This window comes from Paenibacillus sp. LS1, assembly GCF_026013365.1.
Taxonomy (GTDB): Bacteria; Bacillota; Bacilli; order Paenibacillales; family Paenibacillaceae; genus Paenibacillus.
Genome location: NZ_JAPDOE010000004.1, coordinates 288358 through 403700, shown reverse-complemented (window position 1 = coordinate 403700; position 115343 = coordinate 288358). Strand labels below are relative to the sequence as shown.

General features: G+C 47.3%; 105 protein-coding genes, 6 tRNA genes and 2 riboswitches (2 of these 113 only partly in view). Of the genes, 35 read left to right on the top strand and 76 right to left on the bottom strand.

Annotation, left to right across the window (positions count from 1 at the left end):
- A protein-coding gene (locus OM416_RS19020) for an L-cystine transporter (protein WP_264932064.1) crosses the window boundary here: on the bottom strand, positions 1 to 870 show its 5' portion. Its footprint begins 528 nt before the window's first position; 870 of the gene's 1398 nt are visible here — the first part of the coding sequence; the start codon lies at positions 868 to 870; the stop codon falls past the left edge of the window.
- A 350-nt stretch (positions 871 to 1220) separates the two neighbouring features.
- Here OM416_RS19020 and OM416_RS19015 point away from each other — a divergent pair, with 350 nt between their 5' ends.
- Complete coding sequence (locus tag OM416_RS19015) at positions 1221 to 2921, top strand: methyl-accepting chemotaxis protein (RefSeq protein ID WP_264932062.1); 1701 nt, start codon at positions 1221 to 1223, stop codon at positions 2919 to 2921.
- Positions 2922 to 3054: 133 nt separating this feature from the next.
- On the opposite strand, the gene OM416_RS19010 is transcribed toward OM416_RS19015, so the two are convergent.
- The 11 genes from OM416_RS19010 to cobD form a co-directional block, all read right to left on the bottom strand.
- Positions 3055 to 4599: a cobyric acid synthase gene (locus tag OM416_RS19010; RefSeq protein WP_264932116.1), complete on the bottom strand. Its 1545-nt coding sequence runs from the start codon at positions 4597 to 4599 to the stop codon at positions 3055 to 3057.
- A gap of 103 nt (positions 4600 to 4702) precedes the next feature.
- Positions 4703 to 5587, bottom strand: coding sequence for an adenosylcobinamide-GDP ribazoletransferase (cobS, locus tag OM416_RS19005; RefSeq protein WP_264932060.1), 885 nt, complete (start codon positions 5585 to 5587; stop codon positions 4703 to 4705).
- Positions 5584 to 6144, bottom strand: a complete 561-nt coding sequence (gene cobU, locus OM416_RS19000; RefSeq protein ID WP_264932058.1) for a bifunctional adenosylcobinamide kinase/adenosylcobinamide-phosphate guanylyltransferase — start codon at positions 6142 to 6144, stop codon at positions 5584 to 5586. Before cobU ends, cobS begins: the two co-directional genes overlap by 4 nt.
- The gene (gene cobT, locus OM416_RS18995; RefSeq protein WP_264932056.1) at positions 6141 to 7298 is read right to left on the bottom strand and encodes a nicotinate-nucleotide--dimethylbenzimidazole phosphoribosyltransferase; all 1158 of its coding nucleotides are present in this window, start codon (positions 7296 to 7298) and stop codon (positions 6141 to 6143) included. Before cobT ends, cobU begins: the two co-directional genes overlap by 4 nt.
- Before the next feature lie 45 nt (positions 7299 to 7343).
- Positions 7344 to 8147: an ABC transporter ATP-binding protein gene (locus OM416_RS18990; RefSeq protein WP_413775806.1), complete on the bottom strand. Its 804-nt coding sequence runs from the start codon at positions 8145 to 8147 to the stop codon at positions 7344 to 7346.
- Positions 8144 to 9190, bottom strand: coding sequence for a FecCD family ABC transporter permease (locus tag OM416_RS18985; protein ID WP_264932054.1), 1047 nt, complete (start codon positions 9188 to 9190; stop codon positions 8144 to 8146). The genes OM416_RS18990 and OM416_RS18985 overlap by 4 nt, the downstream gene beginning before the upstream one ends.
- Positions 9187 to 10185 carry an ABC transporter substrate-binding protein gene (locus OM416_RS18980; protein ID WP_264932052.1) on the bottom strand — a complete coding sequence of 333 codons (999 nt, stop codon included), beginning with the start codon at positions 10183 to 10185 and terminating at the stop codon, positions 9187 to 9189. Before OM416_RS18980 ends, OM416_RS18985 begins: the two co-directional genes overlap by 4 nt.
- A gap of 442 nt (positions 10186 to 10627) precedes the next feature.
- A riboswitch (cobalamin riboswitch) is annotated at positions 10628 to 10775 on the bottom strand.
- 140 nt (positions 10776 to 10915) lie between these two features.
- Positions 10916 to 11575 carry a histidine phosphatase family protein gene (locus tag OM416_RS18975; protein WP_264932050.1) on the bottom strand — a complete coding sequence of 220 codons (660 nt, stop codon included), beginning with the start codon at positions 11573 to 11575 and terminating at the stop codon, positions 10916 to 10918.
- Positions 11566 to 12546, bottom strand: coding sequence for an adenosylcobinamide-phosphate synthase CbiB (gene cbiB, locus OM416_RS18970; protein WP_264932111.1), 981 nt, complete (start codon positions 12544 to 12546; stop codon positions 11566 to 11568). Before cbiB ends, OM416_RS18975 begins: the two co-directional genes overlap by 10 nt.
- 44 nt (positions 12547 to 12590) lie before the next feature.
- Positions 12591 to 13412, bottom strand: coding sequence for an adenosylcobinamide amidohydrolase (locus OM416_RS18965; protein WP_264932048.1), 822 nt, complete (start codon positions 13410 to 13412; stop codon positions 12591 to 12593).
- The gene (gene cobD, locus OM416_RS18960; protein WP_264932046.1) at positions 13393 to 14547 is read right to left on the bottom strand and encodes a threonine-phosphate decarboxylase CobD; all 1155 of its coding nucleotides are present in this window, start codon (positions 14545 to 14547) and stop codon (positions 13393 to 13395) included. Before cobD ends, OM416_RS18965 begins: the two co-directional genes overlap by 20 nt.
- A gap of 253 nt (positions 14548 to 14800) precedes the next feature.
- Here cobD and OM416_RS18955 point away from each other — a divergent pair, with 253 nt between their 5' ends.
- Together OM416_RS18955 and OM416_RS18950 are read left to right on the top strand one after the other, a co-directional pair.
- Entirely contained in the window at positions 14801 to 15805 is a 1005-nt protein-coding gene (locus tag OM416_RS18955) for a lipoate--protein ligase (RefSeq protein ID WP_264932043.1), read from the top strand.
- 59 nt (positions 15806 to 15864) lie between these two features.
- Positions 15865 to 16668: a Cof-type HAD-IIB family hydrolase gene (locus OM416_RS18950; RefSeq protein ID WP_264932041.1), complete on the top strand. Its 804-nt coding sequence runs from the start codon at positions 15865 to 15867 to the stop codon at positions 16666 to 16668.
- Positions 16669 to 16796: 128 nt separating this feature from the next.
- Here the strand turns inward: OM416_RS18950 and OM416_RS18945 are convergent, their stop codons facing one another.
- Both OM416_RS18945 and OM416_RS18940 read right to left on the bottom strand, forming a co-directional pair.
- Complete coding sequence (locus OM416_RS18945; protein ID WP_062833158.1) at positions 16797 to 17120, bottom strand: hypothetical protein; 324 nt, start codon at positions 17118 to 17120, stop codon at positions 16797 to 16799.
- Positions 17121 to 17393: 273 nt separating this feature from the next.
- Positions 17394 to 18332 (bottom strand): DMT family transporter, encoded by a 939-nt coding sequence (locus tag OM416_RS18940; protein ID WP_264932039.1) that lies wholly within the window; start codon positions 18330 to 18332, stop codon positions 17394 to 17396.
- A 120-nt stretch (positions 18333 to 18452) separates the two neighbouring features.
- Here OM416_RS18940 and OM416_RS18935 point away from each other — a divergent pair, with 120 nt between their 5' ends.
- Positions 18453 to 19874: a PLP-dependent aminotransferase family protein gene (locus OM416_RS18935; RefSeq protein WP_264932037.1), complete on the top strand. Its 1422-nt coding sequence runs from the start codon at positions 18453 to 18455 to the stop codon at positions 19872 to 19874.
- Positions 19875 to 19974: 100 nt separating this feature from the next.
- On the opposite strand, the gene clpP is transcribed toward OM416_RS18935, so the two are convergent.
- The 8 genes from clpP to cysT form a co-directional block, all read right to left on the bottom strand.
- Positions 19975 to 20556, bottom strand: coding sequence for an ATP-dependent Clp endopeptidase proteolytic subunit ClpP (gene clpP, locus OM416_RS18930; protein WP_264932035.1), 582 nt, complete (start codon positions 20554 to 20556; stop codon positions 19975 to 19977).
- An 18-nt stretch (positions 20557 to 20574) separates the two neighbouring features.
- The gene (locus tag OM416_RS18925; RefSeq protein ID WP_264932033.1) at positions 20575 to 21447 is read right to left on the bottom strand and encodes an RNA polymerase sigma factor; all 873 of its coding nucleotides are present in this window, start codon (positions 21445 to 21447) and stop codon (positions 20575 to 20577) included.
- A gap of 136 nt (positions 21448 to 21583) precedes the next feature.
- Positions 21584 to 22372 (bottom strand): MBL fold metallo-hydrolase, encoded by a 789-nt coding sequence (locus OM416_RS18920; RefSeq protein WP_264932031.1) that lies wholly within the window; start codon positions 22370 to 22372, stop codon positions 21584 to 21586.
- A 282-nt stretch (positions 22373 to 22654) separates the two neighbouring features.
- Complete coding sequence (locus OM416_RS18915) at positions 22655 to 23101, bottom strand: hypothetical protein (protein WP_264932029.1); 447 nt, start codon at positions 23099 to 23101, stop codon at positions 22655 to 22657.
- A gap of 158 nt (positions 23102 to 23259) precedes the next feature.
- Positions 23260 to 24324: a sulfate ABC transporter substrate-binding protein gene (locus OM416_RS18910; RefSeq protein ID WP_264932026.1), complete on the bottom strand. Its 1065-nt coding sequence runs from the start codon at positions 24322 to 24324 to the stop codon at positions 23260 to 23262.
- 25 nt (positions 24325 to 24349) lie between these two features.
- Positions 24350 to 25414: a sulfate/molybdate ABC transporter ATP-binding protein gene (locus OM416_RS18905; RefSeq protein ID WP_169480091.1), complete on the bottom strand. Its 1065-nt coding sequence runs from the start codon at positions 25412 to 25414 to the stop codon at positions 24350 to 24352.
- Between the two features lies 1 nt (position 25415).
- The gene (locus OM416_RS18900; RefSeq protein ID WP_264932023.1) at positions 25416 to 26213 is read right to left on the bottom strand and encodes a sulfate ABC transporter permease subunit; all 798 of its coding nucleotides are present in this window, start codon (positions 26211 to 26213) and stop codon (positions 25416 to 25418) included.
- Positions 26210 to 27025: a sulfate ABC transporter permease subunit CysT gene (cysT, locus tag OM416_RS18895; protein ID WP_145146488.1), complete on the bottom strand. Its 816-nt coding sequence runs from the start codon at positions 27023 to 27025 to the stop codon at positions 26210 to 26212. Before cysT ends, OM416_RS18900 begins: the two co-directional genes overlap by 4 nt.
- Positions 27026 to 27369: 344 nt before the next feature.
- Here cysT and OM416_RS18890 point away from each other — a divergent pair, with 344 nt between their 5' ends.
- Positions 27370 to 27771, top strand: a complete 402-nt coding sequence (locus tag OM416_RS18890) for a secondary thiamine-phosphate synthase enzyme YjbQ (RefSeq protein ID WP_264932020.1) — start codon at positions 27370 to 27372, stop codon at positions 27769 to 27771.
- Positions 27772 to 27960: 189 nt separating this feature from the next.
- Here the strand turns inward: OM416_RS18890 and OM416_RS18885 are convergent, their stop codons facing one another.
- From OM416_RS18885 to tkt, 5 genes are all read right to left on the bottom strand, one after another.
- Positions 27961 to 28563: a TetR/AcrR family transcriptional regulator gene (locus OM416_RS18885; protein WP_017689980.1), complete on the bottom strand. Its 603-nt coding sequence runs from the start codon at positions 28561 to 28563 to the stop codon at positions 27961 to 27963.
- Between the two features lie 5 nt (positions 28564 to 28568).
- Complete coding sequence (locus tag OM416_RS18880) at positions 28569 to 29201, bottom strand: YigZ family protein (RefSeq protein WP_264932016.1); 633 nt, start codon at positions 29199 to 29201, stop codon at positions 28569 to 28571.
- A 193-nt stretch (positions 29202 to 29394) separates the two neighbouring features.
- Complete coding sequence (locus OM416_RS18875) at positions 29395 to 30750, bottom strand: glucose-6-phosphate isomerase (RefSeq protein ID WP_017689982.1); 1356 nt, start codon at positions 30748 to 30750, stop codon at positions 29395 to 29397.
- Positions 30751 to 30939: 189 nt separating this feature from the next.
- Entirely contained in the window at positions 30940 to 31257 is a 318-nt protein-coding gene (locus tag OM416_RS18870) for a pyrimidine/purine nucleoside phosphorylase (protein WP_017689983.1), read from the bottom strand.
- Positions 31258 to 31406: 149 nt separating this feature from the next.
- Positions 31407 to 33449 (bottom strand): transketolase, encoded by a 2043-nt coding sequence (tkt, locus tag OM416_RS18865; RefSeq protein ID WP_264932011.1) that lies wholly within the window; start codon positions 33447 to 33449, stop codon positions 31407 to 31409.
- A 433-nt stretch (positions 33450 to 33882) separates the two neighbouring features.
- On the opposite strand from tkt, the gene OM416_RS18860 reads away from it, so the two are divergent.
- A complete protein-coding gene (locus OM416_RS18860) occupies positions 33883 to 34359 on the top strand; it encodes a hypothetical protein (RefSeq protein WP_264932009.1) in 477 nt (158 codons plus the stop codon).
- An 81-nt stretch (positions 34360 to 34440) separates the two neighbouring features.
- Here the strand turns inward: OM416_RS18860 and purU are convergent, their stop codons facing one another.
- Together purU and OM416_RS18850 are read right to left on the bottom strand one after the other, a co-directional pair.
- Positions 34441 to 35334, bottom strand: a complete 894-nt coding sequence (purU, locus tag OM416_RS18855) for a formyltetrahydrofolate deformylase (protein WP_062833143.1) — start codon at positions 35332 to 35334, stop codon at positions 34441 to 34443.
- Positions 35335 to 35377: 43 nt separating this feature from the next.
- Complete coding sequence (locus tag OM416_RS18850; RefSeq protein ID WP_264932006.1) at positions 35378 to 36484, bottom strand: deoxyribonuclease IV; 1107 nt, start codon at positions 36482 to 36484, stop codon at positions 35378 to 35380.
- Between the two features lie 169 nt (positions 36485 to 36653).
- Here OM416_RS18850 and OM416_RS18845 point away from each other — a divergent pair, with 169 nt between their 5' ends.
- Positions 36654 to 37121 (top strand): DUF2621 domain-containing protein, encoded by a 468-nt coding sequence (locus OM416_RS18845; RefSeq protein ID WP_264932004.1) that lies wholly within the window; start codon positions 36654 to 36656, stop codon positions 37119 to 37121.
- Between the two features lie 160 nt (positions 37122 to 37281).
- On the top strand, positions 37282 to 38193 hold the full coding sequence (locus OM416_RS18840; RefSeq protein ID WP_264932002.1) for a TIGR01777 family oxidoreductase: 912 nt from the start codon (positions 37282 to 37284) through the stop codon (positions 38191 to 38193).
- A 12-nt stretch (positions 38194 to 38205) separates the two neighbouring features.
- Here the strand turns inward: OM416_RS18840 and OM416_RS18835 are convergent, their stop codons facing one another.
- The 16 genes from OM416_RS18835 to OM416_RS18760 all read right to left on the bottom strand — a co-directional run bounded on the left by OM416_RS18835 (position 38206) and on the right by OM416_RS18760 (position 52560).
- Positions 38206 to 39975 (bottom strand): FHA domain-containing protein, encoded by a 1770-nt coding sequence (locus tag OM416_RS18835; RefSeq protein ID WP_264932000.1) that lies wholly within the window; start codon positions 39973 to 39975, stop codon positions 38206 to 38208.
- A 298-nt stretch (positions 39976 to 40273) separates the two neighbouring features.
- The gene (locus OM416_RS18830; protein WP_264931998.1) at positions 40274 to 40783 is read right to left on the bottom strand and encodes a prepilin peptidase; all 510 of its coding nucleotides are present in this window, start codon (positions 40781 to 40783) and stop codon (positions 40274 to 40276) included.
- 18 nt (positions 40784 to 40801) lie between these two features.
- Entirely contained in the window at positions 40802 to 41833 is a 1032-nt protein-coding gene (locus OM416_RS18825; protein WP_264931996.1) for a pilus assembly protein, read from the bottom strand.
- 29 nt (positions 41834 to 41862) lie between these two features.
- Positions 41863 to 43980: a hypothetical protein gene (locus OM416_RS18820; protein ID WP_264931994.1), complete on the bottom strand. Its 2118-nt coding sequence runs from the start codon at positions 43978 to 43980 to the stop codon at positions 41863 to 41865.
- Positions 43981 to 44071: 91 nt separating this feature from the next.
- Entirely contained in the window at positions 44072 to 44749 is a 678-nt protein-coding gene (locus OM416_RS18815) for a TadE/TadG family type IV pilus assembly protein (RefSeq protein WP_264931992.1), read from the bottom strand.
- Positions 44730 to 44921: a Flp1 family type IVb pilin gene (locus OM416_RS18810; protein WP_264931989.1), complete on the bottom strand. Its 192-nt coding sequence runs from the start codon at positions 44919 to 44921 to the stop codon at positions 44730 to 44732. Before OM416_RS18810 ends, OM416_RS18815 begins: the two co-directional genes overlap by 20 nt.
- An 11-nt stretch (positions 44922 to 44932) precedes the next feature.
- The gene (locus OM416_RS18805; protein ID WP_264931987.1) at positions 44933 to 45802 is read right to left on the bottom strand and encodes a type II secretion system F family protein; all 870 of its coding nucleotides are present in this window, start codon (positions 45800 to 45802) and stop codon (positions 44933 to 44935) included.
- 12 nt (positions 45803 to 45814) lie between these two features.
- On the bottom strand, positions 45815 to 46558 hold the full coding sequence (locus OM416_RS18800; protein ID WP_264932109.1) for a type II secretion system F family protein: 744 nt from the start codon (positions 46556 to 46558) through the stop codon (positions 45815 to 45817).
- A gap of 40 nt (positions 46559 to 46598) precedes the next feature.
- The gene (locus tag OM416_RS18795) at positions 46599 to 47903 is read right to left on the bottom strand and encodes a CpaF family protein (RefSeq protein ID WP_264932107.1); all 1305 of its coding nucleotides are present in this window, start codon (positions 47901 to 47903) and stop codon (positions 46599 to 46601) included.
- Positions 47900 to 49117: a ParA family protein gene (locus OM416_RS18790; protein ID WP_264931985.1), complete on the bottom strand. Its 1218-nt coding sequence runs from the start codon at positions 49115 to 49117 to the stop codon at positions 47900 to 47902. Before OM416_RS18790 ends, OM416_RS18795 begins: the two co-directional genes overlap by 4 nt.
- Before the next feature lie 162 nt (positions 49118 to 49279).
- Positions 49280 to 49663 (bottom strand): VOC family protein, encoded by a 384-nt coding sequence (locus OM416_RS18785; RefSeq protein WP_047842030.1) that lies wholly within the window; start codon positions 49661 to 49663, stop codon positions 49280 to 49282.
- Positions 49664 to 49809: 146 nt separating this feature from the next.
- Positions 49810 to 50676 (bottom strand): DUF6612 family protein, encoded by an 867-nt coding sequence (locus OM416_RS18780; RefSeq protein ID WP_264931983.1) that lies wholly within the window; start codon positions 50674 to 50676, stop codon positions 49810 to 49812.
- 67 nt (positions 50677 to 50743) lie between these two features.
- Positions 50744 to 51166 (bottom strand): thiol-disulfide oxidoreductase DCC family protein, encoded by a 423-nt coding sequence (locus OM416_RS18775; RefSeq protein WP_264931980.1) that lies wholly within the window; start codon positions 51164 to 51166, stop codon positions 50744 to 50746.
- 139 nt (positions 51167 to 51305) lie between these two features.
- Positions 51306 to 51584 (bottom strand): hypothetical protein, encoded by a 279-nt coding sequence (locus OM416_RS18770; protein WP_264931978.1) that lies wholly within the window; start codon positions 51582 to 51584, stop codon positions 51306 to 51308.
- Positions 51585 to 51683: 99 nt separating this feature from the next.
- Positions 51684 to 51824: a zinc ribbon domain-containing protein gene (locus OM416_RS18765; RefSeq protein ID WP_264931975.1), complete on the bottom strand. Its 141-nt coding sequence runs from the start codon at positions 51822 to 51824 to the stop codon at positions 51684 to 51686.
- A 316-nt stretch (positions 51825 to 52140) separates the two neighbouring features.
- Positions 52141 to 52560, bottom strand: coding sequence for an organic hydroperoxide resistance protein (locus OM416_RS18760; protein WP_264931973.1), 420 nt, complete (start codon positions 52558 to 52560; stop codon positions 52141 to 52143).
- A gap of 385 nt (positions 52561 to 52945) precedes the next feature.
- Between OM416_RS18760 and OM416_RS18755 the strand changes: the two genes are divergently transcribed.
- Positions 52946 to 54241 carry an Nramp family divalent metal transporter gene (locus OM416_RS18755; RefSeq protein ID WP_264932105.1) on the top strand — a complete coding sequence of 432 codons (1296 nt, stop codon included), beginning with the start codon at positions 52946 to 52948 and terminating at the stop codon, positions 54239 to 54241.
- Positions 54242 to 54372: 131 nt separating this feature from the next.
- Here the strand turns inward: OM416_RS18755 and OM416_RS18750 are convergent, their stop codons facing one another.
- Both OM416_RS18750 and OM416_RS18745 read right to left on the bottom strand, forming a co-directional pair.
- Positions 54373 to 55056, bottom strand: a complete 684-nt coding sequence (locus OM416_RS18750) for an HAD family hydrolase (RefSeq protein WP_264931972.1) — start codon at positions 55054 to 55056, stop codon at positions 54373 to 54375.
- Positions 55057 to 55224: 168 nt separating this feature from the next.
- Positions 55225 to 55623 (bottom strand): hypothetical protein, encoded by a 399-nt coding sequence (locus tag OM416_RS18745; RefSeq protein WP_235193755.1) that lies wholly within the window; start codon positions 55621 to 55623, stop codon positions 55225 to 55227.
- Between the two features lie 115 nt (positions 55624 to 55738).
- Positions 55739 to 55914: riboswitch (cyclic di-AMP (ydaO/yuaA leader) on the bottom strand.
- Between the two features lie 371 nt (positions 55915 to 56285).
- On the opposite strand from OM416_RS18745, the gene OM416_RS18740 reads away from it, so the two are divergent.
- Positions 56286 to 56765, top strand: a complete 480-nt coding sequence (locus tag OM416_RS18740; RefSeq protein WP_091015296.1) for a glutathione peroxidase — start codon at positions 56286 to 56288, stop codon at positions 56763 to 56765.
- Positions 56766 to 56915: 150 nt separating this feature from the next.
- Here the strand turns inward: OM416_RS18740 and OM416_RS18735 are convergent.
- Positions 56916 to 56998: transfer RNA gene (locus OM416_RS18735), tRNA-Leu, on the bottom strand.
- A 427-nt stretch (positions 56999 to 57425) separates the two neighbouring features.
- Between OM416_RS18735 and OM416_RS18730 the strand changes: the two genes are divergently transcribed.
- From OM416_RS18730 to OM416_RS18720, 3 genes are all read left to right on the top strand, one after another.
- Positions 57426 to 58127, top strand: coding sequence for an urease accessory protein UreF (locus tag OM416_RS18730; RefSeq protein WP_175623631.1), 702 nt, complete (start codon positions 57426 to 57428; stop codon positions 58125 to 58127).
- A 264-nt stretch (positions 58128 to 58391) separates the two neighbouring features.
- The gene (locus tag OM416_RS18725) at positions 58392 to 58595 is read left to right on the top strand and encodes an XRE family transcriptional regulator (protein WP_169480108.1); all 204 of its coding nucleotides are present in this window, start codon (positions 58392 to 58394) and stop codon (positions 58593 to 58595) included.
- Positions 58596 to 58622: 27 nt separating this feature from the next.
- Entirely contained in the window at positions 58623 to 59258 is a 636-nt protein-coding gene (locus OM416_RS18720) for a hypothetical protein (RefSeq protein ID WP_264931968.1), read from the top strand.
- 38 nt (positions 59259 to 59296) lie between these two features.
- Here OM416_RS18720 and urtE read toward each other — a convergent pair whose 3' ends face one another.
- The 5 genes from urtE to urtA all read right to left on the bottom strand — a co-directional run bounded on the left by urtE (position 59297) and on the right by urtA (position 64193).
- Positions 59297 to 59992 (bottom strand): urea ABC transporter ATP-binding subunit UrtE, encoded by a 696-nt coding sequence (gene urtE, locus OM416_RS18715; protein WP_264931965.1) that lies wholly within the window; start codon positions 59990 to 59992, stop codon positions 59297 to 59299.
- Complete coding sequence (urtD, locus tag OM416_RS18710; RefSeq protein WP_264931963.1) at positions 59970 to 60779, bottom strand: urea ABC transporter ATP-binding protein UrtD; 810 nt, start codon at positions 60777 to 60779, stop codon at positions 59970 to 59972. Before urtD ends, urtE begins: the two co-directional genes overlap by 23 nt.
- The gene (urtC, locus tag OM416_RS18705; RefSeq protein ID WP_264931961.1) at positions 60742 to 61833 is read right to left on the bottom strand and encodes an urea ABC transporter permease subunit UrtC; all 1092 of its coding nucleotides are present in this window, start codon (positions 61831 to 61833) and stop codon (positions 60742 to 60744) included. The genes urtD and urtC overlap by 38 nt, the downstream gene beginning before the upstream one ends.
- A 21-nt stretch (positions 61834 to 61854) precedes the next feature.
- Positions 61855 to 62760: an urea ABC transporter permease subunit UrtB gene (gene urtB / locus OM416_RS18700; protein WP_264931957.1), complete on the bottom strand. Its 906-nt coding sequence runs from the start codon at positions 62758 to 62760 to the stop codon at positions 61855 to 61857.
- Between the two features lie 182 nt (positions 62761 to 62942).
- Positions 62943 to 64193: an urea ABC transporter substrate-binding protein gene (gene urtA / locus OM416_RS18695; RefSeq protein WP_264931955.1), complete on the bottom strand. Its 1251-nt coding sequence runs from the start codon at positions 64191 to 64193 to the stop codon at positions 62943 to 62945.
- Positions 64194 to 64454: 261 nt separating this feature from the next.
- On the opposite strand from urtA, the gene OM416_RS18690 reads away from it, so the two are divergent.
- Genes OM416_RS18690 through OM416_RS18665 form a run of 6 tightly spaced genes read left to right on the top strand, consistent with a single transcriptional unit; the run spans position 64455 to position 69238 of the window.
- Positions 64455 to 64757 carry an urease subunit gamma gene (locus OM416_RS18690; protein WP_264931953.1) on the top strand — a complete coding sequence of 101 codons (303 nt, stop codon included), beginning with the start codon at positions 64455 to 64457 and terminating at the stop codon, positions 64755 to 64757.
- Positions 64758 to 64774: 17 nt separating this feature from the next.
- On the top strand, positions 64775 to 65164 hold the full coding sequence (locus tag OM416_RS18685) for an urease subunit beta (protein WP_264931951.1): 390 nt from the start codon (positions 64775 to 64777) through the stop codon (positions 65162 to 65164).
- A complete protein-coding gene (gene ureC / locus OM416_RS18680) occupies positions 65161 to 66879 on the top strand; it encodes an urease subunit alpha (protein WP_264931948.1) in 1719 nt (572 codons plus the stop codon). Before OM416_RS18685 ends, ureC begins: the two co-directional genes overlap by 4 nt.
- Positions 66880 to 66912: 33 nt before the next feature.
- Complete coding sequence (locus OM416_RS18675; RefSeq protein ID WP_264931946.1) at positions 66913 to 67608, top strand: urease accessory protein UreF; 696 nt, start codon at positions 66913 to 66915, stop codon at positions 67606 to 67608.
- 33 nt (positions 67609 to 67641) lie between these two features.
- A complete protein-coding gene (gene ureG, locus OM416_RS18670) occupies positions 67642 to 68361 on the top strand; it encodes an urease accessory protein UreG (protein WP_264931943.1) in 720 nt (239 codons plus the stop codon).
- Positions 68267 to 69238, top strand: coding sequence for an urease accessory protein UreD (locus tag OM416_RS18665; protein ID WP_264931941.1), 972 nt, complete (start codon positions 68267 to 68269; stop codon positions 69236 to 69238). The genes ureG and OM416_RS18665 overlap by 95 nt, the downstream gene beginning before the upstream one ends.
- Before the next feature lie 108 nt (positions 69239 to 69346).
- On the opposite strand, the gene OM416_RS18660 is transcribed toward OM416_RS18665, so the two are convergent.
- The 4 genes from OM416_RS18660 to OM416_RS18645 form a co-directional block, all read right to left on the bottom strand.
- Positions 69347 to 69772 (bottom strand): helix-turn-helix domain-containing protein, encoded by a 426-nt coding sequence (locus OM416_RS18660; protein WP_062833115.1) that lies wholly within the window; start codon positions 69770 to 69772, stop codon positions 69347 to 69349.
- A 172-nt stretch (positions 69773 to 69944) separates the two neighbouring features.
- Positions 69945 to 70027 (bottom strand) — tRNA-Leu (locus OM416_RS18655).
- A gap of 18 nt (positions 70028 to 70045) precedes the next feature.
- Positions 70046 to 70121, bottom strand: a tRNA-Lys gene (locus OM416_RS18650).
- 106 nt (positions 70122 to 70227) lie between these two features.
- Positions 70228 to 70299, bottom strand: a tRNA-Glu gene (locus tag OM416_RS18645).
- 307 nt (positions 70300 to 70606) lie between these two features.
- Between OM416_RS18645 and OM416_RS18640 the strand changes: the two genes are divergently transcribed.
- Together OM416_RS18640 and OM416_RS18635 are read left to right on the top strand one after the other, a co-directional pair.
- Positions 70607 to 71383, top strand: a complete 777-nt coding sequence (locus OM416_RS18640; protein ID WP_062833114.1) for a DeoR/GlpR family DNA-binding transcription regulator — start codon at positions 70607 to 70609, stop codon at positions 71381 to 71383.
- Positions 71384 to 71387: 4 nt separating this feature from the next.
- A complete protein-coding gene (locus OM416_RS18635; protein WP_264931937.1) occupies positions 71388 to 72284 on the top strand; it encodes a Cof-type HAD-IIB family hydrolase in 897 nt (298 codons plus the stop codon).
- Positions 72285 to 72353: 69 nt separating this feature from the next.
- On the opposite strand, the gene OM416_RS18630 is transcribed toward OM416_RS18635, so the two are convergent.
- Positions 72354 to 73025, bottom strand: a complete 672-nt coding sequence (locus OM416_RS18630) for an MgtC/SapB family protein (protein ID WP_264931934.1) — start codon at positions 73023 to 73025, stop codon at positions 72354 to 72356.
- Between the two features lie 93 nt (positions 73026 to 73118).
- The gene (locus OM416_RS18625; protein WP_264931932.1) at positions 73119 to 73778 is read right to left on the bottom strand and encodes a flavin reductase family protein; all 660 of its coding nucleotides are present in this window, start codon (positions 73776 to 73778) and stop codon (positions 73119 to 73121) included.
- Between the two features lie 106 nt (positions 73779 to 73884).
- Here OM416_RS18625 and OM416_RS18620 point away from each other — a divergent pair, with 106 nt between their 5' ends.
- Positions 73885 to 74583: an ArsR/SmtB family transcription factor gene (locus tag OM416_RS18620; RefSeq protein WP_264931930.1), complete on the top strand. Its 699-nt coding sequence runs from the start codon at positions 73885 to 73887 to the stop codon at positions 74581 to 74583.
- 115 nt (positions 74584 to 74698) lie between these two features.
- Here OM416_RS18620 and OM416_RS18615 read toward each other — a convergent pair.
- From OM416_RS18615 to OM416_RS18605, 3 genes are all read right to left on the bottom strand, one after another.
- Positions 74699 to 74787, bottom strand: a tRNA-Ser gene (locus tag OM416_RS18615).
- Positions 74788 to 74793: 6 nt separating this feature from the next.
- Positions 74794 to 74869, bottom strand: a tRNA-Asn gene (locus OM416_RS18610).
- 93 nt (positions 74870 to 74962) lie between these two features.
- Positions 74963 to 75424: a SprT family protein gene (locus OM416_RS18605; protein ID WP_264931928.1), complete on the bottom strand. Its 462-nt coding sequence runs from the start codon at positions 75422 to 75424 to the stop codon at positions 74963 to 74965.
- A gap of 119 nt (positions 75425 to 75543) precedes the next feature.
- Here OM416_RS18605 and OM416_RS18600 point away from each other — a divergent pair, with 119 nt between their 5' ends.
- Complete coding sequence (locus tag OM416_RS18600) at positions 75544 to 75900, top strand: hypothetical protein (protein ID WP_062833108.1); 357 nt, start codon at positions 75544 to 75546, stop codon at positions 75898 to 75900.
- A 179-nt stretch (positions 75901 to 76079) separates the two neighbouring features.
- The gene (cmpA, locus tag OM416_RS18595; RefSeq protein ID WP_105408244.1) at positions 76080 to 76223 is read left to right on the top strand and encodes a cortex morphogenetic protein CmpA; all 144 of its coding nucleotides are present in this window, start codon (positions 76080 to 76082) and stop codon (positions 76221 to 76223) included.
- Between the two features lie 120 nt (positions 76224 to 76343).
- On the opposite strand, the gene OM416_RS18590 is transcribed toward cmpA, so the two are convergent.
- The 6 genes from OM416_RS18590 to OM416_RS18565 all read right to left on the bottom strand — a co-directional run bounded on the left by OM416_RS18590 (position 76344) and on the right by OM416_RS18565 (position 85158).
- Positions 76344 to 78566, bottom strand: a complete 2223-nt coding sequence (locus OM416_RS18590) for a Tex family protein (protein WP_264931925.1) — start codon at positions 78564 to 78566, stop codon at positions 76344 to 76346.
- A 533-nt stretch (positions 78567 to 79099) separates the two neighbouring features.
- A complete protein-coding gene (locus OM416_RS18585) occupies positions 79100 to 81289 on the bottom strand; it encodes an alpha-galactosidase (protein ID WP_264931923.1) in 2190 nt (729 codons plus the stop codon).
- Positions 81290 to 81524: 235 nt separating this feature from the next.
- A complete protein-coding gene (locus OM416_RS18580; protein ID WP_024630714.1) occupies positions 81525 to 81875 on the bottom strand; it encodes a type II toxin-antitoxin system PemK/MazF family toxin in 351 nt (116 codons plus the stop codon).
- A 3-nt stretch (positions 81876 to 81878) separates the two neighbouring features.
- Positions 81879 to 82160 (bottom strand): CopG family ribbon-helix-helix protein, encoded by a 282-nt coding sequence (locus OM416_RS18575; protein ID WP_017690037.1) that lies wholly within the window; start codon positions 82158 to 82160, stop codon positions 81879 to 81881.
- A gap of 260 nt (positions 82161 to 82420) precedes the next feature.
- The gene (gene alr / locus OM416_RS18570; RefSeq protein WP_264931916.1) at positions 82421 to 83608 is read right to left on the bottom strand and encodes an alanine racemase; all 1188 of its coding nucleotides are present in this window, start codon (positions 83606 to 83608) and stop codon (positions 82421 to 82423) included.
- 350 nt (positions 83609 to 83958) lie between these two features.
- Positions 83959 to 85158 carry an outer membrane lipoprotein-sorting protein gene (locus OM416_RS18565; protein WP_264931915.1) on the bottom strand — a complete coding sequence of 400 codons (1200 nt, stop codon included), beginning with the start codon at positions 85156 to 85158 and terminating at the stop codon, positions 83959 to 83961.
- Between the two features lie 249 nt (positions 85159 to 85407).
- Between OM416_RS18565 and OM416_RS18560 the strand changes: the two genes are divergently transcribed.
- Positions 85408 to 86901, top strand: a complete 1494-nt coding sequence (locus OM416_RS18560) for a serine hydrolase (RefSeq protein ID WP_264931914.1) — start codon at positions 85408 to 85410, stop codon at positions 86899 to 86901.
- 40 nt (positions 86902 to 86941) lie between these two features.
- Here OM416_RS18560 and OM416_RS18555 read toward each other — a convergent pair whose 3' ends face one another.
- Positions 86942 to 88822, bottom strand: a complete 1881-nt coding sequence (locus tag OM416_RS18555; RefSeq protein ID WP_264931913.1) for an ABC transporter substrate-binding protein — start codon at positions 88820 to 88822, stop codon at positions 86942 to 86944.
- A gap of 165 nt (positions 88823 to 88987) precedes the next feature.
- Here OM416_RS18555 and OM416_RS18550 point away from each other — a divergent pair, with 165 nt between their 5' ends.
- From OM416_RS18550 to OM416_RS18535, 4 genes are all read left to right on the top strand, one after another.
- A complete protein-coding gene (locus OM416_RS18550; protein WP_264931912.1) occupies positions 88988 to 90283 on the top strand; it encodes an MFS transporter in 1296 nt (431 codons plus the stop codon).
- Positions 90284 to 90445: 162 nt separating this feature from the next.
- Complete coding sequence (locus OM416_RS18545) at positions 90446 to 90655, top strand: helix-turn-helix transcriptional regulator (RefSeq protein WP_017690042.1); 210 nt, start codon at positions 90446 to 90448, stop codon at positions 90653 to 90655.
- Between the two features lies 1 nt (position 90656).
- On the top strand, positions 90657 to 91427 hold the full coding sequence (locus tag OM416_RS18540) for a DUF3169 family protein (protein ID WP_264931911.1): 771 nt from the start codon (positions 90657 to 90659) through the stop codon (positions 91425 to 91427).
- A gap of 171 nt (positions 91428 to 91598) precedes the next feature.
- Positions 91599 to 93806, top strand: coding sequence for a beta-lactamase family protein (locus tag OM416_RS18535; RefSeq protein WP_264931910.1), 2208 nt, complete (start codon positions 91599 to 91601; stop codon positions 93804 to 93806).
- A 149-nt stretch (positions 93807 to 93955) separates the two neighbouring features.
- On the opposite strand, the gene OM416_RS18530 is transcribed toward OM416_RS18535, so the two are convergent.
- Together OM416_RS18530 and OM416_RS18525 are read right to left on the bottom strand one after the other, a co-directional pair.
- A complete protein-coding gene (locus OM416_RS18530) occupies positions 93956 to 95005 on the bottom strand; it encodes a hypothetical protein (RefSeq protein WP_264931909.1) in 1050 nt (349 codons plus the stop codon).
- Positions 95005 to 96840, bottom strand: a complete 1836-nt coding sequence (locus OM416_RS18525) for an HSP90 family protein (RefSeq protein WP_264931908.1) — start codon at positions 96838 to 96840, stop codon at positions 95005 to 95007. The genes OM416_RS18530 and OM416_RS18525 overlap by 1 nt, the downstream gene beginning before the upstream one ends.
- 491 nt (positions 96841 to 97331) lie before the next feature.
- Here OM416_RS18525 and OM416_RS18520 point away from each other — a divergent pair, with 491 nt between their 5' ends.
- The gene (locus OM416_RS18520; protein ID WP_264931907.1) at positions 97332 to 98204 is read left to right on the top strand and encodes a MurR/RpiR family transcriptional regulator; all 873 of its coding nucleotides are present in this window, start codon (positions 97332 to 97334) and stop codon (positions 98202 to 98204) included.
- A gap of 3 nt (positions 98205 to 98207) precedes the next feature.
- Here OM416_RS18520 and OM416_RS18515 read toward each other — a convergent pair whose 3' ends face one another.
- Positions 98208 to 99194, bottom strand: a complete 987-nt coding sequence (locus tag OM416_RS18515; protein WP_264932103.1) for a Gfo/Idh/MocA family protein — start codon at positions 99192 to 99194, stop codon at positions 98208 to 98210.
- A 29-nt stretch (positions 99195 to 99223) separates the two neighbouring features.
- On the bottom strand, positions 99224 to 100237 hold the full coding sequence (locus tag OM416_RS18510; protein WP_264931906.1) for a Gfo/Idh/MocA family oxidoreductase: 1014 nt from the start codon (positions 100235 to 100237) through the stop codon (positions 99224 to 99226).
- Positions 100238 to 100477: 240 nt separating this feature from the next.
- Here OM416_RS18510 and OM416_RS18505 point away from each other — a divergent pair, with 240 nt between their 5' ends.
- Positions 100478 to 101764 (top strand): DUF5050 domain-containing protein, encoded by a 1287-nt coding sequence (locus OM416_RS18505; protein WP_264931905.1) that lies wholly within the window; start codon positions 100478 to 100480, stop codon positions 101762 to 101764.
- A gap of 186 nt (positions 101765 to 101950) precedes the next feature.
- The gene (locus OM416_RS18500; protein ID WP_264931903.1) at positions 101951 to 103576 is read left to right on the top strand and encodes a helix-turn-helix domain-containing protein; all 1626 of its coding nucleotides are present in this window, start codon (positions 101951 to 101953) and stop codon (positions 103574 to 103576) included.
- A 138-nt stretch (positions 103577 to 103714) separates the two neighbouring features.
- Here the strand turns inward: OM416_RS18500 and OM416_RS18495 are convergent, their stop codons facing one another.
- Positions 103715 to 104290, bottom strand: coding sequence for a GbsR/MarR family transcriptional regulator (locus OM416_RS18495; protein ID WP_062833093.1), 576 nt, complete (start codon positions 104288 to 104290; stop codon positions 103715 to 103717).
- A gap of 500 nt (positions 104291 to 104790) precedes the next feature.
- On the opposite strand from OM416_RS18495, the gene OM416_RS18490 reads away from it, so the two are divergent.
- The 3 genes from OM416_RS18490 (at position 104791) to OM416_RS18480 (ending at position 110039) form a co-directional block, all read left to right on the top strand.
- Entirely contained in the window at positions 104791 to 106020 is a 1230-nt protein-coding gene (locus tag OM416_RS18490; protein WP_264931902.1) for a quaternary amine ABC transporter ATP-binding protein, read from the top strand.
- Positions 105986 to 108574 carry a glycine betaine ABC transporter substrate-binding protein gene (locus tag OM416_RS18485; RefSeq protein WP_264931901.1) on the top strand — a complete coding sequence of 863 codons (2589 nt, stop codon included), beginning with the start codon at positions 105986 to 105988 and terminating at the stop codon, positions 108572 to 108574. The genes OM416_RS18490 and OM416_RS18485 overlap by 35 nt, the downstream gene beginning before the upstream one ends.
- A gap of 107 nt (positions 108575 to 108681) precedes the next feature.
- Positions 108682 to 110039 (top strand): IS3 family transposase gene (locus OM416_RS18480; RefSeq protein WP_264931900.1). Its coding sequence is split into 2 segments (ribosomal slippage): positions 108682 to 109135 and positions 109135 to 110039, totalling 1359 coding nucleotides; the frame shifts between segments, so codons are not numbered across the junction.
- Positions 110040 to 110269: 230 nt separating this feature from the next.
- On the opposite strand, the gene OM416_RS18475 is transcribed toward OM416_RS18480, so the two are convergent.
- Both OM416_RS18475 and OM416_RS18470 read right to left on the bottom strand, forming a co-directional pair.
- Entirely contained in the window at positions 110270 to 110482 is a 213-nt protein-coding gene (locus OM416_RS18475) for an immunity 17 family protein (protein ID WP_047842001.1), read from the bottom strand.
- Positions 110483 to 110776: 294 nt separating this feature from the next.
- Positions 110777 to 115343 carry the 3' portion of an S-layer homology domain-containing protein gene (locus tag OM416_RS18470; RefSeq protein WP_264931899.1) on the bottom strand. The gene runs 584 nt beyond the window's last position, so only the last 4567 of its 5151 coding nucleotides appear in the window; its start codon lies off the right edge, out of view — the gene reads right to left on this strand; the stop codon is at positions 110777 to 110779.

The window sequence follows — 115343 nt, the reverse complement described above, 5'->3', positions numbered from 1 at the left end:
CAGTGGGTTGAAGCCAGACAGCGCAATGATAATCAAGTGAATGATGAACATAACGAGCAACGCCACGTAGGATGCGACAACGAATTTGATTAACTTCAGAATCTCATCTGGATTCGTGGTCGCCGTTACCTTCGTAATCAGGGCCAAGATACCGTATGGCGTCAATCGAAGTACTAACGTTACGATCCGCATAACCACCGCATATACCGCATTAACCATACCTCGGAATGTTTCCGCCTGCTGTGGTTTTTTGCGATCCAATCCAAGTACTGCCACACCGATGAACGCGGAGAAGATAACCACCGCAAGTGTAGATGTACGACGTTCTCCTGTCATATCCGCAAATGGATTTGAAGGAATGAATTCCAGCACTTGCTGTGGAATCGTCTGATCCTGTACATCAACAAGCCGTTCCTCCATACGTTGTCCTTGCGCAAGCTCCCGATCTCCACCCTCGATCTCAATCGAAGTCAGGTTGAAGCTGAGGCTCGTTACAATGCTGACCCCTGCGGCAATCGCCGTTGTGATCAACAGGATCGCAATAATGGAAACACTCATTTTACCGAGGTTTTGCTTGCCTTTCAGATTCATGATGGCTGAGATGATCGATACCATAATCAATGGAATCACGACCATTTGTAACAAACGAACATATCCTGAACCAACCAGATTGAACCAATCGACTGACTTCGTGATGACATCAGAACCGGATGCGTAGACCAATTGAAGAATTACACCGTACACAACCCCCATACCCAAACCCGCAAATACGCGTTTCGTGAAGGAAATATGTTTCTTCTGCATCCAGTAGAGCACACCCAGAAATGCCAGCATGATCACTACATTCAAAATGACTAGAAAAGTATCCATTACTTTAAATCCTCCTCAACATGTGTGTAACCGGAAATGATCCGGTTTTCTCTTCTATTTTTTATACGACCAACAAGACATTTTACAATATACCATATAACAAACTATTCTGGTAGGTATTAATTGATATTATGTAATATGCATGTAACAGATTCATCTATTTCTGAAAAAAATACACCAAATCGTGAAAATTGTTCTATTCAACCTCCGGTTAATTTTGTAATATAGGTATATCCGCTTATTCCCAAGTTTTCTCAACGTATATTTTAGGTCTTTCTTCATTGGTAGATAGGTCTTATGATTACGGAAAAGCGACAATGTTAATGAACATGACGTGAAAGGATGATCATATGTTTCGTAATCGCACCGTTGCCGGTAAAATCAGAGGCACCTTATTCCTCGTTCTGCTGGTTGCTTCCCTGTTGTTCAGTATCAGTTTTTATGCCGTATCGATGAATATTATTCAAAGTTACGTGCTCCCGCAGTTCGACAAAGTCCTAAACACGTCCATTCAGGATATATACAAGAATACTTCTGCATCCAAAATTCTACAGGTACAGAGTGGCGGAGCCGGTTCTGAAGGTGCTGCAATGACCGTAGAATCGTATCTGGCCGACAAAGCAAAAGAGCACAATCTGGATGCCGCATACATTGTTGCCATTCAAGATGGATCAGCCAAAGTGGTGGTTGCCAACTCTTCCTCAGGCATGAAAGCACAGGATGAGATTAATGTAGAACCCACAATGACTGCAGCGATCGAGAACAAAGAAATGGTAATCAGCGAGGTCTACTCCGATTCCTTCGGTGTACATAAAGCAGCCTTTATGCCAATTGCAGGAAGTAACATGATTATGGCAGTAAGCATGGACGCCCAGTTCATTCAAGACAAGATTACCCAGGTCTTCTGGCTATGTCTTGGCATTACAGCATTAGTCTTCGTGCTCGGCTGGCTTATCTCAACGAGTATGATCAAAAGAGTAACTAAACCAATCATCAAGCTCGTCCAACATAGCAAGCAAATATCCCAAGGTGATCTGACCGCCGAACTCCAGATTAATGGCAAAGATGAAATTGCACAGCTTGCCGCAAGCTTCCAGACGATGACGCATAACCTGAAAGAAATGATTAGCCGTGCCTTGTCCACGTCCGATGAAGTTGTATCAGGCTCCAATGACCTGCTTCAGCGGGTTGAATCGATGTCCGGTATGGTCCGTAACTCCAGCCGCTCCGCAGAAGATGCAGAAAAAGGCAGCATCAGCATTGCGTCCAGCGCATCCGAGAACGCCAGAGCCATGGAAGAAATTACACAGGGCATCATGCATATCGCTTCTTCTTCCGCCGAAGTCTCCGAACAAATTGGCGAAGCAGCCAATGAGGCGGTTAATGGTAACCGACTGGCTCAGAATGCCGTTGAGCAGATGGAACGTGTAGGTCAGACAGCAAACGAATCGTTGCGGTATGTCGAGACCATGAATGAACGTTCAGTAGCCATCGGCACCATTGTTGCTTCCATTTTTGAAATTACCAAACAGATTAACATGCTGTCACTCAACGCCTCCATTGAAGCAGCGCGTGCTGGTGAGCACGGGCGCGGATTCGCTGTCGTTGCTGGAGAAGTTCGCAAACTTGCCGAGCAATCCAAGACAGCCACCGAGGAAATATCAGATTATCTGGGCACCATTCGTGAAGACGCTGAACGCTCGGTTGACGCCATGAACCGTGTAACCAAAGAGATTGGTTCAGGCACAACTGTCGTTCAACAAGCAGGTTCAGCCTTCCAGCAACTGAATGAACTGATCCAGAACGTCAATCTGACCATCCAGACTGTCTCTGCTTCTACAGAGCAAGTATCCGCTGGTGCAGAAGAAGTGAGTGCGTCTGTTGAAGAAACGGCACAGATTACGTCCAAATCCCGTGAGAGCATGCTACAGATTGCTTCAACAGCAGATCTTCAGCTCAGCGAGATGGATTCACATTCGAATACGGTACGACATCTGCATGAACAAGCTGTAGAGCTGCAATCCGCCATGAAAAATTTCAAAATAAACTAACAGGTAAACCATTAACCCATCATTCTCTGGTTTAAACCTCATTTAATAATAGGATATACAATACCCCCATGCCGCTAACATTCCGTTTCTAAAAAACGGGTTGTCGGACATGGGGGTATTCTTGTATAACAACTCACTCCGGTGCCTGAACACCCATGATTTCGTACACACGCTTCATATCCAATGAGGACCGCAACGATTCGGCTACCCGATCGAACTCCATCTCCTTACGTTCATGCGCACTATATGTCTCCTGAAGTGGGGCTAGTCCCTTTGCTTCACGCAAACCATTAAGCCATGAACGTCTGAATTGATCACTTTCAAACAAACCATGCAGATAAGTTCCCCACACACGGCCATCCACTGTGCCCCAGCCTTCATGGAATGCTTCACCACCTGGATGGGATATTTCAAATAGTGCGGTTACACGTTCAGGTTCGTGGCACTCGGTAACACCCATATGGATCTCATATCCATGAATAGGTAGTGGGGATGTTTCCACATCTGGTTCACCATACAGACGAATCGGATTCTGAGGTTGCACCCGTCCGGAAGCCCTGACTGTCTGCTTTTCCTGAAGAAATGTTGTCGATAACGGAAGCCAGCCGAGTCCCTTTGCTTCCTGGATCTGATTCGCCTCCACTGCAAACGGGTCTTTCAGATATCTTCCAAGCATCTGGTATCCGCCACATATCCCTACGAGCTGAATGTTATCACGTTCGGTCTGGCTGGCAATCGCTTGCTCCAGTCCAGACTCACGCAGGAACGCCAGATCCCCTATTGTATCCTTCGTACCCGGTAGAAGAATAGCATCAGGACTTCCCAATTCCTCTGGCGAGGTCACGTAACGCACATTCACATCCGGTTCACGGGAAAGGGCATCGAAGTCTGTAAAGTTGGAAATTCGGGGATATCGGATCACCGCCAGATCCAGTTCTGTCTTTCCGGATTTGCCATGACGCATCGAGTCCAGCACCACTGAATCCTCTGCTTCAATCTGAATATCTCTTATGTAAGGCAATACACCTAATACTGGAATGCCTGTCCGTTCTTCAAGCCAGTCTAGTCCGGGCTGCAACAGAGACAGATCGCCGCGAAACTTATTGATGATAAAACCTTTTACACGCTCCACCTCATGTGGCTCTAGCAGCTCCAGTGTGCCAACAATAGAAGCAAATACGCCGCCCCGATCAATATCAGAGATCAGAATGACTGGAGCATCGGCCCAACCTGCCAGATTCATGTTGACGATATCCCGGTCTTTCAGATTAATCTCCGCAGGACTGCCTGCTCCTTCCATCAGCACCACATCATAGGTGTCCCGCAACCGGTTCAGCGCATCCATCACCGTCTGCTTCGCTTCTGGCAGGAACTTCTGGCGATAATCTGATGCACTCATCTGGGCAAAAGGTATCCCGTGTACCACGATCTGCGAATGCATATCGCGCACCGGCTTGATGAGAATCGGATTCATATCCGTTGTCGCTTCAATACCACAGGCTTCTGCCTGCGCGCCTTGGGCCCGGCCAATCTCCTTGCCGTCTTCCGTTACGTAGGAATTTAGTGCCATATTCTGTGACTTGAACGGGGCTGGCTTGAAGCCATCCTGCTTGAATATACGGCACAGCGCCGTCGTAATCACGCTTTTTCCCACATCCGATGCCGTCCCTTGCAGCATGAGTACTGCCGCTGGTTGTTGTAAATGTTGCACAGGTGTATCTTCCACGTACCCTCACCTCAGTCTCCGTGTTATGTCTCACATTACTCATTCCGTGCGTTTTTCACAGCCAAAAGAGTCCCTGAAGCACACTCAGCACCGTTAGCAAAGCCGCTTCCAACAGCTCATTCATCGCTCCATACGTATCTCCTGTAAGCCCGCCCAGCCTTTCACTGATGCGTGCAGCAACGAATTTACCAATGATGTAACATGCAACAGGTACAACAATGACAGCCGTCACAGGATATAACCACCATGGCAATGTTCCTAGGCTGCTCATCATGGCATCGGCAGTACCCATATCCGGTCGGAAGATCCATACGGCAGCAAACGTAATTACACCTGCAAGAAGGGTCAGTCCGACCGCAGAGCTGCGTGCACGCTGGACTTCCTTACGCTCACCCAATCCCTTGAATAAGACTGCCAAACCATCATCTCCACGTGCATTCGGCCAGGCTGAGATAGCATACACCATGAACCAACGACTCCAGATCATGGGCAGGATCAACAGCGCACCATAGATCCAGTTGCCATGTGCGATAAAATCGGCGATCAGAGCCGCTTTCATCATCAGCAGTAGGACGCAGGCGATCACACCCATAGCGCCTACACGGCTGTCCTTCATAATTTCCAGCATCCGCTCACGGGTACGATAGCTTAGTAATCCATCCGCCGTATCCATCCAACCATCCAGATGAAGGCCACCAGTGAGCCATACCCATAACGTTAAGGTTAATACGGCAGCAGGAAAGGCTGGAAGTATCACACCCGTTAAGGCCCCTGCGAGCCAAACGCATAGTCCAATCGCAGCACCCACCAGCGGGTAATACACGACACTTTCCCGCAGTAATGGCGGGACGAAGTCAATCTGCATTTTCACCGGAAAACGGGATAAAAATTGAAAAGCGGCCGCAGCCGCATGTTTACGAGGATGAGTGTGATCTGTCATAAACGATACTCCTTGCTTTTCAGCTCAATCGCAATACCTACAGTCACCAGGAACACTTCACGACATATGGCTGCAATCCGCTGATTCAATATGCCCGCTAGATCCCGATATTTTCTGCCAAGCGCATACTCCGGCACAATACCATCGCCCACTTCATTCGTAACAAGCACGAGCAGACCTGGGTACGACCTGATTGCTTCCACCAATGCATCCATATGATCTTGCAAAACCTGCTCATCTTCGTGTTCATGTGCAAGCAGAACATTGGTCAACCAGAGTGTCAGGCAATCGACCAGAATCGTCGGTGCAGAAGTACCGGTATGGTCTTCTCCCATACGTGTAATGAGTGCCGGTAATGCGAGTGGTTCCTCCACCGTATGCCATAGATATCCTGATGCCTCGCGCTGATTCTGATGCAGACTTATCCGCTCTCGCATCTCATCATCATACGCCTGAGCCGTAGCCACATACCAAGCTTCTGAGGAACGTTGCATACAGAGACGCTCGGCAAACGAACTTTTACCACTACGCGCTCCACCCGTCACCAACACACTCATAGCGAAACCTCTCCTTGAACCGTCGAAGCACCTGTAACATCAGAGTCCGCTACATCACCCTCATTTGCATCCGCCTCGGCATCCGAAGCCTTGTTCGTTCCATTCGATACCCCTGCACTTGCAAAGGTCGCCATCTCGTTCAAAAGGAGACATGCTGCATCAATCAGATGAAGACTGAGCACACCTCCGGTTCCTTCGCCAAGGCGCATGTCCAGATCCAGCATCGGTTTCAGATCAAGCTCACGAAGCAGAGCTGCATGTCCACTTTCATGTGAAGTATGAGAAGCAATCATATAAGCCGTGCTCACGGGAGCAAGCTGTCTTGCAATCAATGCGGCCGCAGTCGAGATGAATCCATCCACAACAACAGGACATCCGTTCGCAGCTGCAGCAAGAATGACACCTGTCAGTCCGGCAATCTCTAGGCCACCCACTTTGCAAAGTACGTCCAGTGCATCTTCCCTATTCGGGGAATTCACGCTCAGTGCCTGGCTAACCACGGCGGCTTTACGCTGCAATCCCGCATCATCAATCCCTGTTCCTCGCCCAACTGCTGAAGCAGGTGCAGTTCCGGTTAATGCACACATCACCGCTGCACTCGCGGTTGTATTGCCAATCCCCATTTCTCCAGTAACGAACAATTGTGTTCCCTTTGCCACCTCTGCCGATACCACGTCGACTCCTGCAAGAATGGCCTGAATTGCTTCATCGCGAGTCATTGCTGCACCCTTTGCCATGTTGGCCGTACCTTTACGAACTTTGCGGGAAAGCAGGTCAGGATGTTCCAGATCGGCATTAACCCCGATATCCACACAGATTACATCGGCTCTGGCGTGGCGGGCAAGTACGTTGACAGCAGCCCCTCCAGCCAGGAAATTAAGGACCATCTGCGGCGTTACCTCGGCTGGGAAAGCACTAATACCTTCCGCCACCACGCCGTGATCTGCGGCCATCACAATGACGGCTCTGCGATCCAAACGTGGACGAGCCTTGCCAGTGATTCCCGCAAGACGAATAACCAGTTGTTCCAGCTTACCCAGACTGCCGGGTGGTTTCGTCAATGCATCCACATCTGCGGAGGCTTCTGCCGCAATTTCTTCATTAGGACCCACGATCCGACCCAGTAACTGTTCCAACACCTGTTCATTATTCATACAGCCAGCACTTCCTTCATCAAAATATGGGTTGCCCCGCTTCGTTCATTCCTTCTCCCGCCGCAGCAAGAGCTGTGGGATTCCATTGTCAGGATGGTTCACCATCGCAGGTTTAACGCGAAAGATGTCCTGAATGTTGTCTTCGGTCATCAAGGTATGGGGCGTTCCATTCCCCACCACTTTGCCTTCTCGCAACGCCAGAATGTGGTCGCAGAACTGCGCAGCCAGATTCAGATCGTGCAGCACAGCCACAATCGTAATGCTGTTTTTTTGCCGCCATGTCGATAATAACTCCATAAATTGCAATTGATATTTGATATCCAGAAACGTAGTGGGTTCATCCAACAATAATAACCGTGGTTCCTGTGCCATGACCTTGGCGAGTGCCACCCGCTGACGCTGTCCTCCACTAAGTGCATCCAAAGGCCTTTCAGCCATATCGGTCAATCCCAATTCTTCCAGTACACGGTCAACTACAGCCGCTCCATCTGCTGATTCTCGCCCAAGCCAATTCTGGTATGGATAACGTCCCATCTCCACGACATCCCTCACAGGATAAGAAATTGCAGGCAGGCCATCCTGTTGTAACACAGCAATCATGCGTGATAGATCTTTCCGACTGTATGAGGCGATATCCCGGCCATCCATACGTATACTGCCTGCGCTTGACTGCTCCGTTCCAGCAAGGAGCTGGAGCAGGGTAGACTTGCCACTGCCATTTGGACCAACGATACCCCACCAGTCCCCCTCCGTAACCTGCCAGGTCACCGAATCCAGGGCTTGATGACTGCCATACATTTTACCTGCCCCGGTAACTGCGAATAGCGGTTCGTCCGAATTCATACTCATGGCATCATCCCCTTCTGCAGTTTTTTGTTCCGGTGTAACAGGTAAGCGAAGAATGGTGCACCTACAAAGGCCGTCACCACACCAAGGGGAATTTCGGTCGGCGCCAGTAAGGATCGGGCAATCGTGTCTGCCCATACCATGAAGATGGCGCCACCAATGGCGGATAAAGGCACCAGCAATCGATAGTCAGGCCCCACAAGCAGCCGAAGCATATGCGGAATCACCAATCCAACGAAGCCAATAACACCGGATACGGAGACCGCTCCTGCGGTAAGAAGTGTTCCCACAGCAAGCACGGACAATTTCAGCCGATCGACGCCAACCCCGATATGCGCAGCTTGACGTTCTCCCAGCGCAAGAACATTCAAAGAACGTGCACGGCTCCAGAGAAAGATCAGCCCTAACAGAAAATACGGGAAAAGGATGGCCGTATACGACCACCCACGCAGAGCCAGACTTCCCATCGTCCAGTATATAATTTCATTAATGGTCTGTTTCGACATGGTCGACAGGAAGGAAACCACCGCTCCCAAGAAACTTTGCATCACTACACCAGCCAGAATCAGACTGTGTGTTGGTATTTTGCGCCCTTCACGAGCCAGGGACATAACAAACCATAATGTTAGTACGCCCGTCAAAAAAGCTACCAGTGGCAACGTCCAGATTCCGATCAGTGCATACTGCAATCCGAAGAAAATCAGAAACGCTGCACCCACCGAAGCACCGGATGATACGCCCAGAGTGAACGGGTCTGCCAGCGGGTTCCGAAGAACCCCCTGGAATCCCGCACCGGCAATCGCCAGCGATGCGCCCACGAGCACAGCAAGCAGTACACGTGGGAATCTGACTTTCCAGATAATCTGTTCGGCTGCTGCACTCCAGTCGGGCGTGATCCAGTCTCCGATACATGGCAAGTGATGAAGCAGAATACCTGCAATGTCACGAATAGGCAAGGAAACCGAACCGATGCCCGTGCAGATGAGCACGGTTAACACAAGCAGCGCGATCCCTGCCGATGCGTACACGGCCAGTTTTTTACTCATTGGAACAGGTCAGGATAGATCGCTTTGGCTACTTCTTTCAGACCTTCGGTTACACGTGGGCCTGGACGGCTGAGCAGATTGGCATCTAGGCCGATGACTGCATCGTTCTTCACAGCCGTGATTTGATCCCAGCCACTGCGAGCTTTAATGATCTGATCCAGTGTTTTGGAGTTTTCATCAATGACATCGTTGGCATACAGAATCACATCCGGGTTGGAGGCAATTACGTTCTCTTCATTAATTTCATACCAGCCCTCTTTGTCCGAAGCAATATTGCTACCACCGGCTACGGTAATCAGTTCGTCCATGAATTCACCTTTACCTACCGTCCAACCTGGGGAGAATTCAACGTATACATTTTTCTTCTCTTCCGGCTTAACTGCGCTCACCGCTTCAGTTACATCAGTCACATCCTGTTTCATCTGTGTGATGATCTCCTGAGCTTTTTCTTGATGATCTGTGATTTTACCGAATGTTTCAATATTGTTCATCACATCATCGATCGATTTTGGATCGGTTTTGAAAATGGTGATACCCAGATCACGCAGCTTCTTCACTGCATCTTCGCTCATGGAGATACCTGTGAATACAATATCAGCTTCAGCCGCAATGATGGACTCTTCATTTGGCTTGGTTACACCACCCATTTTTGCTTTGGTTGTTGCCGCTTCAGGATAATCATCATAGTCGGATACCCCTACAATCTGCTCGTCCAATCCAAGTGCGAATAGTGTTTCGGTCTCAGCTGGAGACACGGATACAATTTTGGCTGGTGCCTTGTCAAATGTGAACGATTCACCAGTTGCATCGGTAATGGTAAGTGGATACTGTGTTTTGAGATCCGTCTGCGCCTGGCCCTGGGACTGCTCCTGTGCAGGTTGCTGTGAAGTACCTGTACCCTCGTTCGTTGTTGCATTGCCACATCCGGCCAAAGCCAGTGCCAGTGCCGCTGCACTCAGCAGAGACGCTACGCTTTTCCAATTTTTGAAATTCATTCTGTTATTCTCCCCTTCTCTATTTGTACTATTTTCTTGCATCGTGCTCGAACCCTTACTACCCTTGCCTTGGTGTTCCTGTACAAGGTTTTGAATCGCAACATTTACACGTTTACTAAGAGTGCAGAACCGATCTGAAGAAACGAAGTGTTCGCCTAAAGCTTTCTACAAGAACGCTACATCGGAAGCGTATGCTATCACCGGATTTTCCCTTTCAAAAAGGACATCAAAAAATCTGGGGATAACAGCGACCAGTAGATGGGACTGCAATCGGAGTGACCTCGTGTAAAAGTTCGGTTCATCTTACATGAACAATAAAAATCCCTAATCCTTACGTCAGGATCAGGGATGACGTCTCGCATATGGCGATCTGTACATGTTCAACATATCGTTGTGCATGCACATAGAACTGCCCGAAACGCTGTCCTTTCCTCGAAGGAACACCGGTTTGAACGTCCAGGGCAGGTAACCTGACTTACAGGAATTGTTCCTGATTTACAGTGGCGGGACCGTGCCGGACTTACACCGGCTTCCCTATTTCACCCGTTTGCCATCCATGACTGGATAGAGCCATGAACCATTACTGCATGCACGCGGGACCCTTGGTCGCTGATATGGATTAACCATTCAAGTGAGCCACCTGCATTCATGTTCAGGCATTATCGCCTGTCACACGTAACTGCAGGTGCTGTCACACTTCTGTTGTGATTATAGGTTATATTGCACATCCTTACAACCCGATTGCCGGAAAAGCCACCCTCTCGCCAGCCCACTGATCCCCATGACGCTCCAGCAATACCTGTATGGCTTGTCCAGGGATCACCTGCGTATCCCAGAATCCCAAATTGGCAATAAGACGGGATAAAGCATAACGTATTACACCGCCGTGGGTGACCACAATAATGGGGGGCACGCCTGACTCAGGAGAAAGCATGGACGGACCATCCGACCCTATGTACTCTTGCAGAAATGAATCGATCCGCGCAGTGAATGCCTGCCATGACTCCCCCTCAGGCGGGGTGATATCCTGCGGAGCATCGATCCAGTCCCGGTACTGTTGGTTGTCCTTGAGCTGATCGTACGTCATCCCCTCCCATTGACCAAAATCGATCTCCCGCAAACGTGGGTCCAGCTTGACCTGCCCCATTGCATAAGGCCCGATCAATGCAAGCGTCTGCTGACAACGGAGCAGATCACTACAATATACCGAGTCCCACGAGACGTTGCTCAATTGCTCGCGTAGCGAAGCCAGTTCTCTTTCTGCATCCGGCAGCAAAGCGATATCGGTATGCCCCAGATATTTTTTTTCCACATTCCAAGCGGTTGTGCCATGACGAATAAACAGAATATTTCGCTGCTGTGATCCATTCTGCCCTACAGTTACTTCCATAACAACGTACCTCCAGCGAGCCATATTCCGAGCGTTACCAGTGTACACAGGATTACAAAAGAACCCGCTGACCAGAACATGAGACGTGTCGTTCGCACAATATCCTCTGCTGCCATCGGACGTGTTGCCTCACCCATATAGGCACGAAAAGAAGCTACGCCATGGTACACATTGTGTCCACCAAGTCTGATCCCCAGTGCTCCGGCCACCGCCGATTCGGGAAAACCACTATTCGGACTTGGATGCAATCTGGCATCTCGGGTCACCATACGTGCTGCACCTTTGGCATCCAGTTTCATGACCCATGCGCCCAAGATCAGCAGGATGGCGGTGAGCCGTGCGGGAATCCAGTTTGCCCAATCGTCCAGACGGGCGGAAGCCCAGCCGAGATGCATGTACTTCTCATTTTTATAACCAACCATGGAATCCAATGTATTCACCGCACGATAAGCCATCGCAAGTGGTGCGCCACCTATTAACGCATAGAACAAAGGGGACACGATGGCATCCACAATATTCTCCGCTACCGTCTCCACCGTTCCTCGCACGACCTCCGGTTCATCCAGATGAGCTGTGTCACGTCCAACAATCATGCCAAGTGAACGTCTTGCAGCAGGCCAATCCTTCTGAACCAGATGGTGATACACCTCCATGCCTGCATCCTTCAACCCTTTGGAAGCAATGGTAGTTGCAATAAGCACCACTTCAGCCACTATTGCTACGACCGGATGAATGAGACCCAACACATATACGAACCCCCAAGTAATTACAAACGCCCCACCCGCAATCAGCAACGGAAATAATAGACCGGCCTTCTTCAGCCCGGAATCCGTGCTCACACGGGAACGAATGCTACGCTCTAGCGCAGAAATTCCCTTTCCCATGCCAATCACGGGATGAGGAATCCAGCGTGGATCACCGATGCATCGATCAAGTATGTATGCCCCTATAATAATCCAGGCACCTGCCATTCCCGTCCAGAACGGCCAGGAGGCCAGTTGCCCTATCTGAAATGTCATTTCACCCTGTTCCTCTCTTTCCACTGCTGTCCCGCTTGCAGGCTTTCCATGATCGTGTCATACACCAACCTGCCGATAGCCGCACCAATAACCGTAGCCGTTCCCGCATAAGCAATTAGCGGCTTATGCTCGTGCACCTGACTCACCGCAAGTACAATAGCATCCGTTGTCGTCCCTGTGGCCAGCAGTCCATTCTCCGAGTCCGCAACACCGAAATCAGCCAGCGCCGCCGCTTTGGCTTCCACCGCAGTCTGGATTGCATTCACCATTGCTCCCGATGTCATTCGTCCGTTCAACCATAACATGACATTAATCGTGCCCGGGATATAGGACTTCGTAAAGTGAGATTGAGTTGTAGATTTTAAAGATCCTACGGCAACAGCCTCATTTCCCTCCGTATCAAATACGGTTCTTGCGGAACCTGCCCGCGCAGCATTGGACACACCGGCTGTTGTACAACACAGAATTCCGAATGCCTCACTTGTGTATTCCTGAATGGAAGTATGCTCCAGTCGAACCGCAGTCAACAGTCCCGCACATTGATCAAGCTGCTCCTTCCATTCATTCAGAGAACGTTCGATATCGCGAGGAGGATCATCACAGCGATACTGTCGGTCCACATAGATGTTAAATATCCGATCCAGTTCGAGCATCCCGCCGCCATATACCGCACTGGAAAGTGCACTTGCAGCAGCAGGACTCGCAGCTCTAATATGTTGATCGTGTGCAGTAATCTTCAGCCCGGGCCACGAAGAGGAACGATATTCATTCTCGTATGCCTCTGCATTCTTGTAGTAATTATAAAACGCCAGTGTCATCGCATGTTCCCCCTGCTCCGATCATGTGTCGCTTGTGGTCTGGCCGCCCCATTACACTTCCCAGCGCTTCGAGTAAGCACTCGTTGGCCTCTGCATCCTTTACTGCCAAACGTACATGTCGTTCACCAAGTCCCGGATACATCGCACAGCTACGGATCAGTATGCCACGCTCGCCCAGGGCTGCCTGCATGGATGCCGCAGTCCAAGGTTCTGGTAGGCGCACCAAAATAAAATTCGCTTCCCCCGGCGTTACCACACAACCATACGACTCCAAGCCTGCCTTTAAACGCGCGCGTTCCCGTGCGATCTGTGCCAGTGTGTCCTGTTCGAACCGTTCTCCGCTGCGTAGACAGGCTTCACCTGCAATCAACGCCAGTCCATTCACACTCCAGGTTACCTGTTTCTCCGTCATCGCACGAATCCATTCCGGACGTCCCAAGGCATACCCCAGACGCAGACCCGGAATTGCGTAAAACTTCGTCATTGATCGAATGATGATCACCTGTGGATATTCGTCCAGTCTGGGTGCAAGAGAATGTCGTCTTGATTCAGGTATGAAATCCATAAATGCCTCATCGATGACCAGGACAGTACCTGTTTTCTCTGCTTTACGAGCAAGACGATGCAGTATCTCTACCGGATACTGTACGCCATTCGGATTGTTGGGCTGACCGAGAAACAGCAGGTCTACCTGTTCCATCAGTCGTTCAATGTCCTCAGGCTCAGCACACCACTCCAGTTCCTCTCGTCCCTCCACATGCTGGACTTCCGCACCGAATTGTCGCGCTAAAGAACGATATTCTGAAAATCCAGGTTCCACTGTGCCGACCTTCTGCGGAGCAAGTCCGAGCAAGATCAACGCCATGCTTTCAGCAGCGCCATTGCCTACCGAAATACGGTCCTGTGGCACACCCAAACGTTCACTGAGTACTGATTTGAACCCTCGATGGCCCGGATCAGGATAACGAAGAACCGACTGCAATCCTTGCTCCAAAGCCTCCAACACTTCCTTTGGCGGGCCCAACGGATTGATGTTTGCGCTATAATCGAGGAAATCCGCAGCGTTCCCTCCAAACCGGGATGCGGCCGTCTCCACGTCACCGCCATGTCCGAAAACTTCAATGTAACCGGTCATACTTCCGTCACCCTTTCTACATGTCCTTTTTATTATGGATGGCGTGGGAGGTACGGGTCAATCCCGTTTTACAAGTCTTTCTGCCAGGCTGCATGTTGCTCGTTCGTGGCGACCCTTCGGTACCCCTTCTAATTCCTTTGTGTCCCAACCACAATTCGTTTACAATAGAAGAGGAATTTCGGTTTCGTTTGTTTTACAAGGTTCACTACATAAGGGATCTTGATCCCTCACATACATTAATGGAGGAATGACCATGCTGTTTGTTGATAACCAGGGCATTACAGATCCGTCTGTAAACCTCGCGATTGAGGAGTATATTCTGAAGCATCTGCCGATGGAGGATGACAGCTATCTGCTTTTCTACATCAATCGCCCGTCCATTATTATCGGAAAGCACCAGAATACCATTGAAGAGATCAACATCGAATATGTTCAGGATAACGGTGTACAGGTTGTCCGTCGTCTTTCGGGAGGCGGAGCGGTATATCACGACCTCGGCAACCTGAATTTCAGTTTTATTACAGCCGATGACGGTCAATCCTTCCACAACTTCCGTAAGTTCACCCAGCCTGTGGTTGAAGCCTTGCAGGAACTTGGGGTCAATGCCGAGCTAACCGGGCGTAACGATCTGCAAGTAGGAGAAAAGAAAATTTCGGGCAATGCCCAATTCTCCACGCGTGGACGCATGTTCAGTCACGGCACATTGATGTTTAACCTGAATCTGGATCATGTTCAAGCATCCCTGAACGTAAATCCCGAGAAATTCAAATCCAAGAGTACCAAATCCGTGCGCAGCCGGGTTGCCAACATTCGTGATCTGATCGACAGCAACCTCACGATTGAACAGTTCCGCGATGAGCTGTTGCGTCACATTTTCCGGATGGAGCCGCAAGACGTCCCACAATATACACTTACAGAGAAAGACTGGGACAAGATCAAGGAAATCTCTGCCGAGCGCTATAGCAACTGGGACTGGAACTATGGTCTGTCTCCGGAAAGCAATGTGAAGCATACCCGCAAATTCCCTGTCGGCATTATTGACCTGCGCATGAACATCAAAGATGGACGAATCGAAGATATCAAAATCTTCGGTGACTTCTTCGGCGTAGGCGATGTGGCCGATATCGAAGATATGCTGCGTGGCAAGCGTTATGAAGAATCCGAGGTGCGTACTGCACTTAAGGGCCTGGATGTAAAACACTACTTCGGCAACCTTGAGCTGGAAGACTTTATCGGCCTTGTTTTCCTGGAGGAGTAAAGTTGAATTTATATAGATTAAGACCCGAATAGATACAGATAAAAAGGAGAGAAACTTACATGACCTACAAATTAATCGCAATCGATATTGATGACACTCTGATCAACGACAACAAGGAAGTAACCCCTGCCACGCAAACGGCGCTGGAACAAGCGGTTGCTCATGGTGTAACTGTAACGCTGGCGACTGGCCGTGCTTATGCTTCCGCACAAGCGCTTGCTCGTCAGACCGGACTTAATGTGCCGATCATTACGTATCAAGGCGCATTGGTGAAGAACTTGCTAGACGAAAAAGTACTCTACGAGCGCTACGTTCCACAGGAGGCTTCCCGCAAACTGTACGATTATTGCCTGGAAAATAATCTTCACCTTCAAACGTACATTGATGACAAGCTGTATGCTCGTGAAGAAAACGACAAACTGCGTGATTATGCCAAATTGAACGGCACACAATATTACATCGAATCTGATTTCATCAAAGTCATTGAACAAAAAACACCGAAACTGCTGATCATCGATGAGCCGGATTACTTGGATAAGGTTGCCGTTGACCTGCGTGAGTTGCTTGGACCACGAGTGCATATCACGAAGTCCAAACCTTACTTCCTCGAGATCATGCACAATGAGGGAACTAAAGGCCATGCTCTTACATTCCTCGCAGACCACTTTGGTCACCAATTGAGCGAGTGCATTGCCATTGGCGACTCTTGGAATGACCATGAGATGCTGGAAGTTGCAGGACTTGGTGTAGCAATGGGTAACGCCATCCCTGCTCTTAAAGAGCTGGCTGATTACATTACGGCGAGCAATAACGAAGATGGCGTAAAAGAGGTTATCGAGAAGTTTGTATTGAACGCAGAGTAAGGTTCAAGCGAAGCATTTACTTTTATACATGTATTATGACAACACAAACAAACAGCCCTGTCAGCGATAGCTCGCTGTGCAGGGCTGTTCATATAAGTATAACTATGTATTAATACTTTTCTTAAAACTCATTTTTTATTGGCCATTTTCTCTAGTGCTCTAACGGCACGCTCACGTTGTTCCCTCTTTTCAGCCCGGTAGTGACTTGCATCCTCTCCCGCACTGCTAAAGAATCCCCAGAGCAGTCCAATCAAACTACCTACTATACTAGGAACCGCCTGATTCACCAAATAAAAATCCATATCGAGCTTAATACTTAGAAACAAAAGTCCACCCCAGATGATAAAATAGCCATAAAAAGCTAGATAACGATGACTAAATGCAAAAAATAGATAAATTAGAAATGCAACAAAACCTAAAACAATTGAAATCACATGAAATTCATCTTCCACAATAACGCAACTCCCTAATGCCAGTCTAGTTGTTTTGCATAAACTCATTGAACTCTAAAAATCTCTTTTCACTTACATGCTCGGTTAAACTCTCGCTTTGTAGACCTTTCTCCTCTCTGCTTTGTTAAACGCACTCCACACTATATCATATCCAGCTTCTTCTTATAACTATATTTAATTCTTCTAAACAAAAAAACTCCCGTTTATGACATCTTACGATGGCGTAACCGAGAGCTTTAATTTCTTTCATTCCTTTGCAGAATTACACATTACCTATTTTACTAGAGGTTTGGAAGTTTGGACCAACGGACTCTTACGCCCACCTCGTTTTAACCAATCCATCACTTTCTCATTCATCGCCAAGAGACCTGTAACGACCAAGGCTACACCAATCCACGTAATCCAGCTAACATGTTCATTATAGACAACGGCACCCAGACCAACCGCAATCGGTGGGGAGATGTACAGCCAGGTTGCCGGGAACAGCGGATTCGTGCGAGACATGATCCAGTAGAACAGGCTGTGACCAACCATCGAGCCAACGACAGTCAAGTAAATTACGGACGAGACAGCAGGTACCCAGTCCAGAGCAGACATATTCCACGATTCTGTAACCGCTGAGAGCAAGCTTAACAACAGTCCTCCATACATCATCTGTGCTGCGTTGATCGCTACGGGGTTCGTTTCTTTGAACTGATTAATCACCTTCTTGGAGTAGATCGCCCCTGCTGAATAACACACTTCGCCCACCAGAACGGCAATACAACCCCATAGCCATAGTGGACTACCACCAATAGATACACCCGGCAGAACCACAAGCACGACTCCCGCAAAACCGATCAGACATCCCGTAATCATGCGTGCAGATGTTTTTTGTCGCAACAAAGCTGTCTGCATCAGCATAATCATGAGTGGACCTGTAGCTGACAAAATTGCACCAACGCCCGAACTCACATATTGTTCAGCCCAATATAAGGTCGCAAACGTACCAAACGTCAGTCCTGCACCTGTAATGAGCATTTCTTTACGCCACAGCAGGGAAATATTGACCTTCCCCTTCATCCACATCCATGCAAACATCAAAGCCCCTGCAACAATAAAACGGAGTCCAGCTGACAGAAAAGGCGGCATGCCTGCTTCAACTCCAATTTTGATTGCCAGAAACGTTGTTCCAAAAATAAGACACATTACGGTAAATGCGATCCCCACCATGATAATCACTCCTTCATCTGTTCTCCATCATATAGCACTCTCTACAGAACAGAATGCACAAAACAGAACAGTTATCTTCCGTTTGCTGTTACAATAGAGTTCAAAAGGAGTGTGAGCCGGGTGGGCAAAACCATGATGATGACAGATAACAGCCTGAAACTATATGAGCAAGTCATCCATTATCTCGTTGTGCGTATAGAAGCGGGAGAGTGGGCTGAACATGAAAAACTGCCATCTGTACGTAGCCTGTCCGAGCTACTCGGCGTACATCGTCTCACCGTTTTCAAAGCGTATCAGGAGTTAAAAGAACGTGGAAATGTTTATGTGAAGGACAAGTCTGGCTATTATGTCAGTCCAGCGACGCCATTCTCTGTAACGGATCAGGCGGATGATCCGGCTGTGTCTGCCTGGCTACATTGGGATTCACTAGCACGGGTACAGTCCCTTGAAGCAGAATACCAGTTTTCCAAATCGTTAATCGATCCCTCTCTGCTGCCCAACCGATATTGGGGTGAACTGATGCGTGATCTGCTCGATCAATATCCCCGTTTGCTTGGCACGTATTCCACAATTCAGGGAGATCTGGAATTGCGAAGTGCGCTGGCAAGCCATTTAACGAAAAAAGAACGCTTTTATCTCTCTGCAGACGAAGTGCTCATTACTTCCGGGGCCCAGCAGGCTATCGACGTAATCTCTCGGAGTCTGGTCAGACCCGGTGATCGTGTTCTGATGGATAGGCCCACGTACGGGCCTGCAATGGAAATTTTTCGCAAGCAAGGTGCTCGTCTAATCTTTACGGATATTCACTCGGATGGGTATGATCTGGAGCAGATTGAGCATCTGATGAAAACGGAGAAACCACGCTTATTCTATACGACACCAACCTTTCATAATCCGACCGGCGTTAATGTTCCAGTTGAACAGCGCAAGCAATTACCGGAACTTGCAGAACAGTATGGTTGTTTTCTACTCGAAGACGACAGCACCTATGATATCTATTTTAAGGAGAAACCTCCTGCACCCATTTTCACCTACGACACGACCGGTCACACCCTGTACATTCGAAGTTACAGCAAGTATGTTGCACCCGGGCTGCGAATTGCAGCCATCATATGCCGTCAACGATTCATGCCAGGACTACAGGCTGTAAAATCACTGACAGATAACGGAACAGCCCTTCTGAACCAGAAGCTTTTTCTCCGTTATTTTCAGTCAGAACGCATGCATCAGCATCTGTCCAAGCTGCGGACCGCCATCCAGCTTCGAATGGAAGTAATGGAACAATGTCTTCTAGAAACGGACTGGACGTGGACCCGCCCCGAGGGTGGACTCAACTTTTGGGTTGAGCTTCCGGAGGGTGTAGATACAGGACGACTGCTTCACCGATGCATGGAGCAATCCGTTGCCTTTGTCCCCGGAACCGTATTCGATTCTTCGGACGATTCAGCTAACCGCAAGCTGCGTTTGTCCTTCTCTTATGCCCATGAGCAGCAGATTCGGGAAGGCATGAGTAGGCTCATTACGCTGGCGAAAGAAATGTAGTTTGAATTTAAAATAATCCCTACTTCCTGCGTGTGCGACATAAGCATATCGTTAGAATCCAAAATAAGCCCGAAAGGTCACTTGACCTTCCGGGCTACTGTTATGAGCTAGATATGACCTTATCCACCAATCCATATTCGACTGCCTCAGCAGCGGTCAGGAAATAATCTCGATCCGAGTCCTTCTCAATCCGCTCAATCGACTGCCCTGTATGATCGGCTAACAGCTTGTTAAGGCGTTGACGGTGTTGAATGATGCGGTTAGCATGAATCAGCATATCCGACGCCTGCCCCCGCGTACCGCCATGTGGCTGATGGATCATAATCTCACTGTTGGGTAGCGCCATACGCTTGCCTTTTGTTCCACCCACCAGCAATATCGTGCCAAAGCTTGCCGCCATACCTGTACAGATCGTGGAGATATCCGGCTTCACATATTGCATCGTATCATAGATCGAGAACCCCGCAGTCACCGACCCACCAGGGCTGTTGATGTACATCTGGATGTCCTTCTCCGGGTCTTCTGCAGTCAAAAACAATAACTGAGCCACAATGGCATTTGCCATCTGATCCTCAATCTCTCCGGACACCATAATAATCCGGTCTTTGAGCAAACGGGAGTAAATATCATAGCTCCGTTCTCCGCGAGCTGTCTGTTCCACCACATAGGGCACTACATTCATGTGTGTCGCCTCCTCGGTTTAGGCAACCATGTTGACCGTGTACCCACCTCCATACGACATCGAGTTCATACCAGAAGTAGAGTACCCGTACATCATTGGCTGCATGGATGGAGACGGCAAAGTCTGCTGCAAAATTGTACCCGCCACAGCCATCGGATCATCAGTCCGATTCAGGCACAGATCAATGATTTGAGCGGTATCTCCATTACGAAATGCCAGCAGATAGCTGCGCAGTTCCTCCCGATTGTTTTCCACTGCGCCTGCTTCATACTGCAATTCAGCGTCCGATTGTTCCGACCTGTGCCTCACTTCAGCTATGGTAGATCGGGCACGACTTAACGCCGCTTTCACAGCGCCTTCTGTCGTATCCAGCATTTCCGCAGTCTCTGCCGCCTTATAACCCATTAATTCACGTAATACATAGATCACTCGCTGCCACGGTGGTAGCTTATCTACAAGAAGTTGAACAGCAGACTCCAACTCCTCGAATCGTCTTTCCTCCTCCATCTCGTGCAGAAGCGGCTTCAAGCTATCCAGTTTATATGCTAATCTCTCACTCTGACGTAAGATATCAATCCAGCTGTTGCGTGCAATACGGATCAGATAAGCTTCCCAGTTTATATCTTTATTCATCCCGGAACTTCCAGCGACACTCGACGACAATACTTTGAGACAAGTCTCCTGAACCAGATCCTCCGTGTCTGGAACTGATTTCGTCAGTGATAAACAGTACGCATACAACGAACCCATCAGATCGGGTAATACGGTATGGATGCTTAGGTTCAATTGATTTTTTCTGTCGTTGTCACCAGATTTAATATTAAATTTATCTTGTTTACCATCATCATGTGGTCTGTTGATTCTGCAATCCACGGACTTCACAAAGGCCATCTTGGGGGCCCCCCTTTGCTGGTTCCTGATTGATTTTGACTTACACTATGTAAACGAAGAACCTCCTCCAAAGGATACGCTCTTCTACATTTATTTTTGTTACGCTCATTAAGTTGAGTCACGCATTGGTTTCCAGCTATTTGTTTCCAAGCGGCACCTTCATCCCAGCAAGAGCAATCGTAATGCCTGGATCCAGCTTGTAATTCTGCCGTACATCGACGTCATGGGACATATGTGTAAAATAGGTATGACCCGGTTGCAGCTCCCGCAGCAGCTCCTGTGCCTCGCGCATATCGTACACGGAACGTGTCGAGAATTCTGCTAGCTCATGCACAAAGCTCGTTCCGAGCACCAGCATATCCAGTCCGTGCAATGGCTCTTTCTCAGATATCTTCAGGTCAATGGCATCTGAACAGTACGCCCAGCTATACCCACCTCGATCCAGTCGATAAGCGTACGAATACCCGTTATGCCCATGGCACACTTTCCAGGAATGTACCTTCCAGCCGCCGAGTTCAATATCATCATCCGTTTCCAGAAAGTCCATATGACGACTCAACCAAGGAAACTGTCCCTGAATGGTGGCAATCACTTCACGTGGTGCATATAAACGTCCCTTTATACCCAGCCAGCGGCACGCATCCGCCCATTCTGGCAATCCTCCAATATGGTCAAAATGCGCATGAGTAATAAGCAACGTATGCACCATACGTAATCCCTGCTCCTCCATCTGTGATCTCCAGTCTGGTCCGCAGTCAATCATGAACTGTTCACTAGCACTATCGCCACCACCGTCAATCAGAACAGAGGAGCGCTTCCTTCTATTTTCTCCCGTAAGTCTAGCCTCTGTACATACTTTGCAATCACAATACATACGTGGAACGCCCATCGCATCGCCAGTGCCCAGAAATGTTAGCTGATTCAATCCGCATTCCCCCTGAATTAATGATATGTAGATTGTAATCGTACACCTTTGTTTTTGCAAAAAAAAGACCACCCCGTTGCAGTTCTCCACTGCAATTCGGGATAGTCTGTGGTCTGACCGTTCACCGTCAGACTTCATCTCCATGCTTCGCCCCATCGGGAGCTTGCGCTTCGTCAACATGTTGTGCAACCTTATAAGCGGGTCGCCAACCTGAAGAGCAGGCCATACCTTTTGCACAGGCCATGACCCGATTAATTCAAGCACATTAACCCAGCTCTGGAACTACACCAGTGCCCGCAACTTCAATGTCAGTTCCCGACCTGCAGGTACTTCCTTCGAGTCTGTAATGACCCAGTTGGATGCAAGTCGCTCTGCCAGCACCTCTGCCTGCTCCGGTTTCAATTGCAATCCGGTAACGATTCCTTCACCTACCGTGAAGTCTTTTTCTGGTTGCACCTTGAAGGCTTTCTCCAACCAGATTCCCAGTCCACCACGCGTGTTAAAGGTAATCCGATATCCATCTTTGACTGCCGCCTCCAAATTTTCACCATGCTCGTCCGCATAGGAGAAAAATTCGTTATATCGGTATTCCTCTTCAGACACGGCGTCAAAAGCGGAAATGTCCTTCGCTTGAATAGCTTTCAAAATTTCTTCCTCAGGCATCCCCTTACCACGGGCCTGCTCCAGTCGAATCGCTGTACTTTGGGATAATTTGATCTCTGAACTCATCCAACTCACACCTTCCTGCAGATACTATGTAACCATCATGATTTAGTATACCTCTATCTATATCCTTTTGGCAGTAAAAAACCTCCATCTCGACTTCCATTGAAATGAAGGTTTAGTATGAACATGCACGTTTACCTATTCAATTGCATCATCAATACTCATATTCCCGCGAGCACCTGATACCACACCCCGCGTTTGGAGTACAACGTACTGCGTACCTCGTCCCATCCACCCAGATAGGTGATATCAAATAATCCTTCAGGCGTTGGAAATGTGGACTCCGTCTGAGCAAATACATCCGGATCTACTGAACGAAAACCATGCTTGGCAAAAATATGCTGTGCTTCTGGTGTACGCAGATATGCGACAAAGGCTTCCGCCAGTTCACGATTCCCATGTTTATCAGCATACTTATTCACCACGACTGCCGGGTTCTCAATCAGGATTGTATTTTTCGGAACGACGATGTCATAATCTACACCTTTGGCAATCCGGGCAAGTAATTCATTTTCATACGTGACGATCACATCACCCACACCATACTCGAATGCCGCCATCGAAGAGCGACCACTCTTGTCCAATGATTCAACGTTGCGATGTACCTGTTCGAGAAAAGCCTTGGCTGCGGCAGGGTCTTTCTTACCCTCTTGCTCCTCCGACAGTTTCAATCCGGCACCGTAGATGGCATTAATATCCCATTGTGCGCCCCCGGATGTCTTTGGATTGGGGTACAGTACCTTCACTCCCGGCTTGGTTAAATCCTGAAAATCACGAATTCCCAGAGGGTTGCCTGCTCTAGTACCCAGAACCACAATCGAACGGGTGATCATCCCCTCATTCAGGGTCTGTTTCCAATCGGAGCTAACCAAGTCGGCTTTGACCAGCTTGTCGATATCACTCTCCATCGCGAGCAAGGCCACATCAGCCTCGAATCCACCTACAATGGCTCTTGCCTGTGTTCCCGAAGCTTCATAGGACTCCTGGAAGTTAATCGTCTGTCCAGTCTTCGCCTTCCACTCCTCCTGGAACTTGGGTAGCAACTCACCTACAGCGTCTTTCGCTACACTATAAGCACCGATTACCAGCGTGTTGGATGAATCGTTACCAGAGGGCTCGTTCTGTGCGCTTGACTCCTCCTGCTTGCTGCATCCAGCGGTCATGCAGACGAGCAGAAGTATGAGGGCAACATATAAGAGTATGACTTTCTTCTTCCTCGTCTGCATGGGTAGCCCCTTTCTTCCACTTGATCTAAATCATCACCGGCATCGGATCTTCCTTCAGTCGGTTCTCAACCACCCAACTGTTGGAATCATTGAACAAGTATGCACGGTGCACAAGAACTCTTATCTGTTGACCGATCTCCAATGTCGTTTTCTCCAGAGAACGATACGTAATTAACTTGTGACCCTGTACTTCCACCTCTACCATCCATTCACTACCGCGGAAATGAAGATGTTTGACTGTACCTTTTTCCGTTGCAGACAACATGGTGAACTCATTTTTCAAGCCGATCTCAATATACTCTGGTCGGATCAGCGCTCGTGTACCTTCACCCTCGACCGCATGTTCGAAGCCTTTCAGCTGTGAAGCATCCTCCACAACCGTAGACTCCCCGATAAATGTAGCGACAAAAGGTGTCTGCGGGTTTTTGTAGATATCCCAAGGCGTACCTTTCTGTTCCAGACGACCCTGACTGATAATCATAATTTCGTCCGCCACTTCAATCGCTTCATCCTGGTCATGCGTTACAAAGATCGAAGTGATCCCTACCCGCTCAATTAGCTCCCTCAGCCATGAACGCAGTTCCTGTCGGATCTTCGCATCAATGGCCGCGAATGGTTCATCCAGCAATAACAGCTGCGGCTCAGGGGCGAGTGCTCTGGCAAAAGCAACACGCTGACGCTGCCCACCAGACAACTGATGGGGATAGCGCTGTTCGAAACCTTTTAACCCGGTCAGTTCAACGAGTTCCATAACCCGATCACGGATCTGGGCTTTTGGCGTCTTCTTGACCTTGAGTCCAAAAGCAATATTCTCAAATACCGTCATATGTTTGAACAAGGCATAGTTCTGGAATACAAATCCGATGCCCCGCTCCTGTGGAGGCAGATGGTTCACCACTTTTCCGTGAAAGCGAATCTCTCCGGAACCCGGATTCTCCAGACCCGCAAGCATCCGCAGAATGGACGTCTTCCCACCTCCGCTGGGTCCAAGCAGACCGATCAGATGGCCTTTGGCAATATCGAATGAGACATCTTTTACCGCATGAAAATCACCGAAATGTTTGTTCAGATCACGGACTTCTACATGCATATCAATGCACTTCCTTTCGCTTCTTGGCCCATTCCATCATAAGCAGCAGCCCGACGGAGAAGGTGACCAGCACCAATGCCACACCATTCGCGGCAGCTACATTAAAATTCTCAACATCCTGATACACCAGCGTTGTTGCTGTCTGCGTTTTGTTCATAATATTACCGGATACGACCAGCACTGCACCGAATTCCCCAAGCGAGCGCGCAACCGTCAAGACTAGACCATATACCACTGCCCAGCGGATCGAAGGCCAGGTCACACTCCAGAACGTTCTCCAGCCGTAGGCGCCAAGGGTAGACGCGGCCTCCTCTTGCTGCGAACCGAGTTCCTGCAGGACAGGCATAACCTCTCTGACCATCAGTGGAAATGTGACAAATAACGTAGCGATCACCATACCCGGGAAGGCATAGACCACATTGAATCCAATTCCTTCAAAAAAAGCACCCATAATGCTGTTAGGTCCCAGCATCAACACAATCATCAAGCCCCCAATGACAGGAGATACGGCATAAGGCAGGTCTACAATGCTGTTCAGCAGCCCTCTTATCCGTTCACTCAGCCATCCGGCACGTACCAGATACAGGGCCATCATGATGCCAAACAATGTATTTAACAGGGTGACCACCAGGACAACCATTCCGGTCATCATCAAGGCGTGTAAGGCCTCAGGGCGCATCAGCCCTTTCAGGAACCCGCCTGCCCCATCTTCAAATGCGCCAATAAAAATGCGACCGAGCGGGATGATCAGCAGTACAATAAATACCGCAAACGTCAGTCCGATTAAGAGTCGTCTCATCGTCTTCTCCCCCGCATCTGTACCAGATTGATCAGCCAGAGGATGAGGAAGGAGAGCGTCAGGAGCAACACGGATACAGCAGCGGCTCCAGTTGGATTATCACTTTCAATCTCTCCGTAGATAAATACGGAAGCGGTCAGAGTTCTGCCCGGAATGTTACCAGCCACCAGAACGACAGCTCCGAATTCAGCCAGTCCTCTGGAGAAAGCCAACATCCCCCCACTGATCATGCCAGGTGCCATGGAAGGCAGAATAACCTGCATGAATGTACGAGCCTTGGATGCCCCCATCGTGTACGAGGCCTCTTCCTCGGAAGGATCAATTTCTTCCAGCAAAGGCTGCACCGCACGGATCACAAATGGAAACGTGACAAAGGTCATCGCTATAACAATGGCGGGCTGGTGAAACACAATCTCGAACCCCATGGATTCTGCCAGTTTCCCGATGGCACTGACCGGACCCAAGAGCAGCATAATCATTAAGCCGCCCACTGCGGTTGGCAATGCAAACGGGAGATCGACCAGACTGTTGAGAAACGATCTGCCCACAAAGCGATACCTTGTCAACACCCATGCGATCATCGTGCCAAGAACCACATTAATCAGAGTTGCAATCACGGCCAGCCGAATCGTCAGCAGTACAGCTTTCCACGCGATCGGGTCCATGATACTCTGGGCGAAGTTGCTCCATCCTTCAGAGAAGGAGTTGACGTACACACCGATGATTGGAAGTACAATAAGTACGATAAAATATAACAATACGGTACTGCGGAATCCCCAAGTCCATCCCTTATGACGAAGAACGGTATTCATTGCTGCGTTCCCTCCCAGCCTCCGGCTTAAGTTCCGGTCGGCAGTCTCCCTGCTTCGGTACGACATTTTTCCTAAGTTGGATTATATTACTTTAATATTATTCCCATTAGTCTACTTGGTTTTGCTTTTCTGATACTTTACCAGTTTGCAGTGCTAATCGTCAATGCTTTTATTGAATATAATTGGGCCACATATGAGAACGATTAATAAAATCACTTCAGGTCATTTCTAACCTCTCCGTTATTGTGCGATTCACAAAATCAGCGTCATATATGGTTTGTTTGGTATGTAGTGGTTAAGGTACAATCGAGGGTAAGAAATGAGATCCTAAGGAGTGATTTAACATGTTATATACGAAGAATATATCCACTTCCACACGAGATGAAATGAAAGATATCACATGGGACGTGAAGCAGATTGTCCAGAGTAGCGGGGTGCAGAATGGGACGGTGCTCGTCTACTGTCCACATACGACGGCAGGTATTGCCATCAACGAAAATGCAGACCCGGATGTAAAACACGATGTATTGTTGCGCCTGGACGAAGTGTACCCTTGGGAGCATCCCGAATATCGACATGCCGAAGGTAATACAGCCTCTCACCTCAAATCGATCACAACAGGGCCATCACAGACGGTAATTATTCATGAAGGCAGATTACTGCTTGGCCGATGGCAAGGCATTTACTTTTGCGAATTCGATGGCCCCCGTGAGCGGGAATACCTTCTCAAAATCATGGAAGGTTAGATTCGTCCCAACAGGCCTGTCACCAACTCAACCATTTTTCAAACACAAACAGGCGGTCCACCCTCATTTCGGGTCGGAGCCGCCTGACTTGTTTTTTGGCGCATACTAACTTTCGCGAGACAACGTTATAAAGAATTAAAGTTATGACAAATCACCGCCCTGAAGTGTAGGGGTGCAACAATAGCGCCATTATTGGACGCCAGGCTGCTGACCCAGATTGCGGCACAGCACTTTGACATGAGACAGCGCAGACGATTCAATCTCCACAAACGTTAAACGGTCCTGAATGTAATAAGAAATGAATCCGTGCATAGCCAAAAATAGCGTACGCGGTACCCTTTGAATGTCTTCTTCCGTACAGTTCTCTTCATTCATATATTGTCTTATAATAGATGCGAACAATTCGAAGCAGCGTCCCTGTTCGGTACGACAATAGGACAACAGTTCTTCGTCCCTGATCATAAACATAATTTCGTATTGGTATGGGTTCTCCAGACCAAAGCGAATAAACTCCATCATAATGTGCTCAACCTTGCTCACATCATCACGAACCGGCCTGACCATGGCTTGCAGCAGTAAATGCCCCAGATGATTAAAATCTTCAACCACGATGGCATAGAACAGCTCTGCCTTTTCCTTAAAGTGATAATACAGCGACCCATGACTATAGCCCAGATGCTGGCCGATGCTTCGCATCGAAATGGCGCGGTATCCTTTGGTAATAAAAAGGTGCCTCGCCGCCTCCAGTATCCGCTCCCTCGACAACTCCTGTTCGACTGCTCTTCTAGCCATATATTTTATTCCCCTTCAATAAAATAAAGCCGCTGTCCCTCCGTGATCCGGGATTGCCCTTGCGTCAAATCCGTGATCCAGGCTACAAAAGCCTCGGTTTCACTATCCGGCGGAAGACAAGTCAACGTAACCTTATCGGTGAATCCAGTTTCACCTGTACGGACTTCCCGGCTTCTTAACTCATTTTCCACTTTACCCAGCCACGTATAATCCAGTTCAACAAACACTTCACGATGCAGCACGTTGGTAATGGCTTCTCCGGCTTCAATGGCTGCTACAGCTCCATCCGTATAAGCGCGAATTAACCCACCAGCTCCAAGCATAATTCCCCCGAAGTATCGCGTAACCACAATTGCAACATTTTTTAATTTCTGATTTTTGATCACTTCAAGAATGGGTTTCCCTGCTGTTCCGCTTGGTTCCCCGTCATCAGATTGCTTCTGGATCTCATCGCGCTCCCCAATCATGTATGCAGAGCAGTTGTGAGTCGCATTCCAATGTTTTTTCTTGATCTCATCGATAAAGGTAACAGCCTCTTCTTCTGTCGTGACCGGCATAATATGACCGATAAATCGCGACTTCTTGATTACAATTTCCAGATTGCCCGGTCCTCGAACCGTGCGATAACGTTCAATCATCCCAAATCCAACTTTCTGAACTTTTCCTGAGTCCAATTTTCCATTTAATCCATTTTACAAGAAAGCAGTTCCCCGCGCTAACGCGGACGAACTGCCCTGGTTATCTACATCCGGGAACCCTGCATCTTACACGAACAGTGATTCCCGGATAGATTTACATTACCTTATTTAACTATATGAGCAGACCGATGAATTATTCAGAAAGTCTCGCTTCGAGCGCTGCTTTCTCTTCTTCAAAGCCTGGTTTGCCCAGCAATGCGAACATATTTTTCTTGTAAGCTTCCACGCCTGGTTGGTCAAATGGATTGACGCCCAGCAGGTAGCCACTGATGCCGCATGCTTTTTCAAAGAAGTATACCAGATATCCGAAAGAATATGGAGTCATATCCGGAATGTTCACAATCAGGTTTGGTACTTGACCATCCGTATGTGCAAGCAGTGTTCCTTGGAACGCTTTTTTGTTAACAAAGTCCATGGTTTTGCCTTCAAGGAAGTTCAAGCCATCCAGATCATCCGGATCGGATTTGATCGAGATATGCTCCGCAACTTCAGTAACCTGAATAACAGTTTCAAAGATATTCCGGCTACCTTCCTGGATGAATTGACCCATGGAGTGCAAGTCTGTAGAGAAATCAACAGATGCAGGATAGATCCCTTTGTAGTCTTTACCTTCGCTCTCTCCGAACAACTGTTTCCACCACTCGGATACGAAGTGCAGGGATGGCTCATAGTTTACAAGGATCTCCGTACCTTTGCCTTTGCGATACAATGCGTTACGAACAGCTGCGTATTGATATGCTTCGTTCTCAGCTACGTTCGGGTTGCTGTATTCTTTGGATGCGTCAGCCGCACCTTGCATCATTTCTTCAATGCTGATACCAGCTGCCGCGATTGGCAGCAAACCTACAGCTGTCAGAACGGAGTAACGTCCACCAACATCATCCGGGATAATGAAAGACTCGTATCCTTCTGCATTGGCCAGTTCTTTCAGTGCACCGCGCGCTTTATCTGTTGTAGCATAGATGCGTTTACGTGCTTCTTCTTTACCATATTTCTCTTCCAGTGCTGCACGGAAAATACGGAAAGCAATTGCCGGCTCTGTTGTTGTACCGGATTTGGAGATGACGTTGACGGAGAAATCTTTGCCTTCAACCAGATCCAGCAAATGAGTTACATATGTGGAACTGATATTGTTTCCTGCAAAATAGATTTCAGGCGTTTTGCGTTTGTCTTTTGGCAGATTGTTATAGAAAGAGTGAGTCAGCATCTCAATCGCTGCACGTGCACCCAGATATGATCCACCGATACCGATAACGATGAGTACTTCGGAGTCGCTTTGGATTTTGGCAGCCGCTTTTTGAATGCGAGCAAACTCTTCTTTGTCATAAGCCGTTGGCAGGTCAATCCAGCCCAGATAGTCGGAACCTGTTCCTGTTCCGTTGTGAAGCTGCTCATGAGCCAGACGAATCGGTTCTGCGAAATAGTCCACTTCGTGCTGATTTACAAATTGCAATGCCGTGCTATAGTCAAATGTCACTTTTTTTGCCATGATTTCAAAAACCTCCTGATTTCGGTTATATTATTTCCGTATCCGTATTCCATTCTAAACAACTTGCCTTAAGGATACTTCAAATCCACGGGGCTGACAAGCTTGCAGCTCGAACTTTGTCGTTAGAATTCAAGAAGCAAAAAGGGTAAACCGAATCCGCGGGTTGCGGTTCTGCTTACCCTTCTTATGTTATTCCGCCGGGTACGAGCAGACGTAGTCAGTAACGCTGCGTATCTCCAGTTTAAATTTGGATTCGGCAGGCACGTGGAACGTAGCTTGACCTTGAATCTCTTGCCACTCTTCTTCTCCGGGAAGCAATACTTTCAGATCTCCGGACAGAATCTCCATAATTTCACGGGAATCCGTACCGAACTCATAACTGCCTGGAAGCATGATGCCCAGAGTCACTTTGCTGCCATCCCCCAAAATAACCGTTCTGCTGGTTACCTGACCATCATAATAAATGTTGGCCTCTTTCACTACACTGACTTGATCGAATTGTGACATGCGTACCCGCTCCCCTGAAGTTAATGAAAACAAAAGGCAAAACAGATCAGGGCGATAACGAGTCACCGCCCATCTCTGCGGAAATAACTTGCTGCCATGGATCAGGACAGCATAAAGCTCTCGCGACCATAGCAGCGCTTATGAAGCTATTACAGCAATGCTTTTACGCGGCTAACCACGTTGTCCACTGTAAAACCATATTCCTGGATAACACGGTCGCCAGGCGCGGATGCACCGAATGTGCTGATTCCGAGAATGTCACCTTGATCTCCAACATATTTCTCCCAGCCCATTGGATAAGCCATTTCAATCGCAAGACGAGCTTTAACATCCGGAAGAAGAACGGACTCTCTATAAGCTTTGTCTTGTTTCTCGAACAGATCCCAGCTTGGCATGCTGATGACGCGAACTTGGATGCCTTGTTCAGCAAGTGCTGCTTGAGCTTTAACAGCCAATTGCACTTCAGAACCTGTAGCGATAATTTGTGCTACCGCTTTGCCATCTTTTGCATCAGAGACAACATAAGCACCACGTTTCACGTTCTCACGTGAACCTTCAACCGTACCTTCCAGGATCGGCAGGTTTTGACGAGTGAGTACGAGTGCAACCGGGTTGCTCTTGTTCTCAAGCGCGTAAGCCCAAGCAGCCGAAGTTTCATTACCATCAGCCGGACGAATAACCGTCAGGTTAGGAATGATACGCAGGGATGCCAGTTGCTCGATCGGTTCGTGCGTAGGACCATCTTCACCAACAGCGATACTGTCGTGAGTCAGAACATACGTTACAGGCAATCCCATCAGGGCAGCCAGACGAACAGCCGGACGCAGGTAATCGGTAAATACGAAGAATGTACCTCCGAATACTTTCACACCGCTGTGCAGTGCCATACCGTTCATTGCTCCAGCCATACCAAATTCACGGATACCGAAGTAGATGTTACGGCCGGAATAATCTTCAGGTGTGAAGTTCTCCAGGTTGTTCAAGTGAGTCATTGTGGAGCTTTCCAAGTCAGCAGATCCGCCTGTCAGTTGTGGCACGTTGTGCGCCAGACCGTTCAGAGCGTTACCGGATGCTACACGAGTGGAAAGCGCTTTGTCTGTTGCTGCATATTTAGGAAGATCACGGTCCCAACCTTCTGGAAGGTCGCCGTTAATCGCTGTTTCGAATTGAGCTGCCAGCTCAGGGAATGCTTTTTTGTACTCGGCAAATTTCTCGTCCCAAGCTTTGTTAGCAGAGATACCACGATCTTTCACTTGTGCAAAGTGATCGCGAACTTCAGCTGGTACGTGGAAGTTTTCTTCATAAACCCATTTGTAATACTCTTTAGTCAATTTGGCTTCGTCTGCACCCAGTGGAGATCCGTGAGTACCGCCGTGGCCGCCTTTACCTTGTTTGTTCGGGCTACCGTAACCGATAACCGTTTTAACTTCGATCAGCGTAGGACGCAGTGTATCTGCTTGACCTTCCTGAATTGCTTTTTCGATTGCAGGCAGATCGTTACCATCTTCAACGCGCAGCACTTGCCAGCCATAAGCTTCAAAACGCTTCGCGATGCTTTCGGAAGAAGACAGATCCAATTTACCATCCAACGTGATGTCATTGGAGTCGAACAACATAATCAGTTTGCCCAGGTGCAAACGTCCAGCCAGGGAAGCTGATTCATGAGATACGCCTTCCATCAAGTCACCATCACCACAGATTGCGTAAGTGTAGTGGTCAACTACGTTGAACTTGTCTTTATTGTATGTTGCGCCCAGTTGAGCTTCAGCCATCGCCATACCTACAGCCATTGCAATACCTTGACCCAGTGGGCCGGTTGTTGCATCAACACCTGCAGTATGTCCGAATTCCGGGTGACCCGGAGTTTTGCTTCCCCATTGACGGAACTGTTTCAGTTCTTCCATTGGAAGATCATATCCGCTCAGGTGCAGCAAGCTGTACAGCAACATGGAGCCATGTCCTGCAGACAGGACAAAACGGTCCCGGTTAACCCAAGTTGGGTGGTCCGGGTTATGAGTCATCGTTTTTGCAAAAAGTTGGTACCCCATTGGAGCGGAGCCCATAGGCATACCCGGATGTCCGGAATTTGCCTTCTCAATTGCATCAATCGCCAAAGTACGTACGGTAGTAATCGACAGGTTGTCGATCGTGCTGTTCTCGTCCTTTTGAATCGCTTCGTTCTTGTCAGTCATGGTTTGTCCTCCTCATGTCTTTAGATAAGTCGGGTGCGCAAGCGAATCCCTCTCATCATACAAGCAAACCGAATTTCACAATAAGTGAATCCGCTTGAGTGTTTCATTTTGACTTATTCACTTTTGTATTGTATCACTTGGCGTGAAGCTTTTCCATAACCTTCTTTTAGAAGTTCGTGAAAAATCGGTTGTTTGTGATAAATAATCCCTTGCCAATCAAGCAAAAATCGCATTTCACAAGGCACTTGAATCCAAAAACAGACTTAACGAGCCTCGCAAATCCATCGCATGAAGTATAACCTCTAAGCTGAAAACCATGCATTTTTTAGATATCCATCCGTAATTCACATATAATATTCCTGAATATGGATTTGAAAGTGAGCTGCGGTTTACTTTTCAAATGTACATGCGTCAATCATAGGAGGTCGCGAACATGACAGATCCTGCTGCTCACCCATCCCCATCGGTAAAATACTCATTACCCTGGATATCCGGTATTTTAACGGGTATTCTGTCGGGAGTTGTCCTGGGATTTTTCCTCAAAGTGATTCAGGCCAACACCGGTGAACAAGTATATACCCTGCTTCTGAATATCGATTTTGTGCCTGGTCTTCCGCTAACCTTACCCGAATTCATTGAGTTTTCTTTGCACCTAATTGTGTCTGTTGCCATTGCCATCTTCTATTTGTGGTGGGTACAGCGCTCAGGCCTCCCTATGTTTAAAGGAATCTTGCTCGGTGCCGTCTCATCCCTGCTCTACATCCCGCTCTCTCAACTATCCCCACGTGTGCCGGACCTGTACGACTTGACCGCCATCCTCTACTGGATTGTTGGACATCTCCTGTTTGGTATAGTTCTTGGCTTGTGCGGAAAATATATCAACACGAAAAAAGCGACTCCCGTTTCGTAAACGAATTGGGGTCGCCTTTTTGTTAGTCTGTAGTCTATTACGTGGTTCCGAATCAACCTTGCGCAGTATTAAAGCATAAGCTTAAAATACAACGGTTTTATTTTCGTGAACAAGAACACGGTCTTCAACATGCCATTTCACGGCACGTGCAAGCACAACACGCTCAATGGTACGTCCAATACGCTTCAGCTCGGTTACATCATCCCCGTGGCTTACACGCTGCACATCCTGTTCAATAATCGGGCCGCCATCCAGTTCTTCCGTAACATAGTGCGCTGTCGCACCGATAATTTTGACACCACGGTTGTATGCTTGCGCATACGGTTTACCGCCCACGAAGGCTGGCAGGAATGAATGATGGATGTTAATGATTCGATTGCGGTAGTGCTCAATGAACATTGGAGAGATGATCTGCATGTAACGAGCCAGAATGATCACATCCACATCATTGCCGATGACGTCCAGTTGACGCTGTTCTGCTTCTTTCTTCGTATCTGCTGTAACCGGAATGTGATGATATGGAATGCCGAATGATTCTACATAGTCCTTCATGTCCAGATGGTTGCTGACCACAAGCGCAATATCTGCATCCAGGTCGCCTGCCTGCCATTGCCATAACAATTCAACCAGACAGTGATCTTCTTTGGATACAAAGATAGCCAGTTTCTTCTTGCGGCTAACCGCAGATAGCGTCCATTCCATTTGGAAACGGCTTGCCACTTCTGCAAAATCGGCTTCCAGTTTCGGCAGGTTGATTAACAACTGCGGAAGATCAAACTCAATTCGCATAAAGAACATGCCGCCAGCAGGGTCCATTGTATACTGGTCCGACTGAACAATGTTTGCACCATGCTGGTGCAGGAAGTGAGAGACGGCAGCTACAATTCCTGGACCATCCGGACAGGAAATAAGCATGCGCGCACGATCGGCGCGGTTTTTAGAATCAGGGCGTACTTGTTTAGCGTGGATCTCCATCGGGTTATTCTTCCTCCTTCAATTAAGCCATGACCTGCGGGGGTTAACCCGCAAGCCATGCAATCAAGCGATGATTCAGTTGTTCTTCATTCAAATGCGGGAATAGTGCAGCTTCAGTCACCATGTCATAGAGGCGTTCCAGCGGTTCGCGCGGATCTGCCTTTTTGGCTTTGGCATCATTTTTGAGCAACGTCCACACATCCAGAATATACGAACGAGACTCAATCTCTTTACCTTTGAAAAAGTGTTGCAACTGTTCTACTTCTGTCAGGAAATCCTGGCCGAATCGACCGGCAACATCCCCACGAAGCAGCGCAATCTCCACCTCATACATTGGACGCTGTGTCTTGGCCTCTTTACCAATCCAAGGTGTCTCCAGAATAAATGGACGTCCTTGAAGCTTCTCATGGTTGACGATGTGGTTAATCGCTTCAAACCCGATCCAGCCAGAGCCAATTGGTGTATGACGGTCCTTGTGCGCACCCACAGCATTCTTACTATCATTAATATGCATTACGGCAATGCGGTCAAGTCCTACCGTGCGATCGAATTGTTCCAGTACACCGTCAAAATCATTAACAATATCATATCCGGCATCATGAATGTGACATGTATCCATGCACACAGTCAGGCGCTCGTTATACGTTACTTTCTCGATGATCTGGGCAATCTCTTCGAAACTGCGACCCATCTCCGTACCTTTGCCAGCCATGGTCTCCAGAGCGATGTTTACATCCGTCTCTTTCACACCCTCCAGCACTTCATTCAACCCTTCTGCGATCCGTCCGATCCCATAGTGGGCATCTTTGTCTGTAAATGCGCCGGGATGTAATACGATGTTTTTCACACCAATAGCATGTGTCCGACGAATCTCTTCCTGAAGGAAATCTACAGCAAGTCTAAACGTGTTATCTTTGTATGAGCCAAGATTAACAATGTACGGTGCATGGACAACGATATCTTCCATTCCACCCTCTTGCATGGCAAGCTTGCCTTCTTCAATATACATGGACTCAATTGGCTTGCGACGTGTATTCTGTGGTGCACCCGTATATATCATAAACGAACTGGAACCGTACGAGGACGCTTCCTTCGTTGCACTCAATAATCCCTTGTCCGAAAAGGACACGTGGGAGCCGATTTTCAGCATTGATGATCCCCCTTAATCTGAATTATCCCTTATTCTAACGCGATTATCGAAATAAATCTAGAAATGCGCTATAATTCGGGATAGAAGCTATTTTTGGCAGCTAATATGTGGAACATGGTGGGCGAAATCCGTCTTTCCGTGAAAATCAATGAACCGAGGTGACTCCGTAATGATTTTCGACTCCTACGCGATGATACTGACCAGCAGTTCCCCCAGCAATTGGTTTATGAATACGATCGCATTCTGGACTTTTTTATTGCTCGGCAGCATGTGTATCGGTGGATTTTTTATGATGCGCAAGTTTTTGAAAGTGCTACCAAAAGCAGACGGAAAGTCCAAACTGGATTGGCAGAATTATTGGGTTGAAGCCAGCCGTCACTTATGGACCGATGAAGCCAAAGCTTTTTTGGATCAACTTGTGGAGCCTGTGCCTGGGCCATTTCGTGACATCGCTAAGCATTCCATTGCTGCAGAGATTGGTAAAATTGCAGTTGAAGACAGCGCCACGGAAGTTTCGAGAGATCATTGCATCAAAGGATACATTATTGCCACACCGAAGCGGGATAATAAGTTTTTGGTAAAATTTCTGGAGAAAAACAAAATTGATTATTCCCCTTATCAACACTTGATTAAATAAATCACAAAGATGAGTTAAACCATATATGGATTTGGTTAATTAGATACAGATATGCTCCGTCAGGTAAGTCGTTCCCAACAGGCATTGCTTACCGTCCGGGGCTGTTTGTCGATTCAAGGGTGTACGTCAGCGCAGTGAAAATACAGAGAGGATGTTTGATATGAAAATTGCCATTTGTGGAGGTACCGGATTTGTGGGAGGAGCACTTGTAGATTACTGGCTGCAAGCCGGGCACCATGTGAAAGTTATTACACGAAATCTGCCTGACTTGCATAATCCAAGTAAAAATCTTACATATATATCGTGGGAACAAGTCGAAGAACAACCTCACTTGCTGGAAGGTATGGACGCTCTCGTTAACCTTGCCGGAGAAACGCTGAATCAACGTTGGACAACCAAGGCGAAGCTGGAGATTGTTGAATCCAGAGTAACAACCGTAGCACGGGTAGCCCGATTGGTGGAATCTTTGGAACAAAAGCCAGAAGTGGTTGTTCAGGCTTCTGCCATGGCCATCTATGGAACCTCCCCTAATGAAACCTTCGACGAGAGCAGTCCGCAAAAATCCATGAACTTCCCGTCCCGGGTCTCGGAACAATGGGAAGTTGCTGCAGATGCAATCAAAAATGTTAGACTCGTTAAAATTCGGGTAAGTCTGGTTCTTGGACATAAAAGAGGGGCTTTTCCATTGATGAAACTGCCTTATATGCTAGGTGTTGGTGGCAAAATTGGCAGTGGCAAGCAATGGACTAGCTGGATTCACATTATGGATATCGTCAGACTGATTGACTTCACTATTCAGAACAAACAGATTTCCGGGCCTGTGAATGCTTCCACACCAAATCCCGTTACCAATGATGAATTTGGTCGCACGGTGGGTAAGGTGTATCATCGCCCTCACTGGTTCCCCGTACCCAGCTTCCTGATTAAAACCTTGGTTGGTGAACTATCCGTTGTTGTGCTTCAAGGGCAACGAGTTATCCCGCAAAAAGCACTCGACCACGGATTCCAATTCACCTTCCCTACCTTAACCGAGGCTCTGGAGGATCTGAAGCACCGCGGCTTATCTGACTGATTGAACTACAGCTTATCCAATCGACCGATAAGTGTAAACTGATTCCGCAAGTGTAAATGTGTCTCCATCCGCCAATGGATACTCCTTATACGGAGCAAGAATATTGCCCTGAAGAATGGTTCCATTGACGGAACCCAGATCCTTAATCACATAGCCCGATTTGTTCCGGCTCAATTCCACATGAGCACGGGACACACCGGTCGCTGTATCCACCCACTGAACCATGTCTACTGATCTTCCGATTACAAAAGACGCTCCCTGCACATCCATCCGTTCTTGGTCACCGCTTCCGGATCTTCGTTCAAGATAAAATGCGGGTACCACCGGGCCTGCCGATATATTGTTGCCTGGAGTCAGATTCTGCAAATTCACGGTTGCTTCCGCAACTGTATTATGTCGGATTAACTCCGAAGTTGAAGCTACTGTTCTATCCTGGTGCTGAACGAATGGTAGTTCGGAATGGTCAGTGGTCATATGCAGATTTTGAAAACGGGAATGCACACTACCTTCTGAATCGGATTCAACCGCTTGGTTTACACGTTCCTCAGACCTATCAGCTGTATTCCAGCGCCAACTCTCCTGAAATAGTTCCTCTTCAGCTTCCGTTTGCTTGTCTTTGTTCTTGCCTAGGCTGAATGAAAAAGACCGCTTGTTCTCTTTGCCAGTCTCAGGGTTCACCCTGCTGCGCTTCCATGTCCATCCTGCTACACCCAGCAAGCCGAGGCTGAGTAACGCTGATAAGATCATCTGTGTCTGTCCTGGTTGCTCCATGTATATGAATCTCCATACTAATGCCATAGCCACCATGCAGCCTAATATGATATACGTTACTTTGGACGATCCGGACTTTTGCTCTACTTCGATATCAACATGCTCTAACGAGTCATACGAGTTACCCGATCCCTGATCAACGCTGTTTGAGCCCGCCAATGAAGATTGTCCAGATGGGCGTCTGCCTGGAAAGGTTCGGGATCTCTCCGGAATGTCTTCAACCTCAGAAGCACTCATTTTCTGCGGCTGACGGAAATTTAGCTGCGGCTCCACAGAAGCATTTTGAAAAAGAGCACTGGGTTGATATGGTCGAGAATGACCAGTAGCTCGCATGTTATCCCGCTCAGAAATCGATGAATGAAGATTGCCTCTTGGATCATCCACTGTGTCCGACGTTCTGGATGAGAGAAATGCTGCGTTTCCTCCATTCTCTTGCTCGTCAGCGTATAACTCCAGCAAAAGCTCTCGCAATTGTCTGATATCCCAACGTTCATTGTCGCATAACTGCAGAACTCGCTGAATGCCTTCTCCCTGCAGTTCCTGTACATGGGCCATCAGTCTGATCACTAGCTCTCGGAATTGCTGGGGCGTCGAATCGACTTCAACCGTATCCATAATCGGTACATATACCATCCCAATCTCCCCCTGTTCAAATGAACCATTAATGAACAAGTATTCCTCCTGAATCAATAATTTACGAGGTTCCAGCATATATTGTCGGCATTCCGTGAAGGCATCGGCCAGTTGAAATAACAGACCGTACAGAACACGCAATTGAATTTTGCTTGACTTTAACATCTGAGATAACATCTTGTAGCCTGATATGTCATACTGCAAAGTTACATTCCGATCCACTTCACGAATATGCACAGGAAGAAGGCGCGGAATTTGATTCGAAGACAACATCCCCATCTGCACCCGGCTCAATTCCTCCATTCGTAACCCTTCTGCTTTTTCCAAAACCATGAACGCTCCGCCGTTACGGATAAAATCTCTCGTTAGTCCATACATGCCAATCCTCTCTTTCCATTGCTATATAGGATCAACTAAAGAAAGTTACACTGGGTACTTCGATGACGGAACAACCTTCCGATCGCTGTTATCCCCAGATTTCTTGATTCCCTTCTATAAAGGGGGAAATCCGGGGATAAAGGCGAGCGCTCCGCTTCTTCAGGTTTTTTCGTCCTCTCCGTTCTCGTGTAAAAAGTTTAGTTGATATAAGTTGAGTTACAATACACCACACTCTTCCACTCCAATCGCAGTGCTATCTTCGATCACTGTTATCCTAACGTTTTCCAGACTCCTGATATCAAGGGAAAAGTCCTGAGACAAGAACCGTGATAAATCCAGGTAACACCGCCAGCATAAACGGAAACTTCAATGTCTTCTCTTTGTTTACCAGCTTGAGCGAACCGAGCATGAAAAAACCTGCAAGACTACCTGCCATACCTCGAATCCGTTTCGCTGAGTCCTTGCGGAATAGAAGTATCACTAGACCAATTGCTCCCGCATACAAAACGGAGTAAATAATGACATGAATGCCAAAAGCGAGTCCCGTCCATGCCCCAATACCACCAAACAGTTTCACATCTCCTGCTCCTACCGCTCCAATTGCATACATCAAGAATAAAATACCAAAACCTGCTGCAAATCCAGCGGCTGAGAACAAGAAACCATCCCAACCTCCCCATATGATATGGGCTAATACGCCAGCGGCAGTCACGGGTAAAGTCAATCGATTTGGAATTTTCATGGAACGAATATCTGTAATAAAAGCTGCAATGACGTATATGCCACAGGCAAAGTAAAACCACTCCACCCTCCATCATCTCCTTTCTTATTTTCTGGAGGCCACGTTAAACGTAGTCTCCGTCTTGACACCGTCTCCTGTCTCGACAACAAAACTCCATGTTCCTTCTGTGGTCCGAGTACCGACAAACCAGTTCCATTCAATAATTCCATTCTCATCCGCGGTGGCCCAACCGATGTGCTTTGCAGAACTTTCACCTGACTTGTAAAATATCGTTAAGTTGGCTGTCGCTCCTGGTTCTACCTTCACCTTGATCGTTGCATTGTTGCCTATGTAAGCCGGGTCAGGCTTAGACAGTACCGTTGCTGAACCCGCAGTATCCCCGTCTCCTCCACTGCCATCTGATCCTTCTCCCGTATCTCCAATCCATACCCGTTCTGCCGCAGCAGCCTGAATGCGCAGCGACTTGCTGAGAAAGGGTACTTTTACCGGCAATTCATAACTCAGTTCAAGTCGGAAATAAGGATTTGTTTTGTTCTTAAGATCAGGTATGGAAACACCGTTCACATGCACACGTTCCATATCCAGCAGAGTTGGCTCGATAAATGGTTGAAGCAACGGTTTGACCGTCGGATCAAGCACCGTTTCCAAGACTGATGTCTTGATCTCCTGTAGCGGTTGTTCACCACTGGCCGCAGCTGAACGCACCCAATCACTTAATGGCTCTGGTAGAGAAGAAGCATAACTTTCTGCCCATTCCGTTAGAGACAACTCAGGTATCTTCCAGCCCCCTCCAGAGCCTTCACCACCGGCAGAATCAGAAGGTGTGAACACAAGGGACACCGGATATATTTTCGTCGACAGCTGCTTTACCGCTTCCCCCGCCGTACTTTGCAGCGCTGTGGAGATTAGAGTCATTTGCACAATGAAGATTAGAAACATGATAAAGAACAGAAAGACAGGCAACACCAGCGAAGCTTCCAATACCATGCTTCCCTGTTCCTTTTTCGGAGAACACATCTGCTTATTCAGAGACTTCAAACGTTGCAATCTGATTATTCGTGTTAAAAGAATATGCAATTTTGCACTCTCTTTTTCATATAGTTGCTGCTTATCCATAATCCCTCCACCGAAACGATCCCGATTATTCAATAGGAATAATCCGCCTTCCGTTCAATGAAAAATCGCCCACCTTCAACCTGATCCGCACTCCCCATAACTGCACCTATGCTTCTAACTACCCCTGGTAAAAACCACAACTTGATGCTGCTGCGCATGTTACCCGAAGCATACGTTTGTTTCTCATCCGGGTTCACACCGGTATTCAATCGGATCAGAGCCAGCATTCTGGACATTTTGCGTTCATTGTTGCTATGCATCAGGAGAAACAACCGGAGATGGTCCCTGTACGTCAGTTTGACTTTGATATACTTGAACAATTCCACACTGCCTTCTTTTGCTAGTTTCACCATATCCGCAATGGCATTTGTAATTCCGTATAAAATTGCCGCAGATAACACGAGAAGAGGATTTCCCAGCTTACTGTGCTCAATTAACCCTTCTGCTGTCCGAATAGCCAGTCGCATCCCAAAGATCTCTGCATATGCAGCAGCGATGTTGCCTGAAGGGTTATGAAACCCGTAAACGATATACTCCAGTTCCTGATTCTCCAGTTTGAAAACATCACCACCATCTCCACCACCTTCAGTCCAGTTTAATAGCTGCCCAAAATCCATGGAGTTGAAATAGGCTAAAGCATATTCATTCTGAAACAATTCGTCGCCAAGACTATCCAGCAGACCTGACATCCCGCCAAACAAACTGTCCATTCCCTTCATGGCATCGCCACCAGACTCATAGGGATCACCCGCAATCTCTGCCTTTTTGGCTTCCTCACGACTAGCCTCGTTAAAAGCAATATTAGCGTTGTAATATTCCTCCAACTGTTTGAAAGCGTCCATTGAACCGGAACTTCCATTCTGGATTTGCGACAAGATTCGTTTGAGTTCCTTCAATTTCCCTTTGGATTCTTTGTCATTCGCTTTCCGCTGGGCATCCGACCCACGGCCACTCTCCAGCTGCTGCTTACTCTGTTGAATGAGGTTAGCAGGACCGTTGCGTACGTATGTGTCCATATATCGTTCGGTAATCTGACTTGCCTGTCTGACCGCGGGTTTAATCGGAATCCCACTCATTCCTGTAACGTTGCGAAGCTGATTATTCAAATCCATGTTGTCTCTTCTGACGTTGTCGAAGTCCGAATTCTGTGAAACCACACGTGCCTTCAACTGATCAAATAGGCTATCTGCCCTTACAAGCTCTGAGGCGAGGGAACGTGTGCTTCTGGCTTCACTGCCTGATCCAGTAGATGCAGGAATCGTTCCAGGCAGATTCGAGTTGCCCACGTTGTCATAGCTGGCATTCTGTGAACGGTTCTCCCCCTCCGCAATCACACGTTTCATTTCCTCATTAATCTTGCGTGCTTCTTCGATCTTGGACTGTGCTTCCTCCAGCTTCGTTTGATGGGTCTGTAACGCCGGTTGTATGATCATGCTGATGCCTGTCACCACATTACCAACACCCGTCCGATAACGAGCCAGTTCCAATATGTATTGTTGCTCTCTGAACGGCAGTCCCTCATCTGCCTGTTTCTTGCTTAGATAATCTGCATAACGTGCCGCCGCCTCGGCAGCTGTCTCTGGTGTTTCTTCCAACATTTCTTCATAGATGGCTTGTGAAGGCGGGTCCATGATCAACTTTGGAAGATTCTTCAGCTTCTCCGCGGATTGCGTCTGATTGGCAATGGCTTCGTCCAGTAGTTCTTCACGTTTGTCATATAACTTCTGTAATTTTTTTAGCAAGTCTACCGTATGCGCGGCTTCCTTCATCTCGTCTGATATCGGTTTGAACCGATTGATCACTTCAAGGGTAAAATCAACCGGAGCCCGATACTTCATATCCTCCTGAATCTGGCGATTAAATATATCGTATCTGCCCAGTTCGCGCTCCATACTCAGCGTAGTGGTATCCCACTGAATATCCAGAATGGGGAATCCATCTTTTACGGATGAAGGCTTCACGCTATCGTTCAGCACTTTAGCCATAATCGCATCCCCGCTGCTGTCGCCATACCCAAATAAACCATACTCCCGGAGTGATGTATCATAGGCTGACATGACGGATCTCATCGCAGCATGTGTCATTCGTTCGGTCTGCACCTTGAATGCAGCAATACGAGCGTAATCAATGAATATAGCTACAAACATATAGACTCCGGCCAATATTAATATTAAAAAAAGGGTTACGGCTCCCAACTCACCGTCTTTTTTTCTAAACAGCTCCGCCCTCCTCCTTTACTCACTTTTTGCTTTTGCCAAAATGCTGCACAACCTGTCCCGCTTCCGCAGCAGTACTTGCGGCTTCTCCGCCTTTACCTTTAAACTTGGCTGCGTAATAACGGACCAGATCTACCGTTCGAATGAATTCCACCGGTTCAACAACTGCGGATGATCCTTGAGTCAGTACACGGTTACCTGAATCGAACAAAAAAGAAGGAAGAGGCAGAGAGATTACCTGGTCCAGCTTGGTCGTTACCTTCCGCTGAATCAGAGAATTCTGATACTCAATTGTTCCTTTCATAGCTGAGGGCATATGTTGCACCGCTTGTGCTAATTTCTGTTCCGAGAGACTTCCGCCTTCACTAGCAGGTATAGAAACGCTAACCTGATTGTCCGCTCCCGCCCAGCCAAACAGTGCGCCAAGCATACGATCATCAGTCAGTCTCCAGTACAGATTGTCATGTTCTCCAGCGACAAATTCACCCGTCATCGCCTGCTTGTGGCTGTTGTCCCAGCTATAAGCTGCACGTTCGGAAGCTGCATAGGCGTGTTGATTCAGGAATGTCTTTTGATACATGTACATGGTAAAGAAGAGCAACAACACAAGAATAAACAGCACAACAGGGAAGATCAGGGAGGCTTCAACGGTGAAGCTCCCCTCTTCCTTCTTCAGCCTGTTAACCCGGGAAAAATTCATTACTTTTTGTATCCACTTTTTTAAGAAGGTCTGTCACCAACGTCTTAATTTGGTCTTTAAAAATCAAAGCAATAATGATAATAACCCCGATAATCAGAATCAACTCCAACGTGCCGAGTCCGTCCTCTTCTTTCCAAAATGCGCTTACCTTGTTTTTTAACACTTCCATCATCCCAATTCCTCCTACATATTCATCATCATAAAAGCAGGTGCCCCGATCATGACCACAATCGTAAAAAAGATCAGTACCATCGGAAACACCAGTTTGGAAGAAGCCTGTTCTCCCTTCGCCCGACTGATAGCCTTGCGTTTCTCCCACAACACATGTGACAGATCCCGCAGCGCCAATACAAAGTCACCTCCCCCACGCCGGAAATTCAGCAGTACCGTCGTCGTAAAAATCGTTACTTCCTGCACGCCACAGCGGCGGCTGAACTGTTCAAATGATTGTTGAAATGAGTAACCATTATTCCAATCTCCCACGGTCTTTCTGAGTTCGTTGTACAGCGGATGATCCCGTTCTCCCTGGCTTGTCACACAGTGAACGATCGCACGCTGAACGGTCTCCCCAGCGCCCACCAGCAGAACAATTCGATTCAGCAGCTCGGGCAGCTCCATAAGAATGTCCTGATCTCTTCGTTGGGCCTTGGTATTGAGGTCTTTATAGAGTGCAAAGGGTAACGCGATACCCAACGCGAGTCCACCTACCATGCCTCCAATGCCCATATCTCCAACGAGTGTTAACAGGCAGCCCACCAGCAGCATGAGCCACGTATAGGTTAACATTTCAGCGCAATACAGCATCGTTTTCTCTCCACTGTGCTGTATGCCATACATTTTTTGAATGGCATGTTGCATTCGAAACATGAGCACTGGCAATCTGCGTCCAATCTCAAACTTGTCCAATATAAACAGGAAGGGGCCATGCAATTTTTTCAGTCGTAATCCTTCCATATCCAGCTTGCGCAGATGCCGGTAGGTCTGTCCCCGGGTTCGATCCAGCACCAGCCATCCCGCTCCGAGCATCCCTGCGACTATAACGGGAAGCAGCATCGTTTCAGCTCCTTATACTTTGATATCCATAATTCGAGTAACCCACAGATAACAGCAGGCAAGTACTGCCAATGCACCACTAGAGATGAGATATCCCATCCCGCTATACAACGGCTCCATAAAATCCTTGGCGGTCAGATTGAGAAATATCAGAAAAATAAATGGAGCGGCAAACATCACTTTCGATTCAAACTTTTTCTGCGATACCGCGACCATAATATCCTGCTGAATATCCAGCTTCTCACCAATCACCGCAGATGTACGACGCACGACCTCAACCAGATCTCCGCCAGTTCGTTTGCACGTAATGAACACGTCTGCAAAATTCGTAATATCTTCAATCTGCGCCCGATCCGAGAAATCCTGTAGCGCCTCTTCAATCGGTTGTCCATACTCCATCCGTGTCCGCAATATCGTGAACTCACGAATCAGATCGGTATCCGCTTCCGGGTTCAACATCCGCAAATCCTCTACGGATTCCTTGAATCCATTTTCCACCGATTTACCTGCGGCCAGTGCCGAAGACAATGCATATAACGCTTGTTTAAAATGTAAACTGAGTGTCATTCTTTTTCGTTCCAACAACACTTTAGTCCAATGTTTTGGTACCCATATACAACCCGCAGTCAGGATCGCTCCAGCCAACCAGTGATGGTAGAACAGAATTCCGATGCCAAAAAACAGCAGACCACTAATTAGCATACAGACCATTCGTTGTCTCCGGGAAAGCGTATATACGGTGTAATCCGTCAACATCTGTCTGGCTTCACCCAACTGTAATCACCTTCCAATGACTTTAATTCACGTTGTTATCTGATGAATCTGTTTCGACACTGTATTGTTCTATGTATTCATCCAGCCATTCCTCAAGCCCAGCCATCTGAATTTTATCCACCTGATTCAACTTCCCAACCTGTACTAAACCGCCAATAATTTTGCCTTCCCGCTCTTCTTGTTCCTGGAAACGAAACAACGGATTCAGCATGACCTCACCGTCCTGTATGCCAATCACTTCACTGATCTCCGTCACCCGCCGTGAGCGGTCTCGCAGCCGGGACAGATGCACAAAAATATCGATTGCCGAACTAATCTGTTGTCGTACAACCGCAATCGGAAGATCCGCACCACTCAGCACCATCGTTTCAAGTCTGCTGATCATGTCGGAGATCGTGTTTGCGTGCCCGGTTGACAAGCTTCCATCGTGACCTGTGTTCATGGCCTGCAACATATCCAAAGCTTCTGCACCCCTGACTTCCCCAATCACAATTCGGTTCGGACGCATTCGCAAGGAAGACTTGATCAGATCACGAATGGAGATTTGGCCTTTGCCCTCGGTATTCGCATTCCGGGTCTCCAGTGACACCAGATTCGGTACCGTAACAATCTGCAACTCGGCCGAATCCTCAATCGTTATAATCCGCTCATCGGCAGGGATGAATTGGGATAAGGCGTTCAGAAAGGTCGTTTTTCCCGATCCGGTCCCACCTCCAATGAAAATGTTATATTTGCTCCGTACCAACTGTTGCAACAGTTCTGCGGCTTCTTCATGCAAGGCTCCCTTTTCAATCAGATCAGACATCTTCATCGGTTCACTTGGGAATTTACGAATCGTCATCGTGGGACCTTTCAAGGCAATAGGCGGCAACACGATATTGACCCGTGATCCATCCTTTAACCGGGCATCCACGATTGGAGAAGACTCATTCACAATCCGGTTTACCCCGGAAACAATCATCTGGATAATATCCTCGAGCCGTTCCCTGGACTCAAATTCTAGGGTGATCTGGCTGACCTCACCTTCCTGCTCTACAAAAATCTCCTTGTGACTGTTGATCATAATCTCCGTAATATCGGGATGATCCACGAGCGGCTGCAGAATATCCAATCCACGAAAAGAGTCAAACAATCGCTGTACTAGCGTATGACGCTCTCCGGAGGTCAGATCATCCAGCTTCGGGTCAGTGAGAACTTTGCGTTCTATCCCCTTCCACAGTTCATCATCTCCAGCGGAAGAGGTTAAATCCAGGCCTGCCCTGACCTCCCTGCGCATGATCTGAAACTGTTCTTCACGATCCAGTATTCGATTGGATGACTCCGTCATAACGCCCACCGATCCTGCTTCTGAATTCGCCCCGTCTGCTTCAATTCTTCTTCGCCATCTTGCACCAGTAGGGCACATAATCTTTTCACTTCGCGTTGGAAGATCGGAGAACTAAGCATGATTTCCTCCTGACTAAGCTGCTTCCATGAAGGAATATAGGGCAAAACCGCGTCCAGATGCAGATCAGGCCGTGGGAGTGCATTAACAACATTGTCCCGATATTTGTTAACCACAAAGCGTGAACGGTCCAGCACACTTTCGTACAGATTTGGTTTCGTACGCTCAGCATGCTGTAACCATTGTCCCCATCGATGCATGGCAGCTATATCATCTTCAACTATCCAGACGAACGCATCTGCTGCATCCAGCAACCCTTCACTGCGCCCATCCCATCCGGAATCCCCATCCAGAATCAACACATCATATTGTCCACATTCAATCAAATAACGTAGCAGATTCAACGTATCCTCACGAGTCATCTGCAACAGTTCTTTCCGATTCGATAACGGCCAGAATACATCAGATTTCAGCGCTTCATGCCGGATCACATATCCATCCACAGCCTTCGCTTGCACCTGTAGATGCTTGCCCGATTCCTTTCTGCTTACCCTCAGATCGTATAGCAGGCGTGACAGCCCCGTCTCCGCATCCGGGTGATGCTGCCCACTTCTGGAAAGTCCCTTCTCCAGAAACGGGAGCGTGCTATCCAGCGTCTCCAGATTTAGATAGAGAACAGCATAACCTGCAAGCCCCAATTGCTTCGCCATATGCAGGGCCACTGCCGTTTTGCCACTTCCACCCGAAGCGGATACTACGCCGATAGAGAGAGTCTCCTGTCCCGGGCGATGCATCTTCTTGCGGCGTGGATGCCGGCAAGCATGCATCACGGCATCCAGCAAATTAGGCAAAGGTTGGAATTTCATCAGCCGCTTGGTCTCATCCACCTCTTCCATCCCTTCACTAAGCATCAACCAAGGTACACCCGATGCTTCTCCGCCGTTGCTCAGCCAGTTATTCAGAAATTCCGGTTCCGCAACAACCAGATCCGGCAATTCCCGACTATCTTGCTCATTCATGTGATCTCTGAACGAATCCCATTGGGAGAACGCCGTGAAACGCACATGGTGACTCGACGAATTTCCTTGTACATAATCAAGCCAGGCACTAATGTAATCTTTGTCTTTTGAAACCAATACTGCCTTTAGTACAATCAATTTCTCCTTCCCTCCCTGTCAAAAAGCACAAAAAAAGCACCGTCCAATAACCGCATGAATATGCAGTATATGGACGGTGCTTCCGTCACGTGCTATGAATGTATGGATAATATAGCATACAATTTCTGGGGGAGCAAGGGATTTATTCTAACCCATTTTTCCTTAAGAGTTGTACGGTGAATCGAACTCAATAATGTTACGGTCCGGATCAAGTACAAAAATCTGTGCGAATCCAGCCACACTGTCAGGTCTCGCTTCATACTCAATCCCCTGCTGCTCCAGCCAGGCTATAGTCCCTGAATAACTGGTGACCCAGATCGCAAAGTGACCGTCTGTTGTATCAATACCAGCCTCACGCAGCGTGTGACCCTCCGGGTGCTGAAGCAGATGAAGCTGTTGACTTCCGATAGCGTACCATGTACCCGTGGAGCGGAAGGCTGGGCGTTCAATCTCCTGCATGCCCAGCAAACCCGAATAGAACTTCTTCGCGATTTCCAGATCACGTACAGCCAGACTAACATGGTGGATGTGTGCATATTCAATCATCTTTTATATCCCCCTCTCTAATTAAATATGACTATACTATAACACCTTGAACCCTGACCATAATCTCCGTTAAAAAGAAAAACACCCCTGAATTCAATCTGGTAAACCTCTCGGCTTACACAGATCTAGTTCAGAGGTGCCCTGTTTTATTTAGCGCTATCCAATGCTTCTTGTGGAATCTTGATCTCTTCTACTTGATCCTGGTTGGAGAACGTACTGGTCATCTTCATGTCCATCGTCATTTTCTGTCCATTCTGTTCCATCTCCATGACCATGGTTACGTCCGTACTTGCAGGCAGGTAGGTTTCTTTGTTGATCATGTATTTCATCTTCATGCTGGTGATATTCATCTGATCAAGCATGGCTTGCATCTGGGCATCCGATCCATTTTGCTCCATCACGGCTTTGGCCAGTTCCTTCACATTATCACCGGATACGTCAGCGTTAATCACATAATTGTCGCCTTCTTCGGTCACTTCTGTATCTTCTTCGATCTTTTTGAATTGCTCCAATTCACCTTCGGGATTCATGCTTGCTTTCATCTGCTCAATCAGTTCCTTGGTTTGAGCTTCAGGAATCGCAACCCATTGATCCCCAACTTGAGAGTAGATTTTGTCCGATGTGATATACTGCTTCACGTTCTGAGCTTCCTGTCCCGACATTTCCATATTCATCTCTTGATAGATCATCATTGGATCTTTGATGATATCCATCTTGAGCGATGTTTTAACCTGTTGATCTTGGGATTGTTCACCAGCATCCAGTTTCAGATTCTGATCAATGTTTGCTTCGGTTGTGAAGCTCTTCATTTCTTTGGTAGCTGCATTGGTTTTGGTAATCAACTCGTCCAGGGTAGGGATCTTTGTTTCCTGCTCCGCAGGTGTATTACCCTCATTAGATGTTTCATTGTTGTTAGTCGCTGGCGGTGTTGCCGTATTATCTGTGTCGTTACTGCATGCTGCCAAGCTCACTGCTAATAATGCCCCGATAAATAATGTAGTCCACTTCTTCAAGTTGTTGTCCTCCCAAAATAGATATGATCTGTATTCATTACCCAATTATTTCCGTTATTAATCACACTCACAAAAATCGATCTTTGATCTCCGGTGTAGGCAACATGCACGCTTCATCCTTGCCAAACCAGCGATAACGGTTGCGAGCAACCCAGTTATAGACTGCATTACGAATAAATTTTGGCACAATAATGAACACATACAACAACGGATAAGGAAACTTTAGACCTTTGGCCAATCGCAGTGCGGCGGTTGAACGTGTATAGTATTTTCCATTTTCAATCAGCACAAAGGTGTCCATACTGTCTGTCGACAAATTGCCCTTCGCCAGCAGTTCCTTGGCTACATCCGATTGAAGCGATGCAAAATGATATTTCCCTTCCGGGTCACGCTTGATAATCCATTTGGTTAAGCCCTGGCAGAAGTGACAGACACCATCCACCAGTACGATCGGATGTTCCTGATGCACATCTGTTTGATTTGCTGTCATAATGGCTGCCTCCTATTGTTACGGTTAGAGTAACTTACCCAATCTGGTCCTTCTTGTTCAATAATTCTAAAATTTAATTATAGGAAAATAAAAGAAAAAGAGCGCAGGCATTGTGCCCACGCTCGTATCTGTCCGGCAATTACTCAGCAATTGCCTTTTCCATCCATTGGTCATCGATCATTTGTTGATGCAGGTCACTTGCCCACTGGTCCATACATTTGCAAATGAAATCTTTGCGACATACTGGACAAGGCGTTTTCTGCAGACGGCTGATGTTGGTCATCTTCCATTCCGGGGAACGGGTGTAGAATACACGGCATTTTGTACCGTCTACCAAATTCATTTTGAATTCATACAATCCGTCTTCCTTGTTACCATAAGCTAATTCTAAATCTGCAATACGCGGTCTATAAGACATGGATATCACCTGTTTAATTCAAATTTGGTTCATGCAATGACACTACTCAGTACTAAGTTATATTAAAGAAAATTCAGATCAATGTCAACTCGCGCATGTCTACCCGCCAAACAGAATATCCAGAATTGTCCCGACCTGCCCTTGTTTTTTACCTTTCAAGACATCTGGATCGAACACTTCAACATACCCGCAGGAAGTACAGCCCACAAACAAGTAGTGGTTATGCTGAATATCGAACACCTTGCTCAGTCCTGGTCATGACATGGAAACTTCCTTAATGTTACAATCCGTGCCTCTGCATTTTGTACACACAAATCGACGCTCGATCATCTCTTCAATACTCATCGTGGTTCCCCCTTAATCGAAATGTGTAGCATGAAGTGGGAATGCAATTATGTAAAATAGTACTCGATCTGGCATCTAATCTCCTGCATCATATCCTTATATGATAATCAACACAAAACCCTGCCGATTGCCAGCAGGGCTTTGTAGTCGAACATCAGGTATCTGGGATACCCTGCTCTATATGTTCCCTTTACTTACCAGGAGTCAAATCTTAAACTACGTTTAATACAACATCAATGTTGCCGCGTGTTGCTTTGGAATATGGACAGAAATCATGCGCCTTGCGGGCCAGTTCCTCTGCTTGACTGTGATCCACACCAGGCATGCTCACGTCCAGACGAACAGACAATTGGAAACCATCATCCGCAGGATCTTTACCAATGGATACGTTACTTGTAACCACCACATTTTCCAATTTCACGCCCGCTTTGCGTGCTACATTGGCAAGAGCACTTTCATAACAGGCGCCATATCCAGCGGCAAAGAGTTGCTCAGGGTTGGTACCTTCACCACCGGAACCACCAAGCTCTTTGGGCATTTTCAGATCATGCTTAAGCACGCCATCCGAAGAAGTCACCGAACCTGTACGTCCACCTTTAACTGTCGCTACTGCTGTATATAAAGCTTCCATTAAGAATCTCTCCCTTATCCATATAGTTTTTACTGCCTTCCTTTCAATTTAAACTTCTGGCTCATTTTGAAACGCAATTTTATATCTTTATCAGCTTTTACAACTTTATTATTTTCATGCATTTCAATGCCATGGCTGTATTTTTCCCAAGGTTGGGTAATATACGAAGGGGCATCTTCAAGCTACAACCGAAATTTTGTGCTGATACATAAAAGTTGCACTAGACAAAAAAAATTGAAGGAGTACAATGTAAAAATAAACATAAAAATTTAGATATATCATGCGCGGTTCATTCCACATCAATATTTCAAAGTCAGGTGATTATCGTATGAGTAAAAAAAATCCGTTCAACGCTCCTTCAAGAGAATCATTGTCTACTGCGAGCATGGCACCTTCACTCGGAGAAGCGCATAACTCCATGAAAGTTCCGCAGAATGCTGCATGGTGGAAGAAATTCCTCGCCTTTGTAGGCCCCGGATACCTCGTTGCCGTAGGTTACATGGACCCCGGCAACTGGGCAACAGATATTGCAGGCGGCTCGCAGTTTGGGTATACCTTGCTATCCGTCATCCTGCTCTCAAATCTGATGGCCGTTGTACTTCAATCGCTGGCTGGCAAACTTGGCATCGTCACTGGACGGGATTTGGCTCAAGCCTGTCGCGAACGTTTTAGCATGCCGGTCGTCATGATGTTATGGATTCTGTGTGAGCTTGCCATTGCAGCCACCGATCTGGCTGAGGTTATAGGTTCTGCCATTGCGTTGAAGTTGTTATTTAACATCCCCATGTTATACGGCGTGATCATCACCGCAGTCGATGTACTCCTGATACTCGTCCTGCAAAACAAAGGCTTCCGCGCTTTGGAGACACTCGTCATTGTGCTGATGGCAACCATTGCCCTCTGCTTCGGAATTGACCTGTTCTTGGCGAAACCGGATATGGGCGGTGTGCTCCATGGTTTTGTACCGAATGTCGAGATTTTGCAAAACCCGGCCATGCTCTATATCGCTATTGGTATTATTGGAGCAACCGTGATGCCACATAATCTGTACCTGCATTCTTCCATCGTGCAGACCCGTCAGATCGAACAGACACCACAGGGTAAAAAAGAAGCCATTCGGTACTCGACCATGGACTCTACCATCGCACTGACACTGGCCCTGTTCATCAATGCAGCCATCCTGATTGTATCTGCTGCTGTATTTCACAGTGCTGGTATGACGCAGGTTGCCGAGATCGCTGATGCCTATCATCTGCTGACCCCTCTATTGGGTACTACGGTTGCAAGCATCCTGTTCGGTGTGGCTCTGTTAGCATCAGGTCAGAACTCTACCCTTACAGGTACACTCGCTGGGCAGATTGTCATGGAAGGTTTTCTGAACATTCGAATTCCGGCATGGCTGCGCAGACTGGTCACACGTCTGATCGCCATCATCCCGGCGGTAATTGTCACAGCCATTGCAGGAGAACACGGCACAGAAGAACTACTCATTTTGAGCCAGGTCGTGCTTTCTCTTCAATTACCTTTTGCTGTAATTCCTCTGGTGATGTTCACGAGTGACAAAAAAAGCATGGGTGCATTCGCCAACAAATTGTGGCTCAAAATCATCTCATGGGTCATTTCAGCCATTATCGTTGTGCTAAATGTATATCTGATCATTCAGACGATCCGCTTGTTCTAATCTCAATCTAATCGACTAAATATCAAAAAGGCTGATCAACTCCGGTATGCTATACCCAAGTTGATCAGCCTTTATTGTTGCTGTACAGCAACTCGTTTTCGTTTAGAGTAGAACCTTTCGCACGCAATCATCTAATCCTGGTTTGGCATAAGTAAAGGCAGAAGTTGATCCAATGAATCAACGGTCCAATCCGCACGTTCGTCATCCGATAGTTCAGGCTGGAATCTCCCGTAACCCTGCATAATGCGAATCGTGCGCATACCCATCTTCCGGGCAGGAATAATATCGTTATCAATCCGATCCCCGACCATGACGGCTTCCTCCGGTTCACAGCCTGCCTGTTTCAAGGCTACAGCGTATAGCTCAGGGTCTGGCTTGGACACCCCTTCTTCAGCCGAACAGGCGAGAACGTCAACATACTTCCGCAATCCGTAACTCTCCAGTCTCTCTTCCGTTCCAGGACTCTGATTGGCAATAATGCCAATACGATAATACCGTGACAACTGCTGAAGAACGGCATCCGCTGAAGGAAAAGGACGTTCAAGATCTTTTTGAAACTTCAGCTTGTCCTGAATCTGTTTCCGGTGGCCTTCGTCTTCAATGAATGTGCGAATAGCCACTCTCATGGGCCATTGCTCGTATTTCCGGTAACAGTTGGCGAACAGTTCGCGTACCGCCTCTATTTCTACTGGATACCCTAAAGCACAAGCTTCACGGACGAACTGTCCGATAATATCATCAACCGGCTCCCATTCATCCACCAGCGTATCTCCAACATCAAAAAACAACCACTTTAACCCACTCACATCCGGCACGCCAATTCCTCCCTGTAAGCATAAAAAAAGAAGACCCACCATCACGCATGAGTCTCCTCAAATTTCCGTTTATCGATGAATCAATTTCATAATACCTTGAGTGAATTTGATTCTAATACAGTCAATTATAACAGGCACCTTACACCTGAGCAATCACAAGCTATGGCATCAACCATTGAGGAGAAAGCCGACTTCCCCATTGAGCGAATATACAATCCGGTCTGCGCCCATGCCGCGATAGATGCCCTTTGGATGACTCTGCTCCGTGATGACGCACAGGGATTTCGATGTCCATGAACGGCAGATCTGTAGATAACGACAGGTCAGATTAAGGCTATTCTCGAAAATAAACACATTGCCTACGCTGCCCTGCGGTAAAAACCATTTTTGAGCTGCAGCCGTATTCATGCGAATAACATGCTCTACCCCGATTCTGCGGAGTCTCCGCTCTTCCCCTGCACTGTTGGTTAGAACGGCAAACGGCATTTTTTTGTACATCAGCAATTTGATAAATTTGCGTCCTGCTTCATTTGGAGCAGTCACTAAGATCATCTCAGTATCCATCATTCGTTCCTCCCTTGGCGTGAAAAGACAACAAAAAAGAAGCGTGGGGGACCAAGGCCTCCCGAACGCTTCTTAAATAACCCATGGCGAAAACACCATGAACCAGCGTACGGCTTGTTGCCTCTCCCTTTAACGCTTACGAGGTTAGCTGACGGATTCGGGCGCGAGAGTCGCCCTATTTCCGGCTGTCACCGGAAAATTCACCCCATGAATGCCTACTGTCCTGGACAGCGCATTCCGTTGGTTCCCCCGTTTTCCACTCATGAATGAATGGAAACTCAGCGATTAAAACATCGTTCGTATATCTTAAGATAAGATCGAGCGATATTATCGTTTGTTTCGTTTTTCATATACAATTTAGTTTAAATTGAAATTACGTTATGAATCATACACCCGTGCCATGACGGTGTAAAGTCCGTACAGATCACCGAATCGGCAGATTTTTGCCAATACTCATCCATAATAACGCTTACAATAAGGTTATACTCTATCCATCTCTTCAAGGCTATCTAATTCTCACTCTGACGAAAATCACTTCGCAATTCATTCACGTATTCAGCACAACTTGCCTGTTTTGATTCTTTTAACACCACATTAGTTTTGCAATATTTAATTGTAACCAATATAATAGAAGATATAAGAGTATATCAATGGAGGCGATTTAGATGACAGTCTACGATTACAAAGTGAATACCCTTCGCGGTCAAGAAGTTGAAATGTCCGACTACCGTGACAAAGTGCTCCTGATTGTGAATACGGCAAGCTCATGCGGCCTTACCCCTCAATTCAAAGGTCTGCAAGAACTGCAAGACAAGTTTCAAGATGCTCCATTTGAAGTTCTTGGTTTTCCAAGCAACCAGTTTGCACAGGAAAAAGGTTCTTCCGACGATATTGCCGAGTTCTGTCAGATGAATTATGGCGTGAGCTTCCCCATGTTTGAGAAAATTGATGTGAACGGCTCAAGCGCTCACCCTCTCTTTCAACACCTTAGCACAGAAGCTCCTGGCCTGCTCGGCTCCAAAGCAATCAAATGGAATTTCACCAAATTCCTCGTGGATCAGAACGGACAGGTACTGAAACGTTATGCTCCCAAAACAACACCTGATAAGATTGAAGAAGATATCAAGAACTTACTCCAAAAATAATACACAGGCCACCCGTAGCCGGAAAGGTAGAGCTCCATTACCTCCGATCATGGATGGCCTTTTTTTCGACCCCGATGTCAGACTGTTCAAAAAAGACAAAAAAAAGAAGCTTTCCAATAACGGAAAGCTTCTTCTTCATCGTTCATATGATGCGGTCGAGAGGACTCGAACCTCCACGGGCATACGCCCACTACCCCCTCAAGATAGCGTGTCTGCCATTCCACCACGACCGCATGTCGTAAATAATCGGCAACAGAATTGATTATACCGGGTTCTGTTCTAAAAGTAAAGTGTTTTTTTAATACTTCTTTTTCAACTAGGCATTTTCATCAAAAATCGCATATTCTCGTCATCTTTACCCATGAACTGCATATGATTAGATTCGATCCCCTCTTTTTCGGTAAGAGCCGATCTTGTTGATTCATTTATATATAGCCCCCCCTACATCTCTCAAACATTTAACTTTAAATGTTATATAAAATAACACTAATATTGAATTTCAGATTTGATCCATTGAATTTCAATGACACTATTGACAAAAAGCGGACATTTATGGGATGATAACTATCATATAATTCGGATTTTCAAACATAAAGCAAACAATAAGGAATATAAATGTTACTTAAAGTGACATTTAACGAACACAGGAGGCGAATGATTGTGAACCGTGGGAATAAGCTGCTCGATTATGTTAAACTGCTTGATTCCTCTATTCAGGTTGGAGGGTTCACCCATTCCTTCGGCATGGATATCCATATCAAGGAGGGTACCATTCGTAATGCTGAAGATCTCGAATCATTCATGCGTTGTCAGTTGCACCCCAGCATCGTTCGTCTTGAAGGCATGGCCATCAAAGGCATCTATACCGCAGCAGATCACAAGGATACATGGCGGATAGCCCTGATCGACAAGCTCGTACATGTTCAGCGAACTCCTGGAGATCTCAGAGAAGAAGCTGCTACCATGGGCAAACGATTGATTAGACTTGCACGTGCTCTGCACCCCTGGATTGATTTCAGCCAGCTCGAACAGACCTTCGCCAAATATGATTCGGTTGGCTGCCTCTCCACTGTTCACGCCTGGATTAACCACCACCTCGATATCCCTGTCGAGGCGGCAGTTCTTGGTTATCTGCATTCAGCCATGAATGCCTGCATAACCGAAGCCTCCAAAGTCATTCCCCTGAACACCGATACAACCAAAGATCTGACGGTACGCCTGGCCGCAGATCTGGAGAATGAATGGAACACCGTCAGCGCCTCGGCTGCGGATGGACTGGCACAGCCAACCTCGATGTCCATGAAATCGTTTTTCCCCAGTTTCCATATGCTTGGAGCTGGACTTCATGCCTACAGGGCCTAATCCTTGTCCCCATACACCTACCCCTTCATTCAGACAAACGAAAAAAACACGCGGCAACCTCCTTGCCGACGTGTTTTTTGTCATTTCATTGGTTTATTTAACGTATTTACGCCATTTTACATCACAAAATACACTTTTTTCCGTCTTTTTTAATTGTTAGATGACGGATTTACGTATATAATAAAATATACAGCTCGCATTTCTATATATTCTACATGAAGAAAGGGCGACTGAATACTACATTCTAACCAGGGGTGAACCCTTTTGAACAAGAAAAAACCAGTGACTCCGTTCGGATGGGCCATCAAACGACGGCTAACCGAACTTCAAGTGGACCAGAAGACCTTTTGTGAACAGCACGACATCCCGCCCTATCGCTTGTCCAATCTCATTCACGGCACACGCAAAGCAACTAGATTCAGACACCTGGTCGCTGATATTTTGGATATCCCAGATGAACTGAGATAAGATTTCTGCCAAAGGAGGACCCCATCCATGAGACATGTTACATCCGATCTGGAGAGGCTGTCGTTCCAGTCCATAACTCACCAGCTCATCATCGTTGATCACGATTGGACTATCCACAGTTGTAACCGCGCCTGGCAACAGGAACTCGGTCAACTATTACCGAACCCGGATGCGAACAGCACTCATAGACATTACCTGCATCTGTTGGAAGCCTGGGCATTACGAGGCAAGAACGCCAATATGACACTTGTCGCACAGAATTTGAAAGAACGCGGAGCACCCTTTCACCGAAATCATACATATGACATCTGCGTGTATACGGTATACAACGAAGAGAGGTGGTTTCGTGCGGAACTCACTCCTCTATCTCATGCTAATTCTAACCTGGATACCGATCTCGCTTTGATTGCCCACATGGATATTACCGAACAGAAAAAGACAGAACGCCAATTAAAGAAGGCTCTGTCTGACGTGCGCACCTTGCGCGGATTACTGCCTATTTGTGCTGTCTGCAAACAAATCAAGGACGAAGAGGAACATTGGAACTCCGTCGAGAGTTATCTGGAGAAGCATACCCACGCCGAATTCACCCATGACATCTGCCCGGAATGCATCCGGCGGTTATATCCGAAATACTCGAATATCCTGGACAAGCGCTCCTGAACCCTGACCCTCTCTCCACTCGACACACTCACTTTCAACTACACGGACAGATGATGTTCAAACTGGGACATATCCAGTTCTTGCGGTGTCCCATGCAGGGTAATAGTACCTTTGTCCATGATATAGATATAATCTGCGGCACTGCGCACAAAATCAATACTCTGCTCTACCAGCAGAACCGAGAGGTTTCCCTTTGCCTTGAGCTGTAAAATAACCTGCCGAATGTCCTCCACGATGGAAGGCTGAATGCCTTCTGTCGGCTCATCAAGTAGCAACAACCCCGGACGCGAAGCCAACGCCCGGGCAAATGCCAACTGTTGCTGCTGTCCACCACTCAGATCCCCGCCCTGCCGGCCATACATCGTAGCAAGCACTGGAAACATCGCCAACACATCCTCCGGGAACATCTTTACACCTGGTGCACTTGTCTCCAGTCCAAGCAACAAGTTCTCTTTCACCGTAAGCTGCGGGAAAATCTCCCGCCCCTGCGGTACATAACCGATCCCTGCCCTTGCCCGCTTGGCTGTATCCAACGTGGATAACTCCTGATTTTGCCACTGAATATTGCCCTTGCGTGTTTTGAGTAGCCCCATCAATGTTTTCATCAACGTCGTTTTACCTACACCGTTACGTCCCATCAGACACACCACCTGCCCAGGCTGTACATCCAGGCTCACACCACGAAGCACATTGCTTTCCCCGTAGCCGGATTCAATTCGTTGCAGCGACAGCATGGTCATCCCTCCTTTTGCCCAGATACACTTCTGCCACTTTCGGATCCGCCTGCACTTCCGCCATCGTACCTTCCTTCAACAATTTACCTTCATGCATCACGGTCACCTTGGCTGCAAACTCTCGCACAAACTCCATATCATGCTCCACCACCACAACCGAGCGCTCACGCGCAATCTCTTGCAGAAGCCGTCCGGTCTTGTGTGTTTCTTCATCCGTCATGCCCGCCGCTGGTTCGTCCAGCAACAACACACGAGGCTCCTGCAAGAGCAACATGCCGATCTCCAGCCACTGCTTCTCCCCGTGAGATAATGCTCCTGCACGGGCGTTAATGCGGTCTTGCAGACCAATCTGGAGGCTAATATGCTCCATGGCAGCACTCATCTTCCCATATCGTCGAATACCCATGGCCTGTAGAGGGGAACGGCGAGTCTCCGCCGCCAGCGTCAAATTCTCTTGTACCGTCAGTCCCGCGAAGATCGAAGGCGCCTGGAATTTGCGCCCTACCCCTTTACGAACAATCTGGTGCTCCCTTATCCGGGTCAAGTCCGTACCATCCGCCATCTTTACCGAGCCGGACATGGGTTTGGTTTTGCCGCATATCACATCCAGCATCGTCGTTTTCCCTGCACCATTCGGTCCAATCAGAAAATGCAGGTCATGTTCATGCAGCTTCAGATTCATGCCTTTGACAGCAACGAACCCACCAAAGGCTACCGTAATATCCTCCGCTACCAACACCGTTGATTCCTCAGTAGACTTCAGGTTTTTCCCGCGTGACTTGGACATGCGCACTCTCTCCTCTCCGCTTCAGCAAACGAACGATATGACGATACACACCTACAATTCCGTTTGGCATGAACAAGACTACCGTTACAAAGAGCCCACCAATGACGAACAACCACCCTTCAGGGTAAGCCTCGCTTATGCCTGTTTTGGCTGCATTCAGCACCACTGCTCCGATGACCGCTCCAATAAGCGTACCTCGACCACCCAGCGCAACCCACAGGACCATCTCAATAGAAGGCACAATCCCCATCATCGATGGCGAGATAATACCGACCTGAAGAACAAACAACATGCCCGCGATGCCTGCAAGCGCACCGGAAAAAGCAAAAGCCAGCGTTTTATATCCTGCCGGATCATATCCGAGGAATCGCACCCGATTCTCTCCATCCCGCGCAGCTTCCAGCACCTGACCAAACCGGCTGTTCACCATTCGACGACACAGCACATAAGCGATCACCAGAACAGCAAGCGTTATATAGTAGAGAGCAATCGTTGTTCCTGCGGAATGAAGTGTAAATCCAAAGATCGAATTATACCCGGTAATGCCATTCGTTCCGCCCGTCCATTCCTGTTTGCCCACAAACAATGTCACCGTAATGAGAACCAGGGCTTGCGTCAGGATAGTAAAATATACACCAGTAATCCGGTTACGGAATGTAAACCAGCCCAGGGCAAAGGCGAGCAATGCGGGAAGGGCTATCCCCAATAACAGCGCCACCGGGAAAGAGCGAAACGGTTCCCAGAACCATGGCAGACCGCTAAGACCACTCCATCCCATGAAGTCAGGAAGCGTTGCACCGCTAGCCTGAAGTTTCAGATACATCGCCATCGCGTACCCACCCAGACCGAAGAACACCCCATGCCCAAGACTCAACACACCTCCATATCCCCAGATCAGATCGAGACCAATGGCCAGAATAGCCAGAGCCAAAAACTTGGCTAACAGACTCAGACGAAACTCCGTGGAGATCAGTGGAGCAAGACACATCATGATCAGTACAACCGCCCAGATGATCCTCATTTTCAGACTGCCATTCTTGAGTAATACCGACATGAACTAACCCCCTTCTTCACGTTAATCGAGACTTCGTGTGCGCATCGCGACCAAGCCGCGTGGTTTCCATTGCAAAAAAGCAACGATACATACGAACACGAGCACCTTTCCAATGGAAGCCGATGTATAGGTCTCGAACAATGTGTTGAACATACCGATCCCCAGTGCACCGCACACGGTTCCGACCAATTTCCCCACACCACCCAGGACAACCACCATGAACGCATCCACAATATAATACGTACCAAGCGAAGGACCAATCGGACCAATGAGCGTTAACGCACAACCAGCGATTCCAGCGATTCCCGAACCAATCGCAAAGGTCATGCCATCTACCCGTCGTGTCGAAATGCCCAGACAGCCCGCCATGCTCCGATTCTGCATTACAGCCCTCATTCGTCTTCCGGAAGATGTTCGATAGATATAGAGGTACATGCACAGCAGCACAACCGCAACCAGTGCGATAATGAAAATTCGTTTATATGGAAACACAATGCCATCCGAGACCGCCAATCCTCCATTGAGCCAGGCCGGACTGGATACGCCCACATTTGGTGCTCCGAATATCGTACGGGCCAGTTGTTGTAGCATCATGCCTACACCCCATGTCGCAAGCAGACTGTCCAGCGGCCTGCCATACAGATGCCTGATCAACACCACTTCAAGCAACCAGCCAATCAGAGCAGCTACAACGAACGCAATCGGCAAAGCCACAACAAAGTAGGCACCGAACCACGCCGCTGGAGCATAGGACATAAACAGATTTTGTGTTACATACGTTGCATACGCACCGATCATGATCAGTTCACCGTGAGCCATATTGATCACATTCATCAGCCCAAATGTTACCGCAAGCCCCAATGCAATCAACAACAAAATCGAACTGATACTCAGACCGTTGAACATCTGCAGGATAAACATATCCATCGCTATCCCCTCCTCCATACCGTGACTCTCGATATTTCACATGATTTTAATTAGCGGCAGCAACACATTTCACATCACAGTAACGCTTTACCGCATTGCGGTGAGAGGATGTGTTGTCACACCCTCGTCTATGAATTGGCCGCTTTGAAGCGAGTTGCCTGTTTTATTGCGAGGTTTCTATGTTATTTAGCGCTGAGGGAAGCTCCCCATTCATACGTTTTCAGATAAGGGTCCGGCTTGACAGGCGAACCGGAATTCCACAATTCCTTGAACTGCCCATCTTCCTGCACCTCACCAATCCGCACCGTTTTGTAGATATGTTGATTCTCTCCATCCACGGTTACCTTACCTTCCGGGGCGTCAAACTCCAGACCCTTGGCAGCCGCTTTCACCTTCTCCACGTCGGATGATCCTGCTTTTTCCACCGCCGCCTTCCAGAGATAAACCGCTACATATCCCGCTTCAATTGGATCTGCTGTCACTCGATCAGCCCCGTATTTTTCTTTATATTTAGCAACAAATGTCGCATTCTCAGGTGTATCCGTTGTCTGATAATAATTCCATGAAGCCAGATGCCCCTTCAATACGTCTGCACCGATGCCACGGATTTCTTCCTCCGCCACACTCACCGATAAGGTTGTCATCTGATCCGAGGAGATTCCAGCATCCTTCAATTGTTTGAAAAAGGCTACATTACTGTCTCCGTTCAGCGTATTGTATACAATATCCGGCTTTGCAGCCTTGATTTTGCTAATGATGGTACTATAATCGGTATGGCCCAGCGGTGTGTATTCCTCACCGACCACTTCGCCGCCTTCTGCTGCGAGTTGCGCCTTAATGACCTGATTGGCCGTTTTTGGGAATACATAATCTGAACCGAGCAGATAAAACGTCTTGCCCCTGTTCTCCAGTAACCAGGTTACGGATGGAACGATCTGCTGATTCGTTGTGGCTCCTGTATAAAAAATGTTTGGCGATGATTCCAATCCTTCATATTGCACCGGATAAAACAATAGACCTTTGTTCTGTTCGAACACCGGGAGCATAGCCTTCCGACTCGCAGAGGTCCACCCGCCAAATACCGCAGCGACCTTATCTTGTTGTAATAGCTTCCCAGCCTTCTCCGCAAAAGTAGGCCAATCCGAAGCGCCATCCTCAACTACAGGCTCGATCTGTTTACCCAGAACTCCGCCCGCGGCGTTGATCTCTTCAATAGCAAGCATCTCGGCATCCTTCACGGATACCTCACTAATTGCCATCGTTCCGCTGAGGGAATGTAGAATGCCAACTTTAATCGTATCCCCGGATGCAGCCGGTTTTCCTGTACCACCTGAACCCGACACCTCTGGCGGCGCAGTACCCTCCACACATCCCGTCATCACTATGACCGCACCCAGCAAAATACTCCATAACTTGACCGACCTCTTCTTCAATAGCCTACACTCCCTTTTTTTAGTCTATTGACGAACATTAAGGTCATTTATGTCCGAAATGTTCGTTGATCCAAATTATGGAGCGTTACACTCTTCATGTCAATATAGCTTACATAATTTTATTTCATGCCTACTCGTTTCATGCACACTGCTAATAAGCCCGGAAGCTTATTGACAAAGGATTCACCCTGTGTGAGTATATTTAACATATAACTTGATCCATGAACATATCAGACATTATAAGCGAAAGGTCGGATTGCCTTGCACTGGACTGAGCAGGAAAAGGAAAAACTCCTGATTACCGTGGCCGCTAATCTCTCCCGTGAACGAAGAGCACGCGGACTTAAGTTGAATGTTCCCGAAGCCATCGCCTTGTTGACCTCCGAACTTATGGAACGAGCACGGGATGGAATGAGTGTTGCCGAATTAATGAGATACGGAGGCACCGTCCTGACACGCGAAGACTGTATGGATGGCGTTGCCGATATGATTCCTGAAGTACAGGTAGAAGCCACATTTCCTGACGGTACGAAACTGGTTACCGTACATGAACCTATACGCTGAGAAAGGCAGGAGAAACCATGATTCCTGGTGAATATCGTTTGAAGCCAGATGACGACATCATCTGTCATCCGGATCGTTCAACCCTACGCCTCATTGTCCTCAACCGCGGCGACCGCCCCGTCCAGGTTGGCTCTCACGTTCACTTCTATGAAGTTAATGCAGCACTGGACTTTGATCGCACGTCAGCTTTTGGACATCGCCTGCACATTCCGGCAGGCACCGCGGTCCGCTTCGAACCCGGTGAAGAGAAGCCGGTTGAACTCACGACCTTTGGCGGCAAACGCCAGATTCACGGGTTCAACGGATTAACCGAAGGTTCTGCGGATCAAGCTCCTGATCCACAGAAACTGGAGATATTCCTGAAGACGTTCTCTCCTCCCATACAAGACGGAGGTGAACCTTCATGAAACGAATGAGCCGTGAACAATACGCGTCGATGTTCGGACCCACAACCGGTGATGCTGTCAGGCTTGCGGATACCGAACTATGGGCAGAGATTGAACATGATTATGCTGTATATGGAGATGAGAGCAAGTTCGGGGGTGGCAAGGTTATCCGCGACGGGATGGGCCAGTCCACCTCTGCTCTGCGAAGTGACGGCACTCCTGATACTGTTATCACCAACGCTATCATTATCGATCATTGGGGCATTGTAAAAGCAGATATCGGCATTCGGGATGGTCATATCTGCGCCATTGGCAAATCTGGTAACCCGGACACGATGGATGGTGTTCATCCCGCACTGGTCATCGGAGCTTCCACCGAGATCATTGCTGGGGAAGGCATGATTGTAACTGCCGGCGGCATTGATACCCATATTCATTTCATCTGCCCACAGCAAATTCAAACTGCGTTATCCTCCGGGGTCACGACCATGATCGGCGGCGGAACAGGACCGGCAACAGGAACCAAAGCCACCACCTGCACACCAGGAGCCTGGCACATTCACCGGATGCTAGAGTCCGCAGAAGCTTTTCCCATGAACATTGGTTACCTTGGTAAAGGCAACAGCTCCACCACCGCACCTTTAGTCGAACAGATTGAAGCGGGTGTAATCGGCCTGAAGCTGCATGAGGATTGGGGCACTACCCCGAGCGCCATCGATGCATGTCTGACTGCCGCCGGAGAACATGATGTTCAAGTCGCAATCCATACCGATACACTGAATGAAACCGGATTTCTCGAAAATACACTGGCTGCGATCAACGGCCGGACGATCCACACGTACCACACGGAAGGCGCTGGTGGCGGACACGCTCCTGATATTATCCGGGCCGCTGGGGAGTCCTACGTCATCCCTTCATCAACTAATCCAACACGACCGTACACACGCAACACTGTAGAAGAGCACCTTGATATGTTGATGGTGTGTCACCATCTGGACCCATCCATCCCCGAAGATGTAGCTTTCGCCGATTCTCGGATTCGTCCAGAGACAATCGCAGCCGAAGACATTTTGCATGATCTTGGCGTGTTCAGCATCATCAGTTCCGATTCACAAGCCATGGGCCGAGTGGGTGAAGTCATTATTCGCACCTGGCAGACCGCCGACAAAATGAAAAAACAGCGCGGCAAACTCGAACTCAACCCGAACTCACCTTCCGATAATGATCGGATCAAGAGATATGTCGCCAAGTACACCATCAATCCAGCTATCGCACACGGAATCGGACACCTCGTCGGTTCGGTGGAAGTTGGAAAGCTGGCAGATCTAATCATATGGAAACCGGCCTACTTCGGTGTGAAACCCGAGATAGTCATTAAAGGTGGCATGATTACGTTCGCCCAGATGGGTGATCCCAATGCGTCCATCCCTACACCTCAGCCCGTATTCGGCAGACCGATGTTCGGAGCCTATGGTAGCGCCATCGCCAGCGGATCAATCACCTTTGTCTCCCAAGCCGCGGCAGATGCCGGGATCAAAGAGACATTGGGTCTGAAAAAACGGGTTGAACCCGTCAAAGGCTGCCGCTCGGTCAGCAAAAAAGACATGATTCATAACGACGTAACCCCTGTCATTGAAGTCGATCCCGAAACTTATGAGGTGCGCGCCGACGGCGAGCTTCTCACCTGCGAACCCGCAGACGAGTTGCCTATGGCACAGCGGTACTTTATGTTTTGATAGGAATACGGATTAGCTGATAAGGGGGCACTCATGATGAACAGTGGCACGAAGCTACTCCGTTACGTTCAGCTGCTGGATTCAGCCCTGCCCATCGGTGGTTTCTCCCATTCCTTTGGTCTGGAAGCCTACACGCATGATGGCACCGTACGGAATACCGCGCAGCTTGAACAGTTTATTCGCAGCCAGCTTCATTCCAGTCTTGTAAGACTAGATGGCCTTGCCATCAAAGGCGTCTATCAGGCGATAAAACAGCAAGATGCCGCTCTACTTGCTCTGTATGACAAACGTGTCCACGCCCAGCGTTCCCCTCGGGAACTCAGGGAAAGCGGCCACAAAATGGGAAAGCGACTGCTCAAGCTCGCCCGTTCACTCTACCCATGGATGAACTTTTCCCTGATTGATAAGGCCATACAGGAATACGGCGCATATTGCGGCATCACGACCATTCACGGTTATATCAACTATCAATTGGAGATTGGATTGGACGAAGCCGTTACCGGGCATCTGTATACCTCAGTGAACGCTTATGTGAACAGCGCACTTCGCCTGCTGCCCATCGGACAGACGGAAGCGCAGATGTTGATTCAGAAACTGCTTAATGATATTGAAGCGGAATGGGCTCTCATTCGGGAAAATGACCCGGAAGACATGCGCAGCTTCGGAATCGCCCAGGAAATCTACGCCATGCGACACGAGACTTTACCCGCGCGGCTGTTTATGTCTTAACTACAACTTTTATCTAACCAAGGAGGAATTGTTATGTGTGGAGGAGCTAATCATACGCATCATCCGGAGTGGAAACGCAACGAATTTGATCGGAGTCGTCCGATGCGAATTGGCATTGGTGGACCGGTAGGTTCAGGTAAAACAGCCCTTGTGGAGAAACTGTCCAAGGCACTGCGTACACGTTACAGCCTTGCTGTCATCACGAATGACATTTATACCAAGGAAGATGCTGAAATCTTGCTGCGTCAGAACGCCCTGGCACCAGAACGTATTATCGGCGTTGAGACAGGCGGATGCCCGCACACGGCTATTCGTGAGGATGCCTCCATGAATTTTGAAGCAGTTGACGAGTTAATTGAACGCTTCCCGGATCTGCAACTGATCTTCATCGAGAGCGGCGGCGATAATCTCTCTGCTGCATTCAGTCCGGAACTGGCTGATGTGTTCATCTACATTATCGACGTTGCCCAAGGAGAGAAACTTCCTCGCAAAGGCGGTCCCGGCATCACGCGTTCAGATCTGCTGTTAATTAACAAAACCGACCTCGCCCCTTACGTTGGAGCAAGCCTGGAAGTGATGAAAAATGATACCGTGCGGGTACGCGAAGGCCGTCCTTATGTCATGTCTAATCTAATGAGCGGTGAAGGTGTATCCGAGATTGTCCACTGGCTTGAACATCAATATATGGATGACGATGCTTCCGCTGCACATCTGCATTCACACAGCCATGAGCATGGCACTCACTCGCATTAATTCATCTTCTGTCCCCACGGGAACAGAGATGAATCGGGACGAAAGTGCAGGTGAGCCCGTCACGCGCCGCAGCGAGCTTCGGGCCACCTTCGCCTTTCAAGGCGAGCGAACTGTCATGACTGATCGTTATTACAGCGCCCCCCTCCGGTTTAGCCGATCCTTTCGACCTCCCGGAGGTGGAACCGAATTATGCGTGTACACGTCAGACGTTTCTCCCGGAGTCCTCAACGGGGATCACTATCATTCCGAGTGGGAATTAGGGGAAGGCACCCATGTCATGCTGAGCAGCACATCTGCTACCAGGCTTCATCCCACACCTTCCATTCCCTCATCCGTCAATCATCACTTTCGGTTGGGAAAAGGGGCCACGCTGGAATACTTTCCTGAATCTGTGATTCCTTTCAAAGGCAGTTCATCATCACTCACTGTAACCTTTGCGCTGGAAGAACAGGCGATCCTGGCCTATGCAGATATCTGGTCTGCCGGACGGATTCATCGGGGAGAAGCATTCCAATTTGAGCGTTACCGCAGCTTGACGGAGATATGGCAAGGCGAGAAACTGGCTGTCTGGGATCGATTCGGATTCGAACCGGAAACCGATGACCCCAAACACTCAGCATCCCTCCTTCACTATACTCACACGGCTGCATTGTGGATGATTGCCCCGGGACTGGGTACTGCCGAGCTGGAACAGGTCAGATCCGCTCTGCCACCAGATGGACGAATGCTCGCAGGGGCAAGTTTGCTGGCAACCGGCGGCATCGGCGTTCGACTCCTTGGCATGGCAGCCTGGGAGCTTCAGGAACAGTGTCTTCAGATCTGGAATACACTTCGTCCCCATCTGCTGGGCAAAGAAACCCTCGTTTTTCGTAAATAAAGATATCGATCATAAGTTAACACAAAAAACCTCTGAACTGTCTCCGAGTGTGTTCGGATTAGTCCAGAGGTTTTTGTACATTCAGTCTAAGGATGCTGTCCATATCACTTACGCTTCGTTTCCCTCAGAATTGTTCTCTGATTTGTTGTCAGCCTTATAGCGATAGTCGCCTGCATCTTTGCTTTCCTTGGATTTTCGGTAACGGGTAAACTCGATATATTCACTGATAAAAGACTGTTCCACAGTCGATAATTCGCTTTCCTGGCAATTCAATTGCCGCAACACGTCAAAAAAATAATCCTCCCGTTTTTCCCGCACCATCGCTTCCTTCGATGGACGCCCAATCATGAGCCAGTCGAGGCTCACATCAAAAAACGAAGCAATCTCAATTAACTTATTCGTACTTGGAATAGACTTGCCACGTTTCCAATCACCCAGATTGCCCGTGCTAATCTTCAGCTGTTGGCAGAAAGCCTTCTTGGTCATTCCTCGTTCGGCAATCAGGTGTTCAATTCGCTCATAGATCGACTGCATACAAGAACCGCCTTCCAACCGTAATAATCAACTCATCTGCTTGAATTATACCACATTATTCCTGAATGCTCAGCCTTTAAATCCCCGGAATATGATGAGGTATAACGTATAACACAAAGATAGACTCCCACGAATAATCATGAGAGTCTATCTTATAACGTTGTTGCTGTGATGCGGTCGAGAGGACTCGAACCTCCACGGGTATACACCCACTACCCCCTCAAGATAGCGTGTCTGCCATTCCACCACGACCGCATATTCAATTGTAAAAAATGGTGAGCCATGAAGGGCTCGAACCTTCGACACCCTGATTAAAAGTCAGGTGCTCTACCAACTGAGCTAATGGCTCTTGCTGTAAACTTCACCGGATGTGCCACGCTTCATTCTTGTCTCTAAGAGCAATGACTTTGAGGATTTCTCATCGAAAATATAAATCTCATGAGGTGGTGAAGATATGACCCGTAGGGGATTCGAACCCCTGTTACCTCCGTGAAAGGGAGGTGTCTTAACCCCTTGACCAACGGGCCTTAATAACAAGTTGTCTTTCTTGGCGACAAGAATGAGTATACCACAGGACATTTTATACGTGCAACACTTTTTTTAAAATTTATTTCCCAAGCCTTTTTTGCCTGTTGATACTGCTCTTCAGAAACCCATTAATCGCCCCTTCCCTATTCATGCCAATGTCATCACTGTGCAGGAAAAATGTAAATCATCCATTAAAACACTTACAAAAACTTATATTCACTTATAATATTGCAAAGCGCATTAAGAATACTTATAATTAAAGTATCAGTATAAGTACGGTCATCCATACAACCGGAGGTGACATGTTTGTTTCAAGAAGAACGAATGCAGCTCATTGTTGAACATCTACGCAAACACAATCGCATCTCAGCCGATGATATTGTCACCTTGTTTGATGTATCACGGGATACTGCACGCAGGGATCTGATCAAGCTTGAGGAACAGGATGCCATTATTCGAACACGTGGCGGTGCGATTCTTCCCCCTCCTCCGCAAGAATTCAGATCCTACAAAGACCGTTTACTCGATGTATCTGAGGAAAAAAGAGCCATCGGCAAACTCGCTGCGGCCATTGTAAGACAAGGCGAGATCATTATCCTGGATTCTTCCACGACCGTGCAGGCCTGTGCCGAGAACTTGAACGGCAAATCCTGTACCGTCATTACTAATTCGATTCATTCCGCTGATCTTCTCTCCAATCACACAGCTGTCCAGATTCGTTTACTCGGCGGCAAAGTGGATAAGGAACAACGTTATGTCTACGGTACCTCTGTTATCGAGACTCTCTCCCACTATTATGTAGATAAAGCCTTTATCGGAATTGGCGGTATCACCATGGATGGCTTCAGTGCTTCCGAAGAGGAAGGGAAAATTAAACACCAAATGATGAAGGCTGCCAAGAAAGTCGTTGTTCTTGCCGATCAATCCAAGTTTGATAGACGTTATGGTTATCGTTTTGCCGACTGGTCATTGGTGGATGTATTGATTACGGATCAATGGCCAACCAAAGAATGGCTTGTTTTTCTAGCCGAACAACAGGTTGAGATTCTCATTCCTGAACCTACAGATGATAAGGAGTTGTAAATATATGAAATTATTTGCCACAGATTTAGATGGAACTTTATTGAACAGAGACAGCCAGATTAGCCCGGAGAATGCAGCAGCCATCCAAAAGGCCCAGCAATCAGGTATGAAAGTTACCATTGCTACAGGACGCGTCTACTCCGATGTGGTAACCATCAGCCGCGAAGGCGGAATCAAAACCCCAATTATCGGCTCCAACGGAGCGACGATTCATGATGCCGACGGTGAACGTCTATTCCATCTTCCACTTGAGCGTGACACAGCAGCTTCCGTCATGCAGTGGCTGGAAGATCATGATTTCTATTATGAGGCTTCAACGCAGCAAGGTATTTATGCCCCGCTTAGCAGTCATGAGACCTTGCTCGCCGAGATGGAACGCGTTCTTGGTTCGAACCCTGGTGAGGACATTGCACGCATGATTCGGGCCATCAAGAAACACTATGACAAAAAAGACTACCACCGCGTGAACAATCATCTGGAAATTCCGGCAGAAGCCTGCATCTACAATATTATGGCCTTCTCCATGAATCCGGACAAAGTAAAGACAGGACGAGAACACTTCGCTTCCCGATCTGATGTAGCCATGGTTGTATCCTTTGAGCACAACTTCGAAATGCAGCACCCGGACGTATCCAAAGGTAATGCCCTCACCAAACTGGCGGCTCACCTGAACATCTCCATGGAAGATACAGCAGCGATCGGAGATAACTTCAACGATGTATCCATGTTAAAAATGGCAGGACTCGGCATCGCCATGGGTAATGGAGAACCCGAAATCCAGGCATTAGCCAAAGCCATAACGCTGACTAATGTGGAGCACGGTGTCGCACATGCCATTGAGTGCCTGCTTGAAGGTAAACCGGTATCCCGTCCGGAAACGATTGTCGGAGAAGGGCAGTAATTGAACCTGTACGGAATTAACATTTAAATCTGGATGGATGGGTCGTCTTTTGATCCAAGCTAGTTCGCTTCATTTCAACTCAGCAGATCGAACGTGAGGCACGTCCTGTAACAAAATAATCAATTGCTCTCCCCGGTATGAACCCGGTAGTTGCAATGTGAACTCAAGCACAGTCTCTTCTTCGGAGTCTGTGCTTTTTTGCTGTTCTGTTTTAAATCCGATGACCGAGATCTTTTCCTGTCCCAGCAGTGCCAGAACAGTCTTCAGGGCCTCTCCCTCCGTTTGCAGGTGGATGGTTAACGTCTCTGTTCGTGCCGAAACCAGCCAGCGTGTGGGCCGATGCAGTAGCATCTGCGCCACGACAATAAGCAGCGTCACGCCTGCACCTGTCCAATATAGACCTGAACCCACCGCAAGTCCCATGCCTGCCGTAGCCCATATTCCAGCCGCTGTGGTCAATCCCCTGACCGTATGCCGCTGCGTGAAGATCATGCCAGCGCCAATAAACCCCACACCGCTAACAACCTGTGCAGCGATCCTGGATGGATCAAGGGACAGATTGTCCCAACCGGCCTGATCCTGGAATCCGTACTTCGACACAATCATCATCAGGGCAGCACCGACGGCGACCACAAAATGAGTACGTATTCCCGCCTCTTTCATTCGATTCTTGCGCTCATATCCGATTAGCACACCACATACTCCAGCTATGAGTACACGCATCAAGTATTCCACTTCCATGCACATCACCTCTTTCATTATGTATATGCTTACATGTGTCTATCTTTAATATTACCCAATCTACCCATGACTAATAAAGCACTTCCACTCTGGTCAATTCTCTGCCCGGAAATTGCCACCTTGTCTCTCTCCCAATCCGTAATAATGCCTGAAATTATATATCAGCGGATGCCATTCCTCCGGATTAATCTTGTTCGGTCCACATAACAGGCGTGTATGCGCGTGCACCTTCAACGCTTTCACTTCTACAATCGCCATGAACGGTGTGTGTTCGGGAATTCGTATGTGTTGTACAGCCGCTTCAATCTGAAGCGGACATTCAGCTATTTTATCTGGAGCCACCTGAACCGATGCTTGAGATGTCAGTCCAGCTACGGTGAATTTATCCTGGCAAAACGTATAGCCCATCTGCCTTTTCTCCTCAGGAACCGGGGTAACTCCCGTATAACGACCCAATGCTTCAACCTGTTTCCACATGGTCGCATCCGGCAGATTAATTACACATTCAGGGTGTCGACTCAGATTTTCATAGGCTTTGCCCTGTATACCTAGACCAAGAACCAGACAATCCCCCAGCGCCCAAGATGAAGACAGTGGAGACAGGTTGGTTGACCCATCCTCGTTTAATGTGCTTAACAGCAATACGGGCGTACCATAATATAAAATACTTGGATTAAGCGTTTCATGTTGTATCACTTCTGAACTCTCGGTCAACTGCTCTATAGCAAAGTCCTGTTTCGTTATTTTTTTCATCCTTACCTCTCCTGTTCCAATTCCATTGGTTTATAACCTCAATCTGACCCGTATGGGACGATACAACAGAATTGTAATACAGGAATAGTTCAGATATGATCGAAGTATGAATGTATATCCTAATATTGCTGTTATTGCGTCGTTAATCGCTGATCCAAGCCGCGCTGTTTTTCTGTCATCTTTGCTGGATGGGCGAGCATTGCCCGCAGGGGAGCTTGCTCATATGGCAGGCGTCACTCCCCAGACGGCAAGCAGCCATCTCGCTAAACTCGTAGAGGGAGGATTACTCGAAGTTGAACAACAAGGGCGCCACCGATATTACCGTCTGGCAAACAAAGAAATTGCTAATCTGATTGAAAGCATGGCCAGTATTGCCCCGCCTGTACAGATACGCTCTCTCAAACAATCCGATCAGCTTCAACAACTGAGTTATGCACGGACCTGTTATGGTCATCTGGCCGGGAAATTAGGAATCTCACTCTGTGAGGCCTTAGTACAGAAGGGTTATCTTTCAGAGCCCGCAGAGGCACATAGCAAGGATTATCAAGTTACAGAGAAAGGAACGCAGTGGTTCACTACGTTCGGCATTGAACTTCAAGTGAAGCCGGGGTCACGCCGAGCCATCGCTCGTAAATGTCTGGATTGGAGCGAACGTCGTCATCATCTCTCAGGTATGCTTGGGGAACAACTCAGACATCGATTATTGGACCTGGACTGGATTCGTCAAAAAACAGGAAGTCGCTCTGTCGAAGTAACGGAAACTGGCAAGAAAGGTTTATACGAGGTGTTGAGCATTTCACTGTAGGCTGTAGGTGGAGGTGCAGCATGGGATAAACGAAGAAGAATAACACGCAAAAAATCCTCTTCACTTTGACCGGTAGCCGATCTAATGTGAAGAGGATTTTATTGTTTAATCAGAACGGAGAGAGAGGGATTCGAACCCTCGCACCGCTTACGCAGTCTAACCCCTTAGCAGAGGGTCCCCTTATAGCCACTTGGGTATCTCTCCAAGAAATGGCTCCCCGAACAGGGCTCGAACCTGTGACAACTCGATTAACAGTCGAGTGCTCTACCAACTGAGCTATCAGGGAAAATTAATCTTGATTAACTTAATTTATCATGATTAATAATCCAAGTCAACATGCCTTCCATCACTTTCTTCAGCGCATTGAATGATGCACACATCAGATATTCTGCAGGCCCAGTTTTCCCGCGCAACGACCACAGCGGTAACGCTTCGGATCTATTTTCCGCTTGCGCAAATATTCCGTGCCACAGCTCTTGCACACCAGCTTATAACGATACGGCAGAGGTTTTCTGCCTTTGCCGTCAGGAAGAGATTGGCAGAACCGTGAACCTCCCACCTTCTGCAATAAAGCTTTGAATTCCGGGTCGCGATGCTGATAACCACGCCCACGAATATGTAGATGATAGTGACACAGCTCATGCTTGATGATTTTCTCAACTTCATCCCGGCCGTAGGCTTCGAGTTGATGCGGATTAATCTCAATTCGGTGACTTTTGAGCATATAACGCCCACCTGTTGTGGTCAGGCGACCGTTAAACAACGCCTCATGGGTGAACGGCACTCCGAAATAATCCAGTGATACCTGTTCAATCCATTGTTGCAACTCCTCATTTTCCATCGGTATCCTCTCCTTGCACCCCCTCGGAGTATTGGTTTTTCTGGCAATATACTTGAATTTTAACCGTTTCGTAGGCTACACTGTCAAGTAGAATGTATGAGGGGAGATTATTACTCGTTATGCCTACAATGCGCTATGTCATCTTGCAGCAGGAACAACAATTGCAGTTTGTGGAAATGCCGGCGGATTACGCCTATCAACTCAGTGCGCTCAACCTGCGCCTGCACAAGGAAATCGATAAACTCACTGCAGCAGATGTCCCTGTTCTGCCTTGGGCGATTGCCGAATGTGACAACTTGGATCTCCTGAACGAAAATCTTTCCATTATCGGTGGCCTTGATTATATCAATGCACTTGAAGAATCTTTCGCAGCACTGCGTGAAAGCCATTATCCCTTGATTTCCCTGCTTACCGAAATTCGGGCGCTTCAGGCCCAATTGGAACAATGGTATGAAGAAGAGATGGAAGCTCTCTAATCCACTCCAGATCTCATTTTAAAATGACAAGAACGAAAAGCGCATCTCCCTGAATTGGGATTTGTGCTTTTTGGCATTGAGATATTGATTTGCCAGTGTCCTTCACTTATCCCGCACAGTCCAGGCTATTGCCACATATGCTAACGTACAGATGAATTATGCAAGAGGAGGAGATACCCTTGCCTCAATGGCTTTGCAATCAACTGATGCGTGCATTTCACAAAAAGGACAGCCGGCAAATCAAGCTGCTGAACGAATGTTGGTTCTTTTATCGTAACAAACCAGCAAGTGGCACACCGCGCAGCGCGGAGAACGAACTGTAAGAAAAAGTCCATGATCATAGCCACCGTACTTATCAGTAGCATTTGAACGGATAACGGGACCATTATTGTCGACACAAACAGCCTTCCTGGTCAGGGAAGGCTGTTCTCCAATCCTATTACTTAGGAAGACTGTTGCGCAGACGCCGGCTTCTTCATCGTAAGGCCGACACGGCCTTTTTTGGTATCCACATTCATAACCCAGACTGTTACATTATCCCCGACAGACACAACGTCCATCGGATGTTTAACATACCCGTTGCTGAGCTGCGAGATATGGACAAGCCCATCACTCTTGATCCCAATATCAACAAAAGCACCGAAATCAATAACGTTCCGAACCGTACCTTGCAGCTCCATGCCTTCCACCAGATCCTCAATTTTCAATACATCTGTACGGAAGATTGGCAACGGCATTTCTTCACGCGGGTCACGCCCCGGACGCTGCAAGCTGTCCAGAATGTCACGCAATGTAGGCACACCTACGTCCAGTTTCACAGCCAATTGTTCTGGCTGTTGCTCTGAAAGTAATACCGACAGTTCCTTGCTGCCCAGCTTGTCCAGTGCAACCTGAAGCTCCTTGAACAGCTGATCAACCACTTTGTAGGACTCAGGGTGAATCGGTGTACGATCCAATGGATTCTCGCCCTCACCAATACGCATGAAACCTACGCACTGCTCATACGTTTTGGCGCCCAGACGTGGTACCTTCTGAAGCTGACGGCGGTTCGAAAACCGGCCATTTTCTTCGCGGTACTTCACGATGTTTTTGGCAATCGTAGCGTTAACTCCGGCAACATATGACAGCAACGAAGGTGATGCCGTATTCACATCCACACCCACATGGTTAACTGCGGATTCCACGACAGCTTTCAGGCTTTCTTCCAGGATTTTCTGAGATACGTCATGCTGATATTGACCCACGCCAATGGCTTTGGGATCAATCTTAACCAACTCCGCAAGCGGGTCTTGTACACGGCGTGCAATGGAAGCTGCACTGCGCTCCGCAACATCCAGATCTGGGAATTCTTCCTGGGCCAGCTTTGATGCAGAATATACACTCGCGCCTGCTTCGTTAACAATCAGATATACGAGACTTTCATCACCGTTCTCCTGAATGATCTCGGCAACAAATTGCTCTGTTTCACGTGATCCGGTACCATTACCAATGACGATCAGTCCGATATCATATTGCTTGATCATCCGATGGAATACTTCCGCAGCTTCACGTTTCTTGTTGTGTGGTGGCGTTGGGTAGGTCACAGCCACTTCCAGCAGTTTGCCCGTATCATCTACTACAGCCAGTTTACAACCGGTACGATAGGCCGGATCGACACCCAGCACACGTTTACCATGAATCGGCGGTTGAAGCAACAGGTTACGCAGATTGGCCGAGAATACCGATATGGCCTGATTTTCACCTTTTTCCGTCAGTTCTCCACGAACTTCACGTTCGATGGAAGGCGCAATCAGCCGCTTGTATGCATCTTCAATCACATCACGCAGGATATCCTGCACGGCAGAAGCACCACGAATGATCTGTCCTTCCATATGACGATGGGCCGGTTCTGCCTGTACGTCCAGGCCTACTTTCAGAATACTCTCACGTTCACCGCGATTAATCGCGAGAATACGGTGTGGAGGCATCTTTTTGGCTAATTCGCGGTAATCATAATAATTCTCGTACACGGACTCCTCTTGCGCATCCTTCGCTTCCGAAGTCAGCATCCCGTGATCGAGTGTGTACCTACGAATCCAGGCACGAATGGCAGCATCATCTGCGATGTTCTCCGCGAGAATGTCTTTGGCTCCCTGAAGCGCCGACTCCGCATCTTCTACACCCAGTTCAGCATTGATATACTGCGCAGCTTCCTGGAGTACATCTCCTTGTTTCGGTTGACCCCAGATCCATACAGCAAGGGGTTCAAGACCTTTTTCTTTTGCCACGCTGGCACGCGTTTTCCGCTTCTGACGGTAAGGACGATACAAGTCTTCCACTTCCTGCAGCTTCACAGCCTGGGTAATGGATTTCTTCAGTTCTCCGGTCAGCTTGCCCTGTTCCTCTATAATACGGATGACTTCCAATTTGCGATCCTCAAGATTGCGCAGATACACAATGCGTTCTTCAATCGATCGCAGCTGGTTCTCATCCAGCTCTCCAGTCATTTCTTTACGGTAGCGGGCGATAAATGGAATCGTATTGCCTTCGTCCAGAAGCTCCGACGTTGTGCGGACCTGCTTCAAGGACAGTGACAGTTCCTTGGCTACCTGTTTGATGATTCGTTCATGGCGTTCTGCCTTTATTGTTTCTTCATTGGGTTCCAGAACCGTTTCCTGTTCAGACAAAATAAATCCCTCTTTCCTTCCTGAATCGTTCGTTACAATCATTTCAGGGCAGCTTTGCTGCTGTAATTACAGTATTGTTAAACCATTTGTTTCTTCCACTCTACCCTATATTATCACAAAATCACGTCCAGATTTCCATCAATCCGCAAGCATACAAGTTCTGACAGAATGATGTCATCCTCCAGCCTTCCCCATTACGGCAAAAAAAGACCGAAAAACGTCATCACGACGCTCCTCGGTCCTTACTTGTTTAAAACTTTAAATTCAATAGCAATCTAATAAGTGAAACTGTTCATTTACACGATGACGGAGAGGACAGAAAAAACCTGAAAAAGCGAAGCTACAAGCTTTCTGCAGAAAGCTACTTCGAAAGCATACACTTCGCCTAAAAGCTTTCTGAAAGAAAGCTACATCGGAAGCATACGCTATCCCCGGATTTTCCCTTTGAGAAAAGGGAAAATCCGGGGATAACAGCGATTGGAAGGTTGTTCTGTCATCGTAGTATCCGTGTAAATAAAATGTAATTCACTTATCTAGACGCGCTCGAACCGGAACATTTCGCTCAGATAGTCTCCTGATGCACTGCCCACCGAAATACCACCATACATCAAGGCATCGCCGGTAAAGGTCTCCGAGCCGCCTTTCAGACGGTAATCCGCATTAGGGTCCAATCCTTTCAGCTTCAGGCGCTGAAGTGGAGCATTAGGCTCAGAGAGCACGCGGAAGTAGAATACAACGGCTTCGCTTCCGTCTGGTGCAATAAACATCCACGCTGTCTCATTACCTTCAAACGGACTGAGCAAGCGACGGAATGTTCCATATTGAACCGTTCCACGGATCTCTTTGTACAGCTCAACCTGCGCTTTCACGATTTCGTTCTCTTCCTCCGTGAATTTCGTCAGATCCAGCTCATACCCGAAGTTGCCCGACATTGCAACATGTCCCCGAATTTCAAGAGAAGTGATCCGGTTCACCTGATGATTCGGTACCGCCGAGATATGCGATCCCATCGAACTCACTGGGTACACAAGACTCGTACCGTATTGAATCCGCAGACGGGAGATCGCATCGGTGTTGTCACTTGTCCACGTCTGTGGCATGTAATACAGCATACCTGGATCGAAGCGGCCACCACCACCTGAACAGCTCTCGAACAGAATGTTCGGGAATGCCGAAGTGATTCGTTCCATGACGTCGTACAACCCCAACATGTAACGATGCGCTGTCTCACGCTGTCTGTCTGCCGGAAGCAACGCAGAACCCACTTCCGTCATATTCCGGTTCATGTCCCATTTCACATAAGTGATTGGTGCCGAACCAAGTACATCTGTTAACATGCGTACAATCTCATCACGTACATCCTGACGAGAGAAGTCGAGTACCAGTTGCTGACGTCCTTCTGTCCGGCGACGATCTGGCACATGCAGACACCAGTCTGGGTGCGCACGGTACAGCTCACTGTCTGGTGAGATCATCTCAGGCTCAAACCACAATCCGAACTGCATGTCCAGACCTGTTACCCGGTTAGCCAGATCATCCAGACCCTGTGGCAATTTGTTCTTATCTACAATCCAGTCGCCCAACGAGGAATTGTCGCTGTCCCGGTGTCCAAACCAACCATCATCCAAGACAAACAACTCAATACCCAGCTTCTGTCCGGCTCGAGCGATCTGTTCAATCTTGTCCGCATTGAATCCAAAATAAGTCGCTTCCCAGTTATTGACCAGAACCGGACGTTCCGCATTGCGGAACTTACCACGTGCAAGACGCTCCCGGTACAGTTCATGGTACGACTGAGACATACCATCCAGACCTGCATCCGAATATACCATAACCGTCTCAGGTGTCTGGAACGTTTCCTGTGGCTCCAGCTTCCAGCTGAACTCGAACGGATTTATCCCGAGCGACACACGGGTGGTGTGGAACTGATCCACTTCAGCCTGTGCAGTGAAGCTACCGCTATAGACGAGACTGAATCCATAGACTTCACCCTGATCTTCATCCGTGCCTGGTGTCATCAGCGCAATAAATGGATTCTGCTGGTGACTGCTTGAACCACGACGGCTCTCAATTCCTTGCAGGCCTGAAGCAAGCTTTCTGCGAACGATATCACGTTCCCGTGTCCAAGCTCCTGACAATTGCAACAATTCATAATCTGCATGCGGGAAATCAACAGATGAACTGAGCGCACGCACCACATTCACTGAGGTAGCGCTCTCATTAACGATACGCATGGAGCGTGTTATCGCATTAAATGCCGTAAAGGCTGTATAGGAAAGCTCGATTTTGATGCCTGCAACGCGGTCTTCCAACTCAATAACCAGCGTCTCTGCTTCTTCATCGGATTCAACATACGTTGCTGGCAATCCAGTAAGCTCTGTCTTTCCTTTGACCAATCGATGGCCTGTATACGTAAACTCCGAAACCGTTGAACCATTCTCAAGTTCCAGTTGGATTGCCGGATTACGGAAATCACTTGTGCCATACACGGGTAGTTCCACTGCCAATGTATCAAATGAAATCGTACGGTCCTCTGGTACCGGGTTCGGACTGAAAGATGCTCGTTCTGTACGAACATGCAACCAGCTCAGATCGGTGTCGCGTAATTTTTTGCCATAATACAAATGCACCAAATATCCTGAAGGCAGTACCTGAAATACGTAACTGGCCTCACGGGTCTGTAAATGAAACTGAAGTTTCTCTTGATTGATGTAAATGCTCATATGTCTCCTCCACCTCTATATATAGGTCTTTCGGGTAAACGGTTTCTCAGGTTCCATTATAACGAAAAGATCGCCAATGTTCTACGCTTTCATCAAGCTTTAATCAAAAGAGCGTACAACAGCCCGAAGGATGCCATACGCTCTTTTGGTTACAGTCTGAAATTAGTGTGTTCCCTCACAGGAACATCCATTGCCTACGGATGGCAGAGTAGTGTACAAGACACTACCTAATGCCTTAAAAATCGATTAAACCAAGGCTGATCTGTAAGGCTTCGTTGACCAATTTCATGGTCTCCTCGTCCAGATGGGTAATCTTGTCAGTCAGCCTCTGCTTATCAATCGTCCGTATTTGTTCGAGCAAAATAACCGAGTCCCGGTCAAAGCCGTGTGCCGCCGCATCAATTTCCACATGCGTTGGCAGCTTTGCCTTCTGGATCTGGGCGGTGATAGCCGCCACAATACAAGTTGGACTAAACCGGTTGCCGATATCATTCTGGATCACCAGAACCGGCCTGACTCCACCTTGCTCGGAACCGACAACGGGAGAAAGATCCGCAAAAAAAACGTCACCACGTTTTACGATCAATGTCTACACCCCGCTAACTAAGCGGTCCAGAGTGCTGTCCGCATCTTCCTCCGCATGAAAGGCTTCGGATGCCATGGTCAGATTAATTTTTGCCATCTCCATGTATCCGCGCTGCATCGTTTCACGGATGTAACGTTTCTTACGCTCCGTCAAATACAGCTTCATAGCCTGCCTAATCAATTCGCTGCGGTTGGAATTCTCCAGCGCTACGATGCCATCCACTTCCTGCAAAAGATAATCAGGTAAACTGATCATGATCCGCTTGGTGTTCTGCAAGTTGGCCACCTTTCTTCCACCCCCACAAACCTTTCGCCATTGTGAACCAGTATTACGTTTTTCCAGAACTTTTATACAAAGGAATATATATGCCCCGAGTATATCAAGTATGCTGTACTCCATTATAAACACGGGGAACAATATTCGTACAGACCAAACATCTCATTTCAGGATATAAATCCTTATCGTCATACATAATTCGAGATGCTCCGACAGTTTTCCTTCTGTTCTGAAAAAAAGTTTATTGGTAATGACGTCCAGTTCACCTGTCAGGATGTCAAAAGTGGATTGATTCTGGCGACTTCTGCTCCCCCACGGGTGTAGACCCGTGGAATGCGGTGCGCCATCATGCAGATCACTTCATAAGCAATCGTACCGAGCTGGATTGCCACCTCGTCTGCGGTTATAACGCCACCAGACTGATGACCGATGAGGACAACCTCTTCGCCGACTTGAATTTCTTCCGCTTCTTCCGCGAAAGATTGTAACGACACCATACACTGATCCATGCAAATCGTACCGACGACAGGAACGCGGCGGCCGCGCACAAGCACTTGTGCTTTACCTGTCAGCATTCTTGAGAATCCGTCTGCATAGCCGATCGGCAGGGTCGCTATTCGTTCGTGCCCTTGTGTAACATAACGGGTTCCGTAACTGATCCCCCAATGGGGTGGCAGTGTTTTAACCAGAACCGCCTTCGTCTTCAGCGTCAATACCGGGGACAGCTTCACCACCTGATGATTCACCTGAGCCGAAGGATACAATCCGTACAGGCTGATTCCTACACGTACCATGTCATAGGATAATTCCGGTGTATCAATGGCAGCGGCGCTGTTCGCCGTATGTATAATCGGGATGACACATCCCTGATCCCTGAGCGCATGAACCACGCTTTGGAACCGTCGATACTGCTCCAGTGTATAGGTTTTGTCTTCTTCATCCGCTTTGGCAAAATGGGTAAACATACCTTCCAGCATAACCTGATCGAGCGAGGCCACTTCCTCTATGAAAGCCAATGCCTCATCGCCAGGCAACAGACCTAATCGGCCCATGCCGCTGTCGATTTTAATATGAACCTTCAGTTGGTTAGCGAATGTGCTCGCATCCAGATGTCGAATGGCATCAAGCACTTCCCTGCTGAACAGCGTGATGGTCACATCATGTTTCCAAGCAACAGCGATCCCTTCCGGCGGCGTATAACCCAATACCAGAATTGGAATCGTAATCCCATATTGTCGCAGTTCCAGAGCTTCGTCAAGAAAAGCAACACTTAAGTAATCCACACCCACTCGTTCCAGTTCTCTAGCCGTCTCCACCGCTCCGTGTCCATAGGCATTGGCCTTCACACAGGCGAGGAATTTCATGCCCTGAGGCAATGCCTCGCGGAAAGCTTCTACGTTAGTACACAAATGATCCAAATTGATCTCCGCTTCGGTCGGCCGATATTGTCCTTGCACGTTAAGTCACCTTCTCTAATCATCTTAATCCGGCTCACGTCAGACTCCATCGTAATGCTCCAGCATGTGACTGTCAAATGAACCGAAGTTTCGCATTCAAAAACAGATGCAAGGTGCGCCGTTTGAGGAACAAATGCGAACACAGAAGAAGGCCGATAAGCGAGATTGGCAGGGCAAAATTTCACTTTCCACCCCAGCAAAAATCTGCTTATATCGATTATTTACCCGGTTCCCTATGTGTAGAAGCGCGTTTTGCATTATTGGGCGAAAACAAAGCACCGGAGAACGGGTCTCCGATGCTTCTTAGCATTCCTTATGTTTATGCTACTATTCGTTCATTTGTTCAAAAATCATTTGCCTGACTCTTCCTGCATCGATGTTGCAATGCGTACCATTTCGTTCTGAGGCAGGTCGGCACTGGTAATCCGATATTCTATACCATCTGTCATCCATGTCAGAGTCTGCAATGCATCTCCGCTGATCATCCCCAGTGTGAATCCAAGATCCACTACACTGGATGGAGCAAGCGATACGGCTCGATCCTGTGGTCTGGCTTCAAATATTGTGTAATTATATGTTCCTTCATAACGAAGCATAACCGAGTAGTCTCCCGCTTCTTCCAGAATCTGATCATCCTTGAGCTGCACGCCTTCCGGCGCATAGGTCGGCTGAATCACGCCGAAGCTGTCTGCCCCTTCCGGTTCTGCAAGTGTCGGCTCTTCGCCTTCCTGACCTGTTGCAGCACCCTCTGTACCTTGCTGCTCTGTGCCACCACCTACACCCGACTGTCCATCCGTGGCAGCTCCGTCTGGTTCTGGCGCCGTCTGAGGATTGGCAGGTTCTTTACCGCCCTCATTACCTGTTTGCTCCGCAGGAGCCACACCAGAGTCCGTTCCCGTTTTGCCGCCTTCTTCTGTATTGGCTGTCATGTTACGTTGCATGTCAAAGGCGTCTTTCTCAAATGCAGCACCGAATTTGAAGGAATCAAACTTCACATCCACGACCACATTGGCATTGGAGTCGGATACCTCCACCTGTTTCGGAGCGTAATCCGATTTGTTCAGCCAGATTTTCTGTCTGACGAGTGCATGTGTATTATAATTGGCAGCTACATCAAAAACATAGCTCTCCTTCTCATCCGCAAACTGACGGGTTGTATCCCCCGTAATGCTCCGAATCAATGTTTCATAGAGATATACCTGTCCTTGGTTATCTGGCCAGTTGCTCTGGAAACGGAAGCTTTTATTCTGGCTAGGCGTCAGAACAAACACACCCTCATCATTACGCAGTACAATCTGCGTTACATCCTTTTTGGCATTGGTTAAAGCAATGCGATAATAGGAAGGCTTCTGATGCCATACCTCGACCTTGTATTGCTGCGGCGTATCTCCGGTATGCAGCGTCATCACGCCTGCCCCCTGGTAACTTTCCATCTCTCCTACGACTTCGTTCAGATCTTTGACCACAGCTGCCGCATCCTTCTTCCCGCAGGCGGCAAGTAAGGCCGATAAGACCAATACCATGGCAAGCATCCATGATATTCGGCGCATGACATCATCCCCTTTAGCACATGTTTTCACTTCAGGATTTTGCTTGCAGCAGAACCCCTACTTGATTAGTACATGTCTATGAGGGACTTGTTCGATATATGCGGACTAGTTTGACAAGCATGCAGTGAAGTCAGTTAATACGGCATTGCTACGCAAAATCAGTCTCGGGTAGGATGTTAACTTTATCCAGAAAAGGCATAGTGGATTGTAGGAAACGATCCATTTCATTGAATATCGGGAGGGGAAGGTATGACGACAACTCAGCTTCGCGCATCACTGGAAGGACTGGATGAATTCATCGACGATCAACTTCAACTATGGAAAGGTGTCGGCACAGCGGTGGCTGTAATCCATAAGGATGAAGTCATCTGGCAAAAAGGCTACGGTTACCGTGATCTGGAGTCCAAACTTGAAGTTACCCCAAATACGCTGTTTGCCATCGGTTCAAGTACCAAAGCCTTTACCGCAGCAACTGCTGCTCTGCTTGTTGATCAGGGGATGCTGGAATGGGATGCACCTGTGAAGACCTATATGAAAGACTTCCGGATGTTCGATCCGGTCGCAACAGAACGTCTCACCATTCGCGACATGTTGTGTCATCGCTCTGGTCTTCCAAGACATGAGTTGGTATGGTACAACTCCCCACGTACAAGAGAAGAACTTGTTCGTACATTACAGTATCTGGAGCCGAATCAAGATTTCCGAAACAAATGGCAGTATCAGAACATGATGTACATGACGGCAGGTTATCTGGTTGGACAATTGAAAGAAAATTCGTGGGAAGAGGTTGTTCAAAAGTCTCTATTTGACCCCCTAGGTATGAACTCAAGTCTATTCTCTGTCGATGAGATGCAGCTTCAGACTGACTATGCCTGTCCTTATATAGAGAAAGATGGTCAGAATATCAGAATTCCTTTTCGAGCTATCGATACCATAGGACCCGCTGGTTCCATTAACAGTAATCTAGTCGATATGATTGCATGGCTTCAGTTCCAATTGCATTCAGGAGAATGGAAAGGAAAATCATTGATCTCTAAGGAACAGATGAAGGTTATGCACAGCCCTCAGATGGCTTTTGATTCACCATTCAACAGCAAAGAGCTGCCTGTGGGTACATATGGTCTGGGCTGGATGATTGAGCCGTATCGTGGACATGCCATGATTCATCATGGTGGGGCTATTGATGGCTTCGCATCACAGGTTGCCTTTTTGCCAGAGGAGCAGATCGGGATCGTAGTATTGAGCAATACCAACGGAAGTGTTATTCCGTATACGGTTGCTTTTCATATCATGGACCGACTGCTTGGATTGGAACCCGTCAATTGGAGTTCCAGAATGAGCAAATTAATGGGAAAAGAACCGGCAGAAACAGAGACTAATCCGGAGAATACTTCGGAATTATCTATTCACCCAGAAACTGCTGTTGAGCAAAATATTGAAGAACCTCAAGTTGCTCCGTTTGATCGTCCTCTCACCGCTTATGCGGGTATTTACACACATCCTGGTTATGGCGAAATGTCCATTCAGGAAACAGCGGACGGGTTGCAGGCAACCTTTAACGCCATCGAAATGCCTATGGAATACACCGGAAAAGATACGTTTTCCGTCGAGTTTGTGTCGTTCGGCTTGAAGATTACGTATACGTTCACCCTGAATGAATCATCAGAAGTTGCTCAATCCATCTCCATTCCTTTGCTGCTTGAGCCAGGCACAAAACCTATTGAATTCATCAGGGTTTCGTAAATGAACACCTGATTCATTCCGTTGTGGTAGTCGTTCTTACCTACCACAACGGAATATACACCGGATAACTCGTATCCTCTTCAGCGGTACCAGGTCTTCTCTTCACCCACAATCGGCGCAGATCAGGCAGACCATGCCCCGCAACATGATAACCACGCAGAGAAGAATGATGGGCATGTTCTTCCTTGAAGCTGTAGGTGGGCAGAAGCAGCGCCTCCTGAATCAATCGATCTTCCAGTCGAATCAATCTATTCAACCGCTCCGCAGGTTCCTTAATCATGACAACGTGTCCACATTCCTGTTCCAGTTCATTTCTCCAGTAATCATTCATCGCAATCAGGAATAACGTGTTCTGGAAGGTATACATCGTCACGAGACTCAGCACGACATGATCATCGAAAACTTCTCCTGTATAGATCAGATCACAATCCCTGAATCCATCTTGATAGACTGCATGGACCGGGTCTCCCGGAATAATGCATATATGTAGACCAATCTGTTCACATCTCTCTGCAAACCAGATCATGTCCGCCTCCATCTTCTCTCCTTCTTCCACCCACAGAGATAACATTTGCCCTTGGTAAGAGCTGCGACGTAATAATGCTGAGACGCGCGCCAGCGAAGACTCCACGGAAAGTACTGGTTTAGCAGAACCATCCGGTTGTTTCCATTGCTGTTTCCACGGCCCCCCTTGATCCGGTCTCTCCTTTAGATGCTGCTTCTGAACTCGTACTCGAATCAGACTATAGGCAGCCTGCGTGTTCGTGCTCCCGAGCGCTTCCGACAACTCATGCGCATTCAATAGCTGTTGAACAGCCCGACGAAAATTCACATCATGCTGCGGCCCTTCCTTTTGCACATTAAACGTCATATACACACCGCCCTGCATCTCATGCTGTACGGCACGAGGTTGTGCATCCGGAAATAAATCATGCTTGATGATGGACTCCGCCTTTGCCGAATGGGGGAGCTGCCACACTTCAACGCGATCCACATAAGCACGGCCTCTGAAATAGGCATTGAACACCTCAAGCACAAGCAGCTTCGAATCATGACGAGTCAAACGATAAGGTCCTGTTCCAATCGGATGAAGCGGGTTCATCTCCACATCTCTAGGCAGAATGGATGCACACATACTGCTCATCAGATCCGGGAACATAAAGTTGGGTGTATTCAACATAAAACGTACAGTCAACTGGTCATAAGCCTCTATGCTCTCAATCGAACCAAACAGCGGCCTGCAAGGGTTACTCCTGTCAGAGATAATGCGATCAAAGGTAAACTTGACGTCCTCTGCATCCAGAATCTTTCCATGATGAAAAGGTATGCCTTTGTGCAGATAAAAGGTCCATTCCCTTCCATCCGCATGACTCTCCCATGCCATAGCCAGACTCGGCTCGCAGACTTGACGTTCAGCATTATAGCGAACCAAACGATCGAACACCTCTGCAATGATGAAAACTTCTCCCCACATCGCCGTCTGCGTTGGGTCGAGAGTCTTAAACGGCGTATTTTGCGGAATCCGTAATGTATCCACTCGCCCTCTGGCCCCTTCGTTTGAACGCAGACCGAATTGATGCTGCATTTGCTGCATCAGATGTTCTCGCATCGTAATTGGTAAAATGGAGGCAAGTTCATAGGCGTCCTCGATCCTGTTCCCATTCAGGAGATGGTCATACCGTTCACGAACCACATGAAGCAGCGGGATGCAAAAGACAAGTATCGATTTTTTGCCTCTACCGCGCTGCGGGTTCCACATGACCCATCCGTTCTCCTTGAATTTGTTCATAATGAGGTTCATATTACGCATGGTACAACATAAATGATCGGCGAGTTCACCTACCGTTGTATGTATTTCTTGTTCATCATGCACATGCAGAAAGTTCAATCGCAATTGAATGTAATGTTCTGATACGTCCATTTATGCCCTCCCTTCTCCTATGTTCTAAATTCTATCTTTTAACTACTTTGCTCCATCTACTAAAATACGAAATCCATTCGGTTACTTCTACAGTTTTTCTTCAGGTTTTCCTCCATTATACTCAGTAACATCAACATGACCAGCGGGAAGGAAGAAGAACAACTTATGAAATACGCCGATTTGCACCCGAACATTAGGATACGGATCATTACTGATTTTTTCACCGATCTGACCCAAAAGTCTATCATTCCATTCATGGCGATCTATCTGAGTGTTCAGATTGGCGCAGGCTTGGCGGGGTTATTGCTGACGGTCAATATTGTGGCTTCCATGATCGTGGGATTGGGCGCAGGACATTGGTCTGACCGGATTGGACGAAAGAAATTAATGGTGATCGCACAAAGTCTCCAGGTCGTGGCTCTACTCTGCTTGGCCATTGCAAACTCGCCGTGGATGGATTCGATCATTGTCACTTGTCTCATGTTTCTGCTCAGCAGTCTCAGTTCAGGGATCACAGTGCCGATAGCTAATGCCATGATTGTTGATGTAAGCAGTGAACATGAACGTCATTATGTATATGGGTTGCAATATTGGACAACCAACGTAGCTGTAACCTTTGGCGCACTGATGGGCGGACTATTTTTCGAGTCATTTCGTTTTCTGTTGTTCAGTCTGGTATGTCTAGAAAGTATGGCTACCCTATTTATTTTGGTCTTTATGATTCAAGAAACAATGGATAAACGCGTATATAATACTACCGGTCAATCCAAGGATTCCGATCCATCCAACAGACTAATGGAAGCCAATGGTCCCATCCAGAGGAACATACTGAAAACGTACTGGGCGGTCTTTCAAGACAAACGTTTCATGATATTTTTCACAGCCACTGTACTTGCGGTCTCCCTGGAATTTCAGTTGGATAAATACATCGCTGTTCGTCTAAAAAATGAATTCACCGCCCAACTGTTCGGCTCAGATATTTCAGGTCTGCATATGTTCAGCCTGATCATGGTCATCAACACCGTACTTGTCGCGTTGGTTGCCATTCCATACTCCAGATGGATCGGTCGCTTCCCGTCCCGATCTATCATGACTTTCGGTATGCTCCTCTATACCGCAGGTTTCACCGTACTTGCTTTCAGCAACTGGGCCTGGTTACTTATCTTATCCGCTATACTGCTGACCATTGGAGAATTGATGTACGCCCCTGTTCGTCAGGTCACGCTCGCGGGTATGATTCCCGATTCGGACCGTGCTGCCTACATGGCTGCTGACGGGTTAAGCTATAACGTAGCTGCCCTCCTCGGAAGTCTCGGGTTAACCATAGGAGCCTTTCTGCCTACCTATGCAATGGCTGGTCTGTATGTACTCATGGGACTTGGAGCGCTCGTCTTTTTCCGAATGTTACTTCGAAAGCCAGAGGAACAGAATGAACATCTGCCGTGTGCAGATGCATCTTGATTTCACTTTTCTGGCACCAAAATAATCATGTAAGGGAGCCCGGCAGGCTCTCTTTTTCATGCCCATTATCATCACTTTAAAGTAAATTATCATAAACATTTTGTATATTATAGTTTACATTTAGACAAATATCATGTACATTAGGTTCATGGAGGTGAGTAAGTGGAAGAATTACACAATCACGTTCGGGAGTTACGAGCCAGAGACCGGCTATCCCAAGCAGAACTGGCCAAACTCATTGGTGCATCCCGTCAAACCATTGCCCTGATTGAGCGTGGAGATTACTCTCCGTCGGTCGTTCTGGCACTAAAAATAGCACATGTATTTCGTGAACCTGTCGAAAAAATCTTTGAATTGAAAGGTGGAGATTAGATTGAAACATTCATCATCCTCATCCATTAAGAAGCGGTTGCGTCTTCCCTTGTATGCAGCAGGTGGCGCTGTAGTTGGTTTTATCGGAGCTAGCGGGGTCCGTAAAGTCCCTTCTGACCTGAACTGGACGCTGTCCGTGTACTATGACTATGATCTTTTATTTATACTACTGGCTGCTGCGGTGGTGATTATGATGTTGTGGAACATATTCAGTCTCTCCCGCACGCCATCTGTTCCTCCGATGGAAGAAGATACTTATGGAGAGTCTGATTCACTAATCTCACCCGCGGAGCGTTCCCTTGGAAAAGCGATGATACTCAGCGGATTCAGTGTTATTGTTGCGTTTACCTGGGCAGCACTGGCCTTGTCCTTGTACGCATCCAACAGAAACATGCCGAATTTCCCAGAACTGTTTAACCTCGTGAATCTCATTGGTGCATGTATCTCCATTTTCCTCGTCGTGATCCTGCAAAGTCTGACTCTCAAAAGATATAACCGTTATTTCCCTGATCGTGCACTGGATCTCAACTCGCGCAATATGAAAAAAGATCACTTCGAGAAACTAGATGAAGGTGAGAAATGGATCGTGTATCGCGCAGCCTATCGTTCTTTCCAAATGATGAACCTGTTGCTCGGTGTCGGCATGTTGTCCATGGTGCTGTATTCGGTTCTATTTACCTTCGCTCCATTCCCAATCGTTATGCTCTCTATTATCTGGATTGCCAACATTGGAATCTATTATCGTGAAACCTATCGTGCGAGTAACCAGTAATACATGGGTAAGTAATCAATTTCATAATACCTTTAGCTGCTTCTATGAAGGCTAGATATAGATCAAAACGGTCTAATTTGTCTATATCTAGTTACAAAACCCCATTTTTAGTGAGTTATGAAATTGATTCGAGTAACTATTTTGTAAATATTTTCATAAAGGAGTGTTTGCATGCATTTATCCAAACGAAACACCCGCTTCAGGTTCACCTCCCTAACTGGAGCCTTTATGGCTGTGGTTCTGTCTCTCAGTCTGTGGGTACCCGCGGTTCAGGCGGAGACCCCGACTCCAGTAGCTGCTGAACAAGGAAAGACGAAAGCGCTGACAACCGAATCGGCTGCAGCTTTTCTGGATTCATTCTTCGATTCACCTGAGGCAAAAGCCCATTATGTCGGAGCCTCCGTTGTGGTTGTGAAGGATGGTAAAGTTCTGGCGGAAAAAGGATACGGCTATGCTGATCAGGAGAACAAAACGCCTATCGATCCAAAAAAAACCGCTTTCCGTGTAGCCTCTGTCTCCAAAACGTTCACATCAGCAGCTGTAATGCAGCTAGTGGAGCAAGGCAAAGTTGATCTGCAAGCTGATTTTCAGACCTATGTGAAAGGGCTCGAATTTGATAATCCTTTTGACAAACCTGTAACTGTAGAGAACCTGCTCACACACACGACCGGATTTGAGATCCGTGATCCACAGCAGGAAGACATCCATACTGATTTCAACAAGTACATAGCGATGGAGGATTACGCACAGCAACATATGCCTCCTGTCGTTCGAGAGCCTGGTAGCGCCTACATGTACGATAACTTCTCGTTTTTGCTGCTCGGCATGATTGTGGAGAATGTAAGTGGCGAGCCCTTTGAATCTTATATGCAACAACATATCTTCAAACCGCTAGGCATGGATAACAGCAGTTTCATGCTGGACGAAAAGTTCCAAAAACAACTAGCTACAGGATATGATGCGACACACAACCCGCTTGATCTGTACACCATCTCTCCAACACCGCTGCCTCAAGGTGGCATGTTGTCTACCGCAGAGGACATTGGGAAGTTCATGATTGCGTTCCTGAATGATGGCGTGAAGGACAACGAGCGGATTCTCAAAGAATCCACAGTGAAAAGTATGGAACAATACCGTTCCTCCATTCATCCACTGTTACCGAACACCACGTATGGATTCGAAGCTGCATTTCAGCTTCCCGGAGCAGGAAGTAGTCCAAAAATTATTACGAAAGCAGGCGACCTGACCGGATTCAGCTCTTATCTCTTCCTTATTCCCGAGCAAAATACAGGCGTCTTCCTGACGTATAATCAGAATGGAGCACTTCGTAATCTGTTCTACCCGGCATTCATTCAAAATTTCTTCCCGCAATATGCAGAGCCTGTGCAGTTCAAGGAATATACGCCGCAATCCGCAGCTGAGCTACAACGCTTTACAGGATTGTACGCTGATCTTCGACTTAGCACGATTGTAAGTTCTCTGAAAGATGCCAGCGATAAGCATGGACAACTGAGTATTAACGATGTATTCCTGGGTCAACGCAACCTGATTCAAGTGGAGGATAATCTCTTCAAGGATGAATTGACTGGTCAATTCACAGCATTCAAAGAATATGCAGATGGCACCACATACATGAAAGAACCTTACCTCAACCCTATGGGTTATGAGAAAAAAGGTCAAAAGCCTATGGGCTTCCGGGATGTTCGTGAGAACAGTCCTTATGCTGAAGCAATCTACGCAATACAATCTCTTGGATATTATGAGAATGATGCTAACAAGTCTTTCCAACCAAAAACAGCTGTAACACGAGCTGAATTTATTGAGAACACGCTTAAACTGAGCGGATTGAAGCCCAGCAAAACAACGCCTCCTGCTGGCACCGACTGGGCAGATCATGCAGCAGCAGGATATATTCAACTCGGATATGAATTGGGTATGATTACTGGCACGGACGAACAACAGTTTAAGCCGGATCAAGTGATTATCCGACAGGAAGCCATGGTCATGATGTGGAGAATTATGCAACTGCAATATCCTAGCGAACTGTTCAATGATGTGAAACTTGCGGGGCACACAGATGCATGGGCTGTGCCAGCCATTCAGATGATGTATACGCTCGGTATCCACGGACCCGAGGTAAAGGTACTGGAGGACGGTTCTGTTGATTTCCTTTCCCGCAAACCTCTGATTCGTCAGGAAGAGGCTGCGATTATGTATGCGCTGCTTACACAACCAACAGATCGAATCGTCGCTGAACTGATGGCAGCTCAACAACCACAAGCAGAACCTGCCGAAGGCGCTGAGCCTGCAGATGAGACATCTGAAACTGCGCCGGTTCCTGTACCAGTGACGGTCCCTTCTGCAACATCAGCACAATAAAAATAAAATATCTTCATACCGATTAGATATATCATGCTCATGATGTATGACAAACAGGCTTGTTCGGAAGGATAATATCCTTTTCGAACGAGCCTGTTTCTTTACTTTTCATCACTTATAAATCTAGCTGTTACGGGTTATATCCGTTCCTATCCGAGCAACGAAGAGACATGACGATTGCCATTACGCTGGTCGTACTTGTCTGCAGCTGCTTGGGCATATCCCGCAAAATAAACCGCCAGTTTACGCAAATCTCCTGGATCTCCTTCATACGGGAAGGACGCAGGGAGACGTAATCGGTATTCTGGGGATTCGTCCGCCCAGCGGCGTAACAATGGTGCCGTTCTGGCGTAGAACAACATCTTGGCAAATGGATCTTCATTATCCATCGCGAACACCAGACTTTCTTCCAGCACATCAATCCCCTTCGCCGGATTGGTGCGTGCAAGATAATCCATCTGCTCAGCAAAGCTTCTCACAAAATCATTTTGACCCTTGATCAACCGGTAGCCCTTTTGTTGATGCTTGTCTGCTTCCGCAGTCCGCCCCAATCGGTAGAGTGGCATCAAGATCTCCGACAACGTAAGATGCGGAATCTCCGCACAGCTCATCCGGCCTTTCAGGATAGGTTTTGCCATTTCAAGCACCTTCTCGTCGTCACCAGTAAGGATGAAATAACGCATCATCTCGTCCTGTTCACAGGCTTCACAGTCACTCATAAAGTCTCGATCCATCGTTCTGAACTTGGCATAACTGCTTCCTGCCTCCTCCAGCTCCCCAAGATCCATGGAGATGCGGAATCGATAATACCAATACGAACGTTCGCTGTAGCCAAATGACTTGAAACGCTGTCCGAAGTCCTCAAGCAGCTCCATCATTTTATCGCGTGACACTTCCGGGAAACTGGATAGTTTGCCTAGAATCCATTTATACGACCACATTAACGTTTCTTCATCATATTCTTCCGGCTGTTGGTCGAACTTGCCCAGTTGCCAGGAAAAAGCAATCAGTGCCTTCATCGGATAACCGCAGAATGTTGCTGTCTCCACAATCTCCGCTCTTGCTTCGTATGCCTCTTCTTCCATGCCGTTCACATCGGCGACTCTTGCCGCTTCCTCCAGCATACCCAGCTTCGCCGGACCATTAGGCAAGCCATAGGCTTCGTCCATCAATTCCTCAAAATCCATCTCTGTTTTCATCAGGCATCCCCCTTACGATCTGTATTCGCACGCAAACCCCAATCAATAAAACGAACGATGCCCTGATTCAGCACTTCCAGCTCCTGCCGGTTCATCGCATAATGCCCCATCATCAATGCATTAACATACAGCATCTCAATGGCAATCGGCGTCATTTGGTCATCCGGTGACGTTAGCACACGCTGAATAATCGGATTGTTCACATTCAGGTACAAGGTTGAATATCCCGCCGAACTGATTCCGGAGGATAAGGAGCCAAGGACGGAAGAGAACAATTCCGTACTCTCTTCACTTGCTTTTTCCAATGCACGCAACGTAGACGATTCCTGCGATAGAGTGAACAACACCGGCAGATCCGATGGCTTGAAACCTTTCACCTCAGCACGACAACGGAAGCGCTGCAGAGCAGAATCGGCCAGTCGCAATGCATCATAATACTGATTACGCTCAGCCGGTGGCACATCCGTGAAGCTCATCGAGACCTGATCCGGCTCTAGCCGTTCCGTGTGTACATTGTGCACAGCCATAGGCAGTGTCGCCATCAACTCGCTGTCATAGATGTAGCCACCGTTAATAACCAGCATCGATTGTGCGGATGCCACATGGTGAATCTGACGGTACTCATCGACAGAGGACGTGAAGTACAACGTCTCTCTTTCATCGATCAGCTCACCCAGCTCTCGGTGACCTCTCGTGCTCTCGAATGGCAACCAGCGATGAATCATCGCGAAGAATGCTTGATCCTGCACAGCCAGTGCCTTCATGGACAAGGCATGCAGGCGAATTAGCTTCTGTAGCCGTTCTGTCTGGCTCTCGGCCATGTCGGCGAGTCCCTTGCGAAGTGCGTCTCCGAGTTCGGAGCGAACTTCCTCCAGCTTTTCATTTTCATAAAAATGTTCCCGTGAAGCCGTCGGTTGAAGCTCATCTGTCCAGATTAGACATTTCACGAAGAAAGCCCACTCTGGCAAAATGTTCTCTGCTTTCTCCGAAATCAGCATTCGCTTCAGGTACACCCGGTGAGAACGCTTCGCATTCAGATTAACTGCGTGTGGCAGTACAAAAGCAATACCTCCTGTACGGCCTGAAGCCGTCGTCAGCGGAATAAAGTCCTGGAACTTCTCCCCAAGCAGACGTTCGCCAAAAGCCAACACCTCTGCTCTGCGTGAACGTGCGAGTGCAGGGTCCATCAGCCAGATCGGCGTCTCGCTATTCACCACATGCTGCACACCGTCATGATGCAGCGTGACCGGATACGGTAATAACGCTCCGTAATAGAACAGGGCCTCTTTCACATAATCCGCTTCAAAGTAGTGAGCCGCGTCTGGTGTGCAGCGCAGATATACTTTGGTGCCCGGGGACAACTGTGTGTCCAACTGCCGAATCGTATAGGTGCCATCCGGCTTGCCCCGCCACTCCATCGAAGGTCCGCCCTTCGCGGATTGCGTCAGCATGACAATTTCATGACTCACCATGAAACAGGATAACAAACCGATTCCGAAACGTCCGATAAACGAAGTCTCTCCATCCAGCAGCGCTTGTTGCCCCCGCTTCGAAGATTGTCCAATCATCGCCAGGAATTCATGGATGTCAGCTTCAGTCAAGCCGATGCCGTTGTCCTCCACCATCATGGTCAGTTGCTCACCTGTTCCTGTCAGTTCAACACGAACTTCACCCTGATATCCTGGCTCCGCCTCCGTTCTTGCGGTAATCGCATCAGTCGCATTCTGCATCAGCTCGCGCAAGAACACTTTCGGACTACTATATAGATGGTTGGATAAAATCTGGATCATACCACTCAGGTTCACTTGAAAACGATATTCATTAGATGCTGTCATGACTCACTCACCTTCCTCTACGTCCAAACACAATATGTACCCATACGATGTATTCATATGGATGTGTTAGACGAATTCATTATGTAATCGTTAAAAACAGACGTTCCCGTGACAGGCACGCCTAAACATCACGTCAAGCCGGCCCTGGATAACCAAGACCGGCGTTAGATGAATATTTCAGACATTCATGAGACGTAAGGTCTTATCTATCATTACCACGTTATGAAGAGCAATGAAACGAATGTTCTACCCTTAAAATAAGGATACATCGTACAGGCCATAGTGAAAACAAACCTTAGACCCGATTTGAAGTGGAATTGAGGGGAAGTGCGCACCCTTCATCCGGGACTATTGACGGAGAGATCCTTCTTTTTTCGCCTTCCATTTGAAGTTTGGTTCTTCTTCGTCTCGTCACCCTATGGAATAGTCGTCAACAACTGGCGGAAAGTCAGATCTGAATGATGTGGAGTTTAGCGAGGAAATTCAACAGATTGAGAAATAAACAAACGCAGGTTATGATGTGGAGACATGTATACTGGGATGATTATAGAGAGGAATGGAACAATCGCATGGAATCCAAACTACTTCAAAAATTAAAATATGCTTCCCAATTAACGGCACAGGAGAAGCATATTGTGGACTATATTCTGAACAACCCCGAAGTTGTATTTGATTCTACAGCCCATGAACTGGCTCAGCAGACCTATACAAGCTCATCTACCATTGTTCGCCTATGCAAAAAGCTGGGTACCAAGGGGTACCCAGACTTTCAGCTTAAGCTTGCGCTTGAATACCAACAGATACCTCCCGCGTTGCAGACGCAGGATCATGCAATTGCAGAACAAGGCAACGTGCTGGCAGCCATCGACTCGGTTCCTTACCTGTATCAGCAGGCGCTGGATGATACGCGCCGGATGTTAAATGCTCCTGTTTTGCTACGTATTGCTAACTGGGTCAAAGAATCCGGACGTATCGATATCTATGGCAGTGATATGAATTATTATCTGGCTCAACAGGCTTGTGCCAAGTGGAATGAACTCGGCATATCTGCGATTGCTCACAATAGTCCCAACATGCATTATTTGAACACGATGAATCCCAACAGCCTGACGCTGTCTTTTGTTATCTCGCACACAGGTGAGAATCAATCCATGATTGAAGCTGCCAAAGTGCTCAGTAGCAAACAAATGAAAGTCATCGCGGTTACCGGCAACAACCATTCAACCCTGTCCAGACATTGCGATGAAACGCTGCTGGCTTATGGATACAATGAACAATTACGACTGTCCAAAATGTCTTCAATGGTCTCGGTACTTTATATTTTCGATATGTTGTACATGGGGAGCATTAGCGATACGTATTAACAATTAACGCTGGTCCGCTGCAAATACAATCCCGGCATCCTTACGCGCACTCATGAGTACACTCATCACAGACTGGCTGTGTTCGAGTAGTTCGTAACACCGTTTGTGATCACCACTTGCATGGATGTCCCTGAACGTTTCCCACTCATAGTACAGCCAATTGGATTTGGTCTGCGCATTATATTCCTCAGCAGGCTCATTCCCGATCTGAAGCTTGATCTCCCGGCAACCGTTAGCTCCTCCTACAACCTGAAGATAACCTTTCTCTCCCTGAATGAGCACAAAGTTCATGCTGCTCGAGTCTTTGGCACCTACACATTCCGCAATAAACTCCGGATACTTGAGAACCATAACTCCTGACGTATCAATGCCGTTTGCATGCTGGTTCGCTGTATACGATACGGCATTCGGACTGCCGAACAGATTCATAACCAAATGAAGATTATAAATATTGATATCCATCAGCGCACCACCAGAGAATTGTGGATTAAATACATTCGGTGTTTGCCCTGCAAGCAGATCATTGTATTTGCGCGAGTATTGACTGTAGTTACACTGGATGAGTCTAATCGGACCAAGCTTCGGTAGTTGCTCCTGTATGACTTTAATATTGGGCAAATGAATGTTGGAGATCGCTTCAAACAGCAACAAATTCTTTTCCTTCGCAAGTGCAATCAGCGACTCTGCTTCCTGAAGCGTGGATGTGAACGGTTTTTCACAGACGACATGCTTGCCATGTTGAAGTGCCTGATAGGCCTGTTCGTAGTGCATACTGTTCGGTGAAGCAATATATACGAGATCTACATTCACATCTACAAATAGGGAGTCCAGGTCTGTATAGATTGTACTTACCCCATATTTACCCGCAAGCTCCTGTGCTGTTTCTCTCTTCCGGGAGTACATCGCTGTACAAGTGACATCTTCCAGTTCATTTATCGCGGACAAAATGGCATCTACAATGGACCCTGTACCAATCGTTGCTATATTCATCATATTGTTTCGCTCCTGTCGTTTATTTGTTAGTTGGCTTTCTTCGCCACTTCGATTCCTTCATGTAAAATATCCAATACATATAAAACCTCTTCATCCTTGACCGGTTTATCACCGTTATGTCGAATGGCATGAAGCAGTCGATCATATAAAATGCCATAGTCCGTTGCTTCCGAAGGAACTTTCTCCGTATGTGATGTTCCCTCTTCGTCCACATAACTAATCGTACCCCAGTTATCCTCTGATTCAGCTTCAATGGATATTTTGGTTCGTCCATCTCCATTTTTCGTTTGATGTCCGCTGCTATATTTGACGAAGCTTCCCCGATCCCCGTGCACTATGAATTTCGGATGCTCGATCTTCACAAGCAGGCTGCACTTAATCGTAGCCTTCATTCGTCCATAACGAAAATCAATATCGATATAATCATCGGATTCACCCGGCGCGATCAAACTCCGAACATCATAATCAATTCGGTCGGCTACGCCATATATGGAGATTAACTGATCAATGGTATGCACGGCCAACCCATGCAGCAATCCAAATCCGCTTCTGGCGTACTGTGGTTGAAAATAATCATAGTGGGACTGGATTTCAACAATATTTCCCAGTTCGCCGCTCTCAATCACTTTTTTCAATGTCAGAAAGTCACCATCAAATCTGCGATTTTGATTCGCCATGGAGATGAGATTTTTACGATTGGCTAGTTCAAAGATATTTTTGGCTTCCGCAGAAGTAGAGGCAAAAGGTTTCTCCACCAGCACATGTTTCCCGTGTTCCAATGCCAGCTTGGCGTACTCTACATGGCTATCCACATGGGTGGCAACAACAATCAATTCAATCTCATTATCCTGCAATATGTCTTCGATATTCGTCGAAAAAGTAATCTCGGGATAGAGTGATTCACGCTCTGTATCGCCAACCCGATCTTCCTCCCGACGGTATATCGTCTTCACCTTGATGTTTTCTTTCTTGTCCAGATAAGGCAAATGATAATTCACCACTGCGTTCCCAAATCCGATGATCGCCATATTCAATTCCATGATCGCTCACTCCTCTGCTCTGGTTGAGTGTAATGTTATCACGATCAAGTCAGGCGGAGAATGCTTTGGGACGGGATTGGCAGCATCATGCGCAATTCGATTTCTGGTTGGAATGTGTATGAAATTCAATTTCATTCTCTTCTTTTTTTCATGTTCGAGATCTAACATATCTTCCATAGTTTACCGATATAACATAAGGCGTTAATTACATACATATAGAACGAAGGGGACGATGAAAAAATGAAAACAGGGTATACCTATTTACAACGTACCATCTGTACATTGCTGTTATTTACACTCATTTCAGCAGTGACATTGGGAGGCGGAACTGCAGCCCAGGCAGCTTCACTCAGCCAATCCACAGTGTATTATGAATCTGATGGCGTCTTATACAAAGTATCCGCTGATGGCAGCAATACGACAGAAGTCTTAATTGATTTCCAAGGGGTGGACTTGCACGCGGCAGGCTCTTATCTTTACTACACGCAGACTGGCTCTTCCACAACATTGCTCCGGGTTCCGAATGACGGGTCCAGCGATGCGGCAGAAACATTTGCTACAGATGTACTGAGCTATTACACGGATAACGGATTCATCTATTATCTGGACGCTACAGGTACAATTTATCGCGCTAATGGCAATAGTGACGCTTCAGCTGTCACCAAGATTGCTGACAAAGCAGATACTGATTTTCCATTTCTCCTGGTAGCCAAAGGGCGTGCTTACTATAATGCGCTGGTTAATGGAAACACGTGGATCGTGTCCAAAACGTCTAACGGTTCTGGAGCTGTGCAGCGAATTGCCGCAGGCGCAGTGGAAGGACGTTATTTTACGAATCAAGCCAAAAACGAACTGCAACTGATGGTAAATACAGACCCCTACGAGGACTTCTATTCCACCAATGCTGTTGTCATGTATAAGGTGAATTACAACACTGGCAAGGCAACTGCTGTTAATCCCAAAGCCAAACTGGATGTGAATGCTGTATATTCCGGTGGTTGGGGAAACAATCTTTACGTGTATAACAAAGGAATCGATCTCGACATTAATAAGGATTACAATTATGCCAAAGGCAAAGCTTTCGCGTTAACAACTTCAGCCAAAACGCTTCAGCTTCATAACAAGAGCGTTCGGGAAGTAAGTGCCTTAGGTACAGACAAGGTTGTCCTTATTGATGCAGACAAGAAGGCTTATGCCAAAACGGTCTCCGGCAACAAAGTGACCAAGTCCGCCAACCTGAACCTGAACAATGTAACGTATGTTGCGAATCAATTGACCAATGGTACAGCTACGGCTGCATACATCTCGGGCAACAACGGGCTCTATTCGGTCAACACAGCTCTCAAGGTAACGAAACTTACCAGTGACGAATGGGATGCATTCCATATCAGAGATGATGTTGCCGGCCTGTTCTACATCAATGCCAAAGATCAGTATCGCTTGTATCACGTGCAAACGGGTGGAACAGGGAAAAAAGTAATGAGTGACGTTTTCCTCGACAATATTCTATTGGTGACACCGTACTAACATATCCTGTTGATTCAAACGTCTAACCCATTCAACGGACTTGTCCATAACAAAAAGGATTACCGCACAGCCATAACGGCTGTCGGTAATCCTTTTTTGGTTGTCGAAAACTATTTTTCAAAAATATCTTCCATATGAGAATGATAATTGTTATCATTAAGAAAATAAGACAAAAGGATGGTCCGTATGACTGAACAGTTTCCCTTCATTGCTGAAACCTCATCTCTACCGCTCCTCTCCTCCATGTGCCGTGTGCGTCGTGGGGAGAATTTCCGTGTGCAAGGCAAGACGGTGTCCCGGCCCATGCTCTGTCTTATTTTGCAAGGAGACGGAGTTCTGGTCCTGAATGATACAGTCTATACGGCGCAAGCAGGCAGCTTGTTCGTGTTGAAGTCAGGTACAACCATCGAGGCCGCTGCACGCTCGAATGTGACCGAGTTTATATTGCTAAGCATGGATACGGTTGAATTGCAGCAAGTGCGAGGTGAATGGAAAATGACCTCTTCACCCGCCTTCCCGCTGGATTGGCAGACAGGCAGATTGCTGGTTCGTCACGAGCAGCAGGCTGTATCACGTTTGGGACAACTGTATGAAACCTATCGCGGTCTTCAACCGGACCATTTTATCAGCATACATAGCCAGCTGCATGAACTGCTGCAGTTTCTCTCGGAGAACCGACTGGAAGCCAATCATGAGAAAGTGGACCCTGCCTTGGAACGCAGTATTATGTATATGCGACGTTACATGAGTGAAGGAATCAGCATGGATCAGCTTGCCAAGATTGCTGGCCTCACACCCAGCTCCTACTCTCGCAGTTTCAAGAAAGCTAAGGGCATGTCACCGACCGATTATCTGAATCGTTTACGTATAGACGAAGCCAAAAAACAGCTGACCGAGGAATCATGTGTCCTCAAAGACGTCGCGATATCTGTCGGGTATGGCAATGAGTATTATTTTAGCCGTAAATTCAAACAAACCTTGGGCATTGCTCCCAGCGTATATATGAAAAGAGATCAACTTCGCGTAGCTACGGCATCCATCATGGGATTTCACGAGAATCTGGCCTCACTTGGACTGCGCCCTGTAGCTGTGCTGGAAGGAGTTCTTGACCGAGAATCGGATGATTATGAACAAGAACGCCGATTAACCAGACAATTCGATCAACTTCGGCAGGCGAAGCCAGACTTGATCATCGGTGATTTTTACCATAAGCCTTATTATGATCGCCTGAAAAGTATTGCGCCCACCATCATCTTGGAGTCCACTGACGACTGGAAAGAGAACCATATTCGCATAGCCGAACTGGTCGGACGCGAGAAGCAAGCGTTACTGAATGTCAAGGAACTTGCGTTCCGCAAGCTTGAAGCCGGACTGAACCTCCAGCCTTATTTCGGACAAAAAAGGTTGGCTCTGATGGAGATTACGAATCAGTTTATTCGATTACAGGGGAATGGCGAGCATCCATTAAATCACTTGTTGTATGCCGAATTGGAACTCCATCCTGCCCAGCTTGTGTCTCCTGAAAGTTCCAGAAATGAGTATGTTGCGGATAATATCCCCGTGCTGGACACGGATTATCTATTGATTCATCGTGCTTCGCTTCAGCCTGCCAGTGAAAAGGTATTCCGACGCATGAAGCAAACGGCATCATGGAATCGATCACCTGCCGTGCTGCATGGTAACGTTCACGATATCTCGAACTGGCAAAGGTTATGCTGGACCCCGGGTGGCCAGTTGCAGATTCTGAACGAACTGGAACAGATTGCCCAGCAGTCTGTAGTTTTTCCTCAGGCAGGTCTGATCGGACATTAGATGTGAATATTAGCTCAAAACGAAGTGCCCGATGTGCCGTGTTATTTTTTCCATCGTGTTCCTTCAATTATAATTCAATAAGATATCGTACAAACCAAAGGGCCCTCTCCTATAACGGAAAGGGCCCTTTACATGTAATTATGAATGTTCCTTGATCTCTTCCTTCGGAACCAGTTTGTATATCTCTTCATCTTCCATGGTATCAATCAACCGATCCAACCATTTGTAGTATGCTTCCGCTTGCAAAACCTTGTGTTTGTCTTCCATCAGAATGTGGATAAGTTCAGCATCTGCCTGCTCATCCAGATCTTCGACTAACCGATTCAGTTCTTCAATTGATTTGCGTAGAATCTGAAGGTTACTCTCCACGGCTTTTCTCCACTTAATCGCAAAATAATCCGTAAACGTCTGATGCCAGTCATATTCTACTTCATATAGGTCTTTCCTGGAGCCCTTGCTCCATACTTTGTTTACCATTTTCAAATCCAGCAGTGTTCGTACACCTGTACTCATACTCGTTTTGCTCATTTCCATTTCCCGTCCCATATCGTCAAGGGTCATTGGCTTGTCTGCAAAAAATAGCAATCCATATAAGTGTCCCGTAGACAGCGTAACGCCGTAAAGATCCATATTACGTCCAATGGCTTCAATCACGCGTTTACGAATCCTCAGCACGGTTGCCTGCTGTTCCTCTTGTAAATGGTCCAAGCCCATGCTTGCAACCTCCATTCTGAACATTCCACAGTCTTGGCAAAATAATTGCAACACTTTAAAAGTCCTGCTTACATGGGAAAGCATCCGGCCGGACATCCTATATGCCAGAGGGCTTTCTTTCACCCAATGTATGAAAATGGGAACTTTACCAGGCTACATTTGCCTATGACTATCTTTTAACCAAAAAATTCAGCTTCAATTCAGCTCATTTTCTATTGTAGGAAAAGCGATATCAAATGTAAAGGAACCTTATTAGACAGAATAAGGAGAATGACGGAGCATATGGAAGGAAAACTTTGTACAGTTTTTACTGTACAAACATTATGTACTGTTTATTCGGTTGCTATACGGGGTAAGTATTGTTAGAATACAAAACGTTACCCAGAAAGACGGGAAGCGAAGCAACATCTACCGGATTTCGTGGCTGGGCGCATAAGTGTATGGGCTTATGGATGCTGAAAGCCGTTCGAAGTGCACAACACATCAGAAGGGGTGAAAACATGACCATACTTGAAGTGAAAAACGTAAGTAAATTGTTTGGCCCCCAAACCGAGCAAGGTCTGCAATTACTGGAGCAAGGTTGGGGTAAAGAAAAGTTGGCCAAAGAAAAACAGATAACGGTTGGTGTCAACCGGGTCAACATGGAGATTAAGGAAGGCGAGATTTTCGTTATTATGGGGCTGTCCGGGAGTGGTAAATCCACATTAGTACGGATGTTCAATCGCCTGATTGAACCAACATCCGGAGAAATTCTGGTCCATGGTAAGGATCTACGCAAGATGAACAAAGAACAATTGCGCGAAGTGCGCCGGAAAACGATCAGCATGGTCTTCCAGAAGTTTGCGTTATTCCCGCACCGTACCGTTCTTGATAATGTGGAGTATGGATTGGAAGTACAGAAAGTAGACAAAGAAGTACGCCGTGAGAAAGCGAAAACCTCACTTGAGCTGGTTGGCCTTAAAGGCTGGGAAGACAAAATGCCAGATGAACTCAGTGGCGGAATGCAGCAACGTGTCGGCTTGGCCCGTGCACTTGCCAATGACCCGGAAGTACTATTAATGGATGAAGCCTTCAGTGCCCTTGATCCATTGATTCGCCGTGATATGCAGGATGAGCTGATCGAGCTTCAAGATAAAATGAAAAAGACAATTATTTTCATTACCCATGACTTGGACGAAGCGCTGCGCATCGGCGATCGTATTGCCCTCATGAAAGACGGCGCAGTCGTGCAGATCGGTACACCGGAAGAAATCATGATTCAACCGGCCAACTCATATGTGGCCCGCTTCGTCGAAGACGTGGATCTGTCCAAGGTCCTTACAGCATCTCACGTAATGCGTCGCCCTGAAACAATTACGCTTGACCGTGGTCCTCGTGTTGCCCTCGAATTAATGCGCGAACGTGGTATTTCCAACCTGTTTGTCATTGACCGTTCGAAAAAATTGCTTGGTGTCATTACAGCAGAAGATGCAACTCGTGCCATGCGCGAAAACAAAATATTGAACGACATTCTGATCACGGACGGGCCGACGGTGTCGCCTGAGACCCTGATTCATGAATTGTTCGAGATTGTAAGTTCTGCCCATGTGCCGCTCGCTGTTGTTGGTGAGAATGGCCGTCTGCAAGGTGTTATCGTCCGCGGTGCCCTGCTGGGTGCACTTAGCGGTGAAGTTGCAGTAAAGGAGGAACTTGTGAATGATTCCCAAAATACCACTCGCATCGTGGATTGAATCCATCGTTGACTGGATGAGCTCCTCGCTCTCCGGATTGTTTAAAGTTATCTCTGTTGTTATTCAGGAAGTGGTCGGATTCTTCTCCGGGCTGTTCATGCTGCCCCATCCACTCCTGTTCATTGCGATATTGGGTGTTCTTGCGTTCCTCGTAGGTCGACTCCCACTGACATTATTCACGGTTATCGGGTTCTTGCTCGTAGATAACTTGGGGTACTGGTCCCAATCCATGGACACACTCGGCTTGGTTATCACTTCAGGATTGGTATCGATCCTGCTTGGTGTGCCTGTCGGAATCTGGCTCGCATACAGTAAAACTGCGGCGCGTATCATTACACCGCTACTTGACTTCATGCAGACGATGCCTGCATTTGTTTACTTGCTGCCTGCGGTTACATTCTTTAGCCTCGGTGTCGTTCCAGGTGTTATCGCATCCGTTATATTTGCGATTCCACCAACGATTCGTCTGACTCACCTGGGTATCAAACAGGTATCTGGCGAATTGGTTGAAGCAGCCGATGCATTCGGCTCAACTTCCATGCAAAAGTTGTTCAAAGTACAGCTTCCACTCGCTCTGCCTACCGTGATGTCCGGTATTAACCAGACGATCATGCTGTCGCTGTCCATGGTTGTTATTGCATCCATGATCGGTGCGCAGGGTATTGGTGCCGAAGTATATCGTGCAGTAACACAGCTGCAAATCGGTAAAGGTTTCGAAGCCGGTCTCGCTGTTGTTGTACTCGCGATTGTGCTGGACCGTTTTACACAAAATCTGTTTATGCCTGGTCGCAAAAAGACCTCACGCGTTACAACGAAACAAAAAGCATGGATCACTGCTGCAGCAACATTCCTTGTGCTTGTAGCTGGTTTCTCACAATACTTCGTTGGTGGCACAACTTCCGCTGGTGGCAACAATTCAGCAGCCAATGCTATAGGTCAAGAAGTGAACTATCAGATTATCGGTATTGATCCAGGGGCTGGTATCATGAAGTCTGCTGCAAAAGCGATCGAAGACTATAAATTGACTGACTGGACTCTGATTGAAGGCTCTGGTGCAGCCATGACTGCCACACTGGACAAAGCCATCAAAAATGAAGATCCAATCATCATTACAGGTTGGACTCCACACTGGATGTTCAACAAATACGATCTGAAATATCTGGAAGATCCAGAGAAATCTTTCGGTGATGCTGAAGAAATTCACACCATCGCCCGTAAAGGTTTGAAAGAAGATCACCCGGTTGCGTTTGAATTCCTGTCCCGTTTCCAATGGACATCGGATGAAATGGGTGAGATGATGACTGCTATCCAAGAGGGTACATCCCCGGAAGAAGCAGCTAAAGCTTATGCGGAGAAACATGCCGATCAGATTGCTGAGTGGACCAAAGGTCTGACTCCGGTCAACGGCGATGACTTCAAACTGAGCTATGTGGCTTGGGATTCCGAAATCGCAAGTACTAACTTGCTGAAATATGTAATGGAAAACAACCTGGGTTATAAAGTTAACGCTCTGCAAGTCGAAGCTGGACCCATGTGGACGGGTGTTGCCTCAGGCGACGTAGATGCCTCTCCAGCAGCTTGGCTGCCATTGACACACGCTGACTACTGGGAACGTTACAAAGACCAGGTAGACGATCTGGGTGCCAACATGACGGGTGTACGTACAGGACTCGTGGTTCCTAGTTACATGACGGAAGTAAACTCGATTGCAGATCTGGAGACAGGTGCCGCTTCTTCCACTCCATCGGCAAGTGCTAATGTGGGTAATGAAGTGAACCACCAGATTATCGGTATCGATCCAGGTGCCGGAATTATGAGATCCACAGCAAGTGCCATTGAGAAATACGGTTTGTCTGACTGGAAACTGGTTGAAGGTTCAGGAGCCGCAATGACAGCTACGCTGGATAAAGCTGTTAAGAATAAGGAACCCATTATTGTTACAGGTTGGACACCGCATTGGATGTTCAACGCTTACGACCTGAAATACCTGGAGGATCCGGAAGGTGTCTACGGTGAAGCCGAACAGATTCATACGATTGCCCGTAAAGGGTTAAAGGAAGACAAGCCTGTCGCTTATGAATTCCTGGATCGCTTCTCCTGGACAACTGAAGATATGGGTGAAATAATGATCGCTATTCAAAATGGAGAAGATGCTCAGCAAGCTGCTGCTACATATGCAGAGAAGCATAGTGACCAAATCGCTGAGTGGACCAAAGGTCTTACCCCGGTGAATGGCGAATCCATCAAACTAAGTTATGTGGCCTGGGACTCCGAAATTGCAAGTACCAACTTGCTGGAGTATGTTCTGAAGGAGAAACTCGGTTACAATGTAACTTCCCTTCAAGTTGAAATCGGTCCAATGTGGACGGGAATCGCCAACGGTGATGTAGATGCTACGCCAGCCGCATGGCTGCCACTTACTTCATCCGATTATTACAACAAGTATAAGGATCAGATCGATGATCTGGGTCCGAATATGGACGGTGCCAAAACTGGTCTGGTTGTACCAGCTTACATGGATATCAACTCTATTGAAGATTTAAAAGATAATTAAACCAGATTGAGATGGATAAACCTGAATTTGGTAAAAAAAGACCACCGAAATTTTGAACTGCACCCCAATTGTTAGACACAACTACCAATTGGAGGTGCAGTTTTTTTATGACTAAATTCAGTTCGGATGAAAAAGTACAAGCCGTTATGCGTTATGAAAAGGGATCAGAAAGCTTGAAAAGCATCGCGAAATCCATTGGGGTTCACCATTCTGTCTTTTTAAACTGGATTAAACAATATGAGCATCATGGTGAAAAAGCTTTTATAAAGGGCTATACATCATATCCTACTCAGATTAAACTAGACGTACTTCATTATATGAACGAATTTGGGACGTCTGTTAGAGAAACGGCTGCTATATTTAATATTCCTAGCCATAGTACCCTTTTAAGTTGGCAAAAAAGCCTGAAATCACAAGGGATAGACGCCCTTCAACCAAAGAAAAAGGGGTGCTCATCCATGAAAAAAGGATTTAAAGCACAGAAGGATCAAACGCTAATAGAAGGATCTGTAGAGGCTTTACAAGCAGAGGTAGAGCGTTTGAAAATGGAGAATGCTTATTTAAAAAAGTTGAATGCCTTAGTTCGAAACAAGGAAAAATCACCAAACAAGACAAAGCTCAAGTAGTCTATGAACTAAGGAACGAATTTTCGGTGAAAGCACTTCTACAGCTAGCAGATATCCCTCGTAGCACGTATTATTACGTCGTAAAAGCGTTTGGTACGGTAGACAAGGATTTAGAGCTAAAAGACATGATACAAGCGATTTATAAGGAGCATGAGGGACGCTATGGTTATCGTCGTATTCGCGATGAGTTAACCAATCGTGGACACCATGTGAATCATAAAAAGGTACAGCGTTTGATGAAAGTATTGGGATTAAAATGTTTGGTACGTATGAAGAAATATCGTTCGTATAAAGGGGCCATTGGCAAGATTGCACTGAACCTATTAGAACGCAATTTCCACGCTGAAAGGCCAAACGAGAAGTGGGTTACGGACATTACAGAGTTTAAATTGTTCGGAGAAAAACTATATTTATCTCCCATACTTGATCTGTATAACGGAGAAATCATTACATATACAATTGGTTCAAGACCGATCTACTCGCTTGTTTCCACGATGTTAGATCAAGCATTTTGTAGTTTAACAAATGAAGATGATCTCCTTATTCATTCGGATCAAGGCTGGCACTACCAGATGAAAACATATCGTCATGCCCTTGAAAAACGTGGCATCACGCAAAGTATGTCCCGTAAAGGGAACTGCTACGATAACGCCGTCATGGAGAACTTCTTTGGCATCATGAAATCCGAGTTCTTGTATTTAAAGGAGTTTGAAAACATCTCACATTTTAAACAAGAACTATCCAAATACATCGATTATTACAACAACAAACGCATTAAGGCAAAACTAAAAGGCATGAGTCCGGTACGGTACCGGATTCATGCCCAACAAGTTGCTTAAAGATATAATCTGTCTAACTTTACGGGGTCACTTCAATTTTTCGGTGGTCTTTTTCTTATGGCTATGTTTTTTTCAGACATGCTAATTTGATTGGGTATTCAATCTTAGTAATACTGCTACCTTAAGCATTCACACGCTTTTTTCCATTCAACGCTTCACACATATCCGCTTACTTCGCTCTTGAACCCTCTATGTAGATATTACTTGGTGAGTTCGATTATTTCCAACAACTATCCGATCAGCAACAGTAGTACACCAATGACAATCATGACAACACCAAGAATACCATATACCACTCTTGCTCCCTGCCGTCCAATGGTCTTCACAAAAATTCCTGCTCTAAAGCTCTTCATAAACCAGTCCCAGTTGTTGATTCCTCCGAGCAAACTAAAAATTCCTGCCGCTATGGCAAATAGTGCGATTAAAACGGGTTGATCTTGCATTTCTTCAACACTCCTTCAATATAATCCTGTCTACTATACCTTCACTTGGTGAAAATTAACAGGCATTAATTGGGCGTATCTCAAAACTCGCTGAAGTGCATCTTTCACCGCCTTTTCGCCCCCTGCTGCGTCACTTTCCCTTGACGTGCCCCGGCACGCCTGCAGAAAACTTCCTTGCTTGGAACGAAAATTCGGCAAAATCTACTTCCTTCGGAGTTTTCAGACACGCCCTAGAAAAAAACAGCTTGCAGATGGAAGTCTGCAAGCTGTTCTGTTACGTCTGTATTATACGTTTTATTGCTTTTGCAACTCGCTTGCCGACAATAGCAGAGTCACCACTTCAGCACGGGTTGCTTCGGCGAGTGGGTTAAACATATTCTTCCCTGTTCCCTTCACCAGTCCTGCATCATATGCAGCAGCGATATATGGAGCAGCCCACGCCGGTACTTTATCTGCGTCCGCGAAACTCAGTACCGGATTCGACTGTACCGGGAGACCGAGTGCTCTGACGAGCATAACTGTCATCTCTACCCGTGATACTTTGCCTGATGAACGGAACGTATCATCCGTATAGCCACTGATGATGCCTTGATCGACTGCTTGAGCAATAAAGGATTGTGCCCATGCAGGTATTCCCGCAGCATCCTTAAACGTCAATGCCTTGTTGCTGGCCGGAAGTTCAAATGCTCTGCCCAACATCACAATGAATTCGGCGCGTGTCGCTGGTGCATTCGGACGGAAATTACCATCCTGATACCCGTTCACAATTCCCCGGGAAATGGCCTGCTCAATAGCAGCCGCAGCCCAATGATTTCCGATGTCCTTAAGGTCTACAACCGGTGTGGTTGGATTAGGAGTTCCTCCATTACCCGGAACGGTTGGCGTAGTTGGGTTCGTAGGATTGGTTGGTGTAGTCGGTGTGGTTGGAGTTACAGGTGTAGTAGGTGTTGTAGAACCTCCACCACTGCCCGGATTACTTCCATTATTGCCGCCACCATTACCAGGATTGCTTCCATTACCGTCCCCCGGAAGTGGTGCCCCCTTCAAATCCGTACTGCGTCCTTCCGTTTTTTGATCAACTGTACCTACACGGTCCAGATGTTCATGGAAGATTTCATAATCGACCAGATTCAATTCGTAGAATCGATTATCATCTTTTGATGTTCTCATAGCACGGTAGAAGTCTCCACCGTTAGCCATAAATGAATTGGTAGCGACGATATAGTATCCGTTCGGATCGATATCCGAGTACGTACCATCTGCATTCTTAATCTGAACTTTGACCACACGTTGACCGACTTGGGTCACAGTGTTAGTGGTGGCATCAATTTTTTCGCCTGGTTTTGTGGAATCGTAGTAGAACCGCATTCCTGCCACTTGCGGGAAGCGCCCTTCTCCTGTTTCCACACCACTAACGCCATTTTCCAGCGCGGCTGTAATTTCTTTGCCTGTCATTTTCAACGCAGACAGATTATTAGCGAATGGCATCACAGTCAGGAGATTGCCCAGCGTAATATCCCCTGCCTGGAATGAGGCACGAATGCCACCGCCGTTCTGGATCGCCACGTATCCTTTGACGTCGTTTTCCTGCACAATGGATTTCACTTTCTCCAGCATACCGTCTGTCATCAGGTTTCCTAAGTTGGTTTCCTGTTTCCGCACAGTGCCACGTTCTCCATCCAAGAAGACATTCGTTTTACCGATAATCGTTTTCTTGAACTTTTCCAACTGAGGAGCATATTCTTTCAGCTTGTTTGCAGCTTCCACATCATCAGCATAGATGAATTGGTTGGCAGCATCTTTCGCATCCAGACTCAACAATTTGCCGTTCCACTTCTTCAATATACCGGCTTCATCAAACGTAACATCCAATTGACCAAGAGAAACGTCATATTCCCCGGTTTGCACAACCAATGTTGGCTCATCTTGGCTGCCCACAACAATCGGTTCCTTCAGAATGGTGTGTGAATGACCACCTACCACAATATCGATTCCTTCTACCGCTTCAGCCAATTTGAGATCCTCTGAGTAGCCGAGGTGAGTCAAAGCAATAATTTTATTGATACCTTCATTTTGCAGCATCTGTACAGTTGCTTGTGCACTTGCCTTATAATCTACAAACTTCAAGTCATCTCCCGGTGAAGAAAGAGATACCGTGTCCGGTGTCGTCAATCCAAAAATACCGACTCGCTCACCATTCACTTCCGTAATAATCGCCGGATAGATTTCAGCTTTCTCACCCGGATCACCGATGCTATTGTTGTACAAACCACTCAAACTCGCATCTTTTGAATAATCAATATTGGCACTCACGAACGGGAACTCTGCTTTTTCAATAAATGCTTTCAGTACGCTTGGACCCTTATCAAACTCATGGTTACCAAAAGTCATGGCATCATATCCGATCATGTTCATGAACTCCAGATCAGCCAGGCCGTTAAACAGATTGAAGTACAATGTACCAGAGAATACGTCCCCTGCATCCAGCACCAGGGTATTATCATTGCGTGCTTCCTTAATTGCTGTTACTCGGCGCGGGATGTTATCCAGATGCGCATGCGTATCATTCGTGTGCAGTACGCGCAGGTTGAAGTCCCCGTCTTGCACTGGATCTCCAATACTTAATTGTGCGAGCAGTGGATCATGGTCGCTCACCCGTCCATCCGCTGTCTCAAAATCGGCATTCACATGTACCACTTCGATGGATGCCGTCTCAGTCAGGTTTTTACTCACCAGAATGTGATCCAGTGTCTGAGAGTTCCCATCATAGATGTAGGAATACCGCTGATTCTCTGGCAGTTCGTTTACCAGATTGTCCAGTTCATTACCTTCAACAATGTTCAAGGTATTCGAGAATTGGAAGTCATTAAAATCGCCGAGAACAGCGACATTGACCTCAGGGTCTTTGTTCAGTAACTCTTTCACAAACCCATTCACCAACGCAGCTTGCTTCGCACGTTGAACTTCACTGCTTCGAGTCGCAGGCTGTATGCTTCCAAAAGGTTTCAGGTCGCCACCTTTGGAATTGAAGTGGTTGGCAATCACCACTACACGTTCACCATTGAATTCGAATTCAGCGGCAAGCGGCTTGCGGGAGCTGGCGAACGCCTCATCCCCTGGTGCAATACGACCCGGATTATTGGAGAGACTGCCGTCAGCTTTGACTGCGATCGCTGTCGTAGCATTTCCTTTTCCGATACCAGTAGCCAACGATACACGGTTCGGTTGGTACAGGAATCCTACACGAATATTCGCACCTGGTGCCCCACCATCCTTGTTATTTTCCGGAGAAATCTCACTATATCGATATGTTGGTCCCTTGTTCGTTTTGATTGCATCAATTAGAGTCTGAAAACTCTCATTAGCTGCTGTTGTACCTGTGTCGGCATCGCCATCGTTATCCTGAACTTCCATGATGCCAATGATGTCTGGCGCGTTCAGATTATCCACGATGATTTTACCGATTTTATTGGCTCGTGTTGCATCTTTTTTGCTGAAGTTCTCCACATTAAACGTAGCAATGGTCAGTTTATCTGCCGCTTGTTCAATGGAAGTAGTCGCTTGTTTCGTTTCTCCAGGGATAACTGCTGGCAAATTCCCTTCAGGACTCACCTTAAAATTGCCGCTAGAATATGTCATTACTCCGATTACATTACCATCCAACTTATCGCCTGTTTTTACTGCTTTGGAAGGTTTTTTACTGATAAATAAACGCTGCGGATTGAGATCACTCTCATTCATATCTTTCTTGTTATCGGTCAGAATAACACCACCATTAGGTGTGCGAAGTGGATTATTCTCACCATTATTTACAACAACGGCCAGACCCGGTTGACTGGAGTAAGGACCTACAATTTCAGGCTTTTCCAGTTCAACACGCATGCCTTCCAGACTTTCATAGAAGTCTATAGCATCCGTCTCGGGATTAAATTCTGCAAAAGAGTCCGAGTCAATGACTGTAGGAATGATTCGTCCATTGACACCTAACTTCACAGGTGTAGGTAGATCGACTTTATCTAACACTTTTACAATAGTACTCGCCGTAATTTGCGTGGTAGTTAATTCGTTAACCGCCCCATATTCCGTAACTTTCCCAGATACCTTCACCTGGTTGCCAACGATAACCCCATGACTCGGCTTATACACTTGAATGGCTTCGGATGTACGTTCATCCGCATCGACTTTATCCGAAAGTTCTTGCATGTAAAAACTGCTTGTACTGACGGAGGTAACAATACCTTCGATATCCTTAACATCGTATCCGTTAAAAACAGAGGTATGTCCTGCACCCTGAATATCATGGATACGCAAGTCTTCTTTATCAGGAAGTACTTGATACGTAAAGGTGTAAACTGCACTTGATTGTCCATTAAGAATCGCAACAGCCTTGATTACGATGTCTTGATCAATCACCAATGGGCTGCTATACACGGCCGAAGAAGAAGTAGGCTCTGTTCGATCCGTTGTGTAATATATGACTGCACCTTTGGCTGGAGAGATTAATGTGACTTCATTGTTTCGGGGAATCCCACCGGATGGAACACTTGCCATCACAGACAGGCTATTTTCTACAACATCAGCGGCTGTTCTAGGCAAAATCTCTAATCCGTAATTGCTGTTGAAGGTCAGAACACCCTGCACATATTCGTAGGTTTTGCCAACAGTTAGCGCGGTAGGAGAGTTTTTGGCATAAATCGTCATCTCAGCACCATGACTATCCGTAGCGTAAAACGTCGAACTACTGCCCCGTGTTACCTGAATATCTCTTACTTCGACAAACATTCCCTCATACTTTTCGCCCGGACCTTTGTTACTTTGGTCTGCTGGTCTGACAAAGTCTGTGGACACCATATTTTTGGGT

Coding starts and splice junctions, on each gene's coding strand:
- OM416_RS18485 (WP_264931901.1), top strand. CDS start 105,986: ATGATTCCCAAAATACCACTCGCATCGTGGATTGAATCCATCGTTGAC.
- OM416_RS18910 (WP_264932026.1), bottom strand. CDS start 24,324: ATGCAGACGAGGAAGAAGAAAGTCATACTCTTATATGTTGCCCTCATA.
- OM416_RS18525 (WP_264931908.1), bottom strand. CDS start 96,840: ATGACAGCATCTAATGAATATCGTTTTCAAGTGAACCTGAGTGGTATG.
- urtB (WP_264931957.1), bottom strand. CDS start 62,760: ATGGATATGTTTATCCTGCAGATGTTCAACGGTCTGAGTATCAGTTCG.
- OM416_RS18825 (WP_264931996.1), bottom strand. CDS start 41,833: ATGGATAAGCAGCAACTATATGAAAAAGAGAGTGCAAAATTGCATATT.
- OM416_RS18560 (WP_264931914.1), top strand. CDS start 85,408: ATGACGACAACTCAGCTTCGCGCATCACTGGAAGGACTGGATGAATTC.
- OM416_RS18505 (WP_264931905.1), top strand. CDS start 100,478: ATGAAAACAGGGTATACCTATTTACAACGTACCATCTGTACATTGCTG.
- OM416_RS18630 (WP_264931934.1), bottom strand. CDS start 73,025: ATGGAAGTGGAATACTTGATGCGTGTACTCATAGCTGGAGTATGTGGT.
- OM416_RS18915 (WP_264932029.1), bottom strand. CDS start 23,101: ATGAGTTCAGAGATCAAATTATCCCAAAGTACAGCGATTCGACTGGAG.
- OM416_RS18975 (WP_264932050.1), bottom strand. CDS start 11,575: ATGGAAGTAACTGTAGGGCAGAATGGATCACAGCAGCGAAATATTCTG.
- purU (WP_062833143.1), bottom strand. CDS start 35,334: ATGGAGATCCACGCTAAACAAGTACGCCCTGATTCTAAAAACCGCGCC.
- OM416_RS18980 (WP_264932052.1), bottom strand. CDS start 10,185: ATGAATTTCAAAAATTGGAAAAGCGTAGCGTCTCTGCTGAGTGCAGCG.
- OM416_RS18805 (WP_264931987.1), bottom strand. CDS start 45,802: ATGCTGCTTCCCGTTATAGTCGCAGGGATGCTCGGAGCGGGATGGCTG.
- OM416_RS18810 (WP_264931989.1), bottom strand. CDS start 44,921: ATGATGGAAGTGTTAAAAAACAAGGTAAGCGCATTTTGGAAAGAAGAG.
- OM416_RS18660 (WP_062833115.1), bottom strand. CDS start 69,772: ATGCAGTCGATCTATGAGCGAATTGAACACCTGATTGCCGAACGAGGA.
- OM416_RS18900 (WP_264932023.1), bottom strand. CDS start 26,213: ATGAGACGACTCTTAATCGGACTGACGTTTGCGGTATTTATTGTACTG.
- cobS (WP_264932060.1), bottom strand. CDS start 5,587: ATGACAGATCACACTCATCCTCGTAAACATGCGGCTGCGGCCGCTTTT.
- OM416_RS18565 (WP_264931915.1), bottom strand. CDS start 85,158: ATGCGCCGAATATCATGGATGCTTGCCATGGTATTGGTCTTATCGGCC.
- OM416_RS18785 (WP_047842030.1), bottom strand. CDS start 49,663: ATGATTGAATATGCACACATCCACCATGTTAGTCTGGCTGTACGTGAT.
- OM416_RS18745 (WP_235193755.1), bottom strand. CDS start 55,623: ATGATGGATACTGAGATGATCTTAGTGACTGCTCCAAATGAAGCAGGA.
- OM416_RS18955 (WP_264932043.1), top strand. CDS start 14,801: ATGCTGTTTGTTGATAACCAGGGCATTACAGATCCGTCTGTAAACCTC.
- OM416_RS18675 (WP_264931946.1), top strand. CDS start 66,913: ATGATGAACAGTGGCACGAAGCTACTCCGTTACGTTCAGCTGCTGGAT.
- cbiB (WP_264932111.1), bottom strand. CDS start 12,546: ATGGCAGGTGCCTGGATTATTATAGGGGCATACATACTTGATCGATGC.
- OM416_RS18770 (WP_264931978.1), bottom strand. CDS start 51,584: ATGTCTTATAGACCGCGTATTGCAGATTTAGAATTAGCTTATGGTAAC.
- OM416_RS18620 (WP_264931930.1), top strand. CDS start 73,885: ATGAATGTATATCCTAATATTGCTGTTATTGCGTCGTTAATCGCTGAT.
- OM416_RS18720 (WP_264931968.1), top strand. CDS start 58,623: ATGAGACATGTTACATCCGATCTGGAGAGGCTGTCGTTCCAGTCCATA.
- OM416_RS18875 (WP_017689982.1), bottom strand. CDS start 30,750: ATGGCAAAAAAAGTGACATTTGACTATAGCACGGCATTGCAATTTGTA.
- cobD (WP_264932046.1), bottom strand. CDS start 14,547: ATGACCGGTTACATTGAAGTTTTCGGACATGGCGGTGACGTGGAGACG.
- OM416_RS18870 (WP_017689983.1), bottom strand. CDS start 31,257: ATGTCACAATTCGATCAAGTCAGTGTAGTGAAAGAGGCCAACATTTAT.
- OM416_RS18800 (WP_264932109.1), bottom strand. CDS start 46,558: ATGTTGACGGATTACACCGTATATACGCTTTCCCGGAGACAACGAATG.
- OM416_RS18550 (WP_264931912.1), top strand. CDS start 88,988: ATGAAATACGCCGATTTGCACCCGAACATTAGGATACGGATCATTACT.
- tkt (WP_264932011.1), bottom strand. CDS start 33,449: ATGACTGACAAGAACGAAGCGATTCAAAAGGACGAGAACAGCACGATC.
- OM416_RS18600 (WP_062833108.1), top strand. CDS start 75,544: ATGCCTACAATGCGCTATGTCATCTTGCAGCAGGAACAACAATTGCAG.
- OM416_RS18475 (WP_047842001.1), bottom strand. CDS start 110,482: ATGCAAGATCAACCCGTTTTAATCGCACTATTTGCCATAGCGGCAGGA.
- OM416_RS18840 (WP_264932002.1), top strand. CDS start 37,282: ATGAAAATTGCCATTTGTGGAGGTACCGGATTTGTGGGAGGAGCACTT.
- ureC (WP_264931948.1), top strand. CDS start 65,161: ATGAAACGAATGAGCCGTGAACAATACGCGTCGATGTTCGGACCCACA.
- cobT (WP_264932056.1), bottom strand. CDS start 7,298: ATGAATAATGAACAGGTGTTGGAACAGTTACTGGGTCGGATCGTGGGT.
- OM416_RS18555 (WP_264931913.1), bottom strand. CDS start 88,822: ATGGACGTATCAGAACATTACATTCAATTGCGATTGAACTTTCTGCAT.
- OM416_RS18950 (WP_264932041.1), top strand. CDS start 15,865: ATGACCTACAAATTAATCGCAATCGATATTGATGACACTCTGATCAAC.
- OM416_RS18860 (WP_264932009.1), top strand. CDS start 33,883: ATGACAGATCCTGCTGCTCACCCATCCCCATCGGTAAAATACTCATTA.
- OM416_RS18635 (WP_264931937.1), top strand. CDS start 71,388: ATGAAATTATTTGCCACAGATTTAGATGGAACTTTATTGAACAGAGAC.
- OM416_RS18515 (WP_264932103.1), bottom strand. CDS start 99,194: ATGAATATAGCAACGATTGGTACAGGGTCCATTGTAGATGCCATTTTG.
- OM416_RS18760 (WP_264931973.1), bottom strand. CDS start 52,560: ATGGAAGCTTTATATACAGCAGTAGCGACAGTTAAAGGTGGACGTACA.
- OM416_RS18685 (WP_264931951.1), top strand. CDS start 64,775: ATGATTCCTGGTGAATATCGTTTGAAGCCAGATGACGACATCATCTGT.
- OM416_RS18500 (WP_264931903.1), top strand. CDS start 101,951: ATGACTGAACAGTTTCCCTTCATTGCTGAAACCTCATCTCTACCGCTC.
- urtC (WP_264931961.1), bottom strand. CDS start 61,833: ATGTCGGTATTACTCAAGAATGGCAGTCTGAAAATGAGGATCATCTGG.
- cobU (WP_264932058.1), bottom strand. CDS start 6,144: ATGAGTGTGTTGGTGACGGGTGGAGCGCGTAGTGGTAAAAGTTCGTTT.
- OM416_RS18845 (WP_264932004.1), top strand. CDS start 36,654: ATGATTTTCGACTCCTACGCGATGATACTGACCAGCAGTTCCCCCAGC.
- OM416_RS18835 (WP_264932000.1), bottom strand. CDS start 39,975: ATGTATGGACTAACGAGAGATTTTATCCGTAACGGCGGAGCGTTCATG.
- ureG (WP_264931943.1), top strand. CDS start 67,642: ATGTGTGGAGGAGCTAATCATACGCATCATCCGGAGTGGAAACGCAAC.
- OM416_RS18820 (WP_264931994.1), bottom strand. CDS start 43,980: ATGTTTGTAGCTATATTCATTGATTACGCTCGTATTGCTGCATTCAAG.
- OM416_RS18605 (WP_264931928.1), bottom strand. CDS start 75,424: ATGGAAAATGAGGAGTTGCAACAATGGATTGAACAGGTATCACTGGAT.
- OM416_RS18510 (WP_264931906.1), bottom strand. CDS start 100,237: ATGGAATTGAATATGGCGATCATCGGATTTGGGAACGCAGTGGTGAAT.
- clpP (WP_264932035.1), bottom strand. CDS start 20,556: ATGAATGTAGTGCCCTATGTGGTGGAACAGACAGCTCGCGGAGAACGG.
- urtD (WP_264931963.1), bottom strand. CDS start 60,779: ATGTCCAAGTCACGCGGGAAAAACCTGAAGTCTACTGAGGAATCAACG.
- OM416_RS18940 (WP_264932039.1), bottom strand. CDS start 18,332: ATGGTGGGGATCGCATTTACCGTAATGTGTCTTATTTTTGGAACAACG.
- OM416_RS18535 (WP_264931910.1), top strand. CDS start 91,599: ATGCATTTATCCAAACGAAACACCCGCTTCAGGTTCACCTCCCTAACT.
- OM416_RS18755 (WP_264932105.1), top strand. CDS start 52,946: ATGGCACCTTCACTCGGAGAAGCGCATAACTCCATGAAAGTTCCGCAG.
- urtE (WP_264931965.1), bottom strand. CDS start 59,992: ATGCTGTCGCTGCAACGAATTGAATCCGGCTACGGGGAAAGCAATGTG.
- OM416_RS19015 (WP_264932062.1), top strand. CDS start 1,221: ATGTTTCGTAATCGCACCGTTGCCGGTAAAATCAGAGGCACCTTATTC.
- OM416_RS18880 (WP_264932016.1), bottom strand. CDS start 29,201: ATGATTGAACGTTATCGCACGGTTCGAGGACCGGGCAATCTGGAAATT.
- OM416_RS18965 (WP_264932048.1), bottom strand. CDS start 13,412: ATGACACTGGCGTTTTATAATTACTACAAGAATGCAGAGGCATACGAG.
- OM416_RS18495 (WP_062833093.1), bottom strand. CDS start 104,290: ATGGGCTTGGACCATTTACAAGAGGAACAGCAGGCAACCGTGCTGAGG.
- OM416_RS18585 (WP_264931923.1), bottom strand. CDS start 81,289: ATGAGCATTTACATCAATCAAGAGAAACTTCAGTTTCATTTACAGACC.
- OM416_RS18885 (WP_017689980.1), bottom strand. CDS start 28,563: ATGGCTAGAAGAGCAGTCGAACAGGAGTTGTCGAGGGAGCGGATACTG.
- OM416_RS18530 (WP_264931909.1), bottom strand. CDS start 95,005: ATGAAAACAGAGATGGATTTTGAGGAATTGATGGACGAAGCCTATGGC.
- OM416_RS18625 (WP_264931932.1), bottom strand. CDS start 73,778: ATGAAAAAAATAACGAAACAGGACTTTGCTATAGAGCAGTTGACCGAG.
- OM416_RS18905 (WP_169480091.1), bottom strand. CDS start 25,414: ATGCATGTAGAAGTCCGTGATCTGAACAAACATTTCGGTGATTTTCAT.
- OM416_RS18490 (WP_264931902.1), top strand. CDS start 104,791: ATGACCATACTTGAAGTGAAAAACGTAAGTAAATTGTTTGGCCCCCAA.
- OM416_RS18925 (WP_264932033.1), bottom strand. CDS start 21,447: ATGGCCTTTGTGAAGTCCGTGGATTGCAGAATCAACAGACCACATGAT.
- OM416_RS18850 (WP_264932006.1), bottom strand. CDS start 36,484: ATGCTGAAAATCGGCTCCCACGTGTCCTTTTCGGACAAGGGATTATTG.
- OM416_RS18775 (WP_264931980.1), bottom strand. CDS start 51,166: ATGACAGCAAATCAAACAGATGTGCATCAGGAACATCCGATCGTACTG.
- cysT (WP_145146488.1), bottom strand. CDS start 27,025: ATGAATACCGTTCTTCGTCATAAGGGATGGACTTGGGGATTCCGCAGT.
- OM416_RS18985 (WP_264932054.1), bottom strand. CDS start 9,190: ATGAGTAAAAAACTGGCCGTGTACGCATCGGCAGGGATCGCGCTGCTT.
- OM416_RS19010 (WP_264932116.1), bottom strand. CDS start 4,599: ATGCTGCAAGGGACGGCATCGGATGTGGGAAAAAGCGTGATTACGACG.
- OM416_RS18815 (WP_264931992.1), bottom strand. CDS start 44,749: ATGAATTTTTCCCGGGTTAACAGGCTGAAGAAGGAAGAGGGGAGCTTC.
- OM416_RS18795 (WP_264932107.1), bottom strand. CDS start 47,903: ATGACGGAGTCATCCAATCGAATACTGGATCGTGAAGAACAGTTTCAG.
- OM416_RS18990 (WP_413775806.1), bottom strand. CDS start 8,147: ATGAGTATGAATTCGGACGAACCGCTATTCGCAGTTACCGGGGCAGGT.
- OM416_RS18890 (WP_264932020.1), top strand. CDS start 27,370: ATGTTATATACGAAGAATATATCCACTTCCACACGAGATGAAATGAAA.
- OM416_RS18740 (WP_091015296.1), top strand. CDS start 56,286: ATGACAGTCTACGATTACAAAGTGAATACCCTTCGCGGTCAAGAAGTT.